This window comes from Myxococcus sp. CA040A, from assembly GCF_013336725.1.
In the GTDB taxonomy this organism is placed as follows: Bacteria; Myxococcota; Myxococcia; order Myxococcales; family Myxococcaceae; genus Myxococcus; species Myxococcus llanfairpwllgwyngyllgogerychwyrndrobwllllantysiliogogogochensis.
In genome coordinates this window covers 237,404-352,746 of sequence record NZ_JABUMR010000004.1, presented here as the reverse complement: position 1 = coordinate 352,746, position 115,343 = coordinate 237,404, and the positions used below count along the sequence as shown (strand labels likewise).

The window sequence follows — 115,343 nt, the reverse complement described above, 5'->3', positions numbered from 1 at the left end:
CGGGCCTGGGAGGCCCGCGAGGCGACGGACGCCACCACTCGACTGGGAAGCGGCATCGGCTTTCACGGGTGGGCAGGGGAGTGGTCCCTGGAGGAGAGCGGAGGTCGGCTGTCCTGGGGCTGTGTCGTGTTCCACCCCCGCGATATCGCCGCGCTGTATGAGCGAATGCCGCAGGGCACCATGGTTGTCCTCTTCTAGCCGGCCCCGAGGCATGGAATCCTTCGCGGGTGATTGAGCTAGAGACTCCCGAGGCCTTCGAGCGGCACCTTCGCGATGGCAGCAGCCTGGCCAACGTCGTCATCCAGGGACTGGACCTGCGGCGCTACACGCGCGAGCTGAGCACCGCGGCGCTCGCCGGGACGGTGTTCCTGGGGTGCGAGCTGGAGAAGGACGCCCTGCAGGCCGCGCTCGCACATGGGGCGCTCGTCTTCCCCCCCATCACCGGCGTGCCGTACCAGCCCTACCGGGGCGGCCTCTACTCTCCCGAGGAGCTGTACGCCGGCTTCGACCCGATGCGCCCGGAGACGTACGAGGACACGCTCGACGCACGCATCTATCGCCACTGGGAGGCTCACGGCCGTGGCACGCCTCCCACGCTCTTGGAGACGCTCGCGCAGCGACTGCATGACCACGCTGTCACGGACGCGATGGAGGACCTGCTCGCCGCCTCCGGGCCGTCCCGGAAGGTGGTGGCCATCATGGGCGGACACTCCATGAAGCGCGGCCAGCCCGACTACCGCGAGGTGGCGATGCTGGCCCGGGAGCTGACGCGCGCGGGCTTCTTCCTCGTCAGCGGCGGCGGTCCGGGAGCGATGGAGGCCACTCACCTGGGTGCCTGGTTCGCGGTGCGTTCGGGGGCCGAACTCGACGGCGCGCTCGCCATCCTCTCCAAGGCCCCCAGCTACACGGACCGGGATTGGCTGGGCCGGGCCTTCCAGGTGCGCGAGGCCTTTCCGCTGGAGCCCAAGGATGTCTTCGCCTGCTCCAGCCTGGGCATCCCCACGTGGCACTATGGCCACGAGCCGCCCAACCCCTTCGCCACGCACATCGCCAAGTACTTCGCCAACAGCGTGCGCGAGGACGGGCTGCTCACCATCGCCCGAGGGGGAATCGTCTACGCGCCCGGCAGCGCCGGCACCATCCAGGAAATCTTCCAGGATGCCTGCCAGAACCACTACAACAGCGTGGGCGTCATCAGTCCGATGATCTTCCTGGGCCGCGAGTTCTGGACGCGGACGCGCCCCGTCTATCCCCTGCTGGCGCAGCTCGCGCAGGGACAGGAGTACGCGCGGCACCTGCTGCTGACGGACTCCCGGGAAGAAGTCCTCGGGGCGCTGCTGGACTACGACCGCGCCTCGCGCATCGCGAGCTGAGACGCCGACATGGGACGCAAGCGCCACTACGAGGACAAGAAGTGGATGAACAAGCCGAAGGCCTTTGGGAAGTACGGGCCCGTGCGGCCGAAGGCCCTCTTCTTCGACGTCGATGACACCCTGGTCGACCGCGAGGCCGCGTTCGGGCGCTACTTCGAGCGCTTCATGGCCCGGTTCCCCGAGGTGTTTCCCGAGCACCGTCGCGCCGAGGACCTCGCCACGCTCCGGACCTTCGACGAGCGGGGAGGCCGCGACAGGGAGGCCTTCTGCGCCGACGTGACGAAGACGTTCGAGACGGGGCTCGACGCGAAGGCGCTCTGGGCGGACTTCCAGTTGAACCTCGCGGACTTCGTGGTGGGCGACCCGAAGCTGGCGGTCTGGCTCAGGGAGCTGTCGAAGCGCCAGCCCGTCGTCGTGGTCTCCAATGGCTTCTCCGGCACTCAGCGCAGGAAGCTGCTTCACGCGGACCTCTACCACTCCGTTCCAGAGGGCTTCTATTCGAGCGAGGTGGGCGTGGAGAAGCCGGACCCGGCCATCTTCAAGGCGGCGCTGGCGCACGTGAATCGCGAGCCGTCGGAGGTCCTCCACATCGGGGATGACCCGGTGCGGGACATCGTCGGCGCCACGCGGATGGGGTTCGCCACGTGCTGGGTCTCCCATGGACGGGAGTGGCCCGCAGCGCTGGCGCCGCCGACCTTCACGGTGGAGCGCATCACCTCGCGACACGAGGCTCTCGTGGAAGTGCTCTCGCAATGGACATGAACACGGTGGTCGGCTCGCACGACCTGCTCTTCATCACCCTGGACACCCTGCGCCACGACGTGGCGACACGCCTGGCCACCGAGGGGCGCATTCCCCACCTCGCCGCGCTGATGCCGGGAGGACAGTGGGAGGAGCGCCATTCGCCCGCGAGCTTCACGTACGCCGCGCACCACGCGTTCTTCGCCGGCTTCCTGCCCACCCCCGCGCGCCCAGGCAGGCACTCGCGGCTGTTCTCCATGCGCTTCGAGGGCAGTGAGACGACGGGGCAGGGCACCTGTGTGCTCGACGCGCCGGACCTCGTCACGGGCCTGTCGGCGCGCGGCTACCACACCGTGTGCATCGGCGGCGTGGGCTTCTTCAACAAGCTCAACCCCCTGGGCAACGTGCTGCCGGGCCTCTTCGCGGAGAGCCACTGGGGCCCCGAGTTGGGGGTGCGCGAGCCTCGCTCCACCGAGCACCAGGTGTCCCTGGCCGTCGAGCGCCTGGAGGCTCTTCCTCGCCAGCAGCGCGTATTCCTCTTCCTCAACGTCTCCGCGCTGCACCAGCCCAACCGCCACTACCTGGCCGGGGCCTCCGAGGATTCCGTCGCGTCCCACGCGGCAGCCCTGGAATACGTGGACAGTCAGCTTCCACCCCTGTTCGCCGCATTGCGGCGCCGGGGGCCGGCTTTCTGCATTGTCTGTTCGGACCACGGCACGGCCTACGGCGAGGACGGCTATAACGGTCATCGCGTGGGTCACCCCGTCGTCTGGACGGTGCCCTACGCCGAGTTCACCCTGTCGTGAGAGTCCTCACCATGACGCGCCTGGAGCAGATGCTGGGAGAGACGCCTTACGTGGCGTACCTCTATGGCTACCCGCACAAGACGGCCTACCGGCCCTTCACGCCAGCGCTCTCGCTGGAGTCGGTGTGGGCCGAGGAGCGGCGCGATGCCCTGTTCCTCTACTTCCACGTCCCCTTCTGCGAGATGCGCTGTGGCTTCTGCAATCTCTTCACGGCGGCGGGGCCGAAGCAGGACGTGGTGGACGGCTACCTCGGGGCGCTGGAGCGCGAGGCGCACCGGGTGAAGGCGGCGCTGGGCCCGGCGAGCTTCGCGCGGCTCGCGGTGGGCGGAGGGACGCCCACGCTGCTGGACGTCGCGGGGCTGCATCGCGTCTTCGACCTGGCGGAGAAGGTGCTGGGCGCGGACCCGCACCACATCCCCGTTTCGGTGGAGGTGTCGCCGGAGACGGTGGACGCGGAGAAGCTGCGGGCGCTGCGTTCGCGGGGCACGGACCGGGTGAGCATCGGCGTGCAGAGCTTCATCGAGGCGGAGGTGGCCGCGGTGAAGCGGCCCCAGCAGACGGCGCAGGTGGAGGCGGCGTTGGACCTCATCCGCTCCACGGGGTTTCCGACGCTGAACCTGGACCTCATCTACGGCATGGAGGGCCAGACGGTGGAGACGTTCCTGTACTCCATCCGGCAGGCGCTGCGCTTCACGCCCGAGGAGATCTACCTCTATCCGCTCTACGTGCGTCCGCTGACGTTCCTGGGGAAGAAGGCGCGTGCGTGGGATGACCTGCGAATCGCGCTGTATCGCGCGGGCCGGGAGTTCCTGCTGGCGCAGGGCTACACCCAGGTGTCCATGCGCATGTTCCGCGCGAGCCATGCGCCGGACGCGGGGGGCCCGGTATACCGCTGCCAGGAGGACGGCATGGTGGGGCTGGGGTGCGGGGCGCGCTCGTACACGGGACAGGTGCACTACTCGTCGGAGTACGCCGTCGGCTCGCGCGAGGTGCGCTCCATCATCGCGTCGTACAGCGCGCGCACGGCGGAGTCCTTTGGCGAAGTGGGGTATGGCTTCCGCCTCGACGGTGAGGAGCGGCGGCGGCGGTACATGCTGTTGTCGCTGCTGGCGGAGGGCGTGGACTTCGCGACGTACCACGAGCAGTTCTGCACCGACGTGCTGGAGGACTTCCCGGAGCTGCTGGAGCTGGAGGCGCACGGGCTGGCGCGGCGGGACGGTCAGGCGCTGCGGCTCACGCCCTCGGGGGTGGAGCTCTCGGATTTGATTGGCCCCTGGCTGCACTCGACGGGGGTTCGTGAGCTGTCACAGGAGTACTCCTGGCGATGAAGCTCACCGTGCTCTACCGAGGGCCGCTGTCGAGCTGTAACTACGGCTGCGAGTACTGTCCTTTCGGCAAGTGGAAGCACACCGACGAGGAACTCGCGAAGGACCGCGCGGACCTGGAGCGGTTCCTGGCGTGGGTGGAGGCGCGCACGGGAGACACGGTGTCCGTGTTCTTCACGCCGTGGGGCGAGGCGCTCATCTGGCCCTGGTATCAGCAGGCGCTGGCGCGGCTGACGCATCTGCCGCATGTGGAGCGCGTGGCGGCGCAGACGAACCTGTCGTGCAAGCTGGACTGGGTGAAGGACTGCCGCGCGGAGAAGCTCGGCATCTGGGCGACGTACCATCCGGAGTGGATGAAGCGCCGTCGCTTCGTGGCGCAGTGCGAGGCGCTGACTGCGCTGGGTGTCCGGCACAGCGCGGGCATGGTGGGGTTCCTGCGCTTCGCCGAGGAGGCGGAGGCGCTGCGCCGTGAGCTGTCCGACGCCACGTACCTGTGGATCAACGCGGTGAAGGACGGTCAGGAGGAGCCGTACTCACCCGAGGACGTGGCGCGCTTCACGGCCGTGGACCCGTTGTTTCCCGTGAACAACGTGCGGCATCCCAGCCTGGGCCGCGCGTGCCGGGGAGGGGAGTCGGTCATCTCCGTGGATGGGGAGGGCACGGCGCGCCGGTGTCACTTCATCGATGAGCCGATTGGGAACATCTACGCTCCGGACTTCGACCAGGCGCTGAGGCCTCGGCCGTGCGCGAAGACGACGTGCGGGTGTCACATCGGCTACGTGCACATGGACTATCTGGAGCTGGACCGGGTCTTCGGCTCCGGCATCCTGGAGCGGGTGCCGGTGAAGCCCCTGTGGCGGCGGCAGGACGTGGCCCCGCGGGTCTCGCCGCGCGAGTAGAGCGGATTACCGAGGTCAGGTCGCGAGGGGACGGGATTCCGGTGCGTCCTCCGCGCCCGAGGCCGACTCCATCCGCGTCACCTCTTGGCGAAGGTGCTCCAGCCATTCCAGGAGCCGTGCTTCCGGGAGGTGGTGTGAGCGGCTCTTCCAGAGGGCTCGCTCCAGTCCGTGAGGTGGCCGCAGGCGGGCTCGCAGGGCCTTGTGGACGTGAGGCTCGGGATAGGCACGCAGGAAGGCCACCGCCAACGGGAGGGCCTGCTCCCGAGTCGCGCGTCCGCCCAGGTCGAGCAGGAAGACGAACAGGTCATCCGCGTGGCGCTCGGCGGTGTCGAGGTGCGCGTCGTGTTCGGTCTCGAAGTCGATGAGCCACGCGCGCTGTCCGGCCTCGTCATAGAGGAGGTTCTTCAGGTGGGCATCGCCGTGGGACCACGGGCGCGAGGCGTGGGGCGGCGTCAGACCATGTGCTCGATGCAGCTCGAGCGCGGCGGCCTCGACGATGGTTTGGGTGAGTCGGCCTTGCGCGAGCAGTCGGTCGAGGCGCTCACCAGGAAGGGCTTCCAGTGCGACGGCGCTGCCCCCGCGTGCCTCGGCGGCGCGGTCCGGGTGGAGGAGCGCGAAGGAGTCCAGCTCCCAGTCCCGCCATCGTTTCGCCGAGGGAAACATCCGGATGTGGCTGCGAGACAGGCGCAGGAAGACATTGCCCGCGGCTATCACCGCGCCCATGCCGGGTCGGCGTTGCTTGTGCCAGAGGGAGACTTCCGGTCGGACCTCCAGGGCCACGGTGTTGACGCGCACGGCGTCCATCGCGATGGCGAGGCCGCGACTCCAGAGCTCCGTGAGCTTCACGCTCGCAGGTCCTCGTACCAGTGGACCACCGCGAGACAGCCCAGGCACCAGCAGCGGACCCAGCCGCGACCGACCAGCCCCCCGAGGAGCATCACTCCCGCCAGCATGAGCACCGTACCCACGGCGCCCGGAGTACCGCCTGCCCGGCGAAGCAATGCGCGTCCGCTGCGCCAGGGGTGCTCGGCGCCATCCATCAGCAGGGGGAAGAGGAAGAGTCCCTGGACCTCGGCGGCGTAGAACGCGAGCACCGCGAGCACGAAGCCGAGCGCGTGCGGCAGTCCGAGGACGACGGCGAGCCCCCAGCAACCGAGGGCCGCGAGGAGTGCACCGCCGTACTTGAGCGCGCCCCACCTGCCCGCGTGTGGCAAGTCGGCGAGGACGGGCCGTCCACGAACCTGGGCGAGTGCCTGTGCCATCCACGTCGCGCTGCTGGCGAAGCCCCCACGCCACGCTCCTCGGGCCTCGTGGGCGAGCGTCGAGCCCGGCGCGTCGTAGAGGTGGGCGGCGCGTGTCAGCAGCTCGGTGCCGCGTCGCCATGGGGAGCGCGGGCGGTCAGCCATGAAGGCCCTCGCGGACGAAGCTGAAGTGCGCCCAGGCGAGGAACGCGGTCGCATGGCCGCCGAGCAGGGTCCGATGCAGCAGGGCCTCCCAGGCGTCGCACCGCCGACGGTGGAAGACGAACTCGTCGTAGCAGATGAGGACCACCGTCCCGATGAGGACGATGAGCACGGGCAGCAGGAACGCGAGCGGGCGGCGTGCCACCGAGGCGGCGCACATCAGCAGGAAGAGCGGGAAGCCGCCACCCGCCAGGGCGAGGAACTCCGCGCGGTGCTCGTTGGGGCCGACCCGCAGCTGGGCCACGCGGTGGTATCGCCAGTCCGCGACCCCCGCCACCGTCGCTGTCGTGCCGGCGAGGGCCACCACCCAGAGCTCCCAGGGGTAGCGCAGGGGCTCGGTGAGCCAGGAGAAGCGCGGCTGGCTCGACACGAGCGCCAGCGCCACCGCGAAGAGCGTGCCGGGCGCGAGCGAGGCCAGCAGGTTCGCGGCGTCGCGCAGTCGTGCCAGGGGGGCACGTGGCTGGAGGACGGTGAGCTGGGAGGCTGCGTTGGCCATGGCGGACCGCCGGGTGCACGGCGACGCCTCAAGAGCGCCGACGCCCGCGATTCTCGGCCCAAAGCATGCGGAGACGCCAGGAACAGCCACGGACCGCCGAAGCAGGCCCGCTCTTCATGGGGCGTTGCATCCCTGGGGTGATTCAAGAACCGGGGGCCTCACTCCCACGCAATCTGCTCGAAGATCGCGCGAAGCCTGGCTCCCCGAGTGGGGTTGAGCTGAGAGACCCAGGCCACCCGGCCGAGCAGGTGCGCGCGGAACTCGGGATGGCTCCCGGTGTTCTGGCTCGCGGGCCCTCGAGTGCGGCACAGGTGAAGGATGGCCTTCAGTCGGTCGTAGTCCGCCCGAGGCACGGAAGGGTGCTCATTGACCACCACACCCGCCAGTCGTTGCTGGCGACCCCGGCGCATCACGCGAGTCTTCTCGGTGCGCACCGTGAAGCCCTCCTCCCGGACGATTCGCGCCACGCATCGCAGCAGTCGGCCGGTGCTCCGCGCCAGGGCCTCGCCTCCCGAGAACGCAAGGTCGTCCGCGTAGCGCGTGTAGCGGGCCCCCAGCGCCGAGGCGAGCGCCGACAGACGAACATCCAGTCGGTATGCGGCGAGATTGGCGAGGGCAGGTGACGTAGGTGCGCCCTGGGCGAGGTGCCGGGACTCGAGCCTTCGTGCCAGTCGCCAGCGAGCGGTGAGCGCTTCTCCATCCGTCGACCGACGGGCCTGCTCCAGCACTCCGCTGGGCGTTCGGGTCGTGCAAAGCCCCGCGAGGGTCGTGGCCACGTCGTCGGGATAACCCGCGGCGCGGAACACCCCCCAGACGCGCGCTGGCTTCACGGAGAGGAAGAAGTCCTCCAGGTCCACGCGCACCACGACGGCCTGCCCCACGTGGGGCTCTGCGAAGCCGCGGACGCCTCGGCCCGCGACGAACCCGTATGCGGCCTCATGGGGCGGAATGACATCCAGGATGCCGTGCAGCACCTTGCGTTGGAGCCGCGAGAGGTCCAGCCCGGGTTGCTCCAGGAGGCGCTCACCGCCGCTGCGCTTCGGAATCCAGGTGTAGCGGTAGCGCCGCCACTGCCCTGGCGGAGTGATGCGCTCGAGTCCGCGCGCATCCGCGAGCCATCCCAACTGCGCGTCGGTCATCCCGAGCCAGCCTGTGAGCTCCGCCTGGGTTGGGAGTGACGGAACGGGCCACGGTTGGCGGCCCATTTCCGGCTCGGTGGCGACCCAGTGGAGAATCTTCACGGGAGCGTGGGGATTGCCGCAGGCCCGCTGAAGGGCGGGACGCGTGGCGAGAATCTCCGCGAGCAGTTCGAAGCGGGCGTGCGGTGGCCGAGGGAAGAACCGTCGTGTGCTCCGTACGACCGAGAGGAGCCACGGCGTCCGGCCACCGATGACTTCGGCTCCGCGTTCGACGAGTCCCGCGGTCGTCCAGGGCCCGGAGAGGAAGGCGGATGCGAGCGCATTCGCCACGGCGATCCGTTTGCTCATGCCTCACTCGTGCGCCATGCGGCGGTTGGGACCCACCTGTCCCGTCTGGCGTGGCCCGCACTGCGGCTCGCCGCAGTCCCGGCCTCGCGTGGGGCTGTGCTCCTCGAAATCATTCCCCGGGGGTACCCCGGAGAGGCAGCGGACCGTGTCACCACGGACCGTCTACCCGCTGGGTATCCAAGCCGCCGCATGGCAGATGGCACCCTACAAGTCCCAGTGGTGCGGGGGAAGCGCGTTATCGCGCAGCTTTCCAACCCGAATGCATCACTTGGGTGGTGGCGTGCTCGGCGTGACAGTCCTGGGCAGGGGTGCCTGGGCCGAAGCGAGGGTGGCGTCCATCATGGCAACTCCTCTCATCCGAAGGAGTCGCACATGCGCATGTCTCGCCTTGCCATCGCGGTGACCACGTTTTCTTTCCTGTCCCTCGCGGCCTGTGGAGGTGTGGAGGCCGCCGCCGATGCACCGGACAGCACGGCGCCTGTGAGTGTGGAGCAGGGCATTGGCATTCCACCCAACTGTCCGAACAATGACCTCGTGTACTGGCTGGAGAACGTCCAGGCCTGTGTCGCGAAGTGCGGCACGACTCGGAAGAACGGGCAGCCCGCCACGCTGTACGCGGGTTGCCAGTCGAATCTGACGCAGACGCGCACCCTCATCGATGTCAGGTACTGCGTCCCAGATTGCGAACTGGCGTGACAGACACTGTCCGGTCAAGCGCTGCAAGCACTCGAGTCACTCAACGGGTCTCTTGCAAGGAACTGGAGCGGCGTGGACGGCAATTTTGATATTCTTGCAATGCAGTAACTGTAGTCGTGACCGCTCCGGAGGGGCGCGAGCCCAGGACGTTCGAGGAACGAGGGACTCGCACTTTTGTGCGAGTCCCTTCCTGCGGTCATCCCGAGATGTCAGCCGCAGGTGCCCATGCCACGGCGCTGACAATCCGCCGTGTTGATGCAGAACGAACCGTCGACCGAACATCTGCCAATCAATCCCGCCTGCTCGCCTGACGTCAGCGTGGCGGGGTCCTCGGCAAACGCGCCGCCTACGGAAGGCGGTGGAGACTGCATGGACGTGGTGGCGAACAGGCCCGTGGTGAGGGCCATCATCATTGCTCCTCCTGCAACCAGCTTTCGCATCATCAGTCACTCCTGGGGTGTGAGGCGGCGGGAATGATGCGCCCGAAAGGCGTCAATCCAAGACAGGAAGCTTCCAGGGACTGTCGCTCGACCGACAGCGCATGAAGGGATTGCTGGAGGGTTGTGTGTGGGTGTGATCCGAAACTGCTGGCTCCTGGAAACATTTGCACCTGAGTTGTAGTGGTCTCCCTGGTTTCGAGCGGTCGACTTTCGCCATGGGTTCGGGTTGTGCAGACTCAAGGAGGATTCAGGCGCTCATCGAGGGAGAACACCATGCGGCTTGGAGTGATTGCGCTGTCCATCGCGATGTGGACCGTCGCCTGCGGAGGCGGCGTCGAGGATGAAGGGTTTGAACAGTGGGGCGCGCAGTCCGCGAGGCTCGTCATCACGACCGAGGACCAGGTCGTGGCGCGACTGCCCGCGAGCACAGGGGCGATTTATGGCTATGCGGAGTACCTGCCGCCCGGCTACCTGACCTCCCCCAACACTTCGTATCCGGTCATCATCCACTTGAATGGCCTGACGGAGTTCGGCACCTCCACCACGGAGGCAAACCTGCTGGAGGTCGTCTCCCGGCATGGGGCGCTGAAGAAGATTCGGACCACGAGCGAGGGCAAGGCGTACTTCGGCCAGAAGCAGGTGATGGTCTTCTCGCCTCGCGCCCCGACGAACTGGGTGCCAGCGGACCTGAACGCCTTCGTCGACTTCCTGGTGGCCAACTACCGCGTGGACCCGACGCGCATCTACCTCACGGGCCTCAGCTACGGTGGCTACGGAAGCTGGAAGTATGCGTATGAGTACGGCCACCGGCTGGCGGCGCTCGCGCCCATGGCCACCAACATCGGAGCTCCGGGCCCCACCATCACCAAGTTGTTGAACGTGCCCGTGTGGGCGGTGCATTCGTATGCGGACGGCTCGTCGCTGTCCGCCGAGCGCTCCTGGATGCAGGGCGTGACGAAGAACTACGGACAGTTCCAACTGGTGGCGGTGGCACAGTCGACCACGACGCAGACGTACCTGTTCCCCGGCGCATCCAGTCCCACGTGGACGTCACAGGCCGGGGTGGTGGCGACCGGAACGGCCATCGGTCGCCTCACCGTGCTGCCGGGCTCAGCCCACGACTGCTGGACGCAGCAGTACAACAACTACGCGTTCTGGGATTGGCTCCTCGCGCAGCAGCGCGCTTCGGTGCCCTGAGTCCGTGAAGCTCACGCGGCTGACTGCGCGCGTTGGACCTGCCCCAGCATCAGGGTGGACAGCTCGCGCAGGGAGGGGCCGCTCACCACTTCCATCGTGGAGACCTTCACGCCCAGCTCGCCTTCGATGGCCGTGACGATTTCCAGGGCCATGATGGAGTCCATTCCCAGTTCACGCAGTGGCTGGGCCGTGTTCAGCGCCCCGTCCTGCGTGCGCATGACCCTCGCGACGATCCTCGACAGCGTCCGGGTGATGAACTCGCGGCGGGCCTCGTCATCGAGCCCCCCGAGGGCGCGCTCGATGAGCCCGCCACTCCGCTCCGCGTCGGCAGACGACTCCGGCGTCTCCAGCAGTCCAACGAGCCGGCGTGAGCCGCTCCAGGGAACGAGCGCTGCACCCAGCCGATTCCAGTCCACGTCCGCGATGGCCAGTTGCACGGGAGGGGCGTCCAGGACGCGTCCGAGCGCCTGGAGCGCGGCATGGGTGGACAGGCCTCGCAATCCCAGGTGTTCCAGGTGCTGGGCCACGTGGGCATTGCGAGCGACGAGCCCGGCTTCACCCAGCGCGCCCCATTGAATCGCCGTCGCCGTCAGTCCTTGCTTGCGGCGGTACACCGCGAGTTGGTCCAGGAAGCTGTTGGCCGCGACGTAGCTCCCTTGTCCCGCGTTGCCGATGAGCGAAGAGATGGAGGAGAAGAGAATCAGGTGGTCGAGTGGCAACGCTCGGGTCATGAGGTGCAGGTTCCAGGCTCCCTGTGCCTTGGCGGCCATCACCCGTTCCAGCGAGGCCCGGTCCAATCGCTCCAGGGGCTTGTCGTCCAGTGCGACCGCGCAATGAAAGACACCTCGCAGCGGTGGCAGCTCGGCGTGGAGCCGCGCGAAGATCTGCTCCAGGTCCGCATACCGGGCCACGTCCGCCGCGAGCGCATGGACCACCACTCCCTGAGCACTCCATGCGGCAAGGGCCTCACGTGCTTCTTCGGACTGGGCCCCCCTGCGGCTCACCAGCACCAGGTGCCGCGCTCCTTGCTCCACGAGCCAGCGCGCCACCTCCAGGCCAAACCCTCCGAGGCCGCCGGTGACGAGGTAGGTGGCGTCCGGTGCGAGTCGCTCGCGCCGCGCGGGCTGACGCACACGCAGCGCCGGGTCCTTCAGGGAGATACACACCTTGCCGATGTGCTTGCCGCGCGCCATGGCCCGAAAGGCTTCTTCCACCTGACTCGCCGGAAAGGAGCGCGAGGGCAGGGGACGGAAGCTCCCCTCCTCGAAGCGTTGCATCACCTCCTGGTACAGCTCGCGCACTTCTTCGGGTCGGCTCTCCAGGAGTCGGTCGAAGTCCACGGCCGCGTACATCAGGTTCTCGTTGAACGGGCGCAGACGGAGCAGCTCATCCTGCTCGAAGCTGGCCTTGCCCAGCTCGATGAACCGGCCGAACGGCGCCAGACAGTCGAGGCTTCGCGTCATGACTTCGCCGGGCATGAAGTTCAGCACCACGTCGACTCCGCGCCCGCCCGTCCAGGCGCGCACGTCCTCCGCGAAGCTCACGTCCCGGGAGTTGCTGATGTGCGTGAGGCCATGCTCGCGCAGGTACTGACGCTTCTCTTCGCTGCCGGCCGTCGCGATGATTTCCGCGCCACACCACCGGGCCACCTCGATGGCCGCCAGACCCACGCCACCGGTGGCGCCATGGATGAGGATTCGCTCGCCCCGGCGCAGCCGGGCCACGCGCACCAGTGAGTGATACACGGTCAGGAAGACGATGAGGTTGGCGCCCTGTTCGAACGACAGGTGCTCGGGGAGCTTCACCACGTGGCCGGCGGGCAGCACCACGTGTGACGCGACGAAGCGCGGGGCGACGCCGTAGACGCGGTCTCCGACGGCGAAGTCCGTCACTCCCGCACCCACGGCGCTGATGCGTCCTGCGCCCTCCATGCCGATGGCGTCGCCGATATAGGTGTTCTGCTTCACACGCGCCGAGAGCAGGCCCAGGGCCTTCATGATGTCCTTGAAGCCCAGGGCGGTGGTCTCCACCTCGATTTCGACTTCACCGGCATCGGGAGTGCGGCGCGCTCTCGCGACGAAGCCGAGCGTGTCGAGTCGGCCTTCCTCTCCCAGCACCAGCTCATGGCCCATGCCCTCGGGTACCGGCTCCAGCGGCTGGGTTCGCGAGAGGGCAGGGGACGTCATGAGAGAGCCGCGCACGAGGCGCGAGGCGTGGAACAGCCCACCGCGCTCGGCGACCTCCTGCTCCGTGCCCAGCCCGCTCAGGCGGACCAGCAAGGCCTCCACGCTCGACGGAGTCGCGTCCAGGTCCACCCAGGTGAGGCGAAGATCCGGCCGCTCCGTCATGGCGGTACGGGCCAGCCCGAGCAGTGGTGCGTGTTCCAGCGAGGGGAGGTCCGACGGTGTCGGCGCAAAGGGGCGAGGTGTTGCGCCGAGCGCCATGCCTGCCGCCGAGCCGAACTCCGGTCGCTCCGTCATGGCGGTACGGGCAAGACCGAGCAGTGGCGCGTGCTCCAGCGAAGGGACGTCTGGCTGTGTCGGCGCGACGGAGTGGATTTCGGAAACCCGTGAGGCTGCCTCCGCTTCGTCGAGCACGGACTCGGCCCGCGTCGTGACCAGGTAGTAGCGCTCGACCCGCCCTGGGCGCAGCGATTGGAGCACGCGCAGGAGGGCATCCGCAGCATCCGTTCCGCGCGTCACTGGAGCCTCGCTCTCGGGCGCTGAGTCCAGCCAGCGCAAGTCCACGAGCCGCACCCGCTCTTGCTCCATCCGCGCACCTAGAACGGCCTCCAGTGCCGAGGTGTCAGAGGCATGGTGCCAGCCACGCGCCCCTGACTCGGGCAGGGAGCCACCGAGCACCACCCACGTCACCTCCTCACGCACCTCCGGCTCCGAGGGCTCGATTCGCTCCCACCGCCGCAGGTACACCGAGCGCTCCAGGAGCGTCTCTTCGTCCGAAGCGGCCCGGGGCAACAGGCGGCAGGTGAAGCCGGTGACTTCGGCCACGACGGTGCCGTCCTCGTGCATCAGCGTGATGTCACCGCTCAGGGTTCCTCCGCTCACGGACAGGAGTCGCCCGTGGGCAATCAGCTTCCGACCCGGGAGTGCGAGCAACTGGATGCGCTCGATGCCCGTGGGAACGATGTCGTGGTGCGCATCCTCCGTCGCTCCCGCGATGAGGCTGTGGAACGCCGCATCGAGCAACACGGGGTGCAGGTGGTATCCGCGCTCGTCCACGGAGTCGGGGAGGGCAAGTCGTGCGAGCACCTCCCCCGGCGCGCGGTGCAATGCCACCACGGCGCGGAAGGCGGGGCCGTAGCGCAGCCCTCGGCGCTCCAGTGACGCGTACAGCGCCTCGGGTGTCGTCAGGTCCGACAGCCTGGCCTGGAGCGTCACCACGTCCACGGTGCGGCTTCCCCGCCCCGAGGAGACCAGCTTGCCTCGCGCGCAGACCACGGGCTGCTGTTCCTCGTCCTGTCGCTGGACGAGGAAGCGGGAGGTCTCCGAGGAGAAGCTCAGGCGCACTCGCGGGCTCGCGGCTTCCCGGAGCAGCACCGCCGACGCGAGCTCCAGCTCCTCGATGCAGCAGCGCGCATCTCCCGTGAGCGCGTGCCGTGCCGCCAGCGCCAGCTCGACATGCCCCGCGCCCGGAAAGAGCAGGCTCCCGGCCACCTGGTGGTCCGCGAGATAGGGCAGCGCCGCGAGGCTCAGCTCCGACGTCCACGTGGGTGATGGGCCGGGCTCGGAGTCCACCAGCATCGGATGTCCCACGAAGGCGCGTCGCCGGCGTGAGGAGCGGAGGCTCTCCTCCCAGTAGACCTTGCGCTGCCAGGGCGTGCGCGGGGCGCCCGCGAAGGCTCCTGCTCCGAAGTAGCCCTGCCACGAGACACCCGCGCCCAGCACATGGAGCCTCCCCAGCGCGGCGGTCATCGTCTCCTGCTCGGGAGTCTCTCGCACGAGCGACGCGAGGACCTCTCCGCGGGCCTTCGACGCGCTCAGCACATCCCGGATGGACGAGGCCAGGACAGGGTGCGGTCCCACCTCGACGAACGTTCCATGTCCGTCCACCACGGCCTGCTGGAGCGCCTCCGCGAAGCGCACGGAGCCTCGGACATTGTTCCACCAGTACGTCGCGTCATGGCGCTCGGTCTCCACCATGCGTCGCCCCGACACTGTCGAGTAGATGGGAATGCGCGGCGCGCGGGGGCGCAGCGGAGTCAGGGCGGCGAGCAGCTCGCCCTGAAGCGGGTCCATGAGGGGGCTGTGATACGGCACCTCCACCTGGAGGAAGCGGTGGAAGCGCTGGGTGGAAGCCAGCTCCGCGGCCACGCGCTCCAGCGGTGCTCGCTCCCCTGCAAGCGTGACGGAGCGCGCGCTGTTGATGGCCGCGATGGCGATGCCAGGGCCATGGCGCTGGACCTGGTCGATCGCTTCATCCGGACCGAGTCCAACGGCCAGCATCGCCCCCTGTCCCGCCATCCGCTGCTGGAGCCTGCTGCGGTGAAACGCGGTGAGCAGCGCATCCCTCAAGTCCAACGCCCCGGATGCCCAGGCCGCGCCGACCTCTCCAATGCTGTGTCCCACCACGGCGTCGGGAATGATTCCCCACGAGGCCCACAGGCGCGTGAGCGCCACCTGCAGCACGGCGTTGGCGGGCTGGGCCACCTCCGTGCGGGTGATGCGCGAAGACGCCGCGTCCCGCGTCAGCTCCTCCTCGATGGACCAGCCGGAGAGCTCGCGAAAGAGGGCGTCGCATTCCTCCACGGCGTCACGGAAGACACGCTCGGTGGTCAGGAGCTGCCGCCCCATCGCCCACCACTGCGGGCCCATCCCCGTGTACACGAAGAGGAGCTTGCGTCCCTCGGGCGGCTCCGCGACGAAGTCCAATCCGGGCACATCGCGCTGGCCGTTCGCGAAGGCACGCAGTGTGGCCACCAGGGCTTCCCGGTTCGTGCCTCGGACGGCCAGGCGATGGCGCGGGTGCGTGCGGTGCACGGCCGCGTCGCGGCAGAGTTGTTCCGGTGTGCCGCGTCCCGCCTCCAGCCAGCCGGCGTAGCGGCCCGCGAGCTCGGCCAGCGCCTCGGGCGACTTCGCGCCCAGTGGAACCAGGTGAGGGCGTCCCTCGGCGCGCCGGGGTGTCAGGGTGGCCACGCGCGGGGGCGGCTCGGCCAGGACGACGTGGGCGTTGGTGCCTCCGTAGCCAAAGGAGTTCACGCCCGCGACACGCGGCTCCGTCCCGCGAGGCAAGGACTCCGGACGCGTGGGGATGTGCAGCCCGAGTGCATCGAGCGGAATCCGAGGGTTCACCTTCTCCAGATGCAGGTGGGGTGGGACGGTGCCGTGCTTGAGGACGAGGGCCGCCTTGATGACGCCCGCCACTCCCGCCGCCGCTTCCAGATGGCCCAGGTTTGTCTTGACCGAGCCCATCCGGCAGCGCTCTCCATCCGTGCGACCCACGCCTGTCACCGTGCCGATGGCGCTCGCCTCGATGGGGTCTCCCACGGGCGTGCCCGTGCCATGTGCTTCGACATATGAGACACGCAGCGGGTCGACGCCGGCCTTCGCGTACGCCTCGCGCATCACCGCCACCTGGGCTTCCGCGTTGGGCACGGTGATGCCCGGAGTCCGTCCGTCCTGATTCACGGCCGTGCCGAGGATGAGTGAATGGATGGGATTGCCATCGCGCAGCGCGGCGGACAGGGGCTTGATGACCAGCACCGCGGCGCCCTCGGCACGCACGTAGCCGTCCGCCTGGTCACTGAAGGCGTGGCAGCGTCCACGCGGGGACAGGAACTTCCCCTTGGACATGGTGACCTGCGTCTCCGGAAGGAGGAGCACGTTGACGCCGCCCACGAGCGCCGCGTCGCTCTCCTTCGCCCACAGGCTCTGACATGCCATGTGCAGCGCGACGAGCGAGGACGAGCAGGCCGTGTCCATGGAGACGCTGGGGCCTCGCAAGTCATAGAAGTACGACAGCCGATTGGAGAGCATCGTCAGCGTGCTCGCCGTCGCCGAGTGGCTGTCGAGCCGCTCCCGGTTGTCCGGGCTCGCGTGCAGGATGAGGTTGTCCATCATGAAGCCGCCGACGAAGACGCCGGTGCGGCTGCCCGCCAGCGCGCTCGGGGGCACACCCGCGTCCTCGAGCGCCTCCCAGGAGACCTCCAGCATCAAGCGCTGCTGTGGGTCCAGGGCGTTGGCTTCGCGCGGGGTGATGCCGAAGAAGCCGGGCTCGAACTCGCGAAGGTCCTGCTGGAGCAGTCCCGCGCGCTGGACATGGCTGCGCCCGGGGGCCCGGCCCGAGGCATCGTGGAACTTCTTCGGGTCCCATCGCTCCTCGGGGATGTCGACGATGCACTCGCGCCCCTCCATCAGCACCTTCCAGAAGCTGTCCGTGTCCTCGATGCCTCCGGGAAGCCGGCAGCCGATGCCGACGATGGCCAGGGGCTCGCGCGAGGCTCCGGGCACAACGGCGGCACTGGCGCGAGGCGGGTTCAAACCGAAGCGGCGGCGCAGGTCCTCGGTGGGCTCCGGGCTGCGGGCTTCATGTCCCAGCACACCCTGGATGATTCGAGAGGGAGGGACGGTGCCCTTCGCGTCGCGGACGACGGCTCGCACCTGGGCGGTGGCCACCGGACGCTCGGGCTCCGAGGGACGTCGGAACTCCTGCTGGAAGTAGAGCCATTGCTCGTCCCACGCCACCAGTCGCGTGCCCAGTTCGTACTTCTCGAACAGGCGCAGCGAGCCCCGGAACTGGAGCGACGTCTCTCCGACGGGGACGACCCAGCGGTGTTGAAGCAGGTCCGACAGGAGGCCCGCGCGCACGAGCAGGTCCACGCGGCCCAGGTCCATCATCGCCAGATAGCGGCTGTTGTTCATGTGGCCGAAGAGGTCCAGGTCCGTGGGCAGGACGCGCCACTGCGTGACGCTTTCCTCCAGGGGGCCCAGCCGTCCTCGGGTCTGTCCGCGCAGGAGGGTCTGGAGCAATCGGAGCGAGGGCTTCATGGTGAGTCCTTTCGGGCGAGGCAGGGGCGTCCGGACATGCGCCGGCGCGGCGGTCACCCGGTTCGCGGGCGCCGTCAGAAGAGGTGGAGGAAGGAGGCGTCGCGACCGTCAGGCCGCGCGGAGCGAAGAAGACTGGCGGACGATGTCGCCCAGGACGTTGCGTCGCAGGATGACGGAGGCGGCGAGGACGCCGGACATGAGCGATGCGCCCACGCCGACGGAGACGGCGTCCTGTCCCACGAGGAGCAGGTCGCGGATGGGAAGTCGCGAGCGGAGCCACGGTTGCCGGAAGCGCTCCGGGCTGTGCTCCAGTCCGTAGATGGAGCCCTGCAAGCGATTGGAGAAGTGCGCGGTGCTGAGCGGCGTGGACAACTCCTGGTGCTCCACCCTCCCGCGCAGCCGAGGGAACTGGGCGAGGACGACGGAGAGCAGTCGCTCGGAGAGCTGGGCCTTGAGGGCCTCGTACTCGGGCCCTCGCCGATGCCAGCGCGTGCCCTCCCATTTCTCGAACCAGGCGTAGGGCACGGGACACACGGCGGTGAGCGTGGAGCGCCCCGGGTGGCGCTGAGCCCACGAGGGGTCCCTCGCGGAGGAGGAGCTCAGGTAGACGACGGGAAGCGGCGCCGAGGCGTCAGCCCTGAACGCGCGCAGGTTCGCGTCGTGGTCATAGCCGGCGTGGACCCACACGTTGGTGGCGGGCAGGCCCACCTCCTCGGGTGTGCCTCGGAGGCCCAGGTACAGGCCGAGGTGTCCGATGGACTGGGGAATCCGTTGGAGGGCTCGCACGGCCTCGGGAGGTCGCCAGGCCTCCGGGAGCAACACCCCCAGCGTCTGCGCCGCGCCCGCGCCGCTGACGACATGCCGGGCAAGGAGTTCTTCGCCGCTGGCGAGGCGCACGCCCAGGGCACGACCGTCTCGTACGAGGATCTCCTTCACCTCGGCACGGACGCGAACCTGTCCCCCGGCGCGGGTGATGACCGGGGCGATGTGGCCCAGGATGCTTCCGGCGCCACCCACGGGATAGCAGCCGCCCTCCAGGTAGTACTCGGCCATGAGGGCGTGCATGGCGAAGCTGCTGTCTCCGGGAGGAAGGGCGTAGTTGCCCCATTGGCCGGTGAGGACACCCAGCAGGCGCGAGTCCGACGTGAGCGAGCGCAACACGTCCCGCGTCGTCCGGTTCGAGTGGCGGCGGAAGGGCCAGCCGAGCGCGGGATAGGTGAGCGGCGTCAGCCAGCGGGGGAGGACGTGCTGGATGAAGTAGCGCTGGGATGCTCGCTCCACGCCGCGCAGCAGCTTCAGGTACGTGGCGATGGCCTTGCGTTCGGCGGGGAAGGCGCGGCCCAGCTCGGCCTCGAACGCCTCCGCGCCGGTGACGAAGTCGTAGCGCTGGTCGTCGAAGACGAGCCGGTCATAGACGCGGTCCATCCGCGCCCAGCCGAGCGCTCCGTCGGTGACGAAGTCGAACACGCGTCGCAGCGGGGCGTCGGGGTCATGCAGCTTGCCCAGGCAGTGCACGCCGACATCCCACTCGTAGCCCTTGCGTTGGAAGGTGTGGGTCATTCCTCCGGCGACGGAGTGGCGCTCCAGCACGAGCACCTTCAGGCCGTGCCGCGCGAGCACCGCCGCCGCGCCCAGTGAGCCGATTCCCGAGCCGATGAAGATGGCGTCGAAGGGCGCACCCCTCGCGGGCGCGTCAGCGCGTTGAGAAGGAAGTGTCATGGAGTGAACCTTTCAGTCCCGGGCCGGCGCGGGAGGTGTCGCGGTGGCCAGACGCCAGAGCAGCGCGGGGAGGCCGACGACAGGCCTCAGGAAGAAGTGACGCCGCTGCTCCGGGGTCAACAGGCGGCGCAGGAAGAAGTGCAGGCGAAGCTGCTGGTACCAGGGCAGCGCGGGCGCCAGGTGATGCGCCAGATGACACGGCTGTCCCCAGGGCCCGCCTCCGAGGAGCAGCCCCCAGAACCCCAGGCCCAGCTCTCGCGTTCCATTCACCCGGTCCAGGGGCATGAAGAGGTGCTCGGTGCTCTCGCGGAGCCGGTCCAGGACGAAGCTGAGCCAGCTGCCGACGAGGAACAGCGCCACCCCGGTGAAGAGAAAGCCATGCAGCCAGGTGGCCAGCACCGCGCAGAGCGCGAGGTACGCGTTGGTCAGCGCGACGGAGAGCCGGCGGCTGCGAGTGTGTTCCTGGGGCCGCCACGGGAAGTAGTCCGAGTGGCTGAGCATGGGTGCCAGCGGGAGCAGGCTGCCCAGGAGCCGACGGAAGCGGACGAAGTGGGTGAAGGAGCCGTCGTCGGGCGTCCCCAGGCTCCGGTGATGACTCGCGTGGGCCTCCGCGTAATGGAGCGGGTCCGCGAGGAAGAGCCGACAGGCATTGTTCGCGAGCACCCGCAGCCCCCGCGCGACGCGGCCCCTGCCGAGGATGAGGAGGTTGTGCGCGGCGCCCTCGTGGACGCTGAAGGTGACGATGCCGCACACCAGAAAGCCATGCACCGCGCCCGACACCACCCCCGCCAGCACCGTGCCGCCTGGGGTCGACAGGGGCCACGGCAGGAGGGAGGGCAGCAACGTCAGGGATAGCAGGTCCGCCGCGAACAGCCCCAGGAGCAGGAGCACGTTGACGGTGTCGTGAAGCGCGGGGTGCGCGCGGAACTGTGATTGATAGTCGCGGGCCCGGTTCCGGATGGCGTCGAGCTGCGGCTGGGTGAGGACGGGAAAGGCTCCGAGCGCGAGCTGCTGGTACGCGGCGGCCCGCTGCTGGTCATCGGGATTCAGATTCATGGAGTGGAGAGCCGTGGCGACAAGCGCTGGAGGTGCAATCAGGATGTATTTGATTGCACCCCGGCTCAACTCGCATGGCTGCTCACATTCCCGTCTCCGAGGGGAACGGGGGCCTCGGAGCGTGCTCCACGGGCCTATTGCTCATATTTCTGTCGAGGCGCGGTGGACGTGTGCGGCGGGTGGCTGAGTGCCGCGGGCTCCAGGCGGAGGTAGCCGAGCACGAGCGCGCACAGCTCCTCCGGGAACGCTTCGTTCGTGAGGTAGTCGGGGCGGTCCATTCCCGCGGAATGGCAGAGCGCCTCCAGCGTGTGGACGATGATGAAGACGGCCATGTCCAGCTCACGCGGACGGATGTCCTCCAGTCGCGCCGCGAGGAAGGTTCTCACGAGACGGGAGAGCTGTTGCTCGAAGGTGTCCACGTAGCCCAGCGGACGCAGCACCGGCAGCAGGACATGCCGGAGCGGATCAAGCTGGGAGCGCAGCCGCTTGCTGGAGAGGATCTGCTGGATGATGGCGCGGACCGCGATGTTCAGCGGCGCCGAGGCGAAGTCGCGCAGCGCCGTCTCGAGCTCCGCGAGCCACCGCGTGCCGTGGTGCTCCAGCACGGCGAACACCAGCCCCTCCTTGTTCGGGTAGTACTGGTAGAGCGAGCCGATGCTGACGCCGGCCTCCTGCGCGATGTGGTTGGTGGTCGTGGCCTCGTAGCCGTCACGGATGAGGAGGCGGGCGGTGGCGGTGAGGATGGCATCGCACGTGGCCTGGGCCCGCTGCTGGCGAGGGTGCTTCCGACGAGAAGAGGGGGTGCGCGGCATCACGGCTCCTTGAGCTGTCCCCAAGCATTTCAAGGAGCGGTGCTCACGGTCCAATCGGGATTTCCAGCGCCTTGTCAGACTACCGGGGGCACTTTCGTAAGTGTCCAGCGATTTTCGCCCCGTGGGGTTCGCTCCAATGTTCGTCAGGTTTTGGTGGCAGGAACCCACGCTTTCGATAGAGGAAGGGGCGCGCTGATGGCTGGCGCCCTGTTCCCATCCCCGCTCCCGAGGTTTTCATGTGGTCTCGCTCGCGCTCGCTCCGGCTGGCGCTCGTTGGAATGTCGTCCTGCGCCGCGCTGCTGGCCGCCTGTCAGAAGGCAGCCCCGCCGCAGGAGTCCTATGGGCCTTCCCAGGTCACCGTCGTCACCCTGAAGGCGGAGTCCGTACTCCTGACCCGGGAGCTGCCGGGTCGTACCAATGCCTTCCTCGTCGCCGAGGTGCGGCCCCAGGTCAACGGGCTGGTCCAGCGCCGGCTGTTCACCGAAGGGGGCGTGGTCAAGGCAGGCCAGCCGCTCTACGAGCTTGAGGACGCGACCTACCGCGCGGACTACGGCAGCGCCAGGGCCGCGCTCGAGCGTGCCCAGGCGACCTTGACGTCGGCTGCCCTGACCGCCAAGAGGTCGGCCGAGCTGACCCGGCTGGAGGCCGTCACCGCGGCGGACAACGAGAAGGCGATTGCCGCCCTGGGCCAGGCGGAGGCGGACGTGAAGGCCGCCCAGGCCGCGTTGCAGCGAGCGAGCGTGACGCTGAACTACGCCCGCATCACCTCACCCATCGCCGGTCGCATCGGCAAGTCGTCGGTCACCCAGGGCGCGCTCGTCACGGCCAATCAGCCGACGGCGCTCGCGGTGGTGCAGCAGTTGGATCCTCTCTACGTCGACGTGAGTCAGTCCAGCGGCGAGCTGCTGCGGCTGCGCAAGGAGCTGAGCGCTGGGACGCTCAAGAGCACCGACAGCACGCCGGTGACCATCCTCCTCGAGGACGGCAGCCGCTACGAACACCCGGGCTCGCTGACGTTCTCCGACGTGACGGTGGACCCGGGCACGGGCAGCTTCGCGCTGCGCGTGACGGTGCCCAACCCCGACCAGTCCCTGTTGCCCGGCATGTACGTCCGCGCCCTCGTGGGCAACGGGCTGCGCCAGCAGGGGCTCCTCGTGCCTCAGCAGGGCATCGCCAGGGACCCGAAGGGAAACGCCACCGCCCTGGTGGTGGGCAAGGACGGCAAGGTCGAGCCGCGCGTCGTCCAGGCCAATCGGACGGTGGGCGACCGGTGGTTGGTCGACAGCGGCCTGGTCGAGGGTGACCGGGTCATCATCGAAGGCCTCCAGAAAATCCAACCGGGGATGCCGGTCCAGGCGACCGAAGCCCCCTCGACTGTCGCGAAGCCAGGGGAAGCCGAACCCCTGGTCCCCGCGAAGTCCCAAGAGTGACCGGACCTTCACATGGCACGATTCTTCATTGATCGACCGATCTTCGCCTGGGTTCTGGCGATCATCATCATGATGGCCGGCGCGCTGTCCATCACCCAGCTTTCCATCGCGCAGTACCCGGCCATCGCGCCCCCCACGGTGACGGTGAACGCCGTCTATCCCGGTGCCTCCGCGAAGGCCATCGAGGACTCCGTCACGCAGGTCATCGAGCAGAGCATGAAGGGGCTCGATGGGTTGCTCTACATGTCGGCGACGAGCGAGTCGAACGGCTCGGCCAACATCATCCTGACGTTCCGCAACGGCACCGACCCGGACATCGCGCAGGTGCAGGTGCAGAACAAGCTGCAGCTGGCGACGCCGTTGTTGCCGCAGACCGTGCAGCAGCAGGGCATCTCCGTGAGCAAGGCGAGCACGGGCTTCCTGCAGGTGATTGGCTTCGTCTCCGAGGACGGCAGCATGTCGGGCGACGACATCCAGGACTTCGTCGCCACGAACATGGTGGACCCCATCTCCCGCGTTCCCGGAGTGGGCGCCACCCAGGTGTTCGGCACGAAGTACGCGATGCGCATCTGGCTGGACCCGAACAAGCTGGACACCTACACGCTGACGCCGACCGACGTCATCGGCGCCATCCGGGCCCAGAACCAGCAAGTGGTGGTGGGGCAGTTGGGTGGAACGCCCGCGGTGCAGGGCCAGCAGCTCAACGCGACGGTGACGGCGCAGGACCGCCTCCAGACGGCGGAGCAGTTCCGGAACATCATCGTGCGCGGCAATTCGGAAGGCTCCCTGCTGCGGCTCGGGGATGTGGCCCGGGTGGAGCTGGGCTCCGAGGACTACAGCGTCATCAGCCGCTACAACGGCAAGCCCGCCACCGGCGTGGCCGTGTCGCTGGCCACGGGCGCCAACGCGCTGGAGACGGCGCAGGGCATCACCGCCGCGCTGGAGGAACTCAAGCCGCTGCTGCCGAAGGGAATGAAGGCGGTGGTGCCGTTCGACACGACTCCGTTCGTGCGAGTGGCCATCATGGGCGTCGTCTCGACGCTGCTCGAGGCCATCCTCCTGGTGTTCCTGGTGATGTACCTGTTCCTCCAGAACTTCCGCGCGACGCTGATTCCGACCATCGCGGTGCCCGTGGTGCTGCTGGGGACGCTGGGGGTGCTCACCGCGTTGGGGTACTCGGCGAACATGCTGACGATGTTCGCGATGGTGCTCGCCATCGGTCTGCTCGTCGATGACGCCATCGTCGTCGTCGAGAACGTCGAGCGACTGATGAGCGAGGAGGGCCTGTCTCCCCTGGAGGCCACCCGCAAGTCGATGGATCAGATCACCAGCGCGCTGGTGGGCATTGGCGTCGTGCTGTCCGCGGTGTTCGTGCCCATGGCGTTCCTCGCGGGCTCCACGGGTGTCATCTACCGGCAGTTCTCGGTGACCATCGTGACGTCCATGGCGCTCTCGGTGCTGGTCGCCATCGTGCTCACGCCGGCGCTCTGCGCGACGCTGCTCAAGCCGATTGCGAAGGGACACCACGCGAAGGAGACGGGGTTCTTCGGGGCGTTCAATCGCGGGTTCGACAAGAGCAATGCGCAGTACCAGCGGGCGGTGCGCGGAATCCTGTCGCGGAGCAAGCGCTTCATGCTCGCCTTCGTCGCGATGGTGGCGGTGATGGTGGTGTTGTTCCTTCGCCTGCCGAGCTCCTTCCTTCCTTCGGAGGACCAGGGCTTCCTGTTCGCGATGGTGCAGACGCCCGTGGGTGCGACGCAGGAGCGCACCATGAAGGTGATTGAGCGGGTGGAGCGGCACTTCCTCGAGAGCGAGAAGGACACCGTCAACGCGATGTTCAGCGTGCAGGGCTTCAGCTTCGGCGGCAGCGGTCAGAACGCTGGCGTCGCCTTCATCAGCCTCAAGGACTGGGCCGAGCGGAAGGCGCCCAATCTCGGCGTCAACGCCGTGGCGGGCCGGGCCATGGGAGAGCTGGCGCAGATTCAAGATGCGCTCGCCTTCGCCTTCCCGCCTCCCGCGGTGGCTGAGCTGAGCACCTCCGCGGGCTTCTCCTTCTTCCTGAAGGACAACGTCGGTCTGGGCCACGAGGCGCTGACCGCCGCGCGCAACCAGTTCCTTGGCGCGGCGTCGCAGAGCAGCCTGCTCGCGAACGTGCGTCCGAACGGACAGGAGGACACGCCCCAGTTCCGCGTCGACGTCGATGTCGCGAAGGCCTCCGCGCTGGGGCTCGCGACCGCGGAGATCAACAACACGCTCTCCGTGGCGTGGGGTGGGCAGTACATCGACGACTTCATCGACCGGGGTCGCGTCAAGCGGGTGTTCATCCAGGCCGATGCGCCTTTCCGGATGGCCCCCGAGGACTTCAACCGCTGGTCGGTGCGCAACATGAAGGGTGAGATGGTTCCGTTCTCGGCCTTCGCGAGTCCGCGCTGGGGTTCGGGTTCGCCTCGGCTCGAGCGCTTCAACGGCGTGTCGGCGATGGAGATGAACGGCGAGGCCGCTCCGGGCGTCAGCTCCGGCGTGGCGATGGCCGAAGTGGAGCGGCTGGTCTCCCAGCTTCCGCCCGGCGTGGGCCTGGAGTGGACGGGGCAGTCGTACCAGGAGCGCGCGGCGGGCGCGCAGACCCCGTTGCTCTACACGCTCTCGCTGCTGCTGGTCTTCCTCTGCCTGGCGGCGATGTACGAGAGCTGGACGATTCCCACCGCCGTGCTGCTCGTGGCGCCGCTGGGAATTCTCGGGACGGTGCTGGGAAGCACGCTGCGGGGCATGGACCGCGACGTCTACTTCCAGGTCGCGATGCTGACGACCGTGGGACTCTCCAGCAAGAACGCCATCCTCATCGTCGAGTTCGCGAAGGAGAACCTCGACAAGGGCATGGAGTTGATTGAGGCGACGTTGAGCGCGGTGCGCTCGCGTCTGCGGCCCATCCTGATGACGTCGCTGGCGTTCGGCTTCGGCGTGACGCCGTTGGCGATTGCGTCCGGCGCGGGCTCGGGTGCGCAGCGGGCCATTGGCACCGGCGTGCTCGGTGGCATGATTGTCGGCACGCTGCTGGGTATCTTCTTCGTGCCGCTGTTCTTCGTCGTCGTGCAGCGGTTGTTCAACCGACGCAAGCCCGTGTTGGACACGCCTCCCGAAGCCTGAGTCGAAAGGCTTCCAGGCTGGAGTCCGCCTTCGTGGCGGGCTCCGGCCGGGGGCGGGGGTTTGTGGAAAGACTCACGTCAGGACATTCTGGCGATGACGTCGATGACACCCTCAGGGGCCGGACTGAGCACGTAGAGGAGAAGTATGACTCCCTTTCGTTACTCGCCACTCCTGGCCACCGGTTTGTTCCTGCTCTCCACTGCCGCGCCTGCCTCGACGAATGAGGTGGGGAAGGCGACGGCTGGTATTCGGGGGCATCGGCATTTCATTCACCACACGTCCGAAGGCAAGCAGAAGGTCCCCGTGGACCTCTCCTCGGTTCCCATCGAGGCCTGGGCTCAAGGCGCCGATGGGAGCTTCTTCCATTACCCTGGCACGGGCGCTTCTGATGGAACCTTCGTCGTTCCAGGCATCCCTCCAGGCGCCACGTATACCCTTCGTGTCGGGGATGAGCTGCCCTGGTTCTCGAGCGTCGAGCGCCGACTCGACCTGAGCGAGCACAAGCTCGGGCGCGTGGGCCAGCGGACTCCTGACTCCTCCACGCACCTGGTGTTCGACGTAGCGGCCATGCGCCCGTGGCTTCCTGGTGACCTGCTCCAGCTCATCTCCGCCAACGCGGGGATGGTCGTCATCGACTTGCATGGGGGGTTCGACGAGGGCGCGCCGACGGCAGGCGACACCGAGTTGGCCCAGGCTTCATTCAACCTCGCCTGGTCTTCGGAGAACCGGCTGGTGGATTCAGCCCAGGGTGATTCCGCGATGCTGACCCACCTGTCGACCTCCGCCACGGGCGACTCCCGGTCGCTGACGGAGGTCTTCATTCCGGCTCCCTTCACCACGCCGGAGGGGCAGAGCACCCTCTTGCAGGGAGGTTTCACGGAGGTTGCCCAGACGGAGCAGCTCTCCTACGAGTTCCACGAGGCGGCCTTCACGCCCGCTATCGCGGATGTGCATCCCCGGGCCGAGAGGACTCCAGGCCGCCAGCCGGAGCTCGGTGTGAGTGTCCTGCCCGCCGGCAAGGGCCCTGGCTTCTTCTCCAGCATCCCAGACCTGTTCGAGGCGGACCTCCACGAGGGCTCGCCCGCGCTCCCGCTCCGTTATGGCAATCCCTTCCCGCGGGAGTGGCCGGCGGTCGCGAGTGTCGTCTATCCCGTCAGTGTCACCTTCGCGCTGGGAGGGACGCAGCCCACCCGGCAGAGCGCGGGCGTGTCGTATACGAACCTCCTGCGGAAGGTCGAGGGCCAGCCCCTGGCTCCGCTCCTCACGCCCGTGCGGAGCCTGAGCATCGATGGTGCCGTGGCCACGGTGGACCAGACGATGACGTCCCTCACGCCAACGCTGAGCTGGTCCGCTCCCGCTGCCGGTACGCCGTCCGCGCATGAAGTCTCCATCCGGCGGCTCTTCGTGTCGGGTACGCGCACCGTCGCGGCACTCGGCGTCAGGATTCGTACCGCCCAGTCTCACGTCACGCTGCCTCCAGGCGTGCTTGTCCCCGGCGCGTCCTACATCATGAGCGTGCGGGCCTTCCGTCAGGGCGACCTGGACCTCTCGCGCCATCCCCTGCGCACCGCCTTCCCGGTCGCCAACGCCACAGCCTTCACGGGAATCCTCACGACGCCGTAATGAGATGACCGCTCCTGGGGGACGCGTGATTCGGCGCGTCTCCCAGCCCGGTGCCACGGGCCAGTCCGCGGGTTCTCTCATTGAGAATCGAAACAGGACCTCCGCAACTCTCTTGAGTGTCGTGGGTTGAGAGGGAATGCGCTCCCTCCTCCTGCTGCTCCCTGTCGTCCTGACCTGTGCCGCCTGTGGTGGGGCGGAACCTCGCCATGCGCCCCTCTCCGAAGTGGGCGCCACGGGCCCATCGCTCGAAGCCGTGGCGACGGCGTGTGTGCCTGGCGCCTCGGTATCCTGCTCCTCGCTTGCGTCCGCCTGGTCCGGGGGAACGGCCACCTGTCGGCCCTCGGGCAATGGCTACAACGTGACCGCGTGTACTCGCGCCGGCAATCCCATGCGCCGGTTGACGGAGACGGTGCGCCCGGCGCTTCGGGACGTCCGCTGGACGGATGCCCGGTGCAACCTGGGCGACGAGTTCGTCCTGGAGGTCACCTTCCCCCCAGTTCCTCCGGGAGGGGCTCTTCCGGCGCAGTGGGTGCTGCGCCTCGAAGGCGGTGGCTTCTGCGCGTTCGACAGTGAGAGTCCGCTGGGGGGCTGCGGCAATCGGGCCATCGACCTGGTGTCGTCGGTGAACCTGCCGGCGGACCGGGCGCTGCGTGAGCGCGATCCCGTGAGCCCCGACGACTTCAGTGGCGCCATCGATGTGCTTGGCCATTACTGCTCGAGTGACTTGTGGACGGGTACGGCACTGGATGCGCCCGACATCACCTACAAGGGGACGCAGCGGGATTGGCGCTTCACGGGGGCCTACAACGTGGAGGCGATGCTCGCCGTGCTCGTCGAGCGGTATGGCCTGGACGACAACAAGCCGCTGCGCGTGTTGTGGCGGGGTGGCTCGGCGGGAGGCTTTGGCGCCTTCAACAACACGCATCGCGTCGTGAAGCGACTCCCCAAGGCCGCGAAGGCGGGACGGCTGCTTGTCTTTCCGGGCGCCGGGTACCTGCCGCTCGACTGGAATCATCCAGACTATCCCGTGCTGGGGATTGGCTCGGGGCTGGAGGCCTTCGAGCAGTTGACGAGCATCTGGAAGTCTTCGCTTACTCCGTCCTGTGTGGCCGCGCGGACGCCGGGGGACCCCGTACATCCTCCGCACGAGTGCATCAGTGGTCCGGTGCTCTACGACATCATCACCGCACCCGTGTCGGAAGGGGGCTTCGACCTGCCCACGCTTGTCTGGCAGAACCGCCAGGACCAGCTCTACATGTCGAACACCGGGCTGCCGTTCCAATCGACGACCAACACCCCGGCGGAGCGCGCGGCCCGTGCCACCTGGGTGGAGTCCATGAATCGGGCCATGGGAATCACTGGAGACAACACGTCGTCGCGCATGAAGTGGCTCTTCGCGCCGAGCGACCCCGTCGTGCTCCGCGCCAACGGTACCTCCGAGCCGAACGTGCATGCGGCACTGCTCTACAACAGCGACCCGCCGACGGGGCCCGCCAACTCGCTCACCTCGGTACTCTCGCGGTTCTGGAACACGATGCTCGACTCGGCTCCTGGGCGGGGTCGTGCCACTGGCGAGGTGCACACCTTCGATTGCAACTGGGTGCCCTCTCGCGACGCCACGGGCTGCGACTGACGCTGGTGAGCGTCACGGGCTGAGAGGAGAGGCATTGGCACGAGCCAGTGCCAGTGCCTCGCGAATCTCCCACTCGTAGACGCTGAATCCCTCGCGCTGCAGGCCGGGCAGCAGGTCGCCGAAGGCGTTCGCCTCCACCACTCGGTGCCCGGTGAAGTGCTCCTCGAACATCAGGTCGATGCCCACGTGAAGGCAGTCATGGGCCCGCGCCACCACGCGGCAGCTCTCCATCGCGGCCTTCCATTCGTTGCGCGGCACCGCTGCTTCCAGCTCCTCCGGCTCGCCACGCCAGCCGCCCAGGTGCAGGTTGGTGATGGGGCCTCGGCTCTGGCGCACCACCGTGAAGGCGGGCTCCCCACCCACGGTGAGCACCCGACAGTCGAAGGTGTCGCCGCCCAGTCGCGCCTTGGGAATCGAGCGCTCCACCTGTGAGCCCTCGCGCAGCAGGAAGCCCAGCACGTCCTCCACGCGGTCCGGCTCCGCGATTCGACGCACCTTGAGCGAGTTGTACCAACCCGTCGGTGCCTGCTCGATGGTGGTGACCAGCGACTCCCGCTCGCGGTGTCTGCGGAAGATGGCCAGACACGACGCCGACGAGCCGCAGGACACCTTCACGAAGACCTCGCGCCAGTCCTCGTCGTCCATCCGCTCGCGCAGCGAGGCCACGTCCGTCACTCCGTCCAAGGGCTCCGGCACGGGCACCCCCAACGCCGCGTACCTCCGTGAGGTGATGCGCTTGTCGAACAGGTCGGCGATGCTCGCGGGCGATTGGAGCACCCTCCAGCGAGGCCGCTCCCGGAACACCGCCTCCAACTCGGAGAGGACTCGCAGGAAGCCCAGGTGCCCCTGTCGTGGAGCCAGGATTCGCCCGTGGTCCTCGACGAGCGCGTCCACGTCCTCCGGCGCGAGCACCTGACAGCCGTGCTCCAGCGCGTCTTCATGGCCGCGCTTGAGCAGCGCCTTCTCCACCTCCCAGCTCTCCCCCGCGGCGTCGATGCGGACAAAGGCGTCCGTGTCGGGCAGCCGCGCGAGGAGGGCGGGGTGCTTCACCAGCTCCCGCCAGGGCACCACCGTCGCGGGAGGAAGGCCCTGGCGGGCCAGCGCGTCCTGGAACAACGTGACGCGCCGGTTCTCGGCGTTGCCGATGAGGATGAAGTCAGGCACCGCCGTCATGGAGTGCTACTCGCCCACCGCCGCGTAACGGTATTCCTCGTCGTAGTCGCGCTGGCTGCCCGCCGCCACCGTCGCGGCCAGTTTCGCCACCAGCTTCTCGCCGGCCTTGGTGAGCGTGTTCTCCGTCACGTCCAGGTGCTTGAGGTGCTTGAACGCCGCGGCGTTGTCCGCGAGCGTCTGCGCGCCCGTGTCCGACAGACAGCCCATGGACAGGTCCAGCTTCTCAAGCTGGGGGAGAATCTTCGCGGTGGGCAGCGCCTTCGCCAGCTCGTCCGTGAACTCCGAGTTGCGCAGGCCCAGCACCTTGACGTTCGACAGTCCCTTGCCGTCGAGGATGGGCTGGATGTCCTCCACGCCGCCCTCCGCGCCGTAGTTCTCCGAGCCGAACCAGACCTCCAGCTTCTCCAGCTTCGGCCAGTTCGCGCTGGCGATGGACTTCACCGCGCCCAAGGGCAGGCCGCCCGTCTCCATCGAGAACTCACGCAGCTCCGGCAGGTCAATCTTGCCCAGGTCCGCGTCCGCGCCGCGCAGCCGCAGCGAGCGCAGGTTGGGCAGCACCTTGTAGAGCCCCGTGACGTCGTTGATGTACGACCAGGAGATCTCCGTCTCGTCCGGGTACTCGAAGTCGCCGAGGAACAGGCTGCGCAGCGTGGGCATGCCCTTCGTCTTGACGATGGCCTCGACGACGCCGGCGTAATAGTTCTCGCCCTCCATATCCACCATGCCGATGGTGAGCGACTGGAGGAACTTCGCCGAGGGGTGCGCGAGCAGCTTCACCAGCGTCTCGGGGACCTCCAGCTCGGAGTCGTAGTCCTTCTTGCCCAGCCGCGCGTCGCGGATGAAGCCCAGGTGCCACTCCACCTTGAGCTCCTCTTCGGACCAGGCCTTGGCCAGTCCACCGAGCAGCAGCGCCTTGTGCTTCTTGATGTGCGCGGTGATCTGCCGCTTGAGGGTGGAGGCCTCCGTGCCCTCGGCCTTCGACACCGCGTGCTGCAGCGCGACCAGCTCGCCGCGCGGGTCGCCCTGGCTCTGGAGCCAGTCGCCGTAGACGAGGTACGCGTCCACGTTGGCCGGGTCCTTCTGGATGGCGGCCTCCAGCTCCGGGTTGGACTTGCCCTCGACGCTCGGCGACTCGTCGTCCCCGTCCTCGCCCCCTTCACCGTCGCCCACCAGCTCGTAGCCCTTCTTCTCCTTCTCGCGGACGAGCTTGTCGTACTCCTTCTGCGCCGCCTCGGGAGAGTCGAAGGACTGCGTCTTCTCCTGGCCGTCGGTATCGATGCGGCCCCATCGCGTCGTGAAGGACTTTCCTTCGAACGTGATCTCCCAGAACTTGTTGGAGCTGCCTTCCTTGAACTCGTACCGCGGCATGGCCCGTCCTCTCCTGCGCCGAGCGTGGCGCTTCCCGGACCGGACGCTAGAGAAGCCCTCGCGCAAGCTCAAGCGTCGTGCCGGTCCAGGCCTCCCATGGCGTCTCGGGAGGGCCGCCCTCGGCGCCAACTTCCGGGATTTCACGCGCGGGTGACGAAGTCCCCCGGCCCGGCACATGGAGCCTCGGGCTCGGCTCGCTCAAATCCAGGTGATGCATCCCCACGCGGGCGGGCACCTTCGTCGTGTCGAGCCGCGTTTGACGGGTCGCGTCGAGCAACAGCACGTCCACCCGGGCCCGCTTCGCCTGCACCGCCGCGTTCGCCAGCACCTCGTCGGAGTCTCGTGGGGTGAGAATCTCCGCGGTCCCCCGGGCTCGCCACTCGCGCAGCAGCAGCTCGCACAGGCCGCGCTCCGCCTCCAGCGGGTGGGGCCCGTCGCCATCCCAGGGGAAGGCGACCTGGAAGCGCAGCTCCTGGTCTCCCAGCCACACGGACAGCCGGCGCACCAGGCACAACACCAGTCCCATGGCCACCACTGCGCGCTGCCACCGCACGCCGGTGTCCTTCACCCGCGCGTCCGCGAGGCTCGGCGGGAGGACGAAGGTCACCACGCGGCGACGACGCACGGCGAGGCTTTCGTCGCGGGTGTAGTAGAGCAGCTCGCCCTCGACGTAGCGCACGTCGAACAAGTCGAGCGTGGGCTCATCCTCCATGTAGACGAGCTCGGAGGTGACCAGGTTCTCCAGGCTGCCCACGTTGGAGACGGAGGAGAACCCGCCCTGCGGAAACGCGGCGTCATCCTCCAGCGCGGTGGGCGCGGGGCCGGTGGACACGGGGCGTGCGCGGAGGCGGGGCGGAAGGGCGCGCGAGAGGGCCTCGGCGGCTTCCACCGCCTGTTCCAGCGCCAGCCGCTGCGCCTTGCCCTGGAGGTGCTCCAGGTTCTCCAGCGTGAAGGCTTCCGCGTCACCCAGCAGGGCACTCGCGCGCCGGGCCCCGGTGCTGAGGGACTCGTAGCCCTGGGCCAGCTGCTCCAACGCGGGGCCGGGCTCGCGCAGGGAGGTGTATCCGGATGACAACAGTTCCCCAGGTGGACGTTCCAGGACGCGCCGCGCGAGGGCGGGGCTCACGGAGGTGCCGGCGGTGAAGCCCATGCGGGAGAGGAGGCGGGCCACGAGGAAGGCCACGCCTCGGGGCCGCAGCGGCTCCGGCAGGCGGGCGAGCGCGGCGGACACGGCCTCCAGGTGAGGCTCGGCGGCGAGCCTCGCGAGGACATGGTCGTCGTAAGCGCGCACCGCGGCGCGAAGGCGGGGCAGGGTGTCGGGGATGGGCAGGGATGGGGCCAGGGGATGGCCGGCGACGAGCCTTCCCAGGTCCGCGACCAGCGCGGGTGGCGGAAGCGTGGGTGTCTCCGCGAGCGTGGCCAGGAGCCAGGGCACGCTCGTGGCGAGGGACTCCGCTTCGAGGCCTTCTTGTCGCGCGAGGGTGAGCCCGGCGCACAACCAGCGTTCCGTGTCCTGGGGGCCTCGCGACTCCACTGCTGCCATGCGTCCTTTCTGTATCACTTCCGAAGGCACCCGATGGAGGGGCGTGTCGGCGCGCGGGGGTGATTCTGGGGCATTTCGGCAGGGGGCCCAGGGGCCGAGCCCTGTCTTGCGATGGACAGCTTGCTTGGACCGAGGGGCGGCTGCTCAGGGCTTCCGCGGTTCCCACCGTCGCAGCCCGTGCTCCGAGGGGGAGGAGACACAAATGCGCGCGAAGTATGGCCTGGTCTTGTTCTGTCTGGGTGGGTGGGGGTGTGGGGGTGTTCCGGAACTGGAGCCCTCTCCGCTGGAGTCGCAGCCGTTCCAGGTATCCACCCTGGCCTGTTCACCCGAGGGAGCGCGGCGGGTGAAGGTCGTCGTGCCGCCCGGGACGCCCCAGTCGCCGACGTTCACCTCCATGCCCACGGGCATCCGGGATGTGCAGGGTCCGCGGGCTCGGCTCTCTCCCAGTTCGCCTCCTACGGTACGTTCGTCACGTTCTTCCGCACCTGGCAGGTGATGGACCCGCCGAGGCTCCAGGTGGAGCTGTGGCGCACGGATGGCTCGGCCGAGGGGACGACGCAGCTCGTGAACCTCGGCGTCCTGAGTACCCTGTCGCCGAGCTACGTGCGGACCTCCAGCGCGCATCTGTTCTTCCTGTCCAGCCCGGAGCACGGCACCGCGCTGTGGCGCACGAATGGGACGTCCGGCGGTACGGTCTTCGTCAAGCGACTGGATGCCAACGTGGTACCCGTGGTCGATGTCGGAATCACCGAGGACGGGAGCACGGGACTCTTCACGCTCCGGGACGGGGTGAACACGGAGGTGTGGAAGTCGGACGGCACGGCCTCGGGCACGGTGCGGCTGGAGTCTTTCGGCCGTGAGATGCGGATGCTCGGCTCGCTGGGCGCGCACGTGTACCTGACGAACGCGGACCCGGTGACGCAGCGGATGGGGCTGTATCGCGTCGCGCAGGCGGGCGGAGGGAAGGCCACCGTCACCGTCCTGGAGAACCCCTACGCGGACCAGGAGGCTGCGTTCCCGTCTCTCCAGTCGTTCACCCGCTCGGGAGGAAAGCTGTACTTCGCCGTGGCCATCAGCACTCCGGGGCCCGCGTATCGCGTGGTGAAGTTGTGAGTGACGGATGGCACAGCCACGCAGACGCGCTCGATGCCTGGCTCGCTGAGCGTCTCCGACGAGTTCTCTTCGTCCGTCCATCCCATCGACGGCGGCGGGGTCATCTTCGCGGGAGCGGATTCGGCGGGCTCCTACACGAACCCCTGGGTGAGCTACGGCACCAACGCCACCACGGCGGAGGTGACGGCGACTCCGTCATTGGTGACGTCGTCGCCCGAACGCTTCGCTCGCGTTGGCGGCAGCATCTACTTCACCGCGATGGATGACACGGGCTGGTACCAGCTCTGGGCCGCGCCCGCCAACGTGTCCTGTACTCCGTAGCGACTGCTCGTGACACGGGGACCTGGACGCATGGCTCCAGGTCCTCGTGACGTTCAGCGGACGCGTATCACGTCAGGCCGAGCAGTCGAGGCACCTTCTCTTCGAGCAGGTCGATCTCCTCCCGCGTCTCTCCCAGGTAGGAGAGGAGCTGGAGGTCCTGCCGCTCCACCGCGCCGCCGTGGAAGATCCACGCGCGCGTGCGCAGCAGCCGGTAGAGCTTCACCAGCTTGCGGTCGCTGATGAACACGCCGTCCTCGCGCGTCAGCGTCTGCACCACGCGGCGGAACTCGCGCAGCAGCTCGTCGCGGAAGAACAGGTCACGGTCCTTCAGCTCTCTCCCGTCCGGCCCCATCTCCTTGCGCCCCATCATCAGCGTCAGGTAGCGGTGCGCCTTCAGGAGGTCTTCCAACGTCGCGTGTCCTTCCGCCCACGGCTTCTGGTTCAGCTCGCGGTGTGTCTGGGACTCCAGGCCGGAGTCGAGCAGCTCCAGGAAGTAGCGGTCCTGCACCGGGCGACACGCGGCCTTCAGGCAGAAGCGGTCCTTGAGCGCGCCCAGCTCCGCGTGCTCGGGCAGCTCGTTCGTCGCCGCGAAGAGCACCTTGAGCTTCACCGGCTGCGGCGCGCCGTCCTGGTAGAACTTGCGCTCGTTGATGACCGTCAGCAGCGCGTTGAGGATGGCCGAGCTCGCCTTGAACACCTCGTCCAGGAACACCAGCTTCGCGGTGGGCAGCTTGCCGCCCTCGCGCCGGATGTAGCGGCCCTGGCGCAGGAGGTTGATGTCGATGGGGCCCAGGACTTCGGACGGCTCGGTGAAGCGCGTCAGCAGGTATTCGAAGTAGTCCTCGTTGGGGATGCGCAGCGCTTCGCGGAACTTGAGGACCAGGTCCGACTTCGCCGTGCCCGGGGGGCCCACCAGGAGCAGCGGCTCCTGCGCCACCGCCGCCACGGTCATCAGGTCCACCAGCGTCTGCTTGCCCACGAAGTGTCGCCCCAGTCCCTGTCGGAACCGGTTGAGCCGCTCGCGCAGCCCCTGCGCCTCGCGTGACAGCGCGTCGAACGTCAGCGCGGAGATGGGGTCGGCGACGGGCTCCTCCCGTCGGGGAACACTGCTCATGTACGGTCCTCCAACTCCTGATGGATGCGTCGCCGCACCAAGAACTCATCCTCGTCCAACCAGCTGCGTGCCCGCTCGCTCGCGCCCTGCGCCACTTCCACATGGCCCAGCACCAGCGCGTCCGCCAGCTCCACCACGGACAAACAGAAGTGGCTGTTGGTATTGAAGCTGTCCGTCACCGTGGCGAGCCCCTCCGACAGTCTCGCCAGCCCCGGCAGCGCGACGTTCGTCGGCGTATGCGCCAGCGCTCCCGCCAGACTGCGCGTCAGGGCCATCCGCTCCGGAGGGGAGCCCTTCGCGGCGGCCAGCGCGTCGAAGGCCATGTTGAACACCGGCAGCGCTTCGTCCACGTGCCCGAGCATCGCCATTCCCGACGCGACACCCAGTCGCGCCGCCACGGGCGCCTTGGCCCGTGTGAGCAGACCTCGCGTCGCCGCCACCATCTCGCCCGTCTCGCGAGACAGGCCGACGCGACGCAGGCCGCGCAGGCTGGCCTCCAGGATGCCCGCGCCCCACGCGGGGGACTCCGGCGCAAGTCCGGCCAACACCAGCCGCAGCCGCCCCGCCAGTGACGTCGCGCGGTCCGCCCGGCCGAACAGCGCCGCCAGGGTAAGCGCGTCACCCAGGAGTTGGGCCTGAGACTCTCCCGGGAGCCCCTCCATCGCTGAGACGAGTTCATCCAGCAGCGGCAGCGCCCGCGCAGGGGCCAGCCGAGGCAACGTCTCCAGCAAGCCGCCGATGAGGCGCAGTCGCTCGGGTGCGGGCAGGCGGGCTCCCGTGGCGCGCCTCACCAACTGGACCACCTCGTGTGTCACCGTGGCCGCGTCGCGGATGTCTCGCAGCGCCGCGAACTCCTCGCCTCGCAGGTCGCGTGTCCCGCGTCCGAAGGCCCGGGCGGGGTCCAACCGTTCGCTGGGCTCCAACAGCGCGGAGGCCTGTCGCAGCCGGTCCACCTTGTAGCGCTGGAAGGTGGCCAGCGCGTTGAGCTCCGCGGAGATGTCCGTGGGCAGCGGAGTCTCCAGCGGCTCGCCCTCCAGCGCTTGCGCCACGCGTGCGCCATAGGCCCGCGACAGGAACCCATGGATGGGCTCCTTCGTGTCGAGCGCCGCCGTGGCCGAGGCCACCAGCGCCCGCGCGCGGTCCGCCTGTCCCAGCCTCGCGAGGCCACAGGCGAAGACGAGGCGGACATAGGCCTGGGTCAATTCGGCGGGCGCCTCCACGGAGGAGCGCCGACGCGCGGTGCGCTCGAAGCGGTCCAGCAGCGCGTCCAGTTGTGCCGCGAGCCGAGGCAGGGCCGACGCATCCGTGCCGCCCCGCAGGAAGCGCGGGACATCGCGCGAGAGGGAGAGCCCCCGCTGGAGCATCTCCAGCAGTCGGTCCCCCGTCCTCGCGAGGCTCAGCGGGTCGCCCCCCGCGAGCGTGTCCAGCGCGGCGCGCGAGAGCCACAACGTGCGCACGTCGAGCGCGGTGTCGTGGCGGTCCAACCAGCGCTGCAGCGCGGGCATATCCCCCGGTGGCGTCCGTGGAGACGTCAGCGCACCCAGGACGAGCCCGCTGGCGAAGCTGCGCACGTCGTCCTCGGAGGGCGTGGCGCGGGCCAGGAGTTCGGCCCGCGAGGCACCCGCGCGGGACTCCGCCTCCGCCCAGCGCACGGCCAGCTCCGTGGCATCCGCGCCCGAGGCGTTCCAGAGCGCGCGTGTCCAGCACAGCGCCGCGTCGCGCCCTCGGCCGAGCTGACCATTCAGCTCCGCCATGTGAACCCAGAGCGCCTGTCGCTCGGGGGCATCGGCGGGAACATCCAGTTCGAGGAAGGACTTCTCCGCGACCGTGAGGGCTTCCTCGGCGGCACCGAGCTGCGCGGGTGTGAGTGGCTCCAGGAGGGTCCCCGCGCCTCGGGACGACGAGCGCTTCGTCGTCGCTGGCTGCGCCGGATCGACGGGCTCCGGCACGGGCGCCTGCCCTCGTCGCGTGCGGCGGGTGCTTCGTGTCGACGTGTTCGGGTCCTCGCTCTCCCCGGTGGGAGCGGGGCCCGCCGCACCGGGCATCCACTCGCCGTCCGCGGATTCGATGGCGCCGAAATCGAACGTGGCCCCCTTCACCCACGGCTCAAGGGCCGCGGCGGCGGTGTCCACCACGTAGTCCACCCAGGACTCGAGTGGCTGGAAGGCCTGCTCGGGGATTCGCTCCGCGCGGAAGCCGCCGGCGCCTGTGGGGTGCAACCAGGTGACGGTGTCCGGTACGGGTGCGAGGAGCGCGCGCAGCCGGTCTCTGCGTACGGGCGGCTCCAGCAGGCCGTCACAGGGCAGGTAGAGGTCCGCGAGCTGGGGCAGCGGCGAATAGGCCATGGCGGACAGGCCCAGCTCCGGTGGCCGCTCGCGGCCATGCCGTGCTCGCAGGATGATGCACGGCGCGTCGGCGGGCCCGGTCACCGCGAAGCGAAGCTGCGCGAGCAGGGCTTCCGGCAACGTGTGGACCAGCGACTCCACCTGCGCCACGGCGTTCTCGCGCAGCACCCAGAGACTCGCGGCCTCCGTGCGCGCGGCCCGGGTGAGCCTCAAGTGGACGGAGAGTCGTCCCGGCGCGGCCGAGGGCGTCCAGTCCTCCGCGGGCTCGGGGAGCCGCAGGTCCGTGAGCTGATACAGGTCCGTCCACGGCCCGTCCGGCGCCGTCAGCCACGGGCCTTCGCCGGGAATGAGCAGCACGGTGCCAGGCGCGGGCAGGAGCGTGCGCGCGAGCGGATGCACGTGGCCCAGCTCCACCCAGACGGAAGTCTGCCCAGGCACCGCGGGCACGAAGGCTCGCAGGCCCCCCGCGCGGTCCATCGCGCCGGTGAGCGTGAAGTAGGGCGGGGCGGAGGCGCGAAGCAGGGCGCGCTGGCCCTTCTTCTCCTCGGCGAAGCAGACCTCCTGGCGGTCACAGCCCAGGCGCAGCAGCTCGCCCGCGAGCGACAACAGCCCGTCGCCATCCACGGGCAGGAACAACACCGCGCCCAGGGGCGCGCTCTCGACGGGGACCCGACGCGGGGCCAGCAGCTCCGCCCAGCACAGCACGGAGTCCTCCGCGCGAGGTGCCTTCGCGTCGGCCTTGATGCCGAAAGTCGCCAGCTCCGCGAGCACGGCCTTCGACAAGGGCGCCTGGGACGTGACGTGGAGCACACCCTCGGCGGACCGACGGTAGCGGGCCGGCGTGGCCTGGACTTCGGGAGGAACGAGGCGGGAGGTCAGCGCGAGGTGGAGCGCTTCCTCGGTGGGAAACACGAGCGTGGACATCAGGCCTTCTGGCTCACCTTCTCGGCGGTGCTCTCGGACGTTGACTCGGGCTGGGCGGCCTGGCCGGAGGGAGTGTCTCGCTGGACGATGATTCGGCCCACCTCAGAGGCCTTGAGCGCGCCCCCGGCGATGAGCTGATCCACGAGGCGACGGTGCTCCTCCTCGTGCTCCATGGGAAGCGCGTCGGAGTCGCTCTCGTACTGGATGACGATGTCCTTGCGACCCGTCTGGGGATTCACCAGGAGACGGAGGATGAGACTAGCCATGGGCCGGCTCCTTCTGCGACGCCAGCATGGGCGCCAGGTGGACGAATGCCTCGCGGTCCAGCACCTTGCGCTCGAGCAACAAGTCCCGAAGCGCGACGAGGCGAGTCTTCTCCCGGTGGAGGATGTCGCGGGCCCGGGCGCGTTGCACCTCCAGCACCTCTTGCACCGCGGCCTCCAGCGTGCCGCGCGTCGCATCGGAGAGCGCATGCCGCTCCGCGTCCCGTCCCGGGGCGTCGAACCGGCGCACGGGGATTCCGTCGCCACCCATGCCGAGCATCTCCACCAGCTCGCGGGCAATCTCGGTGGCGCGCTCCAGGTCATGGGCGCTGCCGATGGACAGGTCCTCCAGGAGCAACGCCTCCGCCTCGCGTCCGCCAAAGAGCATGCAGATGCTGTCCAGCAACTGGCTGCGCGTGACGACGTAGCGATGCGCGGGGTCCGCGTACTGCACGAAGCCGAGCATGCCGGCCAGGTCTCCGCGAATGCTGATGCGGTCGATGGCGGGAGCGCTGGGACAGAACAGCGCGCACACGGCGTGGCCGGCCTCGTGGGTGGCCACGACCTTCTCCTCGGCGGACGTGAGCTCCGGCCGGTCCAGGAAGTCCGTGAGGGCCTTCTCCACGTCCACCGGCTCGGTGGGTGTCTGCGTTGCATCCCTCAGCCGGCGTCTGGCCAGGGCCCGACACAGCGCCTGGATGTGGTCACCGGAGAAGCGCGTGCCCGTTCCCTCGACGCGGTCTCCGGTGCGCTTCACCGCGTAGTCCAGCGCCCGCTCCGTCATGCCCAGGGCCAGCTTCTTGTCGTAGATGGACAGGATGGCCCGGCGGTCCGTGCTGTTGGGGTAGGGGATGCAGAGCTGGAACTCGAAGCGGCCCGGACGCAGCAGCGCGGGGTCCAGCGACTCCACGAAGTTGGTGGTGCCCACCACGAAGACGAGCTCCTCCTTGCGGAAGCCGTCCATCTCCGTGAGGAGCTGGTTCACCATGGAGTGCTCCACGCCGGAGCCCGTGTACGTGCCCCGCGCCGCCGCGAAGGAGTCCAGCTCGTCGAAGATGATGATGCTGGGCGCGGCCTGACGGGCGCGGACGAAGATCTGCCGGAGGTTCTCCTCGCTCTCGCCCACCCAGCGGCTCTTCAGCTCCGGGCCGCTCACCACCAGCACCGCGGCGCCCAGCGACGAGGCCATCGCCTTGGCGAAGAGCGTCTTGCCGGTGCCCGGCGGGCCCCAGAAAATCATCCCCCGGGGCAGCAGGCCCTCCACGCGCTTCACCGCCTCCGGGTCCGACAGCGTCTCCTTGTGCGCGAGCACGTCGAGAATCTCTCGCTGGAGTCGCTCCTTGACCTTCGCGTAGCCGCCAATCTCCGTGTGCAGGTCAATCTCCGGCACGTTGAGCGAGCCGCTCAGCGTGGCCGAGCGGAGCTGCGCGAAGGCAGGCCTCGCGTCGCTGGGATAGTCCTCGCCGGTGATGGCCCCGAGCAGCCGCCGCAGTCGCACGGCATTCACGCCGGACACGTGTTTGTAGAGCGAGTAGGGCTGGAGGCCCCGGCCGAACTTGCGACACTCGCGCTGAGTGACGAGGTAGCGCAGCCGCTCGCGACTCACGCCGAGGATGCTCTCCTTGTGGGGGAACAGGTTCTCGATGACCCGTGGCAGCGGGAACGACGGGTCCTTGAAGCCCACCCAGAGCATCTCCGGGTTTTCATACAGCAGCGGAATCACCTCGCGCGCCTCGGACGTGAGGCCGCCGCTGCTGGTGGTGAGCAGGTCGAGATGGGGCAGCACGACGATGCGCTCGCGCACCGCGCCTCGCACCGCGTCGCGCAGCTGGCCGATGAGCGTGGCCATCATGCTGGGCGCGGGCATTCCGGGTGGTGGCTCCGCGGCGGCGCGGCCATCCAGATAGAGGAACTGCTTGCCGTCCTTCTTCAACCTGTCCCGCAGGCACTTGTAGAAGTAGGGCGTCAGCTCCTTGTCCGCCTCCACCATCACCGGGAGGCCTCGCAGCAGCGCCTCGCACAGGCGTCCCAGCTCGGCGGGATACGCGGCCTCCACCGCGGCGAAGGGCGTCAGCTCCGTGGGGAGGGATTCCTCGGGGATGCGCTGACTCATACGCGAACCTTGATGGTGAGCGAGCCCGTGGCCGCGTCCTCGTGAATCTCCTCCACCGTGCCCAGTTGCGACGCGCGCACCTTGAGGGCCTCGCCCGTCACCTTGTTGGCGATGGAGTCCAGCTCCGACTTGAGGTCCCTGAGCCGTCCTTCGAGCCGCCGGGTGATATCCTCGCGCAGCGACTCGGTGGCGTCCTGGGTCTGGTCCTCCAGCTTCGCCCGCGCCTTCTCCCGCGCGAGCTTCTTCGTCGCCTCGGATCCGTCCGGGGTGTGGGAGAGGACCTCGCCCGTCGCCCTCAGCTCCACCGACGCTTCGTCCGACAACGTGACGCTCACCTCGCCGGTGGTGACGTCCACGGCCACGCGCACGCCGTCGGCCTCGACGCGCACCGCCACGTCGCCCTCTTGCGTGAAGCCCCGGTTCGCCAGCTCCGAGGCGAGCAGGCCCGCGGTCTCCTCGCGAGACAGCAAGGGCAACAGCTCCAGCTTGGAGCACACGCCGTCCTCGGCCTGGACGATGCGGTTGAGGGACTCGGAGACGGAGATTCGATAGGCGCGGCTCATGGGGCGCTCTCGGAGGAAGGGAGGGGAAGGGTATCCGGAATCGTTTCGACGGGAGCCGCCAGGTCCGTGGTCAGCTCACGCTCCCGGTCCGAGGCGAGGCGGAAGCCGGGCTCACCGAAGGACGCCCAGGCGGAGAGCAGCAACTGCGCGCCCTCGTAGCCGTCGTCGAAGAAGCGCACCGCGCGGTGCTCGGCATCCCAGCGCGCCATCCGTCCGAGTGCGCGCAGGCTCGCTCCCGCCGCCCGGCGTGCCTGGTCCTTCACGCTCAGCGATGCGCGAGGCGACAGGTTGGACACCCATCGCGACGCGGGCTGGTCGACCAGGGGCCGCAGCGCCTCCAGCACGAAGCCCGCCAAATCTCTGCGGCCCGCGCGGTCCACCGCGTCGAGAAACCCGTCCAGCACCTGCTCCTGCGCGGTGCCCAGGTCGACCAGTTGCTTGGGCTCGATGAGCCGCGCTTTGCTCTCTTCCAGTCGGCGCCAGCGAAGGGCGAGCTCGTCCTGGAGCGCCTCCAGCAGCCAGCCTCCCTCCGCGAGCAGCGGCGCGAAGCCTTCCGCGTCCACGCGTCCGAGCGAGGCGCCGAACAGGTCCGGAAACCCGAGCCGACAGAGGATGGAGCGCTGGAACTGGGGCTGCAGGGCGATCGACAGAGCGCAGGGGGTGCCCGCCACCAGTCGACAGCACAGGTAGAGGAACAGCTCGTCGGCGAGCGTCGGAGGCGCGTCCACATCCAGGGGCCTGTGGCCGAGAATCGCGAGCGGCTGTTCCACGAGCCAGCGCAGGGTGTGGAAGCAGAGGACGGAGAAGCGCAGCGCGGGAGGACCGTGTCGTTCCCACAGGCGCGAGGGGCCTGACTCGGAGGACAGGTGACGTCGCTGGCGTGCCCCACCGCAGCGGGCCAGCGCGAGGACGGTGCCCCTGGCCAACGTGTCACGCAGCGAGCGCAGGGCGCCGGGACTCAGGCGCGCGGGCGTGGTGTGGCGCGCACGAAGCAGGTCCTCGACGGGCGCGTACTGCCCCAGGCCCATGATGGCGCGCGCGAGCGTGAGCAGCGAGTGCTCGGAAGGCGAGACGCGGGTCATGGACGGAGGCGGTCCGCGAGGTCTGGCCAGCCGTTGATGATGAGCCGGCCTTCGACGAGGTGCAGCTCCGCCGTGTTGGGCGCGGTGAATGTCGGGTCTTCCGGCGAGTAGCGCGGGGTGAGGAAGTGCATGACCTGGTTGCTGGAGCCAATCCACCGCCGGCGCGACTCCGGCTGGTCCTTCTCGTAGCGCCCATCCACCAGCAGGTCCAGGCTGGCGAGCAACCGCTCGACGTCCGGGTTCGTCCGGGCCTTCAGCTCCGCGAGCGTGTAGCCGCTGAAGACCATGGTGCTGAGGCCGCCCGCGCGCAGCCGCTCACAGAGGTCCGCGGCGGGGCCGGGCTGCGCGAAGGGCTCACCCCCGAGCAGCGAGAAGCCCTCGATGCCGGGCGTCGCGAGCACCCGGGCCGCGAGCGACTCCACCGTCACGACGGTGCCGCGCTCCATCGCGAACATCTCCGGGTTGCAGCACCCGGGGCAGCGCAGCGGACACCCCTGGAGCCAGAGTGCGAAGCGGCGCCCGGGGCCCTCCGCCTCGGTGCGGGGAACCTGCTGTGCGACCCGGAGCACCGGGCCAGGAGAAGACGCGTCCGCGGTCGAAGACATGGGAGCCGTCCGCAGCATGCCAGGAACGGCGGGGACCGCCCATCATCCCAGCCGGGAAGGGGCCTTGCCGCCGTCGCGCTGGATGCCTGGTTCCATGCGCGGAGCGCTGGAGTTCCCGGACCCGAGCGCCCCGCGAAGCGCGTCCCGCATCCGCCCCCCGAGCCGCAGGTCCACGGCCTTGGCCACGGGCACGTCCGCGCGGCACCTGGGGCAGCGCGAGGCCTCCTCGCGAATCTTCGCCCCACACCCGGCGGGACACGCGCGGCGCGAGCGCGCTTCCAGTCGATAGGCGACCAGTCCCGCCGCGCCACAGGCCAGGGTGAACAGGAGCACGAGCGCCAGCGACAGTGGCGCCCAGAGGATGGCCACCGCCGCCAGCCCCAGGCCGAAGACGTCCTCGGTGCGCAGGAGCCACCGCCGGGGGTGCAGCACTTCCGTTTCGAGCTGGTCCACGCGCGTATGCACCCATTGGCGCACCGACAGCGTCGCGACGGCGACGAAGGCGCCCACCGCGCCCACGGCCCAGGGAGGAAGCTGCTCCGTCCCCACGCCCATTGATGCGAGCGCCACCGTGGCGCCGCTGCCCGCGCTCAACGCGAACTGCGCCAGGCCCAGCACCATGCGCAGGTCACTGTCGCGCTGCGTGTACATCTCGAACGCGAGCAGCGCGACGAAGGCCCCGAGCGCTTGCGGCGTCGCGAGCCAGCCGAGCTCCGGTGGCAGCGACAGGTATTGGTAGTGGGCGGCGAGCGCGAGCAGCAACAGGCTGCCGCCCGCGCGCGTTCCCGAGGCGCCACTCAGGCCGATGACCTGGGAGGCGAGGGCGAAGGAGAGCATGGCTCAGCTCCCTCCCATCGGCGCGGCGAGGAAGCCCTGCACGAGCCCCAGTGACTGGAGCACGTACAACACCAGCAGCACCGACGCGGCGGTGAAGGCCAGCAGCATCAACATCCAGCCCACCAGCAGGCCCATCTCCCAGAAGGCGACGGCGACACCGCGCGCCTCGCGCTCGGTCTGCCATGCGAGGTAGCGGCGCGCGAAGAGGCCAGCGAGCGCGACTTCGCCCGCGCTCAGCGCGACCTTGACCAGCGCGCCGAAGCCGGGAATCAGCGTGAGGAGTTCGAGCACGAGGATGGACAGCGCCACGAAGCAGCCGGCGGCCAGGCGCAGCGTCCACCGGGAGACCAGCCGACGCTGGGGCGTGAGCAGTTGGAGCGCGGGAGTCACCAGCGTCACGCGCAGCCACACCAGCGCGGCGACCAGCAGCAGGGACGTGAGCAGGGGCACCCAACTGGCGACCAGCGCGGCGAGCGCCACCACCGCGACGGCGATGCCCAGCCGCACCGTGGCTCGCTCGGAGGCGAGTCGGTGGAGGACCTCTCGGTCCGTGGCGCTGGGCAGCGTCTGTTCGTCGCACCGGGGACAGGGGCGACCGCGCAGCGCCGTCCCTCCTGGAATCCGCTCGGCACACCTGCGACAGCGTCCGCTCAACAGCAGCGCGAGCTCATGCTCCTCGCTCCGAGCGCTCCGAGCATTCGCGGTCATCGTCAAAGGCATCGTCCCCCTCATCGAAGTGGCCACATCATGCCCCGAGCGTGCGGGCGAGTCAGGTACCGTCAGGCCCTGCGTCACGGGCTCCCACTCGTCGTTCGCGAAGGACCTTCTCATGCGATTCCAGCCGGTCCAGTTGATGCTACGTGACGGTCGCCCCGGCCTCGTCCGGGAGGCGGTGCGAGAGGATGGGCCGGCGCTGTTCGAGCTGGAGCGAGCCATTGTCCAGGCCCGTCAAGGCATCGTGAAGCACCCGGAGGAGCTGCCCGTGGACGCGGCCACCTTCACGGCCCAACGCGATGGCGCGGGGCTGCACCGGCAGGATGGCACCGCGTTCCCCCTGGTCGTGACGGACTCGCACGGAGCGCTGCTGGGGGAAGCCTCCATCCTGCGCCTCTCCTATCGGATGCTGCGTCACGTGGGCGTGCTGGGCATCGGTGTGCATCCTTCGGCCCAGGGGCTGGGTGTGGGCCGGGCCTTGATGGACCACCTGCTCACCTGGGTCCGCGCCCACCGCGACCCGGACGGTGGCGCCGTCACCCGAGTGGAACTCTGCGCTCGGGCCGACAACCCGAGGGCCCTCGCGCTCTATCTCTCCCAGGGCTTCGTCCTCGAGGGCACCCGTCGCGCCTTCCTCCGCCTCGATGACGGCTCCTACGTCGATGACGTCCTCATGGGCCTGTTGCTCCACGTCCCAGGGCCCTGAGTCGACTCAAACCCGCTGGTTTGCCCGTAGACGGATTTCGCCAGGGCCAAGGGGAGTGGACGGTGAAGGATCTTCTGGCGCCGCAATTTCCCAGCAAGGCTTCATTGGTGCAGTAGACTGCGAGGGTCATGACGCGGCCTGTGTCCGCCTACGCCCCTCGAAGCGAACGCAAGCCGTTGTACGTGAAGGTGGTGACGCAGCCCGCCCTTCCGGGGTGCTGGGCCGTCAACATCAGCGAGACGGGCATCGGCCTCATCGCCACGCCGCGAGGGCCCCAGGAGGGGCCGCGCGAGGGCGAGTCCGTGGAGTTGTCGTTCTCCCTGCCGGACTCGAACGAGCACATCCGCGCGAGAGGCGACGTGCGCTGGCGGCACGAGTCGGGCGGCGCGGTGACGGCGCTCGGCGTCTTCTTCCACTCCTTCGAGGGCTCCGACGGGGTGAAGCTGGCGCGCTACCTGACGACGGCGCGGCTCCAGGTTGTGGTGGTGTTCGCGAGCGAAGAGGAGGCGCGGGATATCCGCGCGGCGCTGGAGGGGCAGGCCGTGCCGCACTTCGCCGCCAGCGCGGAGGAGGCGCATGCGCTGCTGGCGCGCGGTGACGCGGCGGCGCTGCTCGTCTGTGGCCAGGAGGAGGCGCGGGCCCTGACGCTGGTGGAGGGCCTTGCGACGGTGAGCACGGACGTGGAGCTGTCGGGCGCCGTGCCTCCTTCGGACCTGGCCTCGCGCATCATCTACTGCGCGCCCGCCGCGCCGGAGCGACTGGTGGCGCTGTTCAACGCGGGCCTCGTCTTCCGGGCGCTCGGGGAGTCACCCTCGCGTGAGGCCGTGAGGCAGGCGGTGCTCCAGGCCGGACGCGAGCGCGGCGTGCGCACCGAGCAGTGGCGCATGACGCTGGAGTTGGAGCGCAACCTGCTGCGCGAGCGGGCGCTGTCCCAGGCGCGGCCAGCGGAGCCGGGCGGGCGGGGCGAGGAGGAAGTGGGCCTGCGCAGCGCGGCCATGCAGCGGGTGATGGAGATGGTGCGCCAGGTGGCGCCCCACCGCGTGGCGGTGCTGCTCCAGGGCGAGACGGGCACGGGCAAGGAGGTGCTGGCGCGCATCGTCCACCGCCTCAGTGGCCGGGGAGAGCTGCCGCTGGTGGTGCAGGACTGCGGCGCGCTCACGGAGACGCTGCTGGAGAGCGAGCTGTTCGGCCACGTGAAGGGCGCCTTCACCAACGCGGTGGCGGACCATCCGGGGCTGTTCGTCCTGGCCAACGGCGGCACCATCTTCCTGGACGAAATCGAGAACACGACGCCCAACCTCCAGGCGAAGCTCCTGCGCGTGCTGGAGACGGGCGATGTCCGTCCGGTGGGTGGCACCCAGGTGCGGCACGTGGACGTGCGCGTCCTGGCCGCGAGCAACAAGGACCTGGGAGAGGAGGTTCGCGCCGGACGCTTCCGCTCGGACCTCTTCTATCGCCTCAACAGCTTCACCATCGACATCCCCCCGCTGCGCGAGCGGCCCGAGGACGTGCCGGAGCTGGCGCGCTACTTCCTGCACGTGTTCAACCGGGTCTTGCGCCGCTCGGCCAGCGGCATGTCCCAGGACGTGGAGGACATGCTGCGCTCCTACCCGTGGCCGGGCAACGTGCGCGAGCTGCGCAACGTGCTGGAGCGCGCCGTGCTGCTGTCGCGTCCGGGAGAGGTGGTGTCGCGCCGGCTGCTGCCACCCTCGCTCGTGACGGTGTCCCCGGCGCGCAACGAGCTGGCGGGAGATGGCTCGCTGCGCGCGCGGCTGGAGCGGGTGGAGCGCGAGCTCATCCGCGAGGCCCTGGAGCGCCATGGCGGGGTGCTGCGGCGCGCGGCCGTGGCGCTGGGCATGGACCCCGTGACGCTGGGCCGCAGGGCCCGGCGCCACGGTCTCTGGAAATCGGACTGAGTCCGGCTGTCGCTAGTGGGCGCGCACCCACTGGAGGATGGGCTGCCACACGCGCTGCGGAGCGGTGTCCGCGAGGAACAGGTCCGCGTGCCCGAAGTCGAGCGCGCGCGCGGCCGTCGGCAGGTCGCGAACGACGAGCGACGAGACGTCCTGGCTGCCGAGCAGCGTCGTGGAGTGAACGCCGTACTCACCTACGCCGCCGCCCGCGCCCACGTAGAGCACCGGCACCGTCACGCGCTGGAGGTGGTCGTCGTAGGGCACGTCCAGGCCACACGTCCACGCGTCCGACTCCACGACTTCGTTGAGGCTCTGGTAGGGCGCCGCGCGCTGGGCGTACTCGTAGAGGTAGGGCTCGGAGGTGTACGTCATGCTGCCCGGCAGGCCCGTCGCGTCGGGGATGCCCGCCATCAGGTGGTAGCCCGGGGTGAGGGCCGGCAGCGGCGCCAGCAGCGCGCCCGTGGCCGCCGCGGAGACGATGGCGGCACGGCGGTTGGTGGGCCGGCCCGTGCCGGGGCCGAAGACGTCATCCGGCAGCAGCGGGGACGGCGCGTCCGGGGCCGTGGCCGCCAACAGGCCGATGTACTGGAGGGTGATGCCGGGCGCGGGGCCCAGGAGGCCACCCTCCGTGACGCCCGCGTCGCGCCGGGCCTTCAGCGCCGTGTGACGCTCACACGCCCATGCCTGCTGCTGCGCGAACTGGGGCGCGTGGCGCACCGCCATGTCCACGGGGATGAAGCCGTCCACCTGTCGCAGCAGCCGGGGCAGCCGCGCCTCCGAGTTGAGATAGGCGAAGGCGACCATCGCGCCCCGGCTCCACGCGAGCAGGTGCATCGAATCCACGTTGCCGCCCGCGAGCCGCAGCGTCCGCGCCAGCAGCAGGCCCGTGCCCACGTCCTTCGCGTGCGTGCCCAGGTTCCACCCCGCCATGAAGCCGAAGTCCTGCGTCCCCGCGGGCACCCCGACCCAGCGCATGTCGATGCCCCACACGTCCACGTTCTCCTGGGCCAGATAGGCCGCGATGGAGTGGTTCGCCGGCACATGCGCGGACCCCACGCTGGAGAGGAAGGCCGCGTCGAAACCCCACGCATCGCCATGCACCAGGAACACCGCCCGGTTCGCCCTGGCGGGCACCCACGGCGCGCGCTCCTTCACCACGCGGTGCACGGTGACGGTGTCATTCGCGCCGGGACCCACCTGGAGCTCGAACCGGTAGTGCGCGACGTCGCCGAACACCGGCTCGCGCGAAGCCCACCGGGTGGAGGCGCTGCTGGCGACACCTTCCAGCGAGGAGACCCCGGAGACCAGCGCCTCCGTCGCGCTGTCGCGTAAGTCTTCTGGGGTTGAGGGCGTCTCGGAAATTCCACAACCCAGCGACAGGAATGTCAGACAAACAGAAAGGCTGAACCACGAACGCATAGAAACCTCGAGTCGAAGAAGAAGGGTTCGGGGGACGCTGCGTGTTGACGGGTCGAAGCTCCCCCGTGCCGTGTCACCCGCAGAGCACAATTCAAGCCAGGCAATGAACACGCGAAAGCCTTGGAGTGTCTTCTATCTCTGGACTTCACGCTTGCTGTCCACTGTGAAGCAACCGTCTGACATGCCCTGGTGGGTGTGGTTCCGGTGACCCGCTTCACGACTGAAGCAGGGGCATCACGGGTGTGGCTTCCGAGGAGCACGCGGCGGTGCGGGCTTGCCGGAGCGAATCACGCGATGGAAGACGTCTGGAGTGCCCTGCGGCGGACAACGTCCTTCGGGGAGGGGGAGTGCTGAACACCTGGGTGCTCGCCACCCTCCCGGGTCCGAAAATCGAGGACCACATCCACATCTCCCGGCGGGGCGGAGGACGGCGCGCGCGACGAGCACCTCGGCGCCTCGTGGGGAGAAAGTGGAGGCGTCATGGTGGAGCCCCGTTTCGAGCGCAACCTGGGCGTCATCGGTCCGGAGGTGATGGCGCGGCTGGCCCGCACGCACGTCCTGGTCGCGGGAGTGGGAGGCGCCGGAGGCCAGTGCGCGGTGGACCTGGCGCGGCTGGGGCTGGGGTGCCTGACGCTGGCGGACTTCGACACCTACGAGCGGCACAACATGAACCGCCAGGCGGGCTGCTTCGAGAGCACACTCGGCCAGTCCAAGGTGGAGGTGGTGGGGCGCATGTGCCTGGACATCCACCCGGAGCTGCGGCTGCGGCGCGTGGGGGCGGGCATCACCGAGGCCAACGTGGAGGACGTGCTGTCGGGGGGCGAGGGCCTGCCGCCAGTGGACTACGTGGTGGAGGTCATCGACATCGCGGGCGCGGGGGCGAAGCAGGCACTGCACCGCGCATGTCGTGAGCGCGGCGTGCCGGCGATGACGGGGCTGATGCTGGGGTTTGGCGCCGCGTTGCATGTCTTCCAACCGGATGCGCCGCTGTACGAGCAGCTCTACATCCTCCCGGATGGCCGCGTGGACCTGCCGGCCATCATTCCCCACCTGGGGAGCTACCTGTCACAGGACGCGATGGACGCGTGCTTCGAGGGTCGAGGCCACGCCCCCACGTGCGTCGTCGGAGCGACGACGGCCGCGGGGATGATGGTGAGCGAGCTGATGCGCGGGGTGATGCTCGGCGCGCGCGCGATGGTGTCGTGGCCGGAGTACCTCTACGTGGACCTGTTCGACCACCACTACGTGCGGGCCGCCGTCAGGCCCACGAAGCTGCCGGCGCGTCAGCCCATGTCGTGAGGACGGCGGGCCGACGCGCCCTCGCCCGTCTCACACCACGCCGCGCTTGCGCGCCTCCTCGATGACCTTCGAGCCGTCCACGCCCAGACTGTCGGAGAGCAGCGGGGCCACCTGCTCGGCGCGCTGGTGGACGCGCTGGAGCGTCTCGTCGTGGGTGCGCGTGACGATGTTGATGCCGGCGATGATGACGCGCTGGAGGTTGTACTGGAGGTCGTTGCCCTCGACGATGGCGTGAATCTGGGTGAAGAGCGGTCGCGCGTCGGACTGGAAGGCGGAGAGGTTGTTGCGCTGCTCGCTGTTGGGCACCGCGGACCTGGATGACAGGCTCGCCACCAGGACGAGGGGCGGCTTGAGCCGCTCATGCGTTTCGCGCATCTGCTGGAACACCGCTTGGATGTCCTCCCGGTTGGGGGGAGCCTCCCAGCGCAGGAAGAAGACCCTGTCGATGATGGCTGTCTTGTAGACGGGTGTCGTCATGGCGAACCGCCGCTCCTTCGCAGAACCGTTGCCCCCGGGGCCGTTTCACCGCGTGACGCCATGCGGTGCCGGGCGGTCTGCCAGGGCATCCTGGGTTCGCATCGCCGGAGCGGTAGCCTCCCGACAGGGCGGGCATCGCCGGGCGGACAGAGGACTTCCCTTCCGGGGCCCCAAGTGTCCGCGCGAAAGCAAAAAGCCCCCGCCGGAGCAGGGGCTTGGGACTGCTCGGGGCTCCCCTTCGTGAGAGGGGGAGCCCCGGAGGACGTCAGTTGCCGGAGATCTTCTTCTCCTCCACCTTGGTGGCGGCGATGGCCTCCTCGGTGAAGACGATGGGCCGCCACTGCTTGTTGGAGAACAGCTCCGTCTGGTCGGAGAAGTACGGCGAGTTCTTGTCGCTGGACTCGCTGTAGGTCAGCACCGCGCGGCCATTCACGCCCGTGTCGGTGAACTCCATGGCCATGATGAAGCTGCTGCCGTTGTTGATGACGTAGCCGGTGTTCGTGAGGTTGGTGCGGGAGTTGAGCAGCTGCGTGCCGCGCACCGCGCTGAAGTCGGAGTCGGGCGTGGTGGACTTGAGCGTGCCCCACGAGACGACGTTCGCCGTGCCGTCGTAGGAGCCGCCGCCGTGGATGGGGATCTTCTTGCCGTCCACGCGGGTGGTGTACTGCGAGTCACCCAGCGGCGCGTCCACGGGGATGCCGGCGACCTGGAGGCGGTAGACCGCCGCGGCCAGGGCGAGCATCGTCGGGTCGGTGCCCGCCGCCGGCTCGGCGGCCAGCGTGTTCGGGGTGGCGATGGGCTGGGCCACGTTGAACGGGTTGGCGAACAGCGTGCCCGTGCCGCCGTTGGACAGGGCGCCCATGCTGAAGTGGCCGCTGAACTCGCGCCACAGGGCCGCGCCCCGGCTGCCCACGTCGTAGCGCAGGTCCCACGTGGCCAACGCCGCGCAGCCCTGGCGGATGTCCACGAGCGTGGTGTTGTACTGCACCGTCGTCTTGCCCGTGCAGCGCGCGACGAGCTGATCCCTCAGCAGCTCCGCCGTCATGCCGCGGTTGCCGAGGATGGCGTTCTCCAGCTCCGCCACGGTGAACTTGTAGTCGGAGCCGGACGCGCCGTTCTCCTCCGTGAGCAGGACGGCGTTCATGCGCGTGCGCGGCGTCTGGCCCACGCCTTCCAGGCCGTGCAGGGGCGAGAAGCCCGTGAGGGGCTGGCTCGGGTTGGCCAGCCAGTAGCTGTCGTTCGCGTTGAAGACGAAGTCGCGGCGGGCCAGCTTCGGAACCCCGCTGAAGGGCACGAGGCCCGGCCCGCGGGCGCCCGCGGCGTCACGCCACTCGTTCTCCGGGTTGCTGCCGTCGAGGAGCACCAGGCCCATGCTCTGCCAGATGGCGGTGGTCGCCGGATCCAGGCCGCTGGAGGCCGCGCGCCACGTGCCGATGGCCGTGGCCGTGAGGTTGGGGGTGGGCGTCGCGTCCGTGTACCAGACGTTGCCGGCCCGGTCCGCCGCCATGGTGTTGACCCAGGGGATGCCCTGGACGTTGGCGTAGACGTTCTGGAACTCCTCCAGGCTCTTGGCCCGGTTCATTCCGACGAACTGGGTGACGAGCTGGGTGTTGTCCAGGTTGGTGTCGCGGAAGCTGAGCACCGACTGCGTGGTCCACGGGGCGGTGCCGGGGATGACGATGACCGGGCCGTAGTGGCTGCTGTAGAAGCGCTGGGTGATGTTGGTCAGCGAGCCCTCCGGCAGCCGCACCAGGATGGTGATGTCGCGGGCGGTCATGTCCCGCTCCTCGGTGCCGTACTTGTAGCGGGTGGGCTTGCCCGGCACGAGCTGGAGCCCGTAGAGCGTCATGCGCTGGCCCGAGGAGAACGTGTGCGTCCAGGCCACGTTGTCGTTGAAGCCGATGAGCACCGCGGGCACGCCCAGCAGGCCCACGCCGTACACGTTGAGCTGGCCGGGCACGGTGAGCTGGCTCTCCCAGAGCTTCAGCTCGCCTTCCCAGGGGAAGTGCGGGTTGGCCACCACCATGCCGTGGCCCGACGCGGAGCGGTCCGCGCCAATGGCCCAGCCGTTGCTGCCGACCTGGCTGAAGTCCGGACGCTCCACCTTGAAGCTGCCCGGCACCGGACGGCCCTCGGAGCCCGCGCCCGGGATGGGGGGCGAGGCCGCGGCGATGGCGAGGATGAGCTGGTAGGCGCTGCCCGCCAGGCCCACGCTGATGTCATAGGCCAGGAGGTCCACGCCCTGGATGGGCTTGACCCAGGGGGCGTTGGTGCAGGGCGCGGGGAGCTCCGCCGCCGGCGTCTCCGACAGGTACTTGTTGAAGCCCGCCGCGTAGCCGTTGAACATCTCCTGGATGTCCGCCGGCAGGGTGGGGAAGGCCGCCTGGGCCTTCTCCTGGAGCTGGAGGACGCGGTAGCCGAAGTCGCTGCCCGCGTAGGTGTTGCCGGGGCCCGCCCCCAGGTAGCGCGCGCGCTCACCGCGGACCTTGAGGATCTGGTCCGACAGGATGCAGACATGGTCCTTGGCGAACGCGTAGCCCTGTCCGTAGGACAGGCTGCCCATGTCATTGGCGATGATGTGAGGGATTCCGTGCGCCGTGCGCCGGATGGTGGCCTCGTACTTCGGAGGGCCTTCCACGGGTGGCGTCACCGGGCCTCCGTCATCATCCTCACCACATGCGGTGGCGAAGGCGAGACTCAGGCCGGCGAGAAGGGGGAGGTGCCAGCGGGAGCGCCCGGACTTCCAGGTCGCCCCCCGCGAAGAGGACACGGATTGGTTTGGAGGCATGGATGGGCGCGAGCGTAGGAAGGGGCTGATCCACACGTCAAAAGTTTTCTGAGGTTTGACTTTTCCTGGGAGCCTGGAGTCAGACGCACTGCGGCAAGAAACGCGGCAGTGAGGGACGGGCAGTGAGGATTCACTGTGCTAGGAGAACGCGGATATGACGACCGAGCAGCCGCGTGCCCGCCGCCCACGCCGCCACTTCTCGATGATTCGCACCTTCGTGCTCGCCGACTTCGTGACGCTCGGCAACGGCTTCGCGGGCGCGGGGACCATCCTCGCCGCGATGCAGTACCTGGCCACGTGGCGCGTGGGCTTCCTGTGGGTGGCCTTCGCGTTGATGCCGGTGGCGCTGGTGATGGACGTCCTGGACGGGCGCATCGCCCGGTGGCGCTACAAGAAGTCGCCGCTGGGGGCGGACCTGGACTCCCTGGCGGACGTCATCTCCTTCGGCATGGCGCCCGCCGCGCTGGCCTTCGCGGTGGGGATGCGGGGGGCGCTGGACGTGGCGGTGCTCCTGTACTTCGTGGCGTGTGGCATCAGCCGGCTGGCGCGCTTCAACGTCACGTCGGCGGAGCTGGCGGACGCGACGGGGAAGGTGAAGTACTTCGAGGGCACGCCCATCCCCACCAGCCTCGCGCTGGTGATGGTGCTGGCGGCGGCCACGTGGATGGGCCGCATTGGCGACACGCTGCTGGGGGGCGCGTGGGACGTGGGGCCGGTGGTGTTGCATCCGCTGGTGCTGCTGTACGCGGCCAGCGGCAGCGCGATGATCAGCAAGACGCTGCGAATCCCGAAGATTTGAAAGTGAACGGGGCGGGGCCCCCTGACACCGGGATTGTCCTTCGTGGGTGGTTGCCCGCCCATGGGTGGGTGCCTAGTTTCGCCAACTGATCCGCTCCAGCGCCTCGTTTGAGGCTGTGGGCGGACCTGGGCGATGGGCGTGGGGAAGGGGTGGAGGCCATGACGGGGCGCTGGGGCATTTGGGCCCTCGCGGTGTTGGGGCTGGTGGCTGCGGGGTGTGCGGATCGCGAACGGTCGTCCCTCGCGGACGGGCGTCTGACGGCGACCCCGGGTGGGATGGACTTCGAGAAGGTCGCCCTCTTCGATGCACGCGAGACGGAAATCTCGCTGCGCAACGTGGGGCGGGCCCCCGTCGATGTGAACGAGGTCTGGGTGGAGGGTCCTGAAGGGGCCTACCGGGCGGAGTTCACCCATGAGGGACCCCACAGCCTGGCGCCAGGCAGTGCGTGTGCCCTGCGCGTGCGCTTCGCGCCCATGATGGCGGGCGGCCAGGGGGCGATGCTGGTGGTGCGCTCCGACACGCGCATCGAACCGCTGTTGCGCATCCCCCTGACGGGCCTGGGCATCGACGCGTGGGCGCGGGTGTCGCCCCGGGTGCTGGACTTCGGGCGCATCGAGGCGGACTCGACGAAGACGCTGGCGCTGACGTTGGAGAACCCCACGGAGCTGCCGGTGGAGGTGACACCCCGCCTGGTCGGCGCGGACCGCGACGAGTTCGTGGCGGGGCCCATGGTCGTCGCCCCGGGCGGCCGCGCGGAGCTGTCCTTGACGTTCAACCCCGTGCGCGTGGGCCGCAAGCAGGTGGTGCTGGCGGTGACGCCGTGCCGGGGCTGCGCGGACGTGCCGGTGCAACTGATGGCGGAGGCGCTGGAGCAGGCGGTGGTGGCGGAGCCGCCGGTGTTGGACTTCGCGGCGGTGCCGGTGGACCGCGACGCCATCCGCGAGTCGCGCATCCGCAACATCAGCACCGAGCCGATGACGGTAACCTCGCTGACGCTCGACGGGCTGGACGCTTCCTACTCGCAGGCGAACGCGGGCTTCCCGCTGGTGCTCCAGCCGGGCGAGGTGCGCGGCTTCAACATTCGCTACAGCCCCGGCCACATGGGCCCCGCGGAGGACATGGCCCGCTATCACGTGGTGAGCAAGCGACACCCCACCACGGACGTGAAGCTCAAGGGCTTCGGCGGCGCGGCGGAGCTGTGCGTGGCCCCGGTGACGTACGACTTCGGCAAGCAGCCGCTGGGCTCGAAGACGCGCGTCATCGTCAACGTGAAGAACTGCGGCTCCTCCAACGCGGGCGCGCTCACGCTGGAGACGCTGGCGTGGCAGCCGGACCCCTCCGGCGCGCCCCAGTTCAACCACACCCCGCTGGCCATGCCGTACACGCTGCAGCCGGGGCAGGAGGTCAACATCCCCGTCTTCTACGAGCCCACGCGTCCAGGCTCGTCCGCGGGCGTGCTGGTGATGACGACGAACGCGTACTCGGCGGCGACCGTGGAGCTGGACTTCCAGGGCGAGGCGGAGGAGCACGCGCCCTGCGACCTCACGGTGACGCCGCTCGCGGTGGACTTCGGCACGGTGCCTCCGGGCCGGGGCGCGGTGCTGGGCGTGAAGCTGGAGAACAAGGGCACGGACCTGTGCCCGGTGAAGAACATCCGGCTGCGCGACAATGGCGGCGGCAGCTTCCGCATGCCGGGCGGGGACCTCTTCGGCGTCATCATCTATCCGGGGGACTGGTTCAGCTTCCAGGTGGCCTTCCAGGCACCCCATGCGGGCGGAGACTTCACGGGCATGCTCCAGGTGGAGCAGATGGACCCGGCGAATCCCGTCATCCTCGTGCCGCTGCTGGCCCACTCGCAGGCGACGTGTCTGATGGCGTCGCCCTGGTACGTGGACTGGGGCGTGGCGCGGCGCGACTGTCCTCCCGAGCCGCGCGAGGTGAACTACCTCAACGCGTGCACCATGCCCGTGTCGGTTTCCAACGTGTGGATTGGCCCTGGCACCACGGATGGCGAGTTCACCGTGGGCGGCGTGCCCGCGCCCTTGCCCTTCACGCTGCAGCCGGGCGAGGCCTTCACGGTCGACCTGGACTACGCCGCGCAGGTGTACGGCATGAACCTGTCGCCGCTCTTCGTGAGCTCCAGCGATTTGCCGGCGCCGCTGCTGGTGCCGCTCATCGGCGAGTCCTCCAAGCGCGTGGACAAGACGGACACCTTCACCCAGCAGGACGTGAGCAAGGTGGACGTCCTCTTCGTCGTGGACAACACCGCGTCCATGGTGGAGGAGCACCCGCGTCTGGTGTCCGCCATCCCCTCGTTCGTGGACGCGGCGCTCGCCAAAAAGGTGGACATGCACGTGGCCGTCACCACGACGGGTATCACGGCGGTGTCGGGGACGTGCCCCGGCGGCGCGCAGGGCGGCGAGGCGGGACGCTTCTTCCCGGTCAACAACGCCCGGCCCCGCATCCTCACCAACGGCATGGCGAACCTGACGGCGCTGCTCCAGCAGAACGTGCAGGTGGGGCAGTGCGCCCAGGTGGAGCAGGGCTTCGAGGCGATGCGCCGCGCGCTGTCTCCGCCGCTGGTGAACACCGCGGATGACCCGCGCACGCCCGTGCCGCAGGACGGCAACCTGGGCTTCCTGCGCGACTCGGCGGCGCTGGTCGTCGTCTTCGTGGGTGACGAGGACGACCACTCGCCGGACGCGGTGGACACCTACGTGCAGTGGGCGCAGCAGCGAAAGGGGCAGAACCAGCCGCAGCGCGCGACGTTCTACGCCATTGCCCCCACGGCGACGGCGTGTGGCACCGCGGGCGGCTCCGGCACGCGCTACTCGGAGGCGACGGCGCGCACCGGCGGCGAGGTGATGAACGTGTGCGCGGCCAACTATGGGCCCCTCCTGGCCGCCGTGGCCAACAAGGCCTTCTCCGCGCAGGACCGCTTCCCGCTCAGCGACGCGCCGGAGCCGGGCAGCGTCACGGTGACGGTGGACGGCGCCCCGGTGACGACGGGCTGGCGCTACGACGCCCCCACCAACAGCGTCATCTTCGCCAACGTGCCGGCGCCGGGCGCCAAGGTGGCCATCTCCTACCGTCGCTCCTGCGACGCGGGCTGAAGCGGGGGAGCAGGCTCGATGTGTGAGCCAGTCGAAGGGCCGGTCATCCGGCCCTCGACGTTCATGTCGGTCCCGGGTGCTACAGGTCTGCTTCCGCCTGTGCGGATGACCAGAAAATTGGAGGGCTCCTCACGGTGTGTACCCTGAGGTCGTACCCGCGCCCGCCGAGGAGGCACCCGGTGATGTCCCCAGACTCCGAAAACACGAAGACGACGAGCGCGGGTCGCGCTTCCCCGGCGCGCGCCCCGGGCCTGCGGGTCATCCAGGGTGAGGGCCGCCGACAGCAAGAGCCGCTCGCTTCCCGGGACGCCGTGGCCCGCGCGCTGATGGAGGCCGGCGCGGACATGCTGCTCCGCCGGATTACTCCGGCTCGAGCCCAGGAAATCGAGCGTAAGGTGGACCGGGTCCTGGACCTGTTCGACCGGGTGGACGCGGCGCCGGTGCTGATGCCGGTGCTCAAGCGGCACCTGGACGAGTTGGAGGCGCTGATGCGGGAGTCGCGCGAGGTCCGTGCCGCTCGGAGGTAATCGCGGCGCCGTCGGTTCCGCCGTGCCTACAAGGGTTTGACCCCCCTGTCCTGTGCGCTTACGCTCCGGGCTTCGCCGCGCCCGGATCCCGGAAGGCCACGGGCCGTGGGTTTTCCCCGTGGGGTGCGGTCAGGTCGCCGTGACCATTGAAACGTATGGCAGGTACCAGCTCCTGAAGCGACTCGCCATGGGCGGGATGGCGCAGCTGTATCTCGCGCGCCAGCCAGGTCCGGAGGGCTTCGAGAAGCTGGTGGTGGTGAAGCGAATTCTTCCGCACCTCGCGGAGAACGACGACTTCGTCAAGATGTTCCTGGACGAGGCGCGAATCGCCGCGCGGCTCAATCACGCCAACGTCGTGCAGATTTTCGACCTGGGCGCGCAGGACGACTCGTTCTTCATCGCCATGGAGTACATCCATGGCGAGGACATGCGGCGGGTGTGGAAGCAGTCGGAGGCCGTGGGGCAGCCGATACCGGTGCCGCTGGTGTGCCGCATCCTCATCGAGGCGTGCTCGGGCCTGGACTACGCGCACAAGCGCACGGACCCGACGTCGGGCCGGCCGCTGGACATCGTCCACCGCGACGTGTCCCCGCAGAACATCCTCGTCACGTTCGAAGGCGGCGTGAAGGTGGTGGACTTCGGCATCGCCAAGGCGGCGGACCAGGCCACCGTCACGCGCTCGGGCGTGCTGAAGGGGAAGTATTCGTACATGTCGCCGGAGCAGGCGGCGGGGCAGCGCGTGGATTGTCGCTCGGACATCTTCGCGCTGGGCGTGGTGCTGTACGAGCTGCTCACGAGTACGCGCCTGTTCAAGCGCCCCAGTGACATCCAGACGCTGGCCGCCGTGGCCGAGTGCAAGGTGGCGCCGCCGTCGCAGGTGACGCCGCGCGTGCCGCAAGATCTGGACGCCATCGTCCTCAAGGCGCTCGCGAAGGACCCGGCGGAGCGCTACCAGGAAGCGGTCCACCTGCAGCTGGCGCTGGAGGACTGGCTGACGGAGCGTCGGTTGCCGTCGTCGACGGCCCATGTCGGCGCGTACATGAAGGAGATCTACGCGGAGCGGCTGGCGTCGGAGGCGCGCTCGGGCGAGCTGTTGATGGAGGACTCGGATCCGGCGTCGGGCTCCGGGCGTCAGGACGCGAGCTCGCGGCGTTCGGGGCTGCGGCCCGCGCTGTCTCGCGCCAGTGTGGCGCCGGAGGGGGAGACGGCGGCGCTGCGGCCTCGTGGAACGGGGAGGACGGGGCGCATCGAGCTGGAGTCGCCCAGCTCCCGGATGACCGGGCAGCGCCGCGCGGTGGAGTCGGCACCCCCGGACAGGACCTCGCGTTCGGGCCTGGGCGCGGTGCCGGCGGTCCATCGGGTGGAAGAGGACGCGCCGACGATGGATGGCCGCGCCGCCGCGCGCGCGACGCTGACGGACGTGAAGGCCGCCACCGAGCCGAAGCCCGTCGAGGGGCGTGCCGCTTCGCGCGTGTCGAACCCGCAGGCGCGGGAGCAGGAGTCGCAGGGGGCGGAGGGGCGCGCCGTCACGCGGCCCATGCCCGCCGTCGTGCATCACGTGGAGGAGGACGCGCCGACGCTGGCCATGCCGGAGATGGCGGGACCGCTGCCCCGGCCGTCACGATTGGCGCTGCCGCTGCCTCGGGGCGCCGCGGCCCTGGACGCGCTGGAGGAGCAGGAGGAGGACGCGCCCACGCTGTCGCTGGGGATGTCTCGGCCCGGGCGCAAGAAGGCCGCGGCGGGGCGTCAGGCGGAGACGCCGCCCCCGGCCTCGCGGCTGGGGTGGTGGATTCCCACGGTGGGGTTGGGGCTGGTGGTCCTGGTGCTGCTGTGGGGCTGGCTGAAGCCGGGGCCCGCCGCGCAGGCGCCCGCGCGCGTCGAGTCCGTGCCCACGGGGGCGCGGGTCATGTTCGACGGGCAGGAGCTGGCGGAGCGCACGCCGGTGACGCTGCCCGCGATGCCCGAGGGGCGTTATTCGCTCGTGCTGTCGCGCGAGGGCTACCAGGAGCTGCGGACGGAGCTGGAGGTCCAGGCCACGGGGCCGGTGCCGCTGGGCGTGCTGCGGCTGGTGCCGGTGGTGCAGCAGGCGCATGTGCCGGAGACGCCGCCCGTGGCCGTGGAGAACGCGCCGCCGGCCCAGGAGCCCGCGGCCGTGGTGAAGGTGCGGCTGCGGGTGGAGGCGCAGCCCGCGCAGGCCGTCGTCATCGTGGATGGGCGGCCGCAGGGCGCGGCGCCGGTGATGCTGGAGGCCGCGCCGGGTGTCGCGCTGGCAGTCCGGGTCGAGGCCGCGAAGCATCAGCCGAGTGAGCGCACGGTGACGGTGGGCTCGGGGCCGGAGCAGGTGGAGCGCTTCACGCTGCATCCGGAGGCTCGGGTGGCGCCTCCCGTGACGCCGCCGCGTCCTCCGAGGCAGGAGTCGCGGGCGGAGACGCGCACGGCCAAGGTCCGCTTCGCGGTGCGGCCGTGGGCGGAGGTGACGTGCGGAGGGAAGAAGCTGGGGGAGACGCCGTTCGAGGCGGTGGAGCTGCGCGTCGGCACCTATGACTGCAAATTCTTCAACCCCGACCTCAAGAAGACGCTCAGTCGACGTATCGAGGTGAAGGCCATCGACCTCAACGTGGTGAGTGTGAAGTTCGAATAGCGCATGTTCCGGAAGCCCTCTTGACGCTCGTCGCCGGCATGCAGATCGGCAAGTACGTCGTCCGCCGCAAGCTCGCGGAGGGCGGGATGGCGGAGATCTACCTGTGCACCGCGCGGGGCGCGGAGGGTTTCGAGAAGGAAGTCGTCATCAAGCGGGTGCGTGCCTTCCTCGCCAGCGACCCGGAGTTCGTGGGGATGTTCATCGCGGAGGCCCGGCTGGCCTCGCGGCTGAACCACGAGAACGTGGTGCAGATCTTCGACTTCGACAAGCACGAGGACACGTACTACCTGGCCATGGAGTACGTGCGTGGCTGCTCCTTGTGGGAGCTGCGGCGGCGGTCCAAGGAGATGATGGACCCGGTGCCTCCGATGCTGGTGGCGCACATTGGCGCGGAGGTGGCTCGGGGGCTGCACTACGCGCATCGGCTGAAGGTGAACGGGCAGCCGCTCGACCTGGTGCACCGGGACGTCACGCCGCACAACGTGCTGCTGTCATACGACGGCGCGGTGAAGCTGACGGACTTCGGCATCGCGAAGGCCGGCAAGAAGCTGACGCAGCCCGGAGTGCTCAAGGGCAAGTTCGCGTACATGTCCCCGGAGCAGGCGCGAGGGGAGGCGGTGGACTCCCGCACGGACCTCTTCGCGCTGGGCGTGGTGCTGTGGGAGATGCTGACGGGCGGGCGGTTGTTCGACGGGGACTCGGAGCTGGCGGTGCTGCGCGCGGTGCAGCACAGCGCCATTGCTCCGCCGGCCCGGCTCAACCCGGAGGTGCCTCCGGAGCTGGACGCGGTGGTGATGCGCGCGCTGGAGCGCGACCCGTCCGCGCGCTTCCAGACGGCGGGTGAGCTGGAGCGTGCCCTGGCCCAGTGCGTGTTGAAGCACGCGACGTCGGTGGACGACACGGACCTGGGCGCCTTCCTGCGGCGCCTGTTCCCCGGGAGCCTCACGCAGGCGATGCCCACGGTGCAGGAGCGCACGCACGTGGTCCAGGGGACGCCGGTTCCCGACGACGATGATGACGATGTGCCAGCGCCGCGCAGGGAACCCACGGCGGTGATGGCGGCGGGACGCGTGGGTGTGGCGGTGCCGTCCTCGCCCGATGAGGACGTGGATGCGTCCACGTTCGTGCTTCCTCGTCGGAGTGAGGACGTGGAGGCGCTGTCCGTGCCGCTGCCGCCCATGGCCACGCCGATGATGCCGCTGCCCGCGGTGGCTTCGTCACCCGTGCCTCGCGCGAACGCGCCATTGCCGCCGCTGGCCGCGCCCATCGCCACGGTGCGCCCGAGCCGTCCCGAGGGGACGCCCGCCGTGGCTTCGTCGGAAGAGGGCGCCGGTGGAGATCCGCGCTCCGACGTCACGCCGGCGCCCACGAAGACGCCGAGCCGTTCGAGTGGGCTGTCGCCCGTGGCGAGTGGTTCTCAGGGGGAAGGGCTTCACCCCGACAACACATCGGCACCCACGAAGGCGCCGAGCCGTTCGGGCGAGCTGGCGTCCGTGGCGATGAACTCATCGGGCACTGGCGATGGGCTTCGCGCCGAGAGCACGTCGGTGCCCACGAAGACACCGAGCCGTTCGGGTGGGCTGGCGCCGGTCGCCACGCAGGCACCCGCCGATGCGTCTCCGCGAGGCGCCGAGTCGGAGCGCTCCTCGCTGCGTGGCGACGAGGAGGCGCGCGGCGACGTCGAGCCCTCCGGACAAAACTCCGAGTCGGGGCAGGCCGTGCGGCCCTCGCGTGATGCCGACGCGATGAGCCCGGCGAAGCAGGGGAGTATCGGGGCTTCGTGGGAAGACTCCGAGGAAGACGGAACCTGGGAGGAGGATCTCCCGGCGAATGCTAGCGAGCGGGACTCCTCCGATGCGCTGACGCCCGCCTCGGAGATGGCCCTCCCGTCGAACTCCGGGCGTGCCGATGTCGTGTCTGCGTCCGTGGCTCCTGAGCTGTCGACCGCCTCTCACGAACAGCGCGACTCCAAGGAACGCGGTGCCGGGGCAACCTCCAGTGGGCACGCGTCGAGCGCACCTTCGACCGGAGCGCCCGTGCTGGATGCGCGAGAGAGGGGGCCTCAGTCCCTCTCCGGCAGCGAGGTCCCCACCGTCACCGATACCTCACCGGGAAGGCCGAAGCCCTCGGTGTGGCTCCGGCCTCGTCGCATGTTGGGTCTCACCATGAGCCTGGGGTTGCTGCTCATCGTGGGGGCCGGGGTGATGAATGGCCTCCGAGGAGACCCGTCGACGGAGACGGCCACCACTGGCAACGGCCCCTTGGCCGCCGCTCCGAAGGACGGCACGCCCACCGGAGCCACCCCACCGGCGCCCACCGATAGCGCGCCTCCTGGGGGCGATCCTGGCGGAAGTGTCGTGAAGGAGACGAACGGCCCGGTGCCCGCCGTGACGCCGTCCCAGGCCGAGCCGGGCTCCGTCGCGTCAGGCACCACTCCGCCCGCCGCGAGCCCCGAGCCAGTGCCCTCCGAGTCGGATGCGGAAGTGGAAGGCCTGAAGCGAGAGGCCGTTCTTGGTACCGGCTCGAAGGCCGTCGACCCGGAGGTCCGCTCGGAATCCACGCCGCGAGCCGCGCCCAGCGCGACGGGCCTGCTCCAACTCCGGGCAACCCCGTACGCGACGGTGTTCCTGGATGGGCGACGCCTGGGCGAAGTCTCGGGACGCGCCTCCTACAAGCTGGCCCCCGGCACGTACACGCTGCTGTTCAAGCACCCCTTGGGCGAGAAGCGCTTCGACGTCACCATCACCGCCGGCGCCACGGTGACGCGCGAGTTCCGCTCGCCGCGCGGCCGCTGAGTCCGCGCCACCTCGGCGCATCCCGCATCCCCCTGTCGACCCCGCGCTGACGCGTGCGTGCCCAACGGGCGCCGTCGTCTCGCCCGCGGTTCGTGCTGTTCGAGGCGCTCCGGGTCTCCATCTACCCCCGTCGTGACACCGCGCCGTGACGCGCGGATGTGTCCTCGCGCCCTCTTTCTCGAAACGTGAACCGGCCGACACCGCAACGGACCTGTAGCGGTCTGCCTTGACACCGAAGGCCTGTTTCTGGCACTCAGTATCCTCCTCTGAGTAGCTTATATTCAATGGAACCGATGGACCTGCTGGCTCCCGACGAGATTGCTCGGATTGAGCGCGACAACGCGGGAGGACTTCCCGCGAGCGCGATTCTGGAAATCTTTCGTCCGAGGGGCGTGCGTCTGTCGGAAGCGACCTTCCGCAAGTACGTCCAGGCGGGGTTGCTACCGAGGAGCCGTCGGGTGGGGCGGAAGGGCAAGCACCAGGGGAGCCTGGGGCTCTATCCGGTGGAAGCGGTGCGCCGCATCAACGTCATCAAGAAGATGATGGCGGAGGGGCACACCCTCGAGGACATCAAGAAGTCCTTCGTGTTCCACAGCAACCACATCGACCAGGTGGAGCGGGACCTCGGCGGTCTATTGGATGGGCTGCGGGACGAGTTGGGAGAGCGAGCCTTCGGGGGAGAGCACCGACGTTCGCTCGAGGCGGAGTTGGCAACGCTGCGGCAAAGAGCGCAGGATCTGGTCCGGGACGTGGCCCGGCTGGGCAGCGCAGTCACCGCACGCGAAGACGAAACGATGAGTTCGCAATAAGATGCCGGCCCTGGAGCCGGTGGACCCGGTTAGACTGGCCTCACGTGGAGGGGACATGTCGGAAGTGAAGCAAGTGGAGGAGGGCGGAGACCAGGCGCAAGAGGACCTGGCGCAGGAGCGCCGACGGTCCAAGACGATGTCGCGCAAGGAGATGGCGCGTGATTTGCGCCGTCGACGTCTCACGGGTCAGGTGGACCCGGAAGAAGCGGACCTGCTCAAGCAGATGGACGACACGCGTCCGCGCACCCGCGCCGACTGCGTCAACGGTCCGCGCCCGTGCATGTTCGTTTCCTGCAAGCACAACCTCTATCTGGATGTGAATCCGGAGACGGGGTCCATCAAGCTCAACTTCCCGGACAAGGAAATCTGGGAGCTGGAGCACACCTGTGCCCTGGACGTGGCGGAGAAGGGCGGCATCACGCTCGAGGAGGTGGGGGAAATCATGAACCTCACCCGTGAGCGCATCCGCCAGGTGGAGACGCGCGGGCTGATGAAGCTGCGCGAGGCCACCGAGGCCGAGCCTCCTGTCTCGGCCCGCAAGCCTTGAAGTGACCGGCGGCTTGCTGCCGCCGACGTAGCGCCGACGTGTTGCGTTGACACCCCAGGGGGTGGTTGCTACTACCGCCGCTCCCCGCACACCGAGGCGCACACGTGCTGGCTCTCCTCAGCGTTTCCGATAAGCGAGGTCTGGTTCCCTTCGCCCAGGGGCTGGTTGGCCTGGGCTACCGTCTGCTGTCGACGGGTGGCACGTTGGAGGCGCTCAAGGGCGCCGGTATCGCCGCCACGCAGGTGTCCGAGCACACACACAGTCCGGAGATTCTCGGCGGACGTGTGAAGACGCTCCACCCGCGCATCCACGGCGGCATCCTCGGTCGGCTGGAGCTGGAGGCGGACCGCGAGGAGATGAAGGCTCACGGCATCGAGCCCATCTCCCTGGTCGCCGTGAACCTCTATCCGTTCCGCCAGACGGTGGCGTCGGGCGCGGCCGAAGCGGAGGTCATCGAGCAGATTGATATCGGCGGGCCCGCGATGGTGCGCGCCTCCGCGAAGAACTTCCGTCACGTGGCCATCGTCGTGGACCCGGACGACTACCCCGCGGTGCTCGCGGAGCTGGAGCAGCAGAAGTCGGTGGGCGAGGCGACGCGCCGCAAGCTGATGCGCAAGGCGTTCGCGCACACGGCGGCCTACGACGCCTCCATCTCCGCGTGGTTGTCCGCCGAGGCGGGCGAGCCGTTCCCCGGAGAGCTGTCGCTGTCGTTCCGCAAGGCGCAGGACCTGCGCTACGGGGAGAACCCGCACCAGCGCGGCGCCTTCTACCGCGAGCACTCGGCGCCCTCGGAGCCGACGGTGGGCTTCGCCCGGGTGCTGCAGGGCAAGGAGCTTTCGTACAACAACATCCTGGACCTGGATGCCGCGCTGGGACTGGTGCTCGAGTTCCCCGAGCACCCCGCCGCCGTCATCATCAAGCACAACACGCCGTGTGGCGTGGCGGTGGATGACTCGCTGGTGAAGGCGTACCGCACGGCGCGGGCGGTGGATGAGATCTCCGCCTTCGGTGGCATCGTCGCGTTCAACCGCGAGGTGGACGAGGCCACGGCCCAGGCCATGGCGGAGACGTTCCTGGAGGCGGTCATCGCGCCCTCCTACTCGCAGGCGGCGCTCCAGGTGCTCGCGGCGAAGAAGAACCTGCGGCTCCTGGAGGCGGGGGCGGCGCTGGCTTCGCCGACCGCCCGGCCGAGGGCTCAGCTCGATGGCCGGAGCGTGTCCGGAGGGCTGCTCCTCATGGACCGGGACGCGGTGGAACCGGAATTGAGCTGGAAGGTGGTGTCCAAGCGGGCACCCACACCGGACGAGGAGCGGGCCCTTCGGTTCGCCTGGAAGGTCTGCAAGCACGTCAAGAGCAACGCCATCGTCTTCGCCTCTGGCAGCCAGCTGTTGGCCCAGGGCGGCGGACAGACGAATCGAGTGGATTCGGTCCGAATCGCGATGCAGCGCGGCGGACAGGCCCTCCAGGGGGCCGCCGTGGCCTCGGATGCCTTCTTCCCCTTCCGGGACGGCCTGGACGAGGCGGCCAGGGCGGGGGCGACGTGCGTCATCCAGCCAGGCGGCTCTGTTCGGGATGCGGAGGTCATTTCGGCCGCCGACGAACATGGGATGGCCATGGTGGTGACCGGAGTGCGACACTTCCGGCACTGACTCATGCGCATCGTCTGCCAGAAATGCGCGGCTGCCTATGCCATCGATGATCGACTGATCACGGCGAAGGGTGTCCGCGCGCAGTGTCCCCGTTGCCGGAACTTGCAGCTCGTCCGGCGCGATCCTTCGGCCGTGCCCTCAGGGGACGTGCCGGCCGCACCGCCGCGTCCCTCGGCGCCCACCCCTGCGTCGTCCGCGCCCCCTCCGGCGGATGACCTGTTTGGCGACTTCGGCAATCCGCCCGCCGCCGTGGAGCCACCCGCCCCACAGGCCCGGCCCGCGAAAGCCGCGGCGCCGGAAGCGGACCTGTTCGCGGACTTCGGCGCGCTGCCTGCGCCGTCTCCCGCGACGGCGCCCCCCGTGGATCCCTTCGCGGCCCTGGGGCCGGCTCCCGAGTCGTCGGGTGGAGGGGATCCGCTGCTCGACTTCCTCGGGCCCGCACCCACGGCTCCGCCCGCGCCCGTCGCGCGCATCTCGTCGGAGCCCGGCGCGGTGCCGGTCTCCGTGGCACCGCCGGCAGCCGCGGCGCCGCAGCGCACGGCGGCGGCTCCGGTCGCGGCCGCCGCGCCCAAGCCCGCGACCATGGGCTGCCGCACGTGCAACAAACCGCTGCTGGATCCGTTCGACCAGGCGCTCGGCATCTGCGACGACTGTCGACAGCGTGAGCCCGCGGGAGGGGCGCCCAAGGCGGCGGCCCCGGTGCCCGTCGCCGCGCCCGGGACGGCGGACTTCCTGCCTCCGCTCACCGCGCCGGAGGAGGGTGGAGCCGATTCGCTGGAGCTGATGCCCCGGGAGGGCTCGCGTGCTGCGTCCGGTGTGCCTTCGCTGGGCTCCGAGCCCCGCAGCAATCCCCGCGCGGCGTCGGGTGCGGCCCGGAGTCAGTCCAACGTTCGCTCCGGCTCCGCGGAAATGCCGGGCTCGCGTGGCTCCTCCGGTGGAGGACGCTGGGCGCTCGTCGGTGGACTGACGCTGCTCGTCGTCGGCACGGGCGTGGGCGGCTACTTCTTCGTGCAGCACCAGGAGCAGGAGCGTCGTCGGACGGAGTCTCCTCCCGTGGCGGTGATTCCCGAGGCCGTGAAGGCGGTGCTGCCCCGGTGGAAGCTGAAGTACCTGATGTTGGAAGGCACGAGCGCGGAGCGGCTCGCGGAGGGGCAGCAGCAACTCGCCCGCGACGAGCGCTCCTCCTACTCGGAGGCCGAGGAGTCCTTCCAGCAGGCCCTGCTCCTGGATCCTCGCAGCGACGCGGCCATCGCGGGCTACGTCCAGGCGCTGGCGCTGGGGCGAGGCGCCGGGCTGGATGAGTCCACCTTCTCGGAGGCGAGCGCGCTCATCGAGGCGTCGGAGTCGCGCGCGGGGCGCACCCCGCTGCTGCTGCTGGCGCACGCCAACCTGCTCCTGACGCGCTCCCGACAGTCCGAGCCGCTCGATAGGGCGAAGGCCCTGGCGAACGAGTTGCTGGTGCAGGCGCAGGCGACGAACGAGCAGAAGGCCGAAGCCAACCTGGTGCTGGGCCGGGCGTACCTGTCGACGTCGGGCGGACTGGCACGCAAGCACTTCGACTCCGCGCAGCAACTGGCGCCGGAGTTCAAGCGCATCCAGTACTACCGCGCGCTCGCGCACGAGTCGGACGGTGAGTATTCGCTCGCGCTGGAGACGCTGCGCAAGCGCCTGACGGTGGACCCGAGGGACTGGGACAGCCTGGCGGCGACCTCGCGCATCTATCAGGAGGTGGGTGAGGTGGGCGAGGCGCGCCGGCTGTACGAGGCGCGCGTGAAGGCCGACCCCGGTGAGCTGCGCGCCCTGCTGCCGCTCGCGGTGCTGCGCTACCAGATGGAAGGCAATCCCGCGACGGGTGTGCGCGAGTTGCGCGCGCTGCTGAAGAGCCGCGACAGCCACGGTGGCCGCGACGTGGCGGAGGTGCTCGTCCATCTGGCCGCCGCGGAGCGCGCGGCGGGCAACAGCGAGGCGGGAGTGAAGTCCGCCGAGGAGGCGCTCGGGTTGGTGAAGGAGCTGCCCGAGGCGCACCTGCAGGTCTTCCTCGTCGCCCTGGAACAGCGCGACGCGGCGAGGGCTCGCAAGCACCTGGACGGCATCAAGGGACGGCTGGAAGACCGCGCGCTGGAGCTGGTGCTGGAAGGCCGGCTGTTGCTGCTGGAGAAGAAGCCCGCGGAGGCGCTGGAGCGCTTTCAGGATGCACTGACTCGGGATGAGCGTCGGCTGGACGCGCAGCTGCTGGCGGGCGTGGCGGCGGCGGGCGCGAAGCGGCGCGAGGACGCGTTCCGGGCGCTGAACCTGGCGCTGCGCGCGGACCCGCTGCGGCTGGAGCCCAGGCCCGTGGCGACGCGCTTCTGGATGCGGCCCTCGGAGACGGTGAGGGGCGTGGAGGACGTCATCCTCTCGCTGGCGGAGAACGCCGAGGACCCGGGGCCGTATCTCTACGAGGGCCTGCTGCGCTTCCACCAGGGAGACCTGGACGCGGCGGACCGGCACTTCCGCGACGTGCTGGAGTCGGACGCGAACAACGCGGGCGCGCTGTCGTACCGGGCGCTCATCGCGCTGCGGCGGGGGAACCTGGCGGAGGCGCGAGCGCTGTCGACGCGCGCGGTGTCCGCGGGGCGGCAGCTGCCGGTGGCGCATCTGGCGCAGGGGCTGGTGCTGGCGGAGAGCCGTCAGGTGGAACCGGCGAAGCGCTCGTTGCGCGAGGCGTTGGGGCTGTCTCCCACGTTGCTGTCGGCCAAGGCGCGGCTCGCGGAGCTGGAAGCGGCGCAGCGGCGTGATGACGCGCGAACTCAGTTGGTGAAGGTGGTGGGGTTGGACCCCGCGTACCTCCCGGCCAAGCGGATGCTCTACCTGTTGGAACGGTGAGGTGGATGTGAAGGTCCTGTTGCTGGGTTCCGGAGGCCGTGAGCACGCGCTGGCGTGGAAGCTCTCCCAGAGTCCTCGGCTCACGCGGTTGTGGTGTGCCCCCGGCAACCCGGGCACGGCGAAGCTTGCGACCAACGTGCCCGTGAAGGCGGATGCGCCGGACGAGGTGGTCGCGCTCGCCCGCCGGGAGTCGGTGGACCTGGTGGTGGTGGGACCGGAGGCGCCGCTGGTGGCCGGCGTGGCGGACGCGCTGGCGAAGGCGGGCATCCCCTGCTTCGGGCCCGTGGCGGGCGCGGCGCTCATCGAGGGCTCCAAGGCCTTCGCCAAGGAAATCATGGCCGAGGCGGGAGTCCCCACCGCGGCCTTCCGCACCTTCACGGACGCCGTCGAGGCGGAGGCCTACGCGGTGGCGCAAGGCCGCATCGTCGTGAAGGCGGACGGGCTGGCGGCGGGCAAGGGGGTCATCGTCGCGCACGACGTGGACTCCGCGCGAGAGGCGGTGCGCGCGGTGGCGGCCCTGGGCACGTCGGGGCAGCGCATGGTGCTGGAGGAACTGCTCGAGGGCGAGGAGGTCTCCGCCATGGCGCTGTGTGACGGCGAGCGCTACGTCATGCTGCCCCTGTCGCAGGACCACAAGCGCGTGGGCGATGGCGACACCGGCCCCAACACCGGCGGCATGGGGGCCTACAGCCCGGCGCCGTTCCTCGACGCGGAGCAGCTGGCCGAGGTCGGGGAGAGCGTCATCGCTCCGACGCTGGCGGTGCTGCGCCGGCGCGGGCTGCCCTTCAAGGGGGTGCTGTACGCGGGGCTGATGCTCACGCGCAACGGACCCAAGGTGCTGGAGTTCAACGCGCGCTTCGGGGACCCCGAGACGCAGGTGTTGATGATGCAATTGGGTGAAGACCTGCTGCCGCTGGTGGACGCGTGCGCACGTGGACAGCTGCAGGCGCGCCCGTTGGTGGCGGCGCCTGGCGCGTCGGTGGGCGTGGTGATGGCGGCGGAGGGCTACCCGGAGGCGCCTCGCAAGGGGCAGCGCATCGAAGGGCTGGACGCGGTCCCCGAGGACGCCACGGTGTTCGTCGCGGGCGCGGAGATGCGGGACGGCATGCTGGTGACGAGCGGCGGACGGGTGCTGACGGTGTGCGCGCGCGGCGATGACCTGGCGCGAGCGCGAGAGCGGGCCTACGCGGCGGTGGCGGCGGTGCGCTTCGAGGGCATGCACTTTCGTCATGACATCGGCGTGAAGGGGCTGAAGGCGGCACCGTGACGCGCCTCTCCCGCTATCTCCTCCAGGAGCTGCTGGTCCCGCTCGGCGTGTGGGTGGCCTTCATGTTCCTGCTGCTGTTCGTGATGCAGTTCCTGCGGGGCACGGACGTGCTGCTGGGCTCGTCGGTGACGATTACGGACCTGGGCCGGCTGGTGGCCTACTACACGCCGCACTTCCTGATGTCGGCGCTGCCCATCGCCTTCCTGCTGGCCATCCTGCTGGGGATGGGGCGACTGGGGGAGGACCGCGAGTTGACTGCGCTCCAGGCGCTGGGCGTGAGCCCCACGCGCCTGCTGTTCGCGCCGATGGGCGTGGCGGTGGCGGTCAGCGTGCTGATGCTGCTCATCACCTCCACCGCGCAGCCGTGGGGGCTCACGCGTGTGAGGGAGCTGGTGAGCGAGGTCATCCGGAAGAACGCGGTGGGCGACGTGAAGTCCGGCACCTTCTACGAGGACCTGAGCGACCTGACGCTGTACGCGGAGCAGGTGTCGTCCTCGGAGGGCAAGTGGACCAACGTGTTGCTGCACGATGAGCGAGAGCCGAACTCGCCCTTGCTGGTGCTGGCACACCGAGGACAGGTGGGGACGTCCAGCGGTGGCGAGGTGCTCAGCTTCGCCTTGGAGGACGGCGAGGTGCACCGCTCTGGCCGTGCCAGCGAGGACTACAGCGTCATCCACTTCGACCGGGCGGAGATCCGCGTGGGCGTGGGCGCGTCCATGGGCAAGGGGGGCCGCTTGACCTACTCGAAAGAAGAGCTGACGCCGTCGGAGTTGATCCAGGCCGCGAGCGAGACGAGCGAAGAGAAGGCGCGCGGCTTCAGGATGGCGCTGCACAGTCGCCTCGGGGGCGCGCTGGCGCCCATTGCCTTCGCTCTATTGGGCACACCGCTGGCCATTGGTCGGCGACAGGCGGGCCGGGCGTGGGGCTATCTCCTGACGATGGGGGGCTACGTCCTCTACTACCTGCTGAGCCGGGTCTTCGAGCAGTTGGGTCAGCAGGGGAAACTGCCGGCGGCGCTCGCGGGGCAACTGGCCAACGTCATCTTCATGCTGGTGGGGGCGATGGCTCTCTACCGGGTGAGCCGCTCAGGGACGGTTCGGTGAGACTGACTCTCTTCGGATACGTGCTTCGGACGTACGTTCGCTTCGCGCTGGGAATCCTCGGTGGGCTGGTGCTCGTCTTCGTGGTCGTGGACTTCGTGGATCGCGCGAAGACGTACACGGGGCCGGGTTGGGCGACGGACGCGGCGAAGCTCTACGGGTACAAGGCGCTGATGGCAGTGCAGTTGCTCGGTCCAGCGGCGTTGCTGCTGGCCGCGGGCACCACGGTGTCGGCTCTGCGCAAGCAAGGCGAGGTGACGGCCATCCGGGCGCTGACCTTCGGGCCCACGGCGCTGTACGCACCGGTGTTGGCCTTTGGATTGCTGGCGTGTTCGGGCTTGATTGCCTTCGATGAGGTCGTGGCGACGCACTCGGGGCGCCGCGTTGACGAAATCACCACCCAGCGCTTCAACCGCAGCAGGAGTGACTGGACTTTCTACTACACGCCGAAGCAGTGGTTCCGACGAGGCGACCACATCTTCTTCCTCCGCGCGGGCAGCGCGCAGGAGGGCTTCCAGGACGTGTCCATCTTCACGCTGTCGCGGGAGTTCAAGCTGCAGCGTCGGCTGGACGCGGCGCGGATGGAGTGGCTGGACGGGACGCGCTGGCGGCTGACGGGGGTGGTGGAGCGCGCCTTTACCGGCGAGAAGCACACGTCGGTGAAGAGCATGGAGAGCGCCGAATACGAGCTGGGCATCGCCGCCTCGGCCCTGCGCATTCAGCCAGGGCGTCCGGAGCAGATGCGGGTACGGGTGCTACGAGAGCAGATTGTCGCCCGTCGTGAAGCGGGGCTCGCGACGAAGCAGTTCGAACTCGCGCTGCACAACCGCTTCGCCTATCCGCTGGCGGCACTTCCCGCGGCGCTGCTGGGGGTGGGACTGGCGCTGCGCACGAATCGCCGAGGGCACCTCACCGCCGCCATCGTCGAGGGCCTGCTCGTCGCGGTGGCGATGTGGGGCCTGATGATGGTGTGCCGCACGATGGTGCTCACCGAGCGGTTGACGCCGCTGGTGGCCGCGTGGACCCCCCCCGTCCTGCTCGTGCTGGCGGCCGGGGCGCTGTGGCTGCGACGCGAGGGCTTTCTTCACATGCCCCGCCGTTGGCTCGCGGTGAGGTAGCGTGAGTCCATCCATGGACCTTCTCGCCCAGCCCCGGCTGGACACATTCCTTCGTCGCGCCGTGGCTGGAGTGCTGCTCGCCTGGGCGGTGGGCCTGGTGCTGGCGGAGGTCGTTCTTCAAGTGGCCGCGTCCGCGGCGGTGCTGCTGGCGCTGGTGCTGGCCGCGCGGCGCCACTTGAAGCTCGCCCCCGACGTGCGCGCCTATGTGCTGGCCAGCGTGGCGCTGTGCGCGTGGCAGGTGGTGTCTCCCGGGCTGGCGCTGCTGACGGGCGCGGCGAGTGGGTGGCCGCGAAGCTCGCGCTATGGACAGGTGCTGGACTCGGTGGCGGGCGCGGCCGTGGCGTGCGTGGGCACGGTGGGCGTGCCGTGGCTGGCGCTCGCGGGCACGGTGGCGGCGGGGTGGTTGTTCGCCGCGGCGCTGGGCATGTTCCAGAACCGGGTGCGCTGGCCCTGGGAGCCCTTCGCGTTTCTCAAGCTGAACCCGGGCCGGCTTCACGAGAACTTCGGCACGGAGACGTCTCCGCGCTACGCGGCCGGGGGCATCTTCTTCCACCGGCTGCGCTTCGCCCATGGCGCGATTGCCGCGCTGGGCCCCGCGCTGGCGATACTGGGCAGCTCCGAGGTTGCGCGGCGGCGGGTGCTGGCGGGCGCGGTGGTGCTCGGCATGCTGGTGTCCATCTACAACGCCTTCGCTCGCGCGGCGCTGGGCGCGGCGTTGCTGGTCAGCGTGGTGGCGCTGCTGTTGTTGGTCAGCGGAGTCGCACGCAAGGCGGGCCTGGGGCTCATCGTGGTGCTGGTGGTGGTCGTCCTGGCCTCACCCGCCTGGCGCGCCCGCATGGAGAAGGCCGTGGGCAACATCTACGGCGGTGAGCGTGAGCTGGCCATGACGGTGGGCTGGGGCCTGGTGCGCGAGCACCCGCTGGTGGGCGTGGGCTTCGGCAACCACAAGTCCGCGGTGCTCGCGCGGCAGGGGGAGTCGGGAATCACGGACCTGCTGGCCACCGACTCGCACAACCTCTGGCTGACGGTGTGGGCCGAGACGGGACTGGTGGGCCTCCTGCTGACGCTGGCCATGCACGGCTTGCTGGGGCTGGCGCTCATCCGTCGCTATCGCGCGGGCTCGCTGGCCGCCACGGGCGCGCTCCTGTCCTTCGTGGGTTTCCACATCCTCGCGCTGGTGCACTACCTGCCATTCCACTCCAGCGTGCACCTCTCCTTCGCACTCGTCTGGGGCCTGGGGCTGTGCGAGGGCAGTGACGTGCTGCGCGCGCGTCCGGCGTCCCGCTAGCTGTCGCGGGCTCGGACCCCGCCTCCGTCAACGAGGAGAAGGCGGGTGGCTTTCGAGCACGCGCCGGTACACGGCGACCGTCTTGCGCGCGCACTCGTCCCAGGTGAAGCGCGCGGCGCGCTCGCGGCCCAGGTCCGTCAACTCCGTGCGCAGGGCCTCGTCCCGAAGCACGCGCAGCGTCGCCTCGCGCCAGGCGACCGGGTCCTCCGGGGAGAGCCGCAGCGCGGCGCCGCCCACGACCTCCGGGAGCGCCGTCGCGTCGGAGGCGAGCACCGGACAGCCCGTCGCCATCGCTTCCAGCGCGGGCAGTCCGAAGCCCTCGTACTTCGATGGCAGCAGCAGCGCCGCCGCCGCGCCATAGAAGAGCGGCATCTCCGATTCGGGCAGCTCCTCCAGGTCAATCACGTTCTCGTACAGCCCCAGCTCGTGCGCCACCGCGCCCTTGCCCGCGAGCAGGACGATGGGCACCGGCAGGTCCGCCGCGAAGTGCTTCAAGAGCGCCAGGTTCTTGAAGGGCTTCGCGTTGCCCACCGCCGCCACGTAGCGCGCGGGCAGCTCGTTGCGCTCCCTGAACTCGCGGGCCTCCGCCGCGGAGGGAGGCTGGAAGCGCGCGTCCACGCCATTGGGAATCACCTGCAACCGGTAGGGCGACAGCTTGAGGTGCCGCGCCAGCTCCTCGCGCGAGAACTCGGACACCGTCACCAGGGCGGCGGCCCGCTTCGCGCGAGGCCCCACCACCACGCGGTAGTACAAGCTCTGCGCCGGCGAATACTGATGGGCCAGCGCCACGTGGTTGGCGTCGTGCAGCGTGGCCACCAGCGGGCCGCTCCAGAACAGGGGCAGGGCGAACGACGTGGCGTGGAAGACGTCGGGCGACAGCCGGGCCAGGTCCGCCGCCAGCGCGGGCTGTTCCAAGGGGGACAGGAACCCCGCGAACGAGCGATGCATGGGCACGCGCGGCGCGAGTGCTCCCAGGTCCGAGGGCAGGCCCTCGGGGGGCACCAGCGCGGTGAAGCGCAGGTCCGGGGCAAGCGAGGGGACGCGCCGCGCCAGCTCGAGCGCATAGCGGGCAATCCCGTGCAGCCGGCCGCGCACCATGCGCAGGTCGAGGAGGACATGAGCCACGTGCTTGGCGTACCACACGCGCGGCCCTCATGGGGGGCGGGCAGGCGCCCGCTTCGCGTTGCTGTCGGCACGCGGCACGCCCGGTGCTAGAAGGCCCGCATCGTGAAGGTCGCCCTGGTCCACGACTGGCTCGTCACCCACCGCGGGGGGGAGCGTGTGCTTGATGCGCTCTGCGAAGTGCTGCCCGACGCGGATATCTACACCCTCATCCACCGGCCCGGCAGCCAGTCCCCGGCCATTGAAGGCCGCCGCATCTTCACGTCCTTCCTCCAGCGGATTCCGGGCATCCACGAGCGCTACCGGCACTTCCTGCCCCTGATGCCCCGGGCCATCGAATCGCTGCGCCTCCAGGACGACTACGACGTCGTCCTCTCCTCCAGCCACTGCGTCGCCAAGGGGCTGCGCGTGCCGCCGGGGCTGCCGCACCTGAGCTACGTGCACGCGCCCATGCGGTACATGTGGGACTTGTTCGACGACTACTTTGGCCCGGGGCGCACCCGCCTGCCGGTGCGCGTGGCGGCCCATGCCGTGCGTCCCTGGCTCCAGCGGTGGGATCGCGCCTCGGCCGAGCGCGTGGACCACTTCGTCGCCAACAGCCACCACGTCGCCGGCAAGCTCCAGCGCTTCTGGGGGCGCGGCGCCACCGTGGTCCATCCTCCCGTGGACCTGGAGCGCTTCACCCGGCTTCCCCTGGAGGGCGGCGGCCAGGGTGGCTACTTCCTGTGGCTCGGCGCCTTCGCGCCCTACAAGCGGCTGGACATCGCGCTGGAGGCCTTCCGCGCGCTGGGCGCTCCGCTGTGGGTTGTCGGCACCGGGCAGGAGGCCTCGCGCCTGGGGGCGACGGCGTCGTCGCCGCACATCCGCTTCCTCGGCAACGTCTCCGACGACGCGCTGCCGTCTCTGTACCGGGATGCTCGCGCGCTCATCTTCACGCCCGAGGAGGACTTCGGCATCACCCCGCTGGAGGCCCAGGCCACCGGTCGTCCCGTCATCGCTTTCGGCAAGGGCGGGGCGCTGGAGACGGTGAACAGCCGCACGGGACTCTTCTTCTCCGAGCAGACACCCGCCTCGCTCGCGGACGCCGTGCGGCGCTTCGAGACGTGGGAGGTCGGCTTCCGCGCGGAGGATGCCCGCTCACAGGCCGAGCGCTTTGGGCGTGCTGTCTTCCAGCGCGCCATGTTGTCCGAGGTGGAGTCCGTCCTCAGGGTGTCGAGGAAATCCCCACGTCGCGTGGCGGCGGTGTGACGCCGCTGTCATCCCAGGCTCCGTCTTTCATCAGCGAGTCGTGTCCACCTCTTGTCACTGTCCACCCGGGGCAGGGGTAACTCGTTGGTTTCACGGGATTTTCCGTGCTACGACGCCAGCCTGTCAGAGGGAGTCGGGCAGGGCACGTGCTCGTTGTACCGGGGTGCGAGTCTTGCAAAGGGGTGGCGCCCCGTTGACCAGGTTACAGGAGTCCAGGCGTGTTCAGTCGTCTCCAGCGCTTCTACACGTCCATCAAGGTTGTCGCGGACATGGTGATGCTCGCGGTGGCGTTCGCCTTGGCGTACGCCACGCGGTTCTCCGGCATCGTCCCCGTCACGGAAGGAATCCCACCCTGGGAGGATTCGCTCGTCTCGCTGCTGATGGTGCTCGTCATCTTCCCGGCGGCCTTCAAGCAGTCGAGGCTCTACGCGACGAACCGCTCCCGGACGAACACGGGTGAGGTGTTCGAGGTCTTCAAGTCCACCATCACCGCGACGCTCATTCTGGTGGCCGCGACGTACTTCGCGCGGGAGCGTTACTCGCGCCTGACGCTGGTCATCTTCGTCGTCTACGCCTTCGTGCTGGTGACGTGCATCCGGCTGGCGTTCCGCTACGTGTTGAGCGAGGTGCGTCGCCGGGGCCACAACCTCAAGTCCATCCTCGTCATCGGCGCGGGGGAGCTGGGCCAGCGTGTCGTGGAGACGGTGGAAGGTCACCGCGAGCTGGGCTTCCGCGTGACGGGCCTTTTGTCGCTGCGGCCGGAGAAGGTGGGCCAATACGTCAACGGGGTGCGCATCATCGGCCACGTGGACGACGTGGAGCGCGTGCTGGATGCGCAGCCGGTGGACCAGGTCATCCTCGCGCTGCCCCTGGAGGACCAGGCGCACGTGAAGCGGCTGATGGAGCAACTGGCGCTGCGCACCGTGGACGTCAGGGTGGTGCCGGACCTCTACCAGTACATCACCCTGTACGGCGGGCTGGAGGAGTTCGGCGGCCTGCCCATCATCCGGCTCCAGGGTGACCCGATGGAGGGCTGGAGCCGCGTCTCCAAGCGCGCCTTCGACATCCTCTTCTCGCTGCTGGCCATCCTCGTCACCGCGCCGCTCATGGCGGCCACCGCGCTGGCGGTGCGGCTGACCAGCCGCGGTCCCATGCTCTACCGCCAGGAGCGCATGGGGATGGATGGCCGCACCTTCCACATCCTCAAGTTCCGCACCATGCGCGTGGACGCGGAGCATTCCGGGGCGATGATGGCGGCCAAGGACGACCCGCGCCGCACCGTCATCGGCACCGTCCTGCGCAAGTACTCCCTGGATGAGCTGCCACAGTTCTTCAACGTGCTGACGGGGGACATGAGCCTGGTCGGCCCGCGCCCCGAGCGCCCCGTCTTCATCGAGGAGTTCAAGCGGCAGATTCCGCGCTACCACCTGCGGCACAAGGTGAAGGCGGGCATCACCGGCTGGGCGCAGATCAACGGCCTGCGCGGTCAGACGTGCATCGAGAAGCGCATCGAGTACGACCTGTACTACATCGAGAACTGGTCGCTCTTGATGGACCTGAAGATTCTCGTGCGCACCGCGCTGGGCGGCTTCCTCTCGAAGAACGCCTACTGAGCAGGCAGGCGTGCCCAGGCCACGGAAATCCGTGGCCCGGGCCCCGCGTCGGACACGGATTTCCGTGAGCGCGACGCGCGGTGGACGGCGGTCGCTACTGGATGTTCCAGACCACGGTGCCGCTGCACGTCGTATTGCTGTAGCAGCCGGCGCGAATCTGGAGCGTGCCGGACGTGGTGGCGGTGAAGCTCAAGCTGGAGCCTCGGCCGCCGCACGCGTCGTCATTGGCCGCGGACTGGGTGGCGCCGCTGAAGAGGCGCAGGTACGTGTCCCCGGTGAAGGACGCGCCCGTCGCTCCGCAGGTGGCCACGGTGAGGATCTGGCCGGCGGTGACGGTGAGGTCGCGGTTGGTGGTCGCCTGCTGGGCGCTGTTGGTGTTGCTCCCGCTGAAGGCGAACGAGCCGGACGTGGCCGGCGGGGGATTGCCCCCGGAAATCTCCCAGACGACGGTGCCGCCACAGCTTCCGGTTGAATAGCAGCCGGCGCGCACCTCGTACTCGCCCGCGGTGGTGGCGGTGAAGGTGATGCTGGAGCCCCGGCCGCCGCACGCGTCGTCGTTGGTGGCGACGGAAGTGCCCGCGGGGTTGAAGAGCCGCATGTACGTGTCACCCGTGGTCTTCGCGCCCGTCAGCCCACAGGTGGCCACGGTGAGCTGCTGGCCGGCGGTGAGGGCCAGCTTCTTGTTGGTGGTGTTCTGCTGCGCGTTGTTGGTGTTGGTGGCCGTGTACGTGAAGGAGTTGGCCGGCGGAGGCGGCTCCTCCGGGGGCGGCTCGCCGTTGCCGTTGGGGTCCGGGCAGCCGGCGGTGGGCAGCGCGCACTGGGGGAGGTTTGCGCCCAGGTGGCTGACGACGGCCTGGATGGGCACGCCCCGGTTGGGGCAGTTCGCGCAGTGGTGCAGGGAGACGACCAGGTGGTCCGAGTAGCCCACCACGGGCGAGCCGGACGAGCCTCCCTGCGTGTCCGCGAAGTAGCCCACGTCATTGGGGCCGCCGGATTGGCAGGACGCCTCGTTCAGGCTGTAGACCTCCGCGAAGCCAGACTCGTCGGTGGAGTCCGTGGAGGTGACGGCGATCTTCTTGCCGTACCCCGCCGGGTGCTGGGGAATGTAGATGCGCTCGTTCACCACCGCGCCCGCGCCGCGCATCTGGAGGTAGCCGAAGCTGTTGGTGGGATTCACCGCGAGCCGCACCAGCGCGTAGTCGCGAGGCGCGTCCGCCTGCACCAGCGTGCCGCCGGAGATGACGTGGCCCGGACAGCCGAACCAGCTCCCGCAGCTCGTCGCACAGGTGGCGCCCTCGGCCATGAACTCGAAGTCGGTGTTCTGCGCATCGCTGGCGGTGCCGATGCAGTGCTGGTTCGTGAGGATGTGGCCCTGGCTGCCCACGAGCCAGCCGGTGCAGGCGCTGGAGCCACCGATGAGCAGGCGCGCCACGGGACGGGCGCGGCCATAGAGGGTCGGCTCGCTGGTGGCGTAGCAGGGAGCCCACCCCGAGTCGTCCACGCCGCACAGGGCCTTGTTCAGCTCGGACGTGAAGCCCTGCTCCGCGTTGGTGTAGCCGCGCGCGAAGCGGTCGATGGAGTAGCCGTGCTGGTTGAGGATGCCTCGGCGCCCTGGGGAGTCGGTGCCGTGCAGCTCGACGATGGCGGTGTCGCCGGGGATGTGCATGGCCCAGAAGCCGTCGCGCGCCCCCGGGTGCGAGCCGTCATACCGCCGCGAGCGCGTGCCGTCCGGCGAACGCACCACGACGAAGTCTCCCTCCTCCAGCTCCAGCCGCTCGAAGTGCGCGGCGATGTACGCGGCCCCCGGGTGGGTGATGACGTCGGTGTGCAGCGGACCGCTCTGCCTGCGCAGCTCCGCGGTGGCGTAGGGATGTGCCGACTCGAAGCGTCGGTACACGTCCTCGCCGACCTTCGTGGCGCGCTGGGAAGCGGGGGAGGCCGCCGCCTTGCACACGGGGGCCGAGGCCAGCGCGGCCGGCGCGCTGAGTGTCAGCGCGGCGACGAGACCTGCGAGCTGGATTCGTTTCATCTGCTCTCCTGTGGGGATGGGACTTCGCAGCTCAGGCTGCACAACCGGTTATAGCGGTTATCACTGACAGAGCCGCCTCCCTGTTGATGATTGAGTTGCAAGAGCAGGAGGATGTGTGGGGCCGGTGGCGTTTGTGCGGGGGAAGGGTTCTGGATGCAGAAAGGACACCGCCTCGCGGGGAGGGCGGTCGGCGGAGCCCCGTCTGATTTCACACGGAGCGCGATTGTTGCGGCCGGGTTGTGTGCGAGGTGCCGGGGTGGCGGGTCGAAATGACGCGGGGAGGGGCGGGGAGCCGGCCCCGAGGGGAGGCGAAGCCGTCTAGACTCCGAAGGGCATGGCGGAAAAGCTCGGAGCGATCCTGGTCCGTAAGGGCCTCCTCACGCAGGCGCAGCTCGACGAGGCCCTGAAGGCCCAGCTCATCTACGGTGGGCGGTTGGGGTCCATCCTCATCGAGCTGGACTTGCTGGACATCGACACGGTGGCGATGGTCCTGGGGGAGCAGACGCGCTACCCGGTGGCCCAGGAGGCCGACTTCGAGGTCGTCACCGACGCGACGTTGAGGTTGCTGCCGGCGGCGCTGGCGGAGAAGCACCTGGCCTTCCCACTGGCCCAGGAAGGGCGCCGGTTGAAGGTGGCGATGGCGAGCCCCTTTGAAATCCAGCACACGGACGCGCTCGGGTTCATCACGGGCCTGCGAATCCTTCCGCACATCACTCCGGAACTGCGGCTGTTCCACTACCAGGCGCAGCGTTACGGCATCCGTCGCGAGTCGCGCTCCATGAGCATGGCCACGGCGCGGCGCGCGGTGCAGCCTCGGGGCGCGGTGGCACCGGGGCGGGGGGTGATGGTTCCCCTGCCCGAGGTGGCTCCGCCTCCAGCGCCCGTGCGTGCGGAGCCGGGCACGGAGGGGATATTCGGGGGGCTGGCGCCCGGACAGTTCCTGAGCGACGACGCCGAGGACGTGGCGGCGGAGGACGTGGAGTGGAGCGCGTCGAGCGCTTCCGGGGCCGGGATTTCCGGCGACGCGATGGAGCTTCGAGAAAGCGCTCGGGCCGAGGCGGGGCCTCCGATGCTGGCACCCTCGGGTCCACCGCAGCTCGCTCCCGTGGCGGTGGCTCCAGGGGGGAACCGGATGGATGGGCCGCCCCGACTCTCGCCCGCGGCGCCGCCGAGGCTGTCTCCGCCCGTGGCTCCGCTGGAGCTGGAGGTGGCGGAGGAGATCGAGCCGGAGGAAGAGTTCGAGGCGGCGGAGGAGATCGACCCCACCGAGGAACTGGAGCTCGTGGACACCGAGGAGGTGCTCGAGGGCGTCATGGAGGAGGTCGTGGAGCCTCCCGCGCCGAGACCGCCGGTGTTCGCGGGGCAGGGCGAGCGAGGTGTCGTGGCGGAGGGGCAGGGAGGGATTGCCGCGCAGCCGCCCGGCATGGTCTCGCGACACTCGGGAGGGCAGTGGTCTCCGCATCAGCCGCCTGGGTTGAACCGGGCGCCGGGTGCTGGCGCCCCAGGAGGCGCGGGGGCGAGGCCGCCCGCGTCCGTGGTGGGGCCGCTGGCCGCGCCTGGAGCCGTGGCGGTTCGGCCGGGCGCAAGTGAGGCGTCGACGATGGGTCCGCCGGCTGCGCCTGGAGGCGCGGTGGTTCGGGGCGCGAGTGAAGCGTCGTCGATGGGGCCGCAGGCAGTATCGATGCGGCCGAGCATGGGTGACGCGTCGTCGGTAGGGCCGCAGAGCGGACCTGGAGTTCAGTCTCCGGTGCCGACGGGTGGGGTGCCTCCTTCGGGTGCTCCCGGGAATGCGGGGGCCGCGCGGCCACCGGGGCCTGGACCATTCGCCGAACTGGCGGTGCCTCCTGGGATGGTCGCTCCGGGTGGAAGGCCTCCCTCGGGGACGGGCCTTCCCTCGATTCCGCAAGGCGCGGGGCCGGGTGTCGCGGGAGCGCCGGGCGCGAGGCCCTCTCCGGGAGCGGGAATGGCTCCGGTTCCCGGAGGACAGGGAATGGGGCCTCTGGGCGTGCGCCCGCCTTCGTCCACGGGGACTCCTTCTGTCGCGGGACCGGTGCCTGCCGGAATGGCGAGCACGAGGCCCTCGAGTGCCGGTGTTCCCTCGGTGCCGGGGCCGCAAGGCGCGGTTCCGCCGGGGATGACGGGGGCACGGCCTCCATCGAGCGCGGGTGTTGTCCCTTCGGTACCTGGCGCGGTTCCGCCGGGGATGATGGGGGCACGGCCTCCGTCGGGTACGGGCCTGCCGTCGGTGCAGGGCCCGCCGGGCGTTGTTGTCGCGAGCAGCCCCATGGGTGCGGGACCTCAAGGCCCTGTTCCCCCTGGGATGATGGGGACACGGCCTCCGTCGAGTACAGGCATGCCGTCAGCGCAGGGACCGCAGGGCGTTGCGGGCCCGAGTGCCCCTCTGGCGCCGGGATCACAAGGAGCGGTTCCGCCAGGGATGGCGGGAGCACGGCCTCCGTCGAGCACGGGAACGCCATCGATACAGGGGCCGCAAGGTCCTGGTGGTTCGAGTGCTGGACCCCAAGGAGCGGTTCCGCCAGGGATGGCGGGAGCACGGCCGCCACCGGGGGCGAGTGTTCCCGCAGGCCCGCAAGGTGCGCCGATTCCGCCGGGGATGATGGGGGCACGGCCTCCGTCGAATACGGGCATGCCATCCGCGCAGGGACAGCAGAGCGCCGGCCCGAGTGCCCCCCCGCCGCCAGGATCACAAGGCACCGTTCCTCCCGGGATGATGGGGGCACGCCCCCCATCGAGGACGGGAATGCCTGCGGCGCCCGGAGCGCAGGGGGCCGTTCCCCCAGGGATGGGTGGCGTGGGTGCGCGGCCCGTCTCAGGGCCGCCGGGCGCGGTGCCGCCGGGCATGGCAGCGGGCGCGGTGCCGCCGGGTGCGGTGCCGCTGGGCATGGCAGCAGGAGCACCGCCGCCGGGTGTGGTGCCACCGGGCCTGGCAGCGGGAGCAGCGCCGCCGGGCGCGGTGCCACTGGGCCAGACAGCGGGAGCAGTGCCGCCGGGTGCGATGCCACCGGGCATGTCAGCGGGAGCAGTGCCGCCGAGTGCGGTGTCACCGGGCATGTCAGCGGGAGCCGTGTTGCAGGGCGCGATTCCGCAGGGCCTGGCCGCAGGATCAGTGCCGCAGGGCATGCCAGCAGGAGCAGGAGCGCAGGGCGCGATTCCGCAGGGCATGTCAGCGAGTTCAGGGCCTCATGGTGCGGTGCTGCCGGGCATGCCAGCGGGAGCAGGATCGCAGGGCGCGATTCCGCCGGGTATGGCAGCAGGCACACGGGCTTCGAGCGCAGGGATGCCCGCCGTATCGGGTCCTCCGGGCACCGTGCCTCATGGAATGGCAGGCGCGAGGCCGCCATCAGGGACGGGCCTTCCGTCGGCCCCTGGTCCACAGGGAGTGGTTCCTCCGGGCCTGAATGTGGCCGCGGGAGGGCGACCGGCTTCGGTGGCGAGTGGCCCCGTGGGTCCGCCGCCTGGAATGGCGCGTCCGCCGCAGCCTGGAGTTCCATCTCACGCGCACGTCGCGACCCCGTCGGGGGGCGTGCAGCCTTCGTTGGCGGAGTCGCCACAATCGCCCGGACTGCTGCGGTCGACACCGCCGGGAAGCACAGGGCCTCAGCCGCCGGGTATGGCACCGAAGGGAATGGCGCCCTTCGAGGGAGGTGGCTCTGCACAGTTGGATCTGCCGAGCGCGACGCCAACGTCTCCGCATGGAGTCGACGCTGTCATTGAGGTGTCTCCCGGTCAGCCGGCTCCGCTCGAAGTCGAGTGGGCAGATTCAACGCGTCCGGCGACGGAGTCTGTTTCGTCGGTCTCGGACGCCGCACCGGGAATCACCCCTCGCTCGCTCGATGGATTGGTCGGGCTGCCCGCACCTGCTTCCGCGAGCGCAGGGGGCGCTGACGCGCGCGAAGTGCCTGCGTCGGAGTCGTTGTCAGATGTGCCCGAGTCGTGGGGGCAACCGAGCGAGGACCGTGCATTCGCTCTCTCTGCATCGATAGAGCGCGCGCACGAAGGAAGTGCCCCTGATGCGGTGACGGATGCGCCCACGTCGTGGAGCATCGCGAGCGAAGGTTCCTCATTCGAAGTCGTTGCACCCGTGAATGCCGCGCACGAAGGAATCGCGTCTGGTGCAGTGACGGATGCGCCCACGTCGTGGAGCATCGCGAGCGAAGAAGCTGGGGGCGATACCGCTGCACCCGTGTTTGCGGCGCGTGAAGGCACTGCTGCCGAGGTCTCGGCTGATGTGCCCGTGTCGGTGAGCGTGCACGATGGCATCGCACCGGAGTCGACGGAGACGCTGCACAGAGGCATTGATCTCGCAACGGAAGACTCGACCGCATCCGCGCCGCCAGGACTTCCGTCCGAGTCAGGTGCATCGGCAGCGGTGGTGCACGGAGCCACTGCATCCGAGTTGATCGGTCCGAACGCAGACAACCAAGCAGTGCTTGCATCCGAGCCGAGCGCGTCGACGGTGGGGTCGCTCGAAGTCATGGTGCCCGACTTTGCGCCTGTCTCGGACGCGCCCGCGCTTGTCGCAAGCGATGCCCTCGGCCTGGACCGCTCAGTGGCGCCGCATTTTCCCGAGGTCACTCAGGGCGAAGCCCACGGCGTTGAGTCAGGCGCATCGGTACACGCATCGATTGAGGTCGGGCAGGGTGAACATGGGCCGTCGAGCATGCTCGAAGAGGTCCACTCGCTTGCTGTCCCAACACGGGCCACTCGCGCGACCGAGGAAACCTCAACCGAAGTCGTGACGTCCGAGTCACAGACATCGAGTGGCCTCGTTCTGTTCGAGGGAGCAAAGTCCTCGTTCGCAACCCGCGATGATGATGTCCCCGAAGTCGGAACGGTTACCGCCAGCACGGCGACAGGGGGCGCAATCGAAGAGGCTGCGCCCAAGTCGGCGGAGTCCGAGCCCAGCACGCCAGGGGTCGCTTCGAGCAAAGAGACTCCAGTCCAGGCCGTGACGACGGTCGAGTTCCGCTCGGCCATGGGGGAGTCCAGCGAGCGCGTTTCATTCGAGACGTCGCTGGCCCAAGCGTCCGACGTCGCCGCATCCGAGGCTCCGTCCTCGAGCACCTCCATCGACCCGACGCCAGTCCACTCAACGCCACGAAGCGAAGAGGTCGCGGAGGCCACTCCACAAGCCCTGGTGGACCCAGGCGATGGGTCGCCCCAAACAGGGCTTCGAATCTCGGCATCCGCCGACCTGCCAAGTGACGCGTCGAGCGAGCCGACCTCATCCAGCACGGAGCCATCCACGCTGTTCGTGCCGCCCACCGGCGCCTCGGAGTCGACGTCCGTCGCCTACCTGGACGCCAGCGAAGAGGCGGCTCATACCGGAATCGCGTCAACGCACAGCGCACGTCCCGCCAGTTCCGCGGATTCCACGGCGGAGTCGCAAGGCACAGGGCACACGAGCGAAGGCGAGCCCTGGAAGCTCGTAAGGTCGCGACCGAGCGACGCAGACCCGCGCGGGTCCGCCACCTCGGATGACGCCATTCAGCCGAAAAGCCTCGCAGGTGATGAGGATGCCGGCGAGTCGCTCGAACTGGAGGCCGCCGGTGCCTTGCTCGCGTCGCACGGCGAGCAGTCCACACGCGTCGAGCCCACGACTCAGCGCGATGTCACCGGGACAAGTGATTCCGCGAGCGAACTCCCGGCTGGCAACGTCTCTCCACAGCGTGCGGTCACGGAGCCCGAGGCAGCGGCCTCGAACCTCCCTGATTCCAGCACCGCCACCGAGTCCAAGCAGGCGTCGGGCGAACCCGCCCCGGCTGCGGCTGTCACGTTCGACGCCCCCGCGCCACTCTCGTCCGTGGGCGACTTCAAGTCCGCACGAGCCGCCACGGGAGAGTCCCACGATGCGGCCTCGGGAGAGGCCAGTCCGTCCCCCGAGGGCACCGTGGTCTCGCTGGACGCGGTCCGCGCGGCGAACGCGGAGCCCGCGGTCCTGGAGCCCCCCAAGCCCGCGGTGACGCGGCGCGCGCCCATCGAACTCGATGACCTGCCCGCCACGGATGACGCACCCATGCAGCTCGCCTCGACCTGGGAGTTCGTGGGGTGGCAGGGCTCCGAGGGCAACGGCACCATCGGTCATGTCGCGGAGAACACATGGGAGGACCGCGCGGTGGACCTCGACGGCACGGTGCAGCGAGCTGCGCCCGCGAGTGAGCTGCCTCTCGCCTCCGCCTGGGACTTCATTCAGCAGCCCTGGCAGCCCCAGGCGCGTGAACAGTCGGAAGCGTTGAGGGCGCTCCTGGCCGCGACCGATGCCCCCGTGGCTCCTGGGAGCGAGGGGCCCGCGGTGTCGGCGGAGCAGGTGCTCACGGCGCTGGAGGACGTGGGGACGCAGGGAGTGCTCGGCAAGGTGCTGCTCGCGTACTGCGCCGGACGTTTCCAGCGGGCCTTCCTGTTGGGGGAGAGCTTCGGGCTCGTGCGCGTCGGCCATGCGTGGGGGCCCGGATGCGACAGTCCTCAAGTCTCCGCGCTCAAGGTGGACCTGGAAGCGCCGTCGCTCCTGATGTCCGCGCTGGAGCAGCTCGGGCCCAGCAGCTTCGACACTCCCACCTGTCCTCAAGACGAGGCCATCTTCTCCGCGCTCGGCGGCCCGTCGTCGCGCCTGCTCGTCGTGCCGATTCGCGCCCGTGGCCGTCCCGTGGCCTTCGTCATCGCGGACTCGGGTGGAACGCCCGTGGCATCCACGACGCTCGATGAGCTGTCGCGCGTGTCCGCCAAGGCGTCGGAGGTCTACGACCGTCTCCCCGCGTCCCGCGCGGACTGAGCCACGCCGCGGTGCAGCGCGAGGTCCGTCGTCCACGGGCCTCGCGCTCCCTCGACGCTCCACACCTGACGAAGCGTTCATCCGTGCGCCAAGGCATGGTCGCCATGGCCTGTCTGTCCGTCTGTCTGTGCTTGGATGCGCCGGCCGGGTCGGTGGGCTTGTGTTCCCCCGGCACGGATGTCCTGAACGCATCGAGACGAACCAGAGAGGCGGAGACGCACGATGAGTCGCGAGCAGCCCTGGGAGTGGTCGTCGTTGCACCGAGCCGTATGGATCCTTGCCTGGATGTACACGGGCGCCGCCGGAGCCGTGACTCCGACAGGCGTGACGAAGGTCTCCCGGGTGACGGGGGCCACTCCCGCCGGTGAATTCCTCCCCAATCCCAATCAGACCCACGCGAATCACGAGGTGTATGGGACGGACCTCGGCATTGTCTGGGACAAGGGTGGGGGAGAGGTCTTCGTCCTCTTCGGTGACACGTTTGGCGCGGGGTGGTGTGGCAATGGCGGGTGTGGGACGGGCTGGCGGAGCAATGTCCTCGCGCGCTCGTCCGATACGAATCTCGCGGATGGGCTCACCTTCTCCTCGATGGTCCAGGACTACGCCCGGCACGCGAAGGAGGTCCTCCCCTCGAAGAAGATCAACAACGACGAAATCACAGTCATCCCCACGGCGGGCGTCACGGTGGGCTCGCGCCACTTCATCCACTACATGTCCATCCACCACTGGGGCGAAGCGGGCCGGTGGTACACGAACTACTCGGGCCTCGCGTACTCGGACGACAACGGACAGACGTGGGTGAAGCACGCGAACGCGCGCTGGTGGAACAACGCCTCCTGGACGAACAACTTCCAGATGGCCGCGCTCGTCAAGAATGGTGGGTTCGTCTACCTGTACGGTACGCCGAACGGACGCTACGGCAACGTCCACCTCGCCCGGGTGCCCGAGGGCGCGCTCCTCGATATCAACGCCTACCGTTATTGGGACGGCAACGGCTGGGCTGTGTCCCAGGCCGCATCCCAACCCGTGGCCATCGGCATCGCGGGAGAGCTGTCCGTCTCGTACAACGCGGCGCTCGGCCGGTTCCTCATGACGTACCTGAACGAGCACCGGCAGGCAGCCGTCATGCGGGACGCGGGAACGCCTGCGGGGCCGTGGAGCGGTGAGAAGATCCTCGCCCTCGGCAGTCAGTTCCCGGGCCTCTACAACGCGTTCATCCACCCGTGGGGCAGCACGGCGACGAGCCTCTACTTCGTCATGTCCCAGTGGACGCCGTACAACACGTTCCTGATGCGAGCGACGCTCGTGGCGGACGCGGACGGAGACAACCTCCTCTCCGAGCCCGGCTTCGAGTCCCAGTCCGCTACCCCCGTGACGGCGCCCTGGTACCCGGTGGGCAATGCCGGCGTGGACCGCAACGTCGGTCAGGCGCGCACCGGGCAGGACAACGGCTTCGTGCGCTACGACTCCGGTTGGAACGCGCTGAAGCAGAGCGTCGTCGTCCAGCCGCACACCGACTACACGCTCCGGGGTTGGGTCCGCACGTCGGCGAACAACACGACGGGCTACTTCGGAGCACGCGGCCCCGGCAATGGCCCCATCCTCGGTGAGCGCGCCTTCGCCTCGTTGCCGGCGTACACGGAGCAGGTCGTCACCTTCAACTCCGGCCCGAACGCCATCGTCGAGGTCTACGGAGGACTGTGGGCGACAGAAGACACCTGGCTGCAACTCGATGACGTGAGCCTCAAGCGGGGCACCAACCTGGTGGCGCACGCGGGCTTCGAGCAGCAGGCGTCCGCGAGCGCGACGTCGCCCTGGTACGCGGACGGCAACGCCGGAATCGACCGGGGCGCGGGCTTCGCGCGGACGGGCGCCAACAACGCCTGGGCCCGGGGCACGCAGGGCTGGCACGCCATCAAACAGGAAGCCGCCGTGACGCCCCACACGCGCTACACGCTGAAGGGCTGGGTGCGCACGTCCGGCGCGCACAACGACGGCTACTTCGGTGCCCGCCTGCCGAGGGGCGGCCCCATCCTCTCCGAGGTCCACTACACCCAACCGTTGTCGGGCTACACGCAGCTCTCGGTGAGCTTCGACTCGGGCGCCAACCACTCGGTGGAGCTGTTCGCGGGCCTGTGGGCGTCCGGCACGGACACCTATATCCAGGTGGACGATGTCACGCTGACCCGGGACTGACGCCCGCGCGGGACGCCGCACATGGCAAGGGCCCCGGAACGCATGGTTCCGGAGCCCTTGTCGTCCTTCACGGAAGTCCGTGTCCGGTGGCTTCAGCTGCAGCCGCTGGTGGCTCCGCAGTTGCCGCACTTATAGCAAGCGCCGCTGCGCACCATGATGGCGCCGCAGGTGTGGCAGGGCGGGGCGTCCGCCTGGTTGAGCCACGTCGCGCGAGTGTTCTGCGCGGGGAGCGACAGCGACGTCACCTGCGCGGGCAGGGCGGGCTGCGTCGCCGGCGCGTCCGCTGGGGCGAGGATGGCGTCCTCGACCGCGTCCTCGTTCGGCAGGAACTTCAGCTCCAGCCACCGGAAGATGTAGTCGGTGATGGACTTGGCGATGGGGATGGCGGGGTTGCCCGTGAAGCCGCTCGGCTCGAAGCGCGTGTGGCTCAGCTTGTCCACCATCACCTTCAGCGGGACGCCGTACTGGAGCGCCAGGGAGATGCTGGTCGCGAAGCTGTCCATCAGCCCGCTGACCACCGAGCCCTCCTTCGCCATGACGATGAACAGCTCACCCGGCGTTCCGTCCTCGTACATGCCCACCGTGAGGTAACCCTCATGGCCGCCGATGGAGAACTTGTGGGTGATGGAGCGCCGCTCGTCAGGCAGCCGGCGCCGCACCGCGCGAGGCTCGGGCTTCACCGCGGGCTCGACGACGGCGGCCACCGGGGCCTTGCGCGTGTCCTTCACCGTCTCCTTCGACGTGTTCAACGGCTGCGTGCGCTTGCACCCGTCGCGGTAGACGGCCACCGCCTTCAGGCCGCGCTTCCACGACTCCATGTAGGCCTTCTCGATGTCCTCCACCGTCGAGTCCGACGGCATGTTCACCGTCTTGGAGATGGCTCCGGAGAGGAACGGCTGGCACGCCTCCATCATCTGGATGTGGCCCATCCAGTGGATGCTGCGCGAGCCCTTCGCCGGCTTGAACGCGCAGTCGAACACCGCCAGGTGCTCGGACTTCAGATGCGGTGCGCCTTCAATCGTGTCCGCCTTGTCCAGGGCGCTGATGATGTCCTGGGCCTGCGTCTGCGGATAGCCCAGCTTCTCCAGCGCCTGCGGCACCGTCTGGTTGACGATCTTCAGCATCCCGCCGCCCACCAGCTTCTTGTACTTGATGAGCGCGATGTCGGGCTCGATGCCCGTGGTGTCGCAGTCCATCATGAAGCCGATGGTCCCCGTGGGCGCCAGCACCGTCACCTGGCTGTTGCGGAAGCCGTGCAGCTCGCCGAGCGCCAGCGCCACGTCCCACGCGGCCTTCTGCGCCGCGTGCAGCTCCGCCGTCACGCCTTGCGCGGGGACGTTGTACGCCGCCTTGCGGTGCTTGCGGATGACGCCCAGCATCGGCTCCGCGTTCTTCGCGTAGCCGGCGAACGGACCCTGCTTCTCCGCCATGCGCGCGCTCATCGCGTACGCCTCGCCGCACATCAGCGAGGTGATGGCGGACGCGTAGTTGCGACCCGCGTCGGAGTCATACGGCAGGCCCGACGCCATCAGCAGCGCGCCCAGGTTCGCGAAGCCCAGCCCGAGCGGCCGGTAGTCGTGGCTGTTCTTGCCGATGCGCTCGGTGGGGTAGCGCGAGAAGCCGACGATGATCTCCTGCGCCAGGAGGAGCACGTCCACCGCGTGCTTGAAGGCGGGCACGTCGAAGTCGCCGGCGATGTCGCGGAAGTGCATCAGGTTCAGCGACGCCAGGTTGCACGCCGAATCGTCCAGGAACATGTACTCCGAGCACGGGTTGGACGCGTTGATTCGCGCCGTGCCCGCGCACGTGTGCCAGTGGTTCACCGTCGTGTCGAACTGCATCCCCGGGTCGCCGCACAGGTGCGCGGCCTCGGCGATTTCGCGGAACAGGTCCCTTGCCCGGAAGGTCTCCAGCGGCTGGCCATCGCGCACCGTGCGCGTCTGCCACGGCCCGTCCGCCACCACGGCCTTCATGAAGTCGTCGGTGACGCGCACCGAGTTGTTCGAGTTCTGGAAGAACACCGACGCGTACGCCTCGCCGTTGAACGACGGGTCATACCCGGCCTCGATGAGCGCCCAGGCCTTCTTCTCCTCGTTCGACTTGCACCGGATGAACTCGAGCACGTCCGGATGGTCCGCGTTGAGGATGACCATCTTCGCCGCGCGCCGCGTCTTGCCGCCGCTCTTGATGACGCCGGCGAAGGCGTCGAAGCCGCGCATGAACGACACTGGCCCGGACGCGGTGCCGCCGCCCGCCAGGAGCTCCTTGCTGCCCCGGATGGTGGACAGGTTGCTGCCCGTGCCACTGCCGTACTTGAAGAGCATGCCCTCCGTGCGCGCCAGCGTGAGGATGGACTCCATGGAGTCATCCACGCTGTTGATGAAACACGCCGAGCACTGCGGCTGCGCCTCCACGCCCACGTTGAACCAGACCGGCGAGTTGAACGAGGCCTTCTGCCGCAAGAGCAGGTGCGTCAGCTCCGCGTGGAACGTCTCGCGGTCCGTCTCGGCGGAGAAGTAACCCCCCTCCACCCCCCAGCGGGACAGGGTGTCCACCACGCGCGCCACCAGCTTGCGCACGCTCGTCTCACGCTCATCCGTCCCCGGCGTGCCCCGGAAATACTTCGACGCCACCACGTTCGTCGCCAGCATCGACCAGGAGCGGGGGACCTCGATGTTCTTCTGCTCGAAGACCGCCTTGCCGTCCTCCCCGGTGATGCTCGCGCTGCGGTACTCCCACGCCAGCTCGTCCGCCGGGTCCACTCCAGGCGTCGTGAAGTAGCGCTCCACGCTCAGCCCCGTCGCGGCGACCTTCGCCTTGCCGCGACTCGCCCGCCGCTCCTTCCCGCTCACCAGGGGCTTCGCACTCAGCTCCTTCTCCATGTCGCCACCCTCCAAAATACACTCTGGGTTGTGATGCAAAATTTGCGAAACGCTAAGGGCGCGAGATTCCGAAGGTTCCAGGGACGTCACGCGGACAGCCGTGGACGACTCCGGAGTGGACTCGCGAAGTGTTTCGTGGCGGGGCTCGAGCCCCGGACCGCAGATGGGGAGATTGCCTGGCCGCTGGCCAGGCGGCCGGATCAATACGCGTTTGGGGGCGGCTGATCAAGAACAGCACTGACCCCACTAGTAGTGCTGGGAAGTGTCGCACACACTACTAAATGTGGCTCCGCCGGTGAGCCTCGGTGCGGGGGAAAGGCGTAGCGGCCTGTAGCACGACCAGCCAGGAGGGGCAGATTCGGGGCCTTTTCCGCGCCAAGTCAAGGGGGACTCTACGTTTGCTGATAACAGCTGGCGAGGCATGTAGCGTCACTCCGATGCAAACGAGCGTGATCACTGGGGGACGTTTGCTGAAAGTCTGTGCATCATCCCTGTAGCTGGCTAGGGGCGACGTCCCGATTCGTCATCTGCCCGCCTGTTCGGTCCGTTGTCCGGCGGACAGGTGGGGGTCGATTTCGGGGAACCAGCGCGTTAGGAGGCGCTCATGCCTCCTCCGTTCCAGAGCCACGTCTTCGTCTGCACCAACCGCCGCCCGGATGGGAATCCCAAGGGCTGTTGCGCCTCCAAGGGCGCGGAGGAGGTGCGCGCGGCCTTCAAGGCGGAGCTCGACAAGCGCGGGGTGAAGGGACGGATGCGCGCCAACGCGGCCGGGTGCCTCGACACCTGCTCCTTTGGCGTCTCCGTGGTCGTCTACCCGGAGGGCACCTGGTACGGCGGAGTGAAGGTGGAGGACGTGCCCGAAATCGTCGAGGAGCACCTGATGCAGGGCCGCCCCGTGGCGCGGCTGGTGATGCCCTTCGCGCGCAAGGAGAAGGCGGAGAGCTGACGACTGTCGGCTCCCCGCCCTCGGGTGTGTCGCGGCCCGCGTGCGGGCTCACGTCGTGACAGCGGACGTCCGCTTCAGCGCACGAACTCCCACGCGTCGCCCCAGTGGCTGCCGGTGCCCGGGGCGTAGTACGGCGCCGAGCCCTGGCACCAGCCGGAGTAGGGGAAGGGCTTGCAGCGGTAGATGCTCCCGTTCGTGCCCTGGACGAGCGTTCCCGCCACGTAGTTGGAGATGCCATTCGGGTACGTGTACTGGGCGGGGTCTCCGCCACCGCCCGTGGGCTTCTCGATATCGAGCTGGAAGGTGTCGCTCGCCTCGCGCGAGTAGACGCGGTTTCCGATGGCGCTGTTGACGGGGTTGACGACGCCCGTGGATTGCAGCTCGCCCACCTGCACGCGGCTGGAGCTGGCGTTCACCCTCTGGGCCAGCAGGTACATCCACGTGGCCGCGGGCGTGGCCGAGTCGAGCTGGAGCGGGTGCGTCTCCGCGTCACCCCCGCCGCTGTTGAAGAGGCGCAGCGTCACCTTGCTCCGGGCCGGCAGGTCCTCGCGGGCCTGCACCGCGCCCAGCTCCTTCCACGACGTGGGCGGCGGCGGCGTGTTGCTGAACTTCACGTCGCTGCAGGAGTAGAAGGCCTCCGGGCTGTCGGAGCGCTGCCAGATGGCATAGATGACGTGCTGCCCCGTGCGGCCCTGCGGGAAGGGGCACGTGAAGCGGTAGCGGTTGTTCGACTGCAGGGCGTTCCCCGTCAGCGTGCAGAAGGGGGTGGCTTCCAGGTCGGACCACTTCAGCGGCAGCGCCGGGTTGTAGCCTTCCTTCGTGACGTAGAGATGGAAGTAGGACGTCGCGTGCAGCGCCGTCGCGTGGAAGACGAACTCGAAGCGGTTGCTGGAGTCCGGGGCGATGAGCGTCGCGGGCCAGTCCGTGCGCGCCAGGTCCAGGCCCTTGTGGCTCTCGTTGGCGGCGCTGCAAAGCTTGCCGTCGGCGATGAGCTCGCGGTGCCGGCCGTTGGCCGCGCCCTGCCGCACGCCGTTCCAGTCGTAGAGCGCCTGCGTGCCACCGGCCTGGATGGCGGCCTTGCACGCCGCGGACTTGGGCGACTCCGGACCTTCCTTGAAGCAGCTGTAGACGCGACTGAGGGGGACCTCCATGGAGCCGTGCGCTGACGCCAGACTGGCGGACAGCAGGGACAGCACGACGAGTGATGACGCGAGGGGCCTGAACATTGCGGGTTTCCTCCTGTGCCCATGGATGGAGGAAAGAAGGCCGGAAATCGGGTCAACGCTCGAAAACGAAAAGCGGCGACGCGACCCGGGTGGGAACGCGCCGCCGCTTCGTAAGGCTGGAACTGTTGACTGGCCGACTACCGACGGCGACCGAGCAGCCGGAGGATGGCGAGGAACAGGTTGATGAAGTCCAGGTACAGCGTCAGCGCGCCGACGATGCTCACCGTGGCGGCGCTGCTGTAGCCGGTGTTGGCGTGCATCTCCCGCAGCTTCTGGGTGTCGTACGCCGTCAGGCCGGAGAAGACGAGCACGGCCGCGCAGGCGCCGACGAAGGACACCATGTCACTGCGGACGAAGATGTTGACGACGCCGGCCAGCACCACGCCGATGAGGCCCATGAAGAGGAAGGTGCCCCACGCGCTCAGGTCCTTCTTCGTGACGGTGCCGTAGATGGCCATGGCGCCGTAGACTCCCGCTGTCAGGAAGAACGCCTGGGCGATGCTGCCCGCCGTGTAGATGAGGAAGATGACGGAGAGGGTCATCCCCGTGAGCGCGGAGTAGCCGAGGAACAGCGCCGCGGCGACCGGGCCCGACAGGCGCGGCGCGAGGAACGACAGCCCGAGCACCGCGACAATCTGCACGCCGAACAATCCCAGGCGCCAGTTGATGACCGTGCGCAAAAGCGCCTCGTTGCTCAGCGTCGCCATGGCCATCACGCCGGTGACGAGCAGCCCCGCGAACATCCACCCATGCACGCGCGTCATGAACGCGCGCTTCGACTCCTGCACCAGCACGGAGTTGACCGAGTCGCTCTCGGCCGTCTGCCATCCGGAAGTTTCCCAGGCCATGAACCGTATCCTTTCGCGCCGGAGCTTCAGCCCGGCGGCGCCACTGCTTATAGCGTCTTCACCCGGGGCGTGCGCGGACCCCGTAGGACGCTTCCCTTAAATCGCCTTCCACGCGAGCAAAAGCTTCGAGGCGACCTCGGTGGTGATGAGCGGCAGCACGCCGCCGCCGCCCACGATATTCACGATTTCCGCCAGGGAGCCCCGACACACGCCCCCCCAGGCAGGCTGCTTCTCCAGCCCCACGGAGGCGTACGCCGAGTAGTCCACGAAGAACGATGCGGGGAACACCGTACCGTTCGGCTCGCAGAGCAGGTGGTCCTCCGGGGGAGAGTCCACGATTTCCTGCACCACGAAGCCGCCGCCCGTCGGGTCCGCCGCGGCGCGGGCGCACAGCTCCGGCCAGCCCAGCAGCTCGCCATACGCGGCCGTCACGCGCTCCGTGTAGGGCACCGTGCCCACCGAGCGACCGATGAAGACGGCCTTGCCGCCATAGTCCCAGGCCCGCTTGAGCACGAAGCGAGCGGGCGTCCTCGCCACCTCGGCGACCAGGTCGTCCAGCCGCCCTCCGTCCGGGCCCGAGGCGGGGCCGGCCTTGAAGATGCGCGTCCAGGGAACCGAGGTGCGCACGGCCTCCAGCTCCTCGGCGGTGAGGCCCGCGGCCTCGGCGAGCGCGGGCTCCGCGAGCGCCTGGGACAGCCGCGCGAAGGTGGACTTCACCTCCACCTGCGAGGCGGGAGGGTTGAGGAACACGGCCTTCTTGCCGGGCACCGTGCCCAGGAAGTCCTCCACCCATGGGGACGGCGTCTGCTCCAGCCGCCGCACGAAGAGGTGGCGATAGACGAGGTCGTACTTCTTGCCGCGCACCTCGAAGGCGTCGTCGCCGGAGACCTCGTCCGGGTGCACCAGGTCCGCGTCCGCGCCCATCTCGCGGAAGCGCTCACACAGCCAGCGCAGCTCTGAGATCTGCGCGTCGTTGCGGCGACACAGCAGGGCCACCGTGTCCGGGAACTTCCCGGGGCGCTCGGCCGCGTAGCCGTCCAGCAGGGCTCGGTACAGCGCCAGCGCGTTGCTGCCGTTGAGGGCCAGCAGCGACGCCAGGGCCTTCTCCGGATAGCGGAAGTGCCGGGCCACCACCTCGATGAACGAGCGGGCCGCGATGTCCGAATAGCCCTGCATGGCTGGGATGGTCGCGTTGACCTCCAGCGCCCAGGGTTTCCCGCCCGACACGAAGTAGTCCACGCGGGTGGTGGCCAGTCGCGCGGACTGCCGCCACGTGCGCTCGGCGAGCGTTCGCTCGAGCGGGGACAGGGCGCCCAGCAGCTCCTGGGCGTCGGGCCCCTCGAGCGTGGCGCGTGCCATCTTCACCGTGGCGGAGGACAGGCGCGCGGACAGCTCCGCGCGACGGCGGATCTCCGCGGCGTCGAGGATGACGGGCGTCGCGGTGATGGGGATGGGGCGGGTGGTGCCGTCCAGCTGCGTCACCGCCAGACCCCGCTTGTATGCGAGCTGTGACAGCTCGGGCGCGAAGTGGCGTGCCTGGTGTCGCAGCACGTCGATGAGCTCTTGCACGGGTATTTCTGTCCCTCGGCTTGCCCGGGACGAGCCCGGGAGCTGGCGAACCTATTCTCCGAGGGGCCCACCGTCCATCGGCGCGAGTCCCCTGGACGCGGTGGTGCCCCGACTCAGCGGCCCGCCCGTTCGCCGGCTGGAGGCTCCACGCCCTCGTGTGACGTCGGTGGAGACACGCGCCGCGTGCGGGGGCACGGAGTGATGTGTGTGATTCCGTATGACTTGCACGCGCGCTCCGTCTGGCTTACAACCGCATTGCGTTTACCGCCGGAAATCCCTTCACGTGAGCCGCTCTCTTCGCCCAACGCCTTCATGTCTCGCCCGGTCGCGCCTGCTGGCGCTGCCGCTCGTGGCCGTGTGTGCGCTGGCGTACATGGGGAACGTGCTGCACTTCGCCCTGGTCCAGCACGCGACGTGTCTGGAGCATGGGGAAGTGGTCCACGTGGAGGAGGGCGGCTCGCACCTGGCGCCTGTCGTCGAGGAATCCTTCGACGACGTCCGGCTCGCCTCCCGTGAGGATGCTCCTCCGGGCCATGGCGCCGAGGCGCACTGTCTTCACACGTTGATCCGCCGGGAGGCCCCGCCTCCGGTGGAGGGCAGCCCCGTCCTCACCCGGGTGCCCACCCGTTCCGCACCGGCGCTGGCGGTGTTCCGCTTCCATGCGGAGCCTGTCGCCCGGCTGCATCTGGCCCCCAAGGCCTCTCCGCCTCGCGCCTGAGCCATCACCCAGGGTACGCGTCCCTCGCTCCCGGCACAGTCACGCCGTGAGAAGGCCGCGGTCCGTGGCCACTGACTGACGTCCGGTTCCAGGAAATGGAGCCGTGCGTCAGCGGTCGCGCGACGCGCCGCCGGATGGCCCGTTTCCCCTGCGTGCACGCTCTCGCCCCCGTGTCGCGCGTGTCCCGCGCGATTCCCACCCCGCCTCCGGTGTCCGTTCTGGCTCCGCCTTCACCGGTGGGGTCCGTGGCGGCGTTGGTGGCTGGGGACCTGCTGTCCATCCACGTGGAGCTACACACATGAACAAGAAGCTTCTGGCCGCCCTCCTGATGTCCACCGCGCTCCTGTCCGCCGCCTGCGGCGACGACGAGGAGCCCGAGGAGTCCGTCGACGTCGAGGGGTGCGAGCACCTGCGCGAGGGTCCTGCCGCCCCCATCCTCGCCACCACCACGGGCACGCCTCCGCTGGTGGCCAACGACCACCGCCGCTACGACATCACCCTGGTGGATGGCTCGGGCGGCCGCACGGGCTCCGTCACGTTCGCCGCGTCGGAAGCCACGGACTACGTCCTCTACACCAGCGCGGACGTCCCCGTTTCCATCACCAACGGCAGCGGCGCGGCGGTGGAGATCGAGGAGAGCACCAAGAGCTCCGAGACGTGCACCGAAATCAAGGGACGGCACGTCGTCCCGCTGACGGTCGGCACGCACACCTTCACCTTCGGCCCCACGTCCGCGGCGTCCGTCAACCTCGTCATCGAGGAGGCGTCGCACGAGGGCCACGAGCACTAGCCGCGAGCCCGGGGCGGGTGCCCCGGCGCTTCACCCTGAATCCGGGGCCGGCTTCGTGCCGGCCCCTCCTGGAGACGAAGACCATGGGAGCCTTTCAGCAGTTCCTGACCGAGAAGCAGATTGCCTCCGACACGCTGCTGCGCCTGTCGCGCCAGCTGGAGGCCCAGGCCGAAACGGACCGCACGCTCAAGCGCAAGCGCTCCGACAAGCGGCGCAACAAGGACACGCAGGGCAAGAGCTACACGGAGCTGTCGCTCGCCAAGCCGAAGAGTGGCAGGGGCGTGAGCGGGCAGCAGCTCCAGGCGGCGCTCGCGGACCAGCCGCTGCCGCGCCGGGTGCGCGGCAAGCTGGTGCGGGCCATCAACGCGGTGCTCTCGAAGAAGGGGAGCGGCGCGGTGGACCCCAAGGCCCTGTTCGGCGAGGTCGCCGTTCGCTCCGGCCCCGCGAAGAAGTCCGCGAGCTGAGTCGAAAGGCCCGCATGTCCATCGCCGAAGCCCTACCGATTCTTCCTCACGACGTCCTTCGGGACGCGGACCGGTTGTTCGACGTCACCTTGTGGTGTCTCGGGCAGGACGTGCTCTGCCCGGAGGGCAACCTCCTCATGCGTCGTGGCCTCGTCCGCCACGCGCGGCCCGAAGGGGTGGAAGGTCAAAGCGCGTACTCCGTCGCGTTGCCGGACGGAGGTCGTCTGTCGCTGTGGGGCTTCGGCGCGTTGTGCGAGTGCGGTCAGGCCGTCTTCGTCCCACGGGACGGCTTCACCCCTCGCTGGCTGGAGCGTGCCCCGTCGGGTCCGACGTACCAGGCCTGTGAGCTGGGCACGTGGCGCGCTCCCGCCACCGTGGAGGAGCGACGCGAGGTCCGTCGGAGTCTGGCGGGGCTCGCCGAGTGGTTCGCCGGGCACGAAGACTGGGTGACCCGGGAAGTGGGACTCGAATGGAGGCGCGCCTGTGTCGCGGCTCGACGCAAGGCGCCCGCTGTTCCACCGGAGACGCTGGCAGCCGCGTGGTGGCGGCTCGGCACGCGCATCCGCTCACTGGATTTGGGTTTCAACGCCTGTGGCGCCTCGGCTTCCGGGGCACTGGGAGGACATCATGCTGTCGCGACTGCTTCGCAACGATGAGCCATCCGTCTACGTCCAGGCCGCTTGGGAGGACGTCGCGGATGAGGCGCTTCCTCGACCGCCGCTTCGCGAGGGGCTGGGCACATCTCACCTGAAAGTGAGCACGCGCGTGCCGCTGGCGCAGGCCTACTTCGATCAGGGCTTGAGCCTGCTGCACCTGGGCTGGGGCCCGGAGGCGCGTCGCTCCTTCGCGGAGGCGGCCCGGCTGGACCCGGAGCTGGCCATGGCGTGGTGGGGCCTGGCGCTGACGCGGGGGCCTGGAGCGCGCTTCGCCGCTGCCCGGGCCGACGCGATGGCCCGAGCGCTCGCGTTGAGCGAAGGGCTGCCGGATGTCGAACAGCGCTACATCGTCGCGGCCAGCCTGCTCGCGGAGAAGGGACCGTCGAACGGGCGCCACGCCTTCGTGCGGGAGATGGAGAGCCTGGTCGACCGCTATCCGGAGGACTCCGAGGCGCGGCTGTTGCTGGCCGGCTTCCTGGCGGATGGCTACGAGCCGGATGGGCGTCCCGGCCAGGGGCAGCCCTATGCGCAGGTGATGCTGCGCGAGCTGCTGCGCACGAACCCCGACCACTCCGGCGTCCACTTCGCCTGGGTCTGCACCATGCTCCCGAGCGCCCGGCCCGAAGCGGCGCGGGAGAGCGCACTGCGGCTGCCGAAGCTCGCGCCCGGAGCCAGCTTCGCGCTGCTGGCCTCGGGACGACTGCTGGGCCGGCTGGGCGAGACGGATGCCGCCTACCGCGTGCTGGAGGCCGCGGTGGAGGCGGATGACGTGTACCTCGCGAGGGAGTCGCTGCCCGCTGTCTTCGCGCCTTGCGCGGAGCTGGCCATGCGGCTGCTGAGCCAGGGCTGCGCGGAAGCAGGGCGGTACAGTGACGCGCAGACATGGGCGCGGCGGCTGCGTCAGCGCGTGGAGTCGGCCGGAGGCGAGCCGCAGGCGCTGCTGTTCGCGGCGACCACGCTGGTGGCCACGCACCTGCGCTTCGGATTCTGTCGAGCGGCGGCGGATGTGCAGCTGGAGTTCGCCGGCGAGCTCACCACCGCCGAGCGTGTCCTTCGCGATGGTGTCCGACTGTATACGCGGGGCATCAACGCGCTGGATGGGGGACGGCTGTCGGACGTGGAGCGTGCATGCGTGGCGCTCGAGCAGTTGCAGCCATCGCTGTCCGAGGTGCGGCGCTCGGAGGGACGCGCGCTGTGCCCTCGCGATGTCGCGCGGGTGCTGGAGGTGGCGGAGAACGAGCTGCGTGGCTCGCTGGAGGCACGGCGGGGAGATGGAGGCCGCGCGGAGGCCACATTGATTCGAGCGTGGCGCATGGAGCGCCGGCTTCGCGCGTCGGGGCCCGCGCCGTTCTCCCGCCCCGCGCGAGAGACGCTGGCGAGAGCCCGGCTGCGCGGTGAGCGCGAGGAGAAGGCGCTGGAGCTGGCCCGGGCCCTGGTGGTTGAGCGACCGGGTTGCGGTCACTTCCGTCTGCTCCTGGCCGAGGCGCGGGCGGCCCTGGGAGACAGGGTCCTGGCGGTGCAGGACTTCAATTCCTTCCTCGACCGGTGGCGTGACGCGGACGCGCACCTGCCGGAGCTGCGGCGCGCGCGGACGTATGTCGACGGGCGTGGCCGCATCCTGCGACTGGTCCACACGACCGAGGCTCCGTTCCCGGTGCCTCCTGATTTCCGCCCGTTGGAGAAGGTGTCCTGTTGAGCTCCTTGGAACGAAGTCTCTCCGCGCCCTCGCGTTGGGATGGGGTGGGGCAGCTGCTCTCCGCGCTGTGTGTCGTCCACTGCGTGGTGCTCCCCGCCGTGCTCGGGCTCGTGCCCGCGGCGGCGGCGCGGTGGTTGGGCGGGGAGGGGACGCATCAATGGTTGTTCGCGCTGGTGTTGCTGGGCGCGCTCGCGGCCTTCATCCCGGGATGGAGGCTGCATCGGCGTAGGGTGGTGCCCGTGCTCGCCGGAGGTGGGCTGGCCCTGCTGGGCGCGGGGGCGTTCCTGGTCCCCGAGGGCGCGGGCGAGCGGTGGGAGATGGGGCTCACCCTGGGAGGCGGGTTGTTGATGGCCGTGGCGCATGGGCGCAACCGGGCCCTGTGTCGCGAGTGTTGCCCGCCCGAAGCCGGCTGAGCGAAAGCGTCGAGCCAAGGGCGTCCGATGCGCCCGCCGCTTGACGGGCCGGAGTCGTTCGCGCGAGGAGAGGGGGCATGCCCACCTTCCGTCTCACGCAGGACCAGGCCGCGTTGCTCGTCGTGGACATCCAGGAGCGCCTGTGCGCGGCCATGGACCGCGACGCGCTGGACCGGATGCTCGCGCGCACCAGCGCCGCCGTCGAAGGCGCCCGGGCGCTCGGCCTCCCCGTCATCATCACCGAGCAGTATCCCCAGGGCCTGGGGCCCACGCACTCGCTGCTGCGGCTGAAGCTCGGGAGCTTCAAGGCGGTGGAGAAGCTGGAGTTCAGCGCCGCCGTGCCGGACGTGCTCGCGCAACTGGGGACGCGCAAGCAGGTGCTGGTGGCCGGCATGGAGACGCACATCTGCGTCTTCCAAACGGTGCGCGATTTCGCGGAGCGTGGCTTCACGCCGGTGTTGCTGGCGGACGCGGTGCTGTCACGCTCGACGGAGGACCGGCGCGTGGGCCTGGACCTGTGCCGCGATGCCGGAGCGACGGTGGCCACGGTGGAGGCGGCGCTGTTCGACTTGCTCGGGCGCGCGGGCACGCCCGAGTTCAAGAAGGTCTCCACCGCGGTCCGTTGACGCCTAGAACATCGGAGGCTTGTCTCCATCCCGCAGCGGCGGCAGCGGGGGGCGAATGGGAAGCGGCGCCTCCTGCTGCTTGGAGATGGCGGGGAGGGACGGCGTCAGCGCTCCGACATAGAGCATGCCGTGGGTACCCTCGGGCGTCGGCGTGGCGAAGGACGTGATGAACGGCGACATGCCGGGGTGTGCCGCAACCCTGCCCGACGGTGTCGAGCCGATGAGCCCGCACTGAAGCTTCCCTTCGCGGTCCAGGTCGCAACCCCAGCGCGTCCCCTGGGCGTAGCTCATCTCCAGAACGACGAGGCGTGGGGACTTCAAGAGATGCGCCATGGGCGTGAAGTCCTGGTCCCAGGGGGTGCCGGTGACGGTGCGCGTATGCGTGTTGCCGGCGAGGATGACCTGGACTTCGAACTGTTGTGTCTCGCGGCGCTGGTTCCAGAAGGCGGCCTGCTGAGCGTCGCGTTTGCTTCCGCCAGCCAGGTCCGTGTCATACGCCAGGAGCGTCACGCTCAAGCCCGTCATGCGCAGAGCGCGGACGCGGTCGATGAGGTCCATGATGGCGCGGCTGCTGCGTCCATCCTGGTAGGGCCGCTGCCAGAAGCGCCCCTCTAGCAGCGCATCCTGGTCCGCGGGAGCGCCCGGGCTCGCGAGGTAGCGGTCCACTCGTTCCTGCTCGGAGCGGGGAATGGACAACCCCAGTGCGACGGGCAGCCCTGCCTCGGCGACCTGACACACCAGCTCTCCCACCACCGAGGGGGCTTCACGAGAGCCGAGCTGTTCTCCCACCAGCAGCGTCAGTCCGAGGTCCAGCACCTCCGGAAGCCCACGCATGGCCTCGCCACAGGGGCTCGCTTCGGCGGCCTCCTGCTTCCACCTCGTGAGGTAGAAGTCCGAGTCGCGCACGGCCTTGGGGCGCGGCTCCTCTCGCACGTTGCCGCTCACCACCTCCAACGACGGGGTCGACTCCAGTCGCAGCGTCAACTCCCGCTCGAGGTCCAGGTCTCGCGTGCCGTTCGTCAGCGTGCGCAACTCGATGCGTTCGCTCCGCGCATTTCGGAGTGGTGGCCCCTGGTCGTTGAAGGGGCTCGAGTCGTGGACATAGTAGTTGTACTCGATCCGCCACCAGTTGGCCTTGTGGTTGACGTCGTTGCCCATGGCGTTGAAGTTCATCCGGAAGATGCGGACGACGGATTGTCGCGGGGCCACGGAGAGGCCTGTCACCACGAAGCGCGTGTAGCGGTCATTCCCCGTGTCGCCCCTGTCCTGGGTCTTCCACTTCGTGAGGAACTGGGTGGGGTCCGTCGTCTCCTCGATGGCGTAGCCTCGGGAGGCGAGCAACTGCCGGGTGGCGGCCAGCGCTTCCTCCAGGGGCTTCTGGAAGACGTGCTCGAACTTCGGCGTCTCGGGCTCCGTGGTGCGTGGGCCATGCACGCAACCCATGCTCGCCATCCAGAGCAGACACAGCCACCAGCCTCGCTGCCTCATGCGCACCCCCTCGGGAAATCCATCGTCGAGATGAAGGGGGAACGGATGTCACTCAGGCACATATCTGCGCGCCGGGGAATGTCGCTCACCCGGCGCGGTTGCTGCTCACTTGGCTCCGCGCTGGGCCAGTTGGATGAGTGCGCGCGCACCCATGGCCAGTCCCACCAGCATCGCCGCGACCACCGTCTGCGAGCCACCCACTGGGAAGTCGAAGAAGTAGGCGAACATGTAGCCGCCCACGCCGGAGACGATGCCCGCGAGCGTGGCCACGAAGAACGTCCAGGGCAGCCGCAAATCCAACATCAGCGCGGCGATGGCGGACAGCGTGGAGAAGGCGAACACCGGCAGCGCGCCGAGGGCTCGGGCACACACGCCGACCATGACGCCGATGGACACCATCAGCACGCCGTCCAACAGGCGGACGGGCAGGCCCTGCACCAGCGCGCCGATGCGGTCGAAGCTCGCGAAGGTGATGCCCCGGTACCACCAGAGGTGGATGACCATGACGAGGATGCTGGCGATGGCCACGGTGCGCAGTTGCTCGGGTGTCACCAGCACGGCGGTGCCGAAGAGGATGCCCTGGATGTCGTGGGACTCCTGGGCGATGCGGTCACCCACCAGCACGGCCGCGCCGCCGGACAGCGCGTAGGCGAGGCCCAGCAGGCTCTCTCGCGTCAGCCGCAGCTTCGTGGGGTCCATCATCAACAGCAGCGTCGCCAGGAGCGCGAGCGCGGTGGCGCCGATGACGGGCTCCACCTCGAAGCCCAGGTGGATGCCCATGTAGAACGCCAGCGCCACGCCCAGGCCGGCGGACTGGGCCACCGCGGCGCTGACGAACACCATGCGCCGCAGCACCACGTAGACGCTCAGGAAGCCCAGCACGCCGCCGGCGAGGAGGGCGCACAGCAGCGGGTCCCGGAACAGCTCGAACCCCTCGACGAACTGCTGCCACTGGGACGGTTCAGCGAGCATCGGATCCACGGTGGGGTCCCTCGGGGGCGCGGTGGCAGTACTCGTCGCCGTACTGACGACGGAAGGCGGGGTGGCAGAACACGGTGCGCGCGTCGCCCACGACGAAGGCGGAGGTCTCCCGGTCCACGAAGAGCAGCACGTCCGCGTGCTCGGCGGCGACTTCCAGGTCGTGGCACACCACCACCACGCCCAGTCCTCGCTGCCGCGCGAGCATGCACAGCCGCTGCATCGTCTCGCGTTCAGCCACCGCGTCCATCGCGGCCGTCGGCTCGTCGAGCAGCACCATGTCCGCCTCGGTGGCGATGAGTCGGGCCAGGAGCGTGCGTTGCTTCTGTCCCTCGGAGAGTTCGCGATAGGGCCTGTTCGCGATGGCCTTGGCGCCGGCAGTCTCCAGCGCGACCTCCACGGCGGCCCGGTCCGCCTTGCGCGCGAAGGGCCACAGGAAGCTCCAGTTGCGCAGCCGGCCCCAGGCGGTCAGCTCCCAGGCCCGTAGCGGCAGCAGCGAGTCGATGCTGGATGTCTGTGGCACGTAGGCGCTGCGCATCTCCGGATGGCCCCGGGTAATGGCGCCCGACACCGGGTCGATCATCCCCAGCAGCGTCTTGAACCACGTGCTCTTGCCGGAGCCGTTGCGGCCCACCACCGCGACGAACTGGCCCCGGCGGATGACCATGTTGATGGGCGGCAGCATGGCCTTGTCGTTGTAGCCGATGACCAGCTCGGTGCAGGTGAGCAGCGGCTCGCCGAGCGTGAAGCTCGGCGGCACCGCGTGGGTTGCGGCCTCGGGACTCACGGGCTCATCGGTCTTCACGTCGCACCTCCGCCTCGGGCTTCAGGGCCGCGAGCTCTTCCAGCAGGGCCTTGCGCGCCGCCTCGTTGGCGACAGTGCCCAGGTCCAGCACGCCGTCCGCGCCGGGAGTCAATGTGGCCCAGTCCAGTCCGTCGAACACGGTGGGCGGAACCTCGAGCGCCAGCGCCAGCTTCACGCGCGGCTCGTGCTCCCGGTCCGACGGCACGTCCACCTCGCCCGTCAGCGTGAAGAGCGGCGTGGCCTCCTCGCCCTCCGCGCCGTCCTCGGACACCACGGTCATCCGGAAGGCCGTTTCCTGGAGCCTCGGCGTGGCGCGCGAGTCGCGCACCGTGCCCGTCAGCGTCACCGACGTCACTTCCCAGACACCTCGGGACACGGTGGTGCGGGGCAGCTCGCAGTCAGGCTCACACTCCACCGGAGTGGCCGCGGGGGTCAGCAGGTTCAGCTCGCCATCCACATGGAGCGCGGCGACGAGCGTGGAGGAGGAGCCACCTCCACCGAGCTCCGCCTCGATGTCCTCGTAGTCCACGAGCCCGCCGCTGTCGCTGTGGCAGTGCCCGTTGTGGCACAGGCTGTAACCCGGTGGCGGATTGGCGGGGTCGAACGTCGTCGGCCCTCCGCCTTCCGCGCCCCCCACCAACTCCACATGGGAGATGCCCAGCGCGGCCGAGCCCAGGCTCACCTGATAGTCCGACGCGAGGCGCTGGAAGCCATTGCCCGCGTCACGCGACGCCACGGGGACGTAGCGCGCGGTGACGGTGGGCTCCAGCACCGCGAAGCCCTCGCCCGAGTCCAGCGCGCAGCCGGACAGGAGCAACACGGGGAGCAGCAGTCGAGTCCTCATGACTCAGCCTCCCTTCCCAGGGGTGAGCGCCTTCTCCAGGTTGCCCACCAGCTCGTTGATGTGCTGGACGTACGTCTCACCCGAGCGGAAGTCCGTGCCGCCGTGGAGGACGACGACTGGCGCTGGAATCATGCCCGCGACCATCTTCGCCTCCCGGTCGTTGTAGTAGCTCTCGATGAGCACCATGCGGGCCTTGCGCTGCCGAGCCAGCACGAGGACGCCTGCCACGTGGGACGGGTTGGGAGGGATGCCCGGCTTGGGCTCGAGGAACGCGATGGGCTCGAAGCCCAGCCAGTCCGCGAGGTACGGCGTCGTCCGGTGGAACGCGACGATGGGCGCACCGCGAAGGCCCGCGAGGCGCTTCTCCCAGCCGACGCGCGCGGCATCCAGCTCGGCGGTCAGCTTCGCGGCGTTGGCGCGGTACGTCGCCGCGTTCTTCGCGTCGAGCTGCGCGAGTCGCTCGGCGATACCGCGAGCCACCGCCGCGCCCTGTCGCGGGTCATAGAGATAGTGGGGGTTGCCTCCGGGGTGGACGTCGCCCTCGCTGCGGTCCACCTTGGTGGCGGGGACCTCCAGCAACCGGACGAACTGCGAGGCATTGAGGAAGCCGGGGTTGCCCACCTGGATGCGCGGGTTGCGCGAGCCGGTCTGGAGGTTGGGCAACCAGCCGATCTCCAGGTCGAGCCCCACGGAGATGAGCAGGTCCGCGTTGCGCAGCGCGAGCGCGAGGCTGGGCTTCGCGTCCACGCGGTGCGGGTCCTGGCTTCCCAGCGCCATGGACTGCACCTGGACCAGGTCTCCGCCCACCGCCTTGGTCAGCGCGGCGAGGTCCGGAAGGGTGGTGACGACATTGACGGCCGCGCGAGCGGGCGCGGCGGCGAAGAGGCAGAGGGCGGCGCACAGGGCCGCGACGAAACGAAAGTGGCGCATGGGGCAGGGCTCCCGTGAAAGAGGTTTAGAACGCATGAGCGCCGTGGGCGCCCGTCACCAGTTCGAGCGCGAGGAAGACGGAGTAGTCCGCCTCGTCGCGCCAACGTGCCCGGTCTCTGGCGGCCTGCACCCGCAGGCGGGAGAACTCGGTGGGCCAGAAGGTGAGGTTGGCGGAGATCCGGTCCCGGTTCTTGGTCCACTCCGGGTCCAGCGGATCCAACGCCACCGCGCCGCCTTCACCCTTCGCCGGTGTTCCGAACTCATAGCGCGCGGCGGCGGCCCAGCGCTGCGAGAAGCGCCACGCGAGCTGGGCGTAGGTGTTGATGTCCGTCAGCACGTCATCGGGCACCTGGCGTCGGCGGTAGAGGGCCTCCACCTGGAGGGTGACGAGCGTGTTGCTGGCCTCGGTGATGGGGCGGTAGCGCAGGTACACGTCGGTGCCGAAGACATCCGTGCGGTTGCGATAGCCGGTGGGATTGGGGCCCGTGGCGCCGGACAGTCCCCACAGCAGGGACAGGTCGTCCGACAGCGCGAAGAACTGCTTCAGGACGCCCGTGGCCTGGAGGTCCAGCGGCGAGAGGACGCGGTCATTCGATGCGCCCAGGAAGCTGCGCGCGGTGGCCTCGCCCGTGGCATCGGTGAGGCTGCCGGTCAGCTCCACGTACCAGGGCAGGGGCGTCAGCCAGGACAGCTCCACGCCCAGGCCCCGGTTGCCCTCCGCGCCGAAGACGCGGCTCATGGCGAACGGTTGATCCACGAAGTCCCACGCGTGCGGGTGCGTGGCATTCAGGCGGCCAAAGCGCGTGAGGAACTGGCCCGCACGCACCTGGAGGCTGCCGGGAAGGGCCAGCGTGGTGCCGTAGGCCTCTTCGATTTCGACGCCGAACTGGCTGTAGACGATGTTCGCGTCGAAGCGGAAGTACGGGTCCACCACCGAGCCGATGGACAGCTCCAGCTGCTGGAGGTTGAAGCCGTTGCGCGTGGGGTCATGCGCGCCGCCCTGGAGCGGCTCCTTCGACGTGAAGGCCGCCGCGGCGAGATCCAGGATGAAGCTCATGTCCAGGAAGTTGGTGCCGCTCGTCCCTCCGGGAATCGACAGCGGCAGGCCGCCTCCGGGCGTGGGGTCCGGCGCGGAGGACGTGCCGGCGGGCACACCTTGCTGGGTGTCGCCACCGAAGGCCTTCTCGATTTCGGCCATCTCCTCGGGCGTGAGGCCCGCGGGGACTTCATCGGGCGTTCCCGCGTCGGGCTCGGGCACACCCGCATCGGGCGAGAGAGGGGGTTGGTTTTCCTGGGCCGCGGCGGTGGCCGTGGACAACAGGGCTGCGATGGACACGGCGATGAACGCGCCGTGCGGACGACGTGAGACGGATGACACCGGGAATGCTCCTCGAAACTGGACGCGCGCGTGCGCACACGCCCCACTCCATGACCTGACCACTCCTGCTGGACGCGACTCAGGCGTGCGCGGGTGGTGAGGACTTGGGCGCGGTGTCGAGGACGGAGAGCGGGGGAGCGACGTGGGGTGGCGCGGTGGCGGGACGGCTGACCGCGAGCCGGGCCAGGGCCCAGGATGACGGCGAGGAGAAGAACAGCTCGTCGCGCGAGCCCGACGTCAGGAGCGGGCAGGTCTCATGGGTCAGCCGCGTCGAGTCGGTGTTCGACGAGGGGAGGGCGGACAACTGCGCCAGCTTCTCGGGAGCCAGCCGAGCCTGAATCGAGCCCGTGCCCCGGGCTGTCTCCTCGAAGGTCTGGTGCTCGGGGCAGAAGCGGTGGGCGTGCTCGTCCCGGACGTGGAGCAGGGCCCCCAGCGGCTGCAACGCCCACAGCGCGACGAGCAACGTCGCGATGCCACGGGCGAAGGTATGGGCGCGCTGGATCATCGGAATGAAGGAGGCACAGGTGCTCTACTGACGGCACCAGGGCGAGTCAAGGCAGGCTAGCACGGCGGTGGGACGTACACCTCTGTCACCGCATTCACCGGGATGGACGACGGCTCGCGGGGCGTTGGAGACACCTGTATGGACGAAGGACAACCGGACGGACGATACATTCCGGTGGCTCGGCTCACCGCGTTGGACGCACGGGGTCGCGCCGTGGTCCAGGTGGGAGACACCCGGGTGGCGCTCGTCCGTGTGGACGGGCGCCTCCATGCGCTGGCCGACACCTGTCCCCATCGCGGCGGCTCGCTGGCCGAGGGGGACCTGGACGGCCACCTGCTGCATTGCCCGCTGCATGCCTGGCCCTTCGATGTGCGGACGGGGCGCTGCCCCTGGCGTCCCGACGCGAGCGTCCGCATCTACGAAGTCCGTGTGCGAGGTGACGAGATCCTCGTCGCGGCATCGGATAGCGTCGGCTTCCCTGAACGCCCCTTGTAGGAGCCCCTTCCCCCGTGACTTCGTCCAAAGCTCGCACTCGCAAGGCCCCCGTCCCGAGTCCCCTGGTCAGCCTGCCGGACCCCGCCGCCATGGCTCGCGCGGTGGAGGCCTTCCTGCACGCCGCCGGACTGCCCCTGGGGGATGCGAACCTGGTGGACACTCCGCAGCGCGTGGCCGACGCCTGGAGCCGTGAGTTCCTGGATGGCTACGCCAAGACGCCCGAGGAGGTGCTGGGCAAGACGTTCCCCACGCCGAAGGGTTCGTCGCGCGAGCTCGTGGTCGTGACGAACCTGCGCTTCGTCTCCATGTGTCCGCACCATCTGTTGCCGGTGACGGGCCGCGTGCATGTCGCGTATGTGCCGGGCAAGCGGATGGCCGGCTTCGGCAGGCTGTCCGCGCTGGTGGACTGCTTCGCGCACCGGCTCATCCTCCAGGAAGACCTGGCCCGCGAGGTGTCCAGCGCCCTGGCCCGCGTGCTGGGCAGCCCCGCCACCGCCTGCATCATCGAAGCAGAGCAGGCGTGCTTGCGCATGCGAGGCGCCCAGCAGCACGACGCCATCACCCACGCGGAGGCGTACGAGGGCGAGCTGCGGCGAGACGGCTCGCTTCGTCGTGAGCTGTGGGCCCGGCTGGGGGCTCGGCGATGAGTGGCCCGTCCGCGCGGACAGACCGCGTGGATGCCGAGCGCGTGGCGCGGGTGTGTGAAGCCCTGACGAGCGTCCTCGAGCAAGGGCAGCTGCGGCGCGACGCGGACACGCTCGCGGCCTACGGGCGGGACGAGTCCGACAGCGGCGTGTTCCCTCCGGATGTCGTGGTGTTTCCGGAGACCACCGCGCAGGTGTCGGCCGTCTTCAAGGCCTGCGTGGCGCACGGCGTGCCCTTCACGCCCTGTGGCGCGCGCAGTGGCAAGAGCGGTGGCTCGCTGCCCCTGAATGGTGGCGTGGCGGTGAGCCTGGAGCGGATGAACCGCATCCACTCCATCTCCGCGGAGGACCTCACGGCGGTGGTGGGGCCCGGCGTGGTGACGGGCGACTTGATGAAGGCCGTGGAAGCGCAGGGCCTCTTCTATCCACCGGATCCGAACTCCTGGGAGTTCTGCACGCTGGGCGGCAACGTCGCGGAGAACGCGGGGGGCCCTCGCGCGCTCAAGTACGGCGTCACGCGCGACTACGTCATCGGCCTGGAGTGGGTGCTTCCGGACGGAGAAGTCCTGCGGGTCGGCCGCCGCACCATCAAGGGCGTCGCGGGTTATGACCTCGTCGGCCTCTTCGTGGGTTCCGAAGGCACCTTGGGCGTGGCGACCGAAATCACCCTGCAGCTCATTCCGCTGCCACGAAAAGTCCTGACCGCCCTCGTCGTCTTTCCGTCCGTGCTGGACGCCGCGCGCGGAGTCTCCGCCGTGCTCGCCGCGGGCATCCTCCCGCGCTGCCTGGAGCTCATCGACGACGTGGCCCTGCGCGCCGTGGACGGCCGAGGCTTCCAGTTTCCCGCGGGCGCCGGCTCGGTCGTCATCGCCGAGGTCGACGGCCACGGTGAAGAAGGTCTGTTGGAGGAACTGTCGCGGCTCGGCGACATCTGCGCACAGCAGGGCGCCACCCAGACGCTCGTCGCGCGGGATGAGGGGCAGCGAGAGAAGCTGTGGGCCGTGCGGCGGGCCATTTCGCCGGCGCTGCGCGCGCTGAAGCCTCACAAGATTTCGGAGGACATCGTCGTCCCGCGCTCAAAAATTCCCGAAATCATCCAGCGACTGAAATCGATGGGCGCCGAGCTGGGACTCACCGTGGCCACCTATGGCCACGCGGGCGACGGAAACCTCCACGCCAACATCCTCTATGAGGGGCCGCACCAGCGTGGCCTGGTGGACGAAGCCCTGCGCCGCATGTTGGTGATGACGGTGGAACTGGGCGGCACGATCACAGGCGAGCATGGTGTGGGCCTCGCGAAGCGGGAATTTCTCGCGCTCGAACAAGGACCCGCGCTGCTCGACCTCCAGCGGCGGCTCAAGTCCTTCTTCGACCCATCAGGGTTGCTCAATCCGCAGAAAATCTTCCCCGCGCTCAAGCGTTCTACGTGAGTAGCCGTAGCGTGACCATCGCCGAGGGATAACCGCGCTCCTCAACCTTGCAAGTCAGCGGAAGCGCGAGCCTCTCGTCCGCCACGGGACGACGGTCGACAGTCGAAACGACTTTCGGCGATGGAATGAGAAACCCTTTCGCTCGTTGGGCGTCCTAGATGCAGGTGGACGCGAGTCGGCGGGGACAGCGCGTCCGGCATCGAACGGAGGACGGGAAATCATGGCCAACTCGACGAAGTTTGCGGCGGAGGGCCTGTCGCAATACCTGCGTCACCTGGGGGGACATCACCAACTGACGCGCGAGCAGGAGTACGAGCTCGCACGTCGTGCTCGCAAGGGCGACGAGTCCGCGCGACAGACGCTCGCGACCTCCAATCTGGCCTTCGTTGTCGCCGTGGCGAAGAAGTTCGCCAATCGCGGCGCGCGCCTGGATGACCTCATCCAGGAAGGCAACGTGGGCTTGATGAAGGCGATTGAGCACTTCGACCCGAAGAAGAACGTGCGCTTCGCGACGTATGCGGTGTGGTGGATTCGCGCCTACATCACCCGCTACCTGAAGGACAACCGCAGCCAGGTCCGTGGCGGAGAGGCCGAGCGGGGCAGCATGGTGGACTTCTCGCTCGACGCCTCCATCGACGAGGAAGGGGAGACCACCTTCCTGGACCGCCTGGAGGACAACGGGCCGTCGCCCCAGGACGTGTTCCTCTCGAATGAGCAGGACACCGAAATCCACGACGCGCTCACCAAGGTCCGCAAGCGCATTGGCGACCTGGGTTGGGACATCCTCACGGAGCGGCTGACGCAGGACAAGCCGCTGACGCTGGAGGAACTGGGACAGCGGTGGGGCGTATCGCGCGAGCGCGTGCGCCAGGTGGAGCTCAAGACGAAGACGTTCCTGGAGCGCTACCTGTCCGCCTTCAACGAGAACGAGGAGCAGGCCGCGGCCGACGCTGCCTGAGCCGACCTTCTCCCCACCTGGGGAGATACGCGGACTGAGCGGGACTGGCGGGGTCTTCCACCCTTGCCGGCCCCGCTCTTGTTTTTTGCCGGAAAGGCTGTCTGCGTGGTTTGCGTGCGGCCGAGCGTGCGTGCTAAGCCCACCGCCCATGCGCCTGATTTTACTTGCCTTGTGCCTGCTCGTTGCCGGTTCGGCACGGGCGGCCGACGCCGAGGTGTGGGCCCGCCTGGATGCTCTGCACGCCAGTCGCGCGGACGCCGCGGCGGTGAAGGAGCTGGAGGCGGAGCTCAAGAAGGCGTTGACGGCGACGCCGGACGACTTCGAGCTGGTGTGGCGTCAGGCCCGGCTCCTCCAGTGGCAGGCGGACGGGGCGGGCAACGAGAAGCTCAAGAAGGTGCTCGGGCGGCAGACGTGGGACGTCTCCGAGAAGGCCATCAAGCTGGCCCCCGCCCGCGTGGAGGGCCACTACTACGCGGCGACGGGTATCGGCGCCTACTCTCAAGCAGTAGGCGTCATGAAGGCGCTGGGTGAGGGGCTGGAGGGCAAGTTCAACGAGCGCGTGGACACGGCCATCAAGATTGATCCGACCTTCAACTGGAGCGCGCCGCTCCTCGTGAAGGGTCGCTACTTCTACGAGCTGCCCTGGCCGAAGCGGGATCTGAAGAAGTCGGCGGAGTATTACGAGAAGGCCATCAAGAAGCACCCGGAGATGCTGCGCGCGCATTACTTCCTCGCCGAGACGCTCCTCAAGGACGACAAGGCCAAGGAGGCGCGTGACGCCATCCAGAAGGTGAAGCAGGGAAGCGTCGCGTATGACCCTCCGGAGGGTCAGCGCATCCAGGAGTGGGCGAAGAAGGTCGAAGCCGACATCGAGGAGGAGCTCAAGTGAGAGCAGAGAATCAGGTAGCACCTTCGGCTTCGGCGGCCGGAGCGCAAGAGGGAAACCTGGTCCAGTTGCTGATCCAGCGCGCGCAGAACGCCTCCAAGGCGGGTGTGACGCACAAGAAGGACGGCCGCTGGCAGGACGTGACGTTCGGACAGGTGCTGGACGACGTGAAGGCGTTGTCCGCGGGCCTGGTGGCCCAGGGCGTAAAGCCCGGAGACCGGGTGGCGCTGTTCGCCAACACCAGCCTCCAGTGGATTGTCGCGGACCTGGCCATCACCGCGGCGCAGGCCATCACCGTGCCCATCTACTCGTCCAACCTTCCGGACGAGTTCCGCTATGTCATCAAGCACTCGGAGACGTCGTTCGTCCTCGTGGACAACGACGAGAAGGATGCGAAGCAGGTGGGGCGGCTGACGCGCGTCCGGCAGAAGCTGGCCGAGTGTCCCACCGTCACCAAGGTCATCGTCTTCGACGGTCCCGTGGCGGGCGGCCAGGAGGTCGCCCTGGCGGAGGTCATGGCCCAGGGCCGCGAGGCGCACCAGGCCAACCCTGGCGCCTTCGAGGAGCGGGTGGCGTCCGTGAAGTCCGAGGACACCAACTGCCTCATCTACACCTCTGGCACCACGGGTGATCCGAAGGGCGCCATCCTCACCCACGGCAACTGGACGTACCAGGCGCACGCGGTGCAGGCCATCGGCATGATGGAGCCGTCTGACGCCGTCATGCTGTTCCTGCCGCTGGCGCACGTCTTCGCCCAGGTGGTGAAGGCGGCGTGGCTGAGCATGGGCTTCCGCCTCATCATCGCGGAGTCGGTGGACAAGCTGATGGCGAACATCGTGGAGACGCGTCCCACGGTGCTGCCGTCGGTGCCCCGCGTCTTCGAGAAGGTCTACAACACGGTGGTGTCCAACGGCACGTCGGCTCCGGGCCTCAAGGGCCGGCTGACGCGCTGGGCCTTCAAGCTCTTCGACGAGTACGTCGATGCGATGCAGCAGGGCCGGCCGTACGACACGCTCGGCTTCACGCTGGCGAAGAAGCTGGTGTTCACCAAGGTGCGGGCCACGCTGGACGAGAAGCTGGGCGGCAACATGCGCCTGTTCGTCTCCGGTGGCGCGCCGCTGTCGCGCAAGATTGGCTACTTCTTCGACCTGCTGGGCTTCAAGGTCGTGGAGGGCTACGGCCTGACGGAGACGGCGGCTCCCACCAACGCCAACCGTCCGAACAAGATCAAGATTGGCACCGTCGGTCCCGCGCTGCCGGGCACCGAGGCGAAGATCGCCGCGGATGGCGAGGTGCTCGTGCGTGGCCCCTGCATCATGAAGGGCTACTACAAGAACGACACGGCCACGGCCGAGGTGCTGGAGAAGGACGGCTGGTTCCACACCGGTGACATCGGCGAGCTGGATGCCGACGGCTACCTGCGCATCACCGACCGCAAGAAGGACATCATCGTCACGGCGGGCGGCAAGAACGTGGCGCCTCAGAACATCGAGAACACGCTGAAGACCTTCCCACTGCTGAGCCAGGCCATGGTGTACGGCGACAAGCGCCCGTACCTCGTGGCGCTCATCACCGTGGCGGAAGACTCCGCGCGCAAGCTGCTCGAGGAGAAGGGCGCCCCGGTGGGC

Annotated in this window: 85 protein-coding genes and 1 pseudogene (2 of these 86 running past the window's edge); 49 read left to right on the top strand and 37 right to left on the bottom strand. The window is 69.3% G+C overall.

From position 1 onward, the window contains the following. The 6 genes in view from HUA75_RS18515 to HUA75_RS18490 are tightly spaced (at most 29 nt apart) and all read left to right on the top strand, a layout consistent with a single transcriptional unit that may run on beyond the window. A protein-coding gene (locus tag HUA75_RS18515) for a L,D-transpeptidase family protein (protein ID WP_174487165.1) crosses the window boundary here: on the top strand, positions 1–198 show its final stretch. 774 nt of this gene lie to the left of the window's left edge; 198 of the gene's 972 nt are visible here — the last part of the coding sequence; the start codon falls outside the window, past its left edge; the stop codon is at positions 196–198. A 29-nt stretch (positions 199–227) separates the two neighbouring features. Continuing rightward, complete coding sequence (locus HUA75_RS18510) at positions 228–1,373, top strand: LOG family protein (protein ID WP_141645183.1); 1,146 nt, start codon at positions 228–230, stop codon at positions 1,371–1,373. Positions 1,374–1,382: 9 nt separating this feature from the next. Next, positions 1,383–2,135 carry an HAD family hydrolase gene (locus HUA75_RS18505; protein WP_217443455.1) on the top strand — a complete coding sequence of 251 codons (753 nt, stop codon included), beginning with the start codon at positions 1,383–1,385 and terminating at the stop codon, positions 2,133–2,135. Further along, on the top strand, positions 2,126–2,920 hold the full coding sequence (locus tag HUA75_RS18500) for an STM4013/SEN3800 family hydrolase (protein WP_174487164.1): 795 nt from the start codon (positions 2,126–2,128) through the stop codon (positions 2,918–2,920). The genes HUA75_RS18505 and HUA75_RS18500 overlap by 10 nt, the downstream gene beginning before the upstream one ends. Before the next feature lie 11 nt (positions 2,921–2,931). Continuing rightward, complete coding sequence (locus HUA75_RS18495) at positions 2,932–4,248, top strand: STM4012 family radical SAM protein (RefSeq protein ID WP_174487163.1); 1,317 nt, start codon at positions 2,932–2,934, stop codon at positions 4,246–4,248. Beyond that, on the top strand, positions 4,245–5,144 hold the full coding sequence (locus HUA75_RS18490; protein WP_174487162.1) for an STM4011 family radical SAM protein: 900 nt from the start codon (positions 4,245–4,247) through the stop codon (positions 5,142–5,144). Before HUA75_RS18495 ends, HUA75_RS18490 begins: the two co-directional genes overlap by 4 nt. A 15-nt stretch (positions 5,145–5,159) precedes the next feature. Here HUA75_RS18490 and HUA75_RS18485 read toward each other — a convergent pair whose 3' ends face one another. The 4 genes from HUA75_RS18485 to HUA75_RS18470 form a co-directional block, all read right to left on the bottom strand. After that, positions 5,160–5,990: a hypothetical protein gene (locus HUA75_RS18485; RefSeq protein WP_371746138.1), complete on the bottom strand. Its 831-nt coding sequence runs from the start codon at positions 5,988–5,990 to the stop codon at positions 5,160–5,162. Next, complete coding sequence (locus HUA75_RS46790) at positions 5,987–6,550, bottom strand: hypothetical protein (protein ID WP_254627635.1); 564 nt, start codon at positions 6,548–6,550, stop codon at positions 5,987–5,989. Before HUA75_RS46790 ends, HUA75_RS18485 begins: the two co-directional genes overlap by 4 nt. Continuing rightward, positions 6,543–7,103 (bottom strand): hypothetical protein, encoded by a 561-nt coding sequence (locus HUA75_RS18475; RefSeq protein ID WP_254627634.1) that lies wholly within the window; start codon positions 7,101–7,103, stop codon positions 6,543–6,545. The genes HUA75_RS46790 and HUA75_RS18475 overlap by 8 nt, the downstream gene beginning before the upstream one ends. Before the next feature lie 158 nt (positions 7,104–7,261). Continuing rightward, positions 7,262–8,590, bottom strand: a complete 1,329-nt coding sequence (locus HUA75_RS18470; RefSeq protein ID WP_174487161.1) for a reverse transcriptase family protein — start codon at positions 8,588–8,590, stop codon at positions 7,262–7,264. Between the two features lie 372 nt (positions 8,591–8,962). Between HUA75_RS18470 and HUA75_RS18465 the strand changes: the two genes are divergently transcribed. Continuing rightward, positions 8,963–9,286: a hypothetical protein gene (locus HUA75_RS18465; RefSeq protein ID WP_174462299.1), complete on the top strand. Its 324-nt coding sequence runs from the start codon at positions 8,963–8,965 to the stop codon at positions 9,284–9,286. Positions 9,287–9,495: 209 nt separating this feature from the next. Here HUA75_RS18465 and HUA75_RS18460 read toward each other — a convergent pair whose 3' ends face one another. Then, positions 9,496–9,729: a hypothetical protein gene (locus tag HUA75_RS18460; RefSeq protein WP_141645177.1), complete on the bottom strand. Its 234-nt coding sequence runs from the start codon at positions 9,727–9,729 to the stop codon at positions 9,496–9,498. A gap of 270 nt (positions 9,730–9,999) precedes the next feature. Between HUA75_RS18460 and HUA75_RS18455 the strand changes: the two genes are divergently transcribed. Then, on the top strand, positions 10,000–10,923 hold the full coding sequence (locus tag HUA75_RS18455) for an alpha/beta hydrolase-fold protein (RefSeq protein ID WP_174487160.1): 924 nt from the start codon (positions 10,000–10,002) through the stop codon (positions 10,921–10,923). Between the two features lie 11 nt (positions 10,924–10,934). Here the strand turns inward: HUA75_RS18455 and HUA75_RS18450 are convergent, their stop codons facing one another. The 4 genes from HUA75_RS18450 to HUA75_RS18435 form a co-directional block, all read right to left on the bottom strand. Further along, positions 10,935–17,927, bottom strand: a complete 6,993-nt coding sequence (locus HUA75_RS18450; protein ID WP_174487159.1) for a type I polyketide synthase — start codon at positions 17,925–17,927, stop codon at positions 10,935–10,937. A gap of 108 nt (positions 17,928–18,035) precedes the next feature. Continuing rightward, complete coding sequence (locus tag HUA75_RS18445; RefSeq protein WP_174487158.1) at positions 18,036–19,646, bottom strand: NAD(P)/FAD-dependent oxidoreductase; 1,611 nt, start codon at positions 19,644–19,646, stop codon at positions 18,036–18,038. Positions 19,647–19,658: 12 nt separating this feature from the next. Continuing rightward, the gene (locus HUA75_RS18440; RefSeq protein ID WP_141645173.1) at positions 19,659–20,702 is read right to left on the bottom strand and encodes a fatty acid desaturase; all 1,044 of its coding nucleotides are present in this window, start codon (positions 20,700–20,702) and stop codon (positions 19,659–19,661) included. Between the two features lie 134 nt (positions 20,703–20,836). Next, positions 20,837–21,514, bottom strand: a complete 678-nt coding sequence (locus HUA75_RS18435) for a TetR/AcrR family transcriptional regulator (RefSeq protein WP_141645172.1) — start codon at positions 21,512–21,514, stop codon at positions 20,837–20,839. Positions 21,515–21,750: 236 nt separating this feature from the next. Here HUA75_RS18435 and HUA75_RS18430 point away from each other — a divergent pair, with 236 nt between their 5' ends. From HUA75_RS18430 to HUA75_RS18415, 4 genes are all read left to right on the top strand, one after another. Then, the gene (locus HUA75_RS18430; RefSeq protein WP_174462303.1) at positions 21,751–22,944 is read left to right on the top strand and encodes an efflux RND transporter periplasmic adaptor subunit; all 1,194 of its coding nucleotides are present in this window, start codon (positions 21,751–21,753) and stop codon (positions 22,942–22,944) included. Between the two features lie 12 nt (positions 22,945–22,956). Next, entirely contained in the window at positions 22,957–26,088 is a 3,132-nt protein-coding gene (locus tag HUA75_RS18425; RefSeq protein ID WP_141645171.1) for an efflux RND transporter permease subunit, read from the top strand. 303 nt (positions 26,089–26,391) lie between these two features. Next, positions 26,392–27,711 carry a hypothetical protein gene (locus tag HUA75_RS18420; RefSeq protein WP_174487157.1) on the top strand — a complete coding sequence of 440 codons (1,320 nt, stop codon included), beginning with the start codon at positions 26,392–26,394 and terminating at the stop codon, positions 27,709–27,711. Positions 27,712–27,847: 136 nt separating this feature from the next. Then, entirely contained in the window at positions 27,848–29,344 is a 1,497-nt protein-coding gene (locus tag HUA75_RS18415) for a pectin acetylesterase-family hydrolase (RefSeq protein ID WP_174487156.1), read from the top strand. A gap of 12 nt (positions 29,345–29,356) precedes the next feature. On the opposite strand, the gene HUA75_RS18410 is transcribed toward HUA75_RS18415, so the two are convergent. Genes HUA75_RS18410 through HUA75_RS18400 form a run of 3 tightly spaced genes read right to left on the bottom strand, consistent with a single transcriptional unit; the run spans position 29,357 to position 33,428 of the window. Then, the gene (locus HUA75_RS18410; protein WP_174487155.1) at positions 29,357–30,517 is read right to left on the bottom strand and encodes an STM4014 family protein; all 1,161 of its coding nucleotides are present in this window, start codon (positions 30,515–30,517) and stop codon (positions 29,357–29,359) included. Between the two features lie 6 nt (positions 30,518–30,523). Then, positions 30,524–31,885 (bottom strand): WGR domain-containing protein, encoded by a 1,362-nt coding sequence (locus tag HUA75_RS18405; RefSeq protein ID WP_141645168.1) that lies wholly within the window; start codon positions 31,883–31,885, stop codon positions 30,524–30,526. Positions 31,886–31,931: 46 nt separating this feature from the next. Then, positions 31,932–33,428, bottom strand: a complete 1,497-nt coding sequence (locus HUA75_RS18400) for a hypothetical protein (RefSeq protein WP_174487154.1) — start codon at positions 33,426–33,428, stop codon at positions 31,932–31,934. A gap of 495 nt (positions 33,429–33,923) precedes the next feature. On the opposite strand from HUA75_RS18400, the gene HUA75_RS18395 reads away from it, so the two are divergent. Together HUA75_RS18395 and HUA75_RS18390 are read left to right on the top strand one after the other, a co-directional pair. Then, on the top strand, positions 33,924–34,541 hold the full coding sequence (locus tag HUA75_RS18395; protein ID WP_174487153.1) for a hypothetical protein: 618 nt from the start codon (positions 33,924–33,926) through the stop codon (positions 34,539–34,541). Then, entirely contained in the window at positions 34,542–34,862 is a 321-nt protein-coding gene (locus HUA75_RS18390; RefSeq protein ID WP_174487152.1) for a hypothetical protein, read from the top strand. 67 nt (positions 34,863–34,929) lie between these two features. Here the strand turns inward: HUA75_RS18390 and HUA75_RS18385 are convergent, their stop codons facing one another. From HUA75_RS18385 to HUA75_RS18345, 9 genes are read right to left on the bottom strand one after another with little or no spacing between them, the layout of a single operon-like run. Beyond that, the gene (locus tag HUA75_RS18385; RefSeq protein ID WP_141643774.1) at positions 34,930–35,976 is read right to left on the bottom strand and encodes an AAA family ATPase; all 1,047 of its coding nucleotides are present in this window, start codon (positions 35,974–35,976) and stop codon (positions 34,930–34,932) included. Beyond that, complete coding sequence (locus HUA75_RS18380; RefSeq protein ID WP_174487151.1) at positions 35,973–39,245, bottom strand: hypothetical protein; 3,273 nt, start codon at positions 39,243–39,245, stop codon at positions 35,973–35,975. Before HUA75_RS18380 ends, HUA75_RS18385 begins: the two co-directional genes overlap by 4 nt. Then, positions 39,245–39,511 (bottom strand): hypothetical protein, encoded by a 267-nt coding sequence (locus tag HUA75_RS18375; RefSeq protein WP_174455152.1) that lies wholly within the window; start codon positions 39,509–39,511, stop codon positions 39,245–39,247. Before HUA75_RS18375 ends, HUA75_RS18380 begins: the two co-directional genes overlap by 1 nt. Further along, entirely contained in the window at positions 39,504–41,621 is a 2,118-nt protein-coding gene (locus tag HUA75_RS18370; protein ID WP_174487150.1) for an AAA family ATPase, read from the bottom strand. The genes HUA75_RS18375 and HUA75_RS18370 overlap by 8 nt, the downstream gene beginning before the upstream one ends. Continuing rightward, positions 41,618–42,184 (bottom strand): hypothetical protein, encoded by a 567-nt coding sequence (locus HUA75_RS18365; RefSeq protein ID WP_141643778.1) that lies wholly within the window; start codon positions 42,182–42,184, stop codon positions 41,618–41,620. Before HUA75_RS18365 ends, HUA75_RS18370 begins: the two co-directional genes overlap by 4 nt. Then, positions 42,181–43,266, bottom strand: a complete 1,086-nt coding sequence (locus HUA75_RS18360; protein WP_174487149.1) for a hypothetical protein — start codon at positions 43,264–43,266, stop codon at positions 42,181–42,183. The genes HUA75_RS18365 and HUA75_RS18360 overlap by 4 nt, the downstream gene beginning before the upstream one ends. Further along, entirely contained in the window at positions 43,263–43,871 is a 609-nt protein-coding gene (locus tag HUA75_RS18355; protein WP_174487148.1) for a 4Fe-4S single cluster domain-containing protein, read from the bottom strand. The genes HUA75_RS18360 and HUA75_RS18355 overlap by 4 nt, the downstream gene beginning before the upstream one ends. A 42-nt stretch (positions 43,872–43,913) precedes the next feature. Further along, positions 43,914–44,708, bottom strand: a complete 795-nt coding sequence (locus HUA75_RS18350) for a DUF4126 domain-containing protein (RefSeq protein ID WP_141643781.1) — start codon at positions 44,706–44,708, stop codon at positions 43,914–43,916. 3 nt (positions 44,709–44,711) lie between these two features. Then, positions 44,712–45,428, bottom strand: coding sequence for a hypothetical protein (locus HUA75_RS18345; RefSeq protein WP_174455157.1), 717 nt, complete (start codon positions 45,426–45,428; stop codon positions 44,712–44,714). 109 nt (positions 45,429–45,537) lie between these two features. Here HUA75_RS18345 and HUA75_RS18340 point away from each other — a divergent pair, with 109 nt between their 5' ends. Both HUA75_RS18340 and HUA75_RS18335 read left to right on the top strand, forming a co-directional pair. Next, positions 45,538–46,128, top strand: coding sequence for a GNAT family N-acetyltransferase (locus HUA75_RS18340; protein ID WP_174487147.1), 591 nt, complete (start codon positions 45,538–45,540; stop codon positions 46,126–46,128). A 128-nt stretch (positions 46,129–46,256) separates the two neighbouring features. Further along, positions 46,257–48,044 (top strand): sigma 54-interacting transcriptional regulator, encoded by a 1,788-nt coding sequence (locus tag HUA75_RS18335; protein ID WP_174487146.1) that lies wholly within the window; start codon positions 46,257–46,259, stop codon positions 48,042–48,044. Between the two features lie 12 nt (positions 48,045–48,056). Here the strand turns inward: HUA75_RS18335 and HUA75_RS18330 are convergent, their stop codons facing one another. Beyond that, on the bottom strand, positions 48,057–49,277 hold the full coding sequence (locus HUA75_RS18330) for a hypothetical protein (protein ID WP_371746137.1): 1,221 nt from the start codon (positions 49,275–49,277) through the stop codon (positions 48,057–48,059). Positions 49,278–49,940: 663 nt separating this feature from the next. On the opposite strand from HUA75_RS18330, the gene HUA75_RS18325 reads away from it, so the two are divergent. Further along, complete coding sequence (locus tag HUA75_RS18325; protein ID WP_174455161.1) at positions 49,941–50,759, top strand: ThiF family adenylyltransferase; 819 nt, start codon at positions 49,941–49,943, stop codon at positions 50,757–50,759. 30 nt (positions 50,760–50,789) lie between these two features. On the opposite strand, the gene HUA75_RS18320 is transcribed toward HUA75_RS18325, so the two are convergent. Both HUA75_RS18320 and HUA75_RS18315 read right to left on the bottom strand, forming a co-directional pair. Then, entirely contained in the window at positions 50,790–51,236 is a 447-nt protein-coding gene (locus HUA75_RS18320) for a DofA protein (protein WP_141643786.1), read from the bottom strand. Between the two features lie 265 nt (positions 51,237–51,501). Beyond that, positions 51,502–53,886 carry a penicillin acylase family protein gene (locus HUA75_RS18315; RefSeq protein ID WP_371746136.1) on the bottom strand — a complete coding sequence of 795 codons (2,385 nt, stop codon included), beginning with the start codon at positions 53,884–53,886 and terminating at the stop codon, positions 51,502–51,504. Between the two features lie 292 nt (positions 53,887–54,178). On the opposite strand from HUA75_RS18315, the gene pssA reads away from it, so the two are divergent. The 13 genes from pssA (at position 54,179) to HUA75_RS18250 (ending at position 74,542) form a co-directional block, all read left to right on the top strand. Next, positions 54,179–54,823: a CDP-diacylglycerol--serine O-phosphatidyltransferase gene (pssA, locus tag HUA75_RS18310; RefSeq protein ID WP_141643788.1), complete on the top strand. Its 645-nt coding sequence runs from the start codon at positions 54,179–54,181 to the stop codon at positions 54,821–54,823. A gap of 158 nt (positions 54,824–54,981) precedes the next feature. Beyond that, positions 54,982–57,936 carry a choice-of-anchor D domain-containing protein gene (locus tag HUA75_RS18305; RefSeq protein WP_174487143.1) on the top strand — a complete coding sequence of 985 codons (2,955 nt, stop codon included), beginning with the start codon at positions 54,982–54,984 and terminating at the stop codon, positions 57,934–57,936. Positions 57,937–58,118: 182 nt separating this feature from the next. Then, positions 58,119–58,463: a hypothetical protein gene (locus tag HUA75_RS18300; protein WP_217440163.1), complete on the top strand. Its 345-nt coding sequence runs from the start codon at positions 58,119–58,121 to the stop codon at positions 58,461–58,463. A 139-nt stretch (positions 58,464–58,602) separates the two neighbouring features. Continuing rightward, positions 58,603–61,104, top strand: coding sequence for a serine/threonine-protein kinase (locus HUA75_RS18295; protein ID WP_174487142.1), 2,502 nt, complete (start codon positions 58,603–58,605; stop codon positions 61,102–61,104). A 20-nt stretch (positions 61,105–61,124) separates the two neighbouring features. Next, a complete protein-coding gene (locus HUA75_RS46785) occupies positions 61,125–63,899 on the top strand; it encodes a protein kinase (RefSeq protein ID WP_254627633.1) in 2,775 nt (924 codons plus the stop codon). A 284-nt stretch (positions 63,900–64,183) separates the two neighbouring features. Further along, a complete protein-coding gene (locus HUA75_RS18285; RefSeq protein WP_141643792.1) occupies positions 64,184–64,708 on the top strand; it encodes a MerR family transcriptional regulator in 525 nt (174 codons plus the stop codon). A gap of 55 nt (positions 64,709–64,763) precedes the next feature. Then, a complete protein-coding gene (locus HUA75_RS18280) occupies positions 64,764–65,255 on the top strand; it encodes a sigma factor-like helix-turn-helix DNA-binding protein (RefSeq protein WP_141322767.1) in 492 nt (163 codons plus the stop codon). A gap of 104 nt (positions 65,256–65,359) precedes the next feature. Then, positions 65,360–66,904: a bifunctional phosphoribosylaminoimidazolecarboxamide formyltransferase/IMP cyclohydrolase gene (gene purH, locus HUA75_RS18275; RefSeq protein ID WP_174487141.1), complete on the top strand. Its 1,545-nt coding sequence runs from the start codon at positions 65,360–65,362 to the stop codon at positions 66,902–66,904. Between the two features lie 3 nt (positions 66,905–66,907). Next, entirely contained in the window at positions 66,908–69,769 is a 2,862-nt protein-coding gene (locus HUA75_RS18270; RefSeq protein WP_174487140.1) for a tetratricopeptide repeat protein, read from the top strand. A 1-nt stretch (position 69,770) separates the two neighbouring features. Continuing rightward, on the top strand, positions 69,771–71,036 hold the full coding sequence (gene purD, locus HUA75_RS18265) for a phosphoribosylamine--glycine ligase (protein WP_174487139.1): 1,266 nt from the start codon (positions 69,771–69,773) through the stop codon (positions 71,034–71,036). Further along, positions 71,033–72,139 (top strand): LPS export ABC transporter permease LptF, encoded by a 1,107-nt coding sequence (gene lptF, locus HUA75_RS18260; protein ID WP_174487138.1) that lies wholly within the window; start codon positions 71,033–71,035, stop codon positions 72,137–72,139. Before purD ends, lptF begins: the two co-directional genes overlap by 4 nt. Further along, on the top strand, positions 72,136–73,254 hold the full coding sequence (locus HUA75_RS18255) for an LptF/LptG family permease (protein WP_141643798.1): 1,119 nt from the start codon (positions 72,136–72,138) through the stop codon (positions 73,252–73,254). Before lptF ends, HUA75_RS18255 begins: the two co-directional genes overlap by 4 nt. Positions 73,255–73,267: 13 nt before the next feature. Further along, entirely contained in the window at positions 73,268–74,542 is a 1,275-nt protein-coding gene (locus HUA75_RS18250) for an O-antigen ligase family protein (protein WP_174487137.1), read from the top strand. Between the two features lie 27 nt (positions 74,543–74,569). Here HUA75_RS18250 and HUA75_RS18245 read toward each other — a convergent pair whose 3' ends face one another. Next, positions 74,570–75,685: a glycosyltransferase family 1 protein gene (locus HUA75_RS18245; RefSeq protein ID WP_174487136.1), complete on the bottom strand. Its 1,116-nt coding sequence runs from the start codon at positions 75,683–75,685 to the stop codon at positions 74,570–74,572. A gap of 84 nt (positions 75,686–75,769) precedes the next feature. On the opposite strand from HUA75_RS18245, the gene HUA75_RS18240 reads away from it, so the two are divergent. Both HUA75_RS18240 and HUA75_RS18235 read left to right on the top strand, forming a co-directional pair. Beyond that, complete coding sequence (locus HUA75_RS18240; RefSeq protein WP_174487135.1) at positions 75,770–76,912, top strand: glycosyltransferase; 1,143 nt, start codon at positions 75,770–75,772, stop codon at positions 76,910–76,912. 218 nt (positions 76,913–77,130) lie between these two features. Continuing rightward, the gene (locus tag HUA75_RS18235) at positions 77,131–78,525 is read left to right on the top strand and encodes an undecaprenyl-phosphate glucose phosphotransferase (RefSeq protein ID WP_141643802.1); all 1,395 of its coding nucleotides are present in this window, start codon (positions 77,131–77,133) and stop codon (positions 78,523–78,525) included. Between the two features lie 94 nt (positions 78,526–78,619). On the opposite strand, the gene HUA75_RS18230 is transcribed toward HUA75_RS18235, so the two are convergent. Beyond that, a complete protein-coding gene (locus HUA75_RS18230; protein ID WP_174487134.1) occupies positions 78,620–80,554 on the bottom strand; it encodes a serine protease in 1,935 nt (644 codons plus the stop codon). A 334-nt stretch (positions 80,555–80,888) separates the two neighbouring features. Between HUA75_RS18230 and HUA75_RS47940 the strand changes: the two are divergent. The 3 genes and pseudogenes from HUA75_RS47940 to HUA75_RS18220 form a co-directional block, all read left to right on the top strand. After that, a pseudogene (locus HUA75_RS47940) lies at positions 80,889–81,260 on the top strand (hypothetical protein); the annotation flags it as partial. A 4,869-nt stretch (positions 81,261–86,129) separates the two neighbouring features. Beyond that, on the top strand, positions 86,130–87,344 hold the full coding sequence (locus HUA75_RS46775; RefSeq protein WP_254627631.1) for a general secretion pathway protein GspE: 1,215 nt from the start codon (positions 86,130–86,132) through the stop codon (positions 87,342–87,344). Positions 87,345–87,629: 285 nt separating this feature from the next. Next, the gene (locus HUA75_RS18220; protein WP_254627630.1) at positions 87,630–89,540 is read left to right on the top strand and encodes a DUF4185 domain-containing protein; all 1,911 of its coding nucleotides are present in this window, start codon (positions 87,630–87,632) and stop codon (positions 89,538–89,540) included. 92 nt (positions 89,541–89,632) lie between these two features. Here HUA75_RS18220 and HUA75_RS18215 read toward each other — a convergent pair whose 3' ends face one another. Then, positions 89,633–92,422 carry a vitamin B12-dependent ribonucleotide reductase gene (locus HUA75_RS18215; RefSeq protein WP_174487131.1) on the bottom strand — a complete coding sequence of 930 codons (2,790 nt, stop codon included), beginning with the start codon at positions 92,420–92,422 and terminating at the stop codon, positions 89,633–89,635. Positions 92,423–93,026: 604 nt separating this feature from the next. On the opposite strand from HUA75_RS18215, the gene HUA75_RS18210 reads away from it, so the two are divergent. After that, on the top strand, positions 93,027–93,368 hold the full coding sequence (locus HUA75_RS18210; RefSeq protein WP_141647047.1) for a ferredoxin: 342 nt from the start codon (positions 93,027–93,029) through the stop codon (positions 93,366–93,368). Positions 93,369–93,442: 74 nt separating this feature from the next. Here HUA75_RS18210 and HUA75_RS18205 read toward each other — a convergent pair whose 3' ends face one another. From HUA75_RS18205 to HUA75_RS18195, 3 genes are all read right to left on the bottom strand, one after another. Then, a complete protein-coding gene (locus HUA75_RS18205) occupies positions 93,443–94,594 on the bottom strand; it encodes a lytic polysaccharide monooxygenase (RefSeq protein WP_174487130.1) in 1,152 nt (383 codons plus the stop codon). Positions 94,595–94,731: 137 nt separating this feature from the next. Continuing rightward, positions 94,732–95,442: a Bax inhibitor-1/YccA family protein gene (locus tag HUA75_RS18200; protein WP_174487129.1), complete on the bottom strand. Its 711-nt coding sequence runs from the start codon at positions 95,440–95,442 to the stop codon at positions 94,732–94,734. A 96-nt stretch (positions 95,443–95,538) separates the two neighbouring features. Further along, a complete protein-coding gene (locus tag HUA75_RS18195; protein ID WP_141647050.1) occupies positions 95,539–97,011 on the bottom strand; it encodes a hypothetical protein in 1,473 nt (490 codons plus the stop codon). A 283-nt stretch (positions 97,012–97,294) separates the two neighbouring features. Here HUA75_RS18195 and HUA75_RS18190 point away from each other — a divergent pair, with 283 nt between their 5' ends. The 7 genes from HUA75_RS18190 (at position 97,295) to HUA75_RS18160 (ending at position 102,374) form a co-directional block, all read left to right on the top strand. Then, positions 97,295–97,729, top strand: a complete 435-nt coding sequence (locus HUA75_RS18190) for a hypothetical protein (RefSeq protein ID WP_141647051.1) — start codon at positions 97,295–97,297, stop codon at positions 97,727–97,729. A gap of 298 nt (positions 97,730–98,027) precedes the next feature. Further along, positions 98,028–98,519: a hypothetical protein gene (locus tag HUA75_RS18185; protein WP_174487128.1), complete on the top strand. Its 492-nt coding sequence runs from the start codon at positions 98,028–98,030 to the stop codon at positions 98,517–98,519. An 83-nt stretch (positions 98,520–98,602) separates the two neighbouring features. Beyond that, positions 98,603–98,983 carry a hypothetical protein gene (locus HUA75_RS18180; protein WP_141647053.1) on the top strand — a complete coding sequence of 127 codons (381 nt, stop codon included), beginning with the start codon at positions 98,603–98,605 and terminating at the stop codon, positions 98,981–98,983. Between the two features lie 14 nt (positions 98,984–98,997). Continuing rightward, complete coding sequence (locus tag HUA75_RS18175) at positions 98,998–99,639, top strand: hypothetical protein (protein WP_174487127.1); 642 nt, start codon at positions 98,998–99,000, stop codon at positions 99,637–99,639. Continuing rightward, the gene (locus HUA75_RS18170; protein WP_174487126.1) at positions 99,611–101,335 is read left to right on the top strand and encodes a hypothetical protein; all 1,725 of its coding nucleotides are present in this window, start codon (positions 99,611–99,613) and stop codon (positions 101,333–101,335) included. The genes HUA75_RS18175 and HUA75_RS18170 overlap by 29 nt, the downstream gene beginning before the upstream one ends. Continuing rightward, complete coding sequence (locus tag HUA75_RS18165; protein WP_174487125.1) at positions 101,332–101,748, top strand: MerC domain-containing protein; 417 nt, start codon at positions 101,332–101,334, stop codon at positions 101,746–101,748. Before HUA75_RS18170 ends, HUA75_RS18165 begins: the two co-directional genes overlap by 4 nt. Before the next feature lie 77 nt (positions 101,749–101,825). Further along, positions 101,826–102,374, top strand: coding sequence for an isochorismatase family protein (locus HUA75_RS18160; protein ID WP_141644948.1), 549 nt, complete (start codon positions 101,826–101,828; stop codon positions 102,372–102,374). 3 nt (positions 102,375–102,377) lie between these two features. Here HUA75_RS18160 and HUA75_RS18155 read toward each other — a convergent pair whose 3' ends face one another. From HUA75_RS18155 to HUA75_RS18125, 7 genes are all read right to left on the bottom strand, one after another. Next, positions 102,378–103,862, bottom strand: a complete 1,485-nt coding sequence (locus HUA75_RS18155; RefSeq protein ID WP_174487124.1) for a hypothetical protein — start codon at positions 103,860–103,862, stop codon at positions 102,378–102,380. A 105-nt stretch (positions 103,863–103,967) separates the two neighbouring features. Beyond that, a complete protein-coding gene (locus tag HUA75_RS18150) occupies positions 103,968–104,843 on the bottom strand; it encodes a metal ABC transporter permease (RefSeq protein WP_141644946.1) in 876 nt (291 codons plus the stop codon). Continuing rightward, the gene (locus HUA75_RS18145) at positions 104,824–105,645 is read right to left on the bottom strand and encodes a metal ABC transporter ATP-binding protein (protein WP_174462333.1); all 822 of its coding nucleotides are present in this window, start codon (positions 105,643–105,645) and stop codon (positions 104,824–104,826) included. The genes HUA75_RS18150 and HUA75_RS18145 overlap by 20 nt, the downstream gene beginning before the upstream one ends. Further along, entirely contained in the window at positions 105,632–106,489 is an 858-nt protein-coding gene (locus HUA75_RS18140) for a hypothetical protein (RefSeq protein ID WP_174487123.1), read from the bottom strand. The genes HUA75_RS18145 and HUA75_RS18140 overlap by 14 nt, the downstream gene beginning before the upstream one ends. A gap of 3 nt (positions 106,490–106,492) precedes the next feature. After that, positions 106,493–107,419: a metal ABC transporter substrate-binding protein gene (locus HUA75_RS18135; protein ID WP_141644944.1), complete on the bottom strand. Its 927-nt coding sequence runs from the start codon at positions 107,417–107,419 to the stop codon at positions 106,493–106,495. A 25-nt stretch (positions 107,420–107,444) separates the two neighbouring features. Then, entirely contained in the window at positions 107,445–108,797 is a 1,353-nt protein-coding gene (locus HUA75_RS18130) for a zinc-regulated TonB-dependent outer membrane receptor (protein ID WP_141644943.1), read from the bottom strand. Positions 108,798–108,876: 79 nt separating this feature from the next. Further along, positions 108,877–109,302: a hypothetical protein gene (locus HUA75_RS18125; RefSeq protein ID WP_141644942.1), complete on the bottom strand. Its 426-nt coding sequence runs from the start codon at positions 109,300–109,302 to the stop codon at positions 108,877–108,879. A 138-nt stretch (positions 109,303–109,440) separates the two neighbouring features. Between HUA75_RS18125 and HUA75_RS18120 the strand changes: the two genes are divergently transcribed. The 6 genes from HUA75_RS18120 to HUA75_RS18095 all read left to right on the top strand — a co-directional run. Beyond that, positions 109,441–109,797 (top strand): Rieske 2Fe-2S domain-containing protein, encoded by a 357-nt coding sequence (locus HUA75_RS18120; protein ID WP_141644941.1) that lies wholly within the window; start codon positions 109,441–109,443, stop codon positions 109,795–109,797. An 89-nt stretch (positions 109,798–109,886) separates the two neighbouring features. Further along, positions 109,887–110,444, top strand: a complete 558-nt coding sequence (gene folE, locus HUA75_RS18115) for a GTP cyclohydrolase I (RefSeq protein WP_217440203.1) — start codon at positions 109,887–109,889, stop codon at positions 110,442–110,444. Then, complete coding sequence (locus HUA75_RS18110) at positions 110,441–111,871, top strand: FAD-binding oxidoreductase (protein ID WP_174487122.1); 1,431 nt, start codon at positions 110,441–110,443, stop codon at positions 111,869–111,871. The genes folE and HUA75_RS18110 overlap by 4 nt, the downstream gene beginning before the upstream one ends. Before the next feature lie 220 nt (positions 111,872–112,091). Continuing rightward, complete coding sequence (locus HUA75_RS18105) at positions 112,092–112,829, top strand: RNA polymerase sigma factor RpoD/SigA (RefSeq protein WP_141644938.1); 738 nt, start codon at positions 112,092–112,094, stop codon at positions 112,827–112,829. A 148-nt stretch (positions 112,830–112,977) separates the two neighbouring features. After that, positions 112,978–113,718 carry a tetratricopeptide repeat protein gene (locus HUA75_RS18100; protein ID WP_141644937.1) on the top strand — a complete coding sequence of 247 codons (741 nt, stop codon included), beginning with the start codon at positions 112,978–112,980 and terminating at the stop codon, positions 113,716–113,718. Continuing rightward, a protein-coding gene (locus HUA75_RS18095; protein ID WP_141644936.1) for a long-chain fatty acid--CoA ligase crosses the window boundary here: on the top strand, positions 113,715–115,343 show its 5' portion. 240 nt of this gene lie beyond the right edge of the window; the window shows 1,629 of its 1,869 coding nt (coding positions 1–1,629); the start codon lies at positions 113,715–113,717; the stop codon falls past the right edge of the window. The genes HUA75_RS18100 and HUA75_RS18095 overlap by 4 nt, the downstream gene beginning before the upstream one ends.

Excerpts from the sequence above, each read along its gene's own strand:
- HUA75_RS18505 (WP_217443455.1), top strand. The coding sequence starts at position 1,383 with ATGGGACGCAAGCGCCACTACGAGGACAAGAAGTGGATGAACAAGCCG.
- HUA75_RS18500 (WP_174487164.1), top strand. The coding sequence starts at position 2,126 with ATGGACATGAACACGGTGGTCGGCTCGCACGACCTGCTCTTCATCACC.
- HUA75_RS18495 (WP_174487163.1), top strand. The coding sequence starts at position 2,932 with ATGACGCGCCTGGAGCAGATGCTGGGAGAGACGCCTTACGTGGCGTAC.
- HUA75_RS18490 (WP_174487162.1), top strand. The coding sequence starts at position 4,245 with ATGAAGCTCACCGTGCTCTACCGAGGGCCGCTGTCGAGCTGTAACTAC.
- HUA75_RS46790 (WP_254627635.1), bottom strand. The coding sequence starts at position 6,550 with ATGGCTGACCGCCCGCGCTCCCCATGGCGACGCGGCACCGAGCTGCTG.
- HUA75_RS18475 (WP_254627634.1), bottom strand. The coding sequence starts at position 7,103 with ATGGCCAACGCAGCCTCCCAGCTCACCGTCCTCCAGCCACGTGCCCCC.
- HUA75_RS18470 (WP_174487161.1), bottom strand. The coding sequence starts at position 8,590 with ATGAGCAAACGGATCGCCGTGGCGAATGCGCTCGCATCCGCCTTCCTC.
- HUA75_RS18465 (WP_174462299.1), top strand. The coding sequence starts at position 8,963 with ATGCGCATGTCTCGCCTTGCCATCGCGGTGACCACGTTTTCTTTCCTG.
- HUA75_RS18460 (WP_141645177.1), bottom strand. The coding sequence starts at position 9,729 with ATGATGCGAAAGCTGGTTGCAGGAGGAGCAATGATGATGGCCCTCACC.
- HUA75_RS18455 (WP_174487160.1), top strand. The coding sequence starts at position 10,000 with ATGCGGCTTGGAGTGATTGCGCTGTCCATCGCGATGTGGACCGTCGCC.
- HUA75_RS18450 (WP_174487159.1), bottom strand. The coding sequence starts at position 17,927 with ATGAAGCCCTCGCTCCGATTGCTCCAGACCCTCCTGCGCGGACAGACC.
- HUA75_RS18445 (WP_174487158.1), bottom strand. The coding sequence starts at position 19,646 with ATGACACTTCCTTCTCAACGCGCTGACGCGCCCGCGAGGGGTGCGCCC.
- HUA75_RS18440 (WP_141645173.1), bottom strand. The coding sequence starts at position 20,702 with ATGAATCTGAATCCCGATGACCAGCAGCGGGCCGCCGCGTACCAGCAG.
- HUA75_RS18435 (WP_141645172.1), bottom strand. The coding sequence starts at position 21,514 with ATGCCGCGCACCCCCTCTTCTCGTCGGAAGCACCCTCGCCAGCAGCGG.
- HUA75_RS18430 (WP_174462303.1), top strand. The coding sequence starts at position 21,751 with ATGTGGTCTCGCTCGCGCTCGCTCCGGCTGGCGCTCGTTGGAATGTCG.
- HUA75_RS18425 (WP_141645171.1), top strand. The coding sequence starts at position 22,957 with ATGGCACGATTCTTCATTGATCGACCGATCTTCGCCTGGGTTCTGGCG.
- HUA75_RS18415 (WP_174487156.1), top strand. The coding sequence starts at position 27,848 with ATGCGCTCCCTCCTCCTGCTGCTCCCTGTCGTCCTGACCTGTGCCGCC.
- HUA75_RS18410 (WP_174487155.1), bottom strand. The coding sequence starts at position 30,517 with ATGACGGCGGTGCCTGACTTCATCCTCATCGGCAACGCCGAGAACCGG.
- HUA75_RS18405 (WP_141645168.1), bottom strand. The coding sequence starts at position 31,885 with ATGCCGCGGTACGAGTTCAAGGAAGGCAGCTCCAACAAGTTCTGGGAG.
- HUA75_RS18400 (WP_174487154.1), bottom strand. The coding sequence starts at position 33,428 with ATGGCAGCAGTGGAGTCGCGAGGCCCCCAGGACACGGAACGCTGGTTG.
- HUA75_RS18395 (WP_174487153.1), top strand. The coding sequence starts at position 33,924 with ATGGACCCGCCGAGGCTCCAGGTGGAGCTGTGGCGCACGGATGGCTCG.
- HUA75_RS18385 (WP_141643774.1), bottom strand. The coding sequence starts at position 35,976 with ATGAGCAGTGTTCCCCGACGGGAGGAGCCCGTCGCCGACCCCATCTCC.
- HUA75_RS18380 (WP_174487151.1), bottom strand. The coding sequence starts at position 39,245 with ATGTCCACGCTCGTGTTTCCCACCGAGGAAGCGCTCCACCTCGCGCTG.
- HUA75_RS18375 (WP_174455152.1), bottom strand. The coding sequence starts at position 39,511 with ATGGCTAGTCTCATCCTCCGTCTCCTGGTGAATCCCCAGACGGGTCGC.
- HUA75_RS18370 (WP_174487150.1), bottom strand. The coding sequence starts at position 41,621 with ATGAGTCAGCGCATCCCCGAGGAATCCCTCCCCACGGAGCTGACGCCC.
- HUA75_RS18365 (WP_141643778.1), bottom strand. The coding sequence starts at position 42,184 with ATGAGCCGCGCCTATCGAATCTCCGTCTCCGAGTCCCTCAACCGCATC.
- HUA75_RS18360 (WP_174487149.1), bottom strand. The coding sequence starts at position 43,266 with ATGACCCGCGTCTCGCCTTCCGAGCACTCGCTGCTCACGCTCGCGCGC.
- HUA75_RS18355 (WP_174487148.1), bottom strand. The coding sequence starts at position 43,871 with ATGTCTTCGACCGCGGACGCGTCTTCTCCTGGCCCGGTGCTCCGGGTC.
- HUA75_RS18350 (WP_141643781.1), bottom strand. The coding sequence starts at position 44,708 with ATGCTCTCCTTCGCCCTCGCCTCCCAGGTCATCGGCCTGAGTGGCGCC.
- HUA75_RS18345 (WP_174455157.1), bottom strand. The coding sequence starts at position 45,428 with ATGCCTTTGACGATGACCGCGAATGCTCGGAGCGCTCGGAGCGAGGAG.
- HUA75_RS18340 (WP_174487147.1), top strand. The coding sequence starts at position 45,538 with ATGCGATTCCAGCCGGTCCAGTTGATGCTACGTGACGGTCGCCCCGGC.
- HUA75_RS18335 (WP_174487146.1), top strand. The coding sequence starts at position 46,257 with ATGACGCGGCCTGTGTCCGCCTACGCCCCTCGAAGCGAACGCAAGCCG.
- HUA75_RS18325 (WP_174455161.1), top strand. The coding sequence starts at position 49,941 with ATGGTGGAGCCCCGTTTCGAGCGCAACCTGGGCGTCATCGGTCCGGAG.
- HUA75_RS18320 (WP_141643786.1), bottom strand. The coding sequence starts at position 51,236 with ATGACGACACCCGTCTACAAGACAGCCATCATCGACAGGGTCTTCTTC.
- pssA (WP_141643788.1), top strand. The coding sequence starts at position 54,179 with ATGACGACCGAGCAGCCGCGTGCCCGCCGCCCACGCCGCCACTTCTCG.
- HUA75_RS18305 (WP_174487143.1), top strand. The coding sequence starts at position 54,982 with ATGACGGGGCGCTGGGGCATTTGGGCCCTCGCGGTGTTGGGGCTGGTG.
- HUA75_RS18300 (WP_217440163.1), top strand. The coding sequence starts at position 58,119 with ATGTCCCCAGACTCCGAAAACACGAAGACGACGAGCGCGGGTCGCGCT.
- HUA75_RS18285 (WP_141643792.1), top strand. The coding sequence starts at position 64,184 with ATGGAACCGATGGACCTGCTGGCTCCCGACGAGATTGCTCGGATTGAG.
- HUA75_RS18280 (WP_141322767.1), top strand. The coding sequence starts at position 64,764 with ATGTCGGAAGTGAAGCAAGTGGAGGAGGGCGGAGACCAGGCGCAAGAG.
- HUA75_RS18270 (WP_174487140.1), top strand. The coding sequence starts at position 66,908 with ATGCGCATCGTCTGCCAGAAATGCGCGGCTGCCTATGCCATCGATGAT.
- HUA75_RS18250 (WP_174487137.1), top strand. The coding sequence starts at position 73,268 with ATGGACCTTCTCGCCCAGCCCCGGCTGGACACATTCCTTCGTCGCGCC.
- HUA75_RS18230 (WP_174487134.1), bottom strand. The coding sequence starts at position 80,554 with ATGAAACGAATCCAGCTCGCAGGTCTCGTCGCCGCGCTGACACTCAGC.
- HUA75_RS18220 (WP_254627630.1), top strand. The coding sequence starts at position 87,630 with ATGTACACGGGCGCCGCCGGAGCCGTGACTCCGACAGGCGTGACGAAG.
- HUA75_RS18215 (WP_174487131.1), bottom strand. The coding sequence starts at position 92,422 with ATGGAGAAGGAGCTGAGTGCGAAGCCCCTGGTGAGCGGGAAGGAGCGG.
- HUA75_RS18210 (WP_141647047.1), top strand. The coding sequence starts at position 93,027 with ATGCCTCCTCCGTTCCAGAGCCACGTCTTCGTCTGCACCAACCGCCGC.
- HUA75_RS18205 (WP_174487130.1), bottom strand. The coding sequence starts at position 94,594 with ATGTTCAGGCCCCTCGCGTCATCACTCGTCGTGCTGTCCCTGCTGTCC.
- HUA75_RS18200 (WP_174487129.1), bottom strand. The coding sequence starts at position 95,442 with ATGGCCTGGGAAACTTCCGGATGGCAGACGGCCGAGAGCGACTCGGTC.
- HUA75_RS18185 (WP_174487128.1), top strand. The coding sequence starts at position 98,028 with ATGAACAAGAAGCTTCTGGCCGCCCTCCTGATGTCCACCGCGCTCCTG.
- HUA75_RS18180 (WP_141647053.1), top strand. The coding sequence starts at position 98,603 with ATGGGAGCCTTTCAGCAGTTCCTGACCGAGAAGCAGATTGCCTCCGAC.
- HUA75_RS18175 (WP_174487127.1), top strand. The coding sequence starts at position 98,998 with ATGTCCATCGCCGAAGCCCTACCGATTCTTCCTCACGACGTCCTTCGG.
- HUA75_RS18170 (WP_174487126.1), top strand. The coding sequence starts at position 99,611 with ATGCTGTCGCGACTGCTTCGCAACGATGAGCCATCCGTCTACGTCCAG.
- HUA75_RS18160 (WP_141644948.1), top strand. The coding sequence starts at position 101,826 with ATGCCCACCTTCCGTCTCACGCAGGACCAGGCCGCGTTGCTCGTCGTG.
- HUA75_RS18155 (WP_174487124.1), bottom strand. The coding sequence starts at position 103,862 with ATGAGGCAGCGAGGCTGGTGGCTGTGTCTGCTCTGGATGGCGAGCATG.
- HUA75_RS18140 (WP_174487123.1), bottom strand. The coding sequence starts at position 106,489 with ATGAGGACTCGACTGCTGCTCCCCGTGTTGCTCCTGTCCGGCTGCGCG.
- HUA75_RS18135 (WP_141644944.1), bottom strand. The coding sequence starts at position 107,419 with ATGCGCCACTTTCGTTTCGTCGCGGCCCTGTGCGCCGCCCTCTGCCTC.
- HUA75_RS18125 (WP_141644942.1), bottom strand. The coding sequence starts at position 109,302 with ATGATCCAGCGCGCCCATACCTTCGCCCGTGGCATCGCGACGTTGCTC.
- HUA75_RS18120 (WP_141644941.1), top strand. The coding sequence starts at position 109,441 with ATGGACGAAGGACAACCGGACGGACGATACATTCCGGTGGCTCGGCTC.
- folE (WP_217440203.1), top strand. The coding sequence starts at position 109,887 with ATGGCTCGCGCGGTGGAGGCCTTCCTGCACGCCGCCGGACTGCCCCTG.
- HUA75_RS18110 (WP_174487122.1), top strand. The coding sequence starts at position 110,441 with ATGAGTGGCCCGTCCGCGCGGACAGACCGCGTGGATGCCGAGCGCGTG.
- HUA75_RS18105 (WP_141644938.1), top strand. The coding sequence starts at position 112,092 with ATGGCCAACTCGACGAAGTTTGCGGCGGAGGGCCTGTCGCAATACCTG.
- HUA75_RS18100 (WP_141644937.1), top strand. The coding sequence starts at position 112,978 with ATGCGCCTGATTTTACTTGCCTTGTGCCTGCTCGTTGCCGGTTCGGCA.